Consider the following 114,085-nt stretch of genomic DNA (forward strand, 5'->3'; position numbering starts at 1 on the left):
GATCGTGGAGTTCAAGCATGTTGGTAGTCCTCTTTATTTCCCGGGCGTGGCATGGCCAAGCACGTGCATCAGGCGATTTGCCCAGCCAAAAATCGAAATAGCGTGGATAAGATCGATAATTTCGACGTCATCCAGACCCACAGAGCGCAATGAGGCGATGTCGTCCACCGTCGCTTCGGCAGGCGCAGCCGATAACCGGCGGGCAAAGCGATAAATTGCGGCATCGCGCGGGCCAAGCATTTCAGGTTTATCAAAATAGATCGCGCTGACCAGCTTATCGCTTTTGGTCAGTTGGGCATGACGGCGCGCGTGAACCACGGCGCAATACTTGCAGCCGTTAACGATCGACGCCCCTAATGCCCCCAGTTCCCGATCCGGACGGTTAAGCCCGCCCTCGACGTACATAATGGCGTTGAACAAAACGGTGCGGGCAACGTAGCTTTCCGGATCGTGCGCCAGCGTGCGCACGTACTCGGAAATCTTCTTGTTGGATGGCGTCACCTTCATCGCATCACGCTGCGCCGGCGTGGCGTCTTCCACGTCGACGGGCGCGATGTAAGGATGCCAGGCCAGAGGCTTCAGGCTGACCAGGGGGATCATGCGGACCTCATCAGGCGCAGGCCAGCGGCAACGCGCGTTTGGAAGTTAACAAAAGCGATCAGCTCGGACAGCGCAACGATTTGCGCGTTGTTCAGCCCGGCCTCCTGCAGACGGGTCATATCGCTGGCAGCGGCCTCGCTCGGGGTCATGGTGACCAGATCGGCGTGGCGGACAATCGTCGCCAGCGGCTCATCCAGATCGACTTCGCCATTCGCCAGCTTCAGCAACTGTTCCGAAGGGGAAAGCGCGGCCAGCTGTACTTCATAGTCCGCCATCAATTCTTCTGCGGCATTCAGCGCGGCCATGCGGTGAGCAAGCGCCAGGCGCAAGGCCGGCGCCAGTCCCTGATTGTCCTCTGGCTGTAAAACAGACTGGCGGCAAAGCTCTGCGCCCTCCACAAATTCTGCGCGAAAGCGACGGGCCTTAAACAGCGCGTCGTCCGGTGAAAGTCCAGCAGCCTTATCAATTGCGTCGATCACAACGTGTTCTCCTGATGTAGCAAGGGGGTTGAATCAACCCATTCGTCACCCTGCAGTTCCGGGATGTCGTAAGCCACCATGCTGGCAAAGTGGGCGTCGACATCCTCTGCAAACAGCGAGGCGGTAATGCCGCGAACCAGACGATCGGCACCGGCACTGACTGCCGGAATATCACCGGAGACCTTGCCGTGCGTCAGCATCGCCGCATCATTAAAGCAGTGGATATGTGCCAGCATCGGGCCGGCACCCGGCACACGCTCGCGGAACTCAAAGGATGGGCCAAGATCCGGCGCTTCCAGCATATTCTGCCTGGCGGGTCCCATCTCGGGCTGATAGCGTCCGTCGGCCCAGTTGCGGATATGCGAGGCCAGCGCGGAAAATTCCGGGCGGCCGTTAAAGTCATTGGAAAAGCCGGTGGCCGCGATCAGAAAATCAGCCTGACGAGGACCCTGAGTGGTTTCAATCAGCAGCCCGTCCGCCTGCTGTTTTACCGCGACGATGCCGCAGTCCAGCAGGAAGCGGGCATTGGGATGGCGCGACACGCGCAGCGTTGAAGAGCGCGGCGGTGGCGTCTGGGTGGAAGCGGTGTAGTCGACAAACTTCCACTTCCAGGCATCCGGCAACTGATGCATGCCGTGTACCACGCCCTGGCTGCCAATCCCGGTCATTTTATTGATGCGTGGCATCTCTTTGCGGCGGATCAGCATTTCTACCGAACCGGCACCCGCTTCAAGTGCGGTGGCGGCGTTATCCATCGAGGACGCGCCCGCGCCGATCACCGCCACTCGTTTGCCTTGCAGCGCGGCAAAATCAATGTCGTCCGCCGAGTGTGCCCAGTAAGCGCGATCGATACCGTTAAGGAAGTCCGGCACGGCGAAACCGCCCAATCCGGACCGTCCGGTGGCCAGAACCAGTCGACGGGTCAGCACGCGGCCGGTTTCCGCGCCTTCAACATCGAGCGCGATAAATTCGCCAACCTGCGAGATGCCGGTCATGCGCACGTTGTTCTGCACCGGAAGATTGAGCACGCGGCGATACCAGACCAGGTATTCCATCCACTGGCTTTTTGGGATCTTGTCCAACTCTTGCCAGGCCTGCTGGCCCCACTGCGCGGTAAACCAGGCGCGGAAGGTCAGCTGAGGCAGACCCAGCGCCGGGCCGTGCAGCGTTTTCGGCGAGCGCAAGGTCTCCATGCGGGCGAAGGTAATCCACGGTCCTTCTAAACCCTGCGGGGCCGCATCATAAGCGATGACATTATTGATGCCGCTCAGTACCAGCCTGGCCGTGGCGGCCAGTCCGCACATGCCCGCGCCAATGACCACAACATCGCGTACGGCTTCGCCCTGATACTGATGCTGAGGAACCCAGGATTTTGCGGGCAGCTCCAGAAACTCCAGATCTTGCTGAAGCTGAGCTTCCAACCCGGAAAGGCCGATTGGCAGTGGCGAAGGTGCAGGCGTTGTCATTATAAATTTCCCCGACTTGTGGTGAATTCAGTCTGTCACAAGTGCTGCGGTAAAGGCCTGGCGAAGATGAAATCCAGCAAATTTACGCCCGTGGAGAGATAATTTTATTATCTGTCTGGCGCATGATTTAGCATTCATTATCTGTCTGGCGCATGGTAATAAATCAGTTTTCGCATAATCCACTTCCCCCGGATGGGAGTCAAGCAGGGTGATTACTTGTTAACCAATGAAATTCTTATATCTTATGCTGAAAAAAGCATATGCCGCAGGCGGCGGCAGTGAAAAGGCGTGTTGAGATGAGTGGCGGGGCGTTCAGAAAAGGAGGGTGTTGGAAAATCAGTCCTGATTTATCAGCTTCATAACCCGCTGATGTTCGGTGGCCGGCAGCCGCTGGAAGGCGGGAAGCAGGTTGGCAGCTGCGGTCTCCAGCGCTTCAACCAGCGACTGAGCTGCCGCTGAGAGTTGCCGACCCTGCGGGGTGATCACCCCAAAAAAGTAGGGGATCTCTTCTTCCAGCGTGCGAATAACGACGCCTTCCAGCGGCATTCCCCAGGCGGTGACCGGCTCCAGAATGGCGACGCCAAGACCGGCACGCACGCAGGCGAGAATATTGGCGGAGGAGTTGGTCTCGATGGTTTCATGAGGCGGAACCTTCAGCTTTTTCAGCGCCTTTTCGAAACGTCCACGCAGGCGCAGCGGGCTCCACGGCACAATTAAACGCCTGCCAGCTAAACGACCAATGGCAATTAACTCTTCTGATGCCAGCGGATCGCTTTCTGGCAGCGCGACCACGCATCGGGATTGCCCAATCCAGTGCAAATCCACCGCATGATGTTCCAGCGGCAGGCTACACAGACCCAGATCCGCTTCGGCGGTGATCACGGCATGCGCGGTTTGTTCAGCGGACTGGCTGACAATCTGCACTTTGTTTTGCAGGCCCAGCAATGCCAGCGCCTGAGGTAACAAACCTGCGGCCAGAGCGGGCGTGGCCGCAATACTCAGTGGGCGATGCTGCTGATGGCCAATTTCATTGGCGCGCAGGCGGATTTGTTGCAGCGACAGCAGCGCTTTTTGCACGTACTGATGCAGTTGAAGCGCTTCTTCCGTGGGGTGAATGCGCGGGCCGTTACGGATAAAGAGGGGATAACCCAGCGACTGCTCCAGCTCCTGGATCAGCCGGGAAACCGAAGATTGTGAACGATCCAGCACTTTCGCCGCCGCCGTCACGCTGCCAGAGGAGATGACATTGGCAAAGGCTTCCAGCTGTCGCAAATCAAGGTCATGTAAAGTTGTCATCCCGCCGAAGTCCCTAACTGGTTGATAAGTCCCAACAAGCGTGTGGGAAACCTTCTCATCATAGAGAGACTCTGGAGAATAATCTACATCAGGCCCAAGCCTGAAGCCTCAACGTGCGGGATAGGGATGTTAATAATAGATAGCAAGATCACAATAACAGCACTAATTGTTACTACACTAATAATAACTTGAGTTATGATTGTTTCATCGGAGGCAAACAAACCTCCAAAACAAATAACTTAAGGATTACAACCATGAAAACCATCAAAACACTGTCACTTGCCGCTGTAGCCGCTCTTTCCCTGATTTCATTTGGTAGCTTCGCGCAGAGCGTCTCCGTCACCTCATCGACTCTGGATGGCGCTGAAGCTAAAATCGCTGCACAGGCACAGCAACACGGCGAGCAGTACAAAATCACCAGTGCTAACACCAATAACAACGTGTATATGACTGCAGAATTGTACAAATAAGGAAGGGTTGCATACGGAAGTGTCGCAAGAGGCCGCCTACGGGGCGGCCTTTTTGTGGGTAAATTCCCTGAAATCCGCGATGCTTAACGGCCGGGAGAAGTAAAAGCCCTGAAATGCAGTGCAGCCAAAACTCTTCATCAACGACCATTGTTCCGGTGTTTCAATCCCTTCTGCCAGCACCTCAAGTTTCAGATCGAGCCCCATTCGCGCAATATGCCTGGCGATAACGGCGCCTTTCATGCTCTCTTTCGCGCCAAACACGAAACTACGGTCGATTTTTATTTGCTCAAGTGGCAGGCGGCGAAGGTAACTTAATGATGAAAAGCCGGTACCAAAATCATCCAGCGAGAATCTAAATCCTGCATTCGATAGCGCAGTCATTTTTGCTACCACTGTTTCAATATCAGAGGCAAAAACGCTTTCGGTGAGTTCAATCTTCACCAGTGAGGGGGTGATCTGCGCAATTTTGGCCTGGTTCAGCAGGCTTTGAACAAAGTCTGGCTTCATCAAATGATCGACGGTGACATTAATAGAAAGCGTCAGGTGACTGGTTTTGGGATCCAACCGCCATTCCGCTAATTCTTTAAAGGCATTCACGATCACCCATTCACCCACCGAAGGCATCAGCCCGGCTTGCTGCGCATCGGGAATAAATTCCGACGGTGGAACCAACCCTTTTTTGGGATGATTCCAGCGTAACAGCGCTTCGGCCCCAGAAATATGACCCAACGAATTAAGCAGCGGCTGGTAATAGATAACGAATTCGTCGTTATAAATCGCATTCTGAAGAGATCGGATTTTTTCGCTTCTGCGGGAGAAATCTATATGCATGGCGACGATGCCCCCAGAGAGGATAGCGGTCGACAATATGCCGTTAATCCAGGGGAGAACCGCTCTGAGTTCAGGCGGAATAGGTTCTGCGAAAGGGAAGACCAAATTGGCTGCACTAAATACGCTGAACGTCGCCAGCGAGAGTAATATTATGAGCAGTTGCAGCAGACTCTTCTGCCTTTGGTAATTGATATAGCCAACCAGCGCTATCGTCAGAAGATAAAGGTGGGTTGTTCGTGGTGCATCAATTTCAGGGATGTCAAAAAATAAACAGAAATAGATGGCGTAGGCAATATGAACTATCTGAGCAAGCATCAGACCTGCCGAAAAACTTCTCTTTTCCGTTACGCCCCAGCAGATAATTGCGGCAATAATCAGGAGGATATCTGAAGAGGCCATCGACCATTCATGCAAAATAAGAAATACCGTACACCAACCACATATCACGATTAAACCAATAATAAAGGCGGAACGGCACATAAAAGCGAGATGTTCTTCACCCGGAGATTTGACAACTCTTTGCTTGGGCATGGTGCAGATGACTCCACTTCTGTAATAAATTAACCCTCTGAAATTAGAGTTTTGAGGTGAGGATCAGAGGCGAGATATGAGAGATTTAAGTCAAATAATCGTTAGGAAAAGTCGTCGCCTGGTGGCATTTCTGTGGATGACGGAAACACTTTAGCATCATTCTATTTCCTTTTAGAACACTTTATAGATGAATTAATTATGAAGTAAAAGGCGTTCTTATCTCAATCCGCGTATAAAATATTTCAATGAATAGAATAAGTTAAGACTGAGAGGCTGACGCTAAAATCGGCTTGAGCACTTATACCAGACTGTACAGCTTTTGATCAATATTTTCGTAAGGGTATTATTTCACGGTTTTAATCATGGTCAGATTCGCGATCTTTTAATTTTTAAACCTGTTTCGAAAACCGCTGTTTAATTGCTTCTATTGGTCGCCAATAAACGTCTGAAACTGTGGATTAGGACGCTGCGGCAGACTCTTTAGGATAAGACTGAGGCCGCGAAATTTAGCTTAAATATCGTTGCGTTCCCGTTCACCTGTGCTTATTGTGTGAGCGATTAGTGCCAGTGAGATCAAGAGGTCAATGTCTCATCAGGCGTTAACCAGGGCCCCTGGAAGGAATCTGCGGGTCAGATAATTTTTCTATAACAAGGATTGTTATATGTCATTACATTCCCCGCGTTTAATCTGCAGCCGCTACGCGGTGCTATTGGCGATTTTCTCTGTTTTTTTTGGGCCAAATGACACCCTCGCCGCGCCTGGCGATGAACCGCTTGTTCTGCAACAGCAGCGGCAAAAAGCGCTGGAGCAGCAGCTCACACCGCCAACACCCGACGTGCGCCTCTCGCCGCCTGCGTCCAGCTTCAGCCGTATTCAGTTTCCACAGGAAAACCCCTGTTTTCCAATCGATAAGGTGGTGCTCAGCGGCAAAGACGCCTTACCGCACTGGCTGCCGCTGCGGCTCATCACCCGTCAGGCCACCGGTCAGTGCCTCGGCGGTCAGGGCATTAACCTGCTGATGAGCGCGCTGCAGAACCGCCTGATCGATCATGGCTATATCACCACGCGGGTACTGGCGCCGGCCCAGGATCTGACCAGCGGCGAGCTAAAGCTGGTGATTGTGCCCGGCAAGGTGCGCAAGGTGGTCCTGACGCCGGGCAGCGACCGTTACGTTTCGCTGTACGCTGCCTTCCCGGCCCATGCCGGCAATCTGCTTGATTTACGCGACATTGAGCAGGGGCTGGAAAACTTGCAGCGGCTGCCGACGGTGCAGGCCAGCAGACCCGCTGGTATGCCAAAAAGACACGACAACCGTTAGGCCCAACCAAAACCTCGCAGGGTAAAGACAGCAGTGAATATGATCCGGAGCCTGTCGTGCAGACCATTGATTTGCTTACCCTGGCCTGGCAGGGCAATGAGCCGGTGAACGGTAGCGGGACATCCACCGCCAGCCGTCAGCCCGCAGGCATCACGGTGGCGGTTGTCGATCCTGGCGCCGTGTCTGCCCCGGCCGGGCAGACACCCGTTACGCTGCCGCCAGGGCAAATCATGGAAATTGTTCAGCCAGGCAGCGATAACAGCACCATCCGCGCGATAGCGCCGGACACGAAACTGCCGGACAACAGCCTGTTCCAGCTACATCCTGACAGTAACGTTGGTTATCTGGTGGAGACCGATCCGCGCTTCACCAACCAGAAACAGTGGCTCGGCAGCGACTATATGCAGAACCAGTTCACCCAGGATCCGAATAACGTGCTGCGCCGTCTGGGCGATGGTTACTACGAGCAGCAGCTGATCCGCAGGCAGGTCATTGCGCTGACGGGCAACCGCTATCTGAACGGCTACAGCAATGACGAGGCGCAGTACCGGGCGTTGATGGACGCCGGCGTGCTCTTTGGCAAAACATACAGCCTGACGCCAGGCGTGGCGCTGTCGGCGCAGCAGATGGCCCTGTTAAGCAGCGATATGGTCTGGCTGGTGACGCAGACGGTTAGCCTGCCGGACGGCAGCACGCAACAGGTTCTGGTGCCGCAGCTGTATGCCCGCGTGAAACCGGGCGACCTGGACGGCAGCGGTGCGCTGCTGTCGGGCAACGGCGTGTCGCTGGCGGTCAGCAACGATCTGACCAACAGCGGGCACATTACCGGCCGGACGGTGACCCAACTGACGGCGGATAACCTGAATAACAGCGGCTTTATCGGCGGTGATAAGGTTGACCTGCGTGCCCGCACCGACATCAACAACATTGGCGGCACGCTGCAGGGCGGCAGTAGTCTGACCGCCATTGCCGGGCGCGACCTTAACAGCATCAGCACGCTGGGCGGCAGCGCGGGCAACATCACCTTTGACCGTCCGGCGGGCATTTACGTGCAGGGTGAAAACGGCACGCTCGGCCTGCAGGCGATGAATGATATCAACCTGACCGCGGCGCAAATCAGTAACGCTGGCGCGGGCAGCCAGACGCAGATTATTGCCGGGCACGACCTCAACCTGAACACCCTGACCACCACGGGCAGCGAAAGCGGCGACTGGGGCGGCGGCAATTCACGCAGCCTGACGCAGAGCATGGAGGTGGGCAGCCAGATTAACGGCGGCGGCGACGTGTCGCTGCTGGCTGGCAACGACCTTAACGCGCGCGCGGCGGCGGTTACCGCGCAGGACAGCCTCAGCGCGGTGGCGGGCAACGACCTTAATCTGACCAGCGGCAATGCGACTTACCACCTGACGGAAGACAGCCACCAGAGCAGCGGCGGGTTGCTGTCGCGGAAATCGGTCACCACTCACGACGAGGTGCAGAGTCAGACCGCGATCGGTAGCAGCTTCAGCGGCGACAGCGTGTCGCTGCAGGCGGGGCGCGATCTGACACTCAGCGGCAGCAATGTTGTTGGTACCAATGACGTGGCGCTGTCGGCAGGCCGCGATCTGACCCTCACCACCGCAGAAGAAATGCGGCAGGAAAATCACCAGTATAAAGAAACCAAAAGCGGGCTGTCCGGCACCGGAGGCATCGGCTTCACGGCCGGCAGCAGCTCACTGAAGGTGACCGACGATGCGTTATCCCACAGCAGCGCGGGCAGCACGGTGGGAAGCACCAACGGCAATGTCAGCCTGACCGCCGGCAACACCCTGACGGTGAAAGGCTCTGACCTGCTGGCCGCTCAGGATCTGACTCTGAGCGGCAGCGAGGTGAATATCCTCGCGGCCGAAAATCAGAGCACGCAGAAGCACACCGTGGAGCAGAAGCAGAGCGGCCTGACGCTGGCGCTGTCGGGCGTGGTGGGCAGCGCAATCAATTCGGCGGTGACCATGGCAACCGATGCCGGCAGTGAAACCAGCGGGCGGCTTGCGGTGCTCAAGGGGATGCAGGCTGCACTGACCGGGGTTCAGGCTTATCAGGGGGCGTCACTGGCAGAGGCCGGGGGAAGCGCGGGAAGCCTGGTGGGGGTTAACCTGTCGTATGGCAGCCAGTCGTCAAAATCTGAACAGACGATGACGCAGAACCAACACCAGGGCAGCCAGCTGACGGCCGGCAATAATCTGAGCATTACCGCCAGCAAGACCGACATCAACATTCAGGGAAGCAAGCTGCAGGCGGGCGGGGATGCAAGCCTGAGCGCGGCGCGTGACCTCAACCTGATTTCCTCGCAGGACAGCCAGAAGCTGGAGGGAAAAAACAAGAGCCAGGGTGCCTCCGTTGGCGTCGGCATCAACTTTGGTCAGGGTGCCAACGGACTGTCGCTGAACGCCAGCGTCAATGCCGGAAGAGGCAGCGAAAGCGGTAACGGCACCACCCACAATGAAACCACCGTCAGCGCCGGTAATAATCTCAACATTGTCAGCGGCCGGGACACGACGCTGACCGGTGCGCAGGTCAGTGGCGAGAAGGTGGCGCTGGAGGTCGGCCGCAACCTGACGATGACCAGCGAGCAGGACAGCGACAATTACGACTCGAAGCAGCAGAACGCCAGCGCGGGCGGCAGCGTCAGCATGGGCGGCGGCAGCGGCACGGTCAGCCTCAGTCAGGATAAAATGCACAGCACCTGGCGCTCGGTACAGGAGCAGACCGGGATATTTGCCGGCAGCGGCGGCTTCAACGTGACCGTCGGCGAACACACGCAGCTGAACGGCGCGGTGATGGACTCATCGGCAGACGCGGATAAAAACAGGCAGGATACCGGCACGCTGGGCTGGAGCGACATAAAAAACGAGGCCGAATATAAGGTTCAGCACCAGAGCGTGGGCGTCAGCAGCGGCGGCAGTATGGGGACACAGTTTGCGGGAAATGCGGCGAATAACCTGCTGACCGGTGCCAACCGCAGCGGAAGCGACAGCTCAACGACCAAATCGGCGGTCAGTGAAGGCACGATTGTCATTCGCGATCCGCAAGGTCAGCAGCAAAGCGTGGCGGATATCAGTCGCGATACTAAGAATGCGAATGCCGGGCTAGGAAAAATCTTCGATAAAGAGAAAGAGCAGCAGCGCCTGAAGGAAGCCCAGCTAATTGGTCAAATCGGTGCACAAGTCGGGGATATCGCACGGACGCAGGGGCAGATTGAAGCGACACGCGATGCGAACGAAAAGATGAAGTCCGTGACGCCGGAGCAGCTGCAGGCCGCGAAGGAAGACTGGAAAAAGGCCAATCCGGGCAAAGAGCCGGATGCCAACGACATCAGCAATCAGGCTTATCAGACGTTCTATAACAAGGCCTTCGCAGCGTCTGACTTTGGTACCGGCGGCAAGGTGCAGCAGGCCATTCAGGCCGCCACGGCTGCGGTGCAGGGACTGGCCGGGGGCGAAGTGGCTGCGGCACTGGCTGGCGGCGCCGCACCTTATCTGGCCACGGTGATCAAACAAACGGTGGGGGAGGATAATCCGGCGGCAAACCTGATGGCGCACGCGGCATTAAACGCGGCGCTGGCGCTGGCAAAAGGCGAGAACGCCATCGCCGGGGCAGCGGGTGCTGCGATCGGCGAAGCAACGGGGATGATCTCGCAGGCCTATTACGGCAAGCCGGCCAGCGAGCTGACGGAATCGGAAAGGCAGACGGTAAGCGCGCTGGCAACGCTGGCCGCAGGCCTTTCAGGTGGGTTGATCGGAGACAGCAGTGCGGATGCTGTATCTGCGGCCCAGTCAGGCAAGACGACGGTGGAGAATAATCTAATGGCTGGGAATGAGGAGTCGCATGCGAAGTTTGTACAAGAACACGGTAAGGATGTGCTGTCCTGTTCAGATAATCCAACATCAGCCAGCTGCCAGCGTGGTGAGGCGGTTAATAAAGCGATTGCTGGCGCGTTGGCAACTGGAGGCGTGGCATCTATAACTGCGCCAGCACAGGCGATGTGGACGCTGGGTGCAGGGGTTAACACAGTTGCTCAGTACGCCGATGATGGTACGGTGAACCCGGTAAACTCAATTGTGGCTGGCTGGACAAACGTTATCGCCATCGGAAATAGGTGACAGGCGGTTGGAGTCCTAAGTTTAATCCTGAGCTTTTAGAATATACCGAAGTTGAAGGACAACTGGGGATCTCTAAGCAAATGCTACCGAGAAAATTCCCAGTAGCATAGGAAATATTGGAGCTTAAGCAATTTCAGAGGGGTGCGGAAAAGCTGCTGAGAAGGCACGCAAAAAATCAGGAGAGGTAAATGAAAAAGGATCTTAATCTCAGGGTAATTCAATCATAGTTTATCTTAGTTTCCACTGTGGTTTTTATAATTGTTGTTTCTGTTATAGGAAAAGTTTTTTCTCATTACTACTGTGGCTCTTTGGTGGAGGGTTTGTTATGACCTTGCAGGATGTTTACACGGAATAAAAGTTGGATCTTATACAGGAGGTGTCGGGGGGGCGGGTCTTGCCTTACTTAGTTTTTTTAAAGTAATAAAATTTTAAACTTTTGGCATTTTTTAATACCACTTGGTTAAGAGGTTGTTACTTCTATTAGCCAATATCCATGACCAAACAAAAAGCCTTGACACTACAACGGCTAAGTTCCACAGTTCGGCTGCCCGGGGATTGGGTGGGGTTGACCCTGGCGGTTTCTACAACGGGAAGTAAAGTTCCCGGTAAGAGAACCCCGCATTAATATTCCTGAAAGGAATGATGAGCACAATTTTTATTAATTAAGGATGATTTATGAAAACAACGATTCTCTCTCTGGCTATTTTAACTGCCATTAGTACCGCGACTGTTGTGCACGCCGCAGACCACACCATCACCCTGGGATATGCGCAAAGCAAAGTACAGGATTTTAAAAACATCCAGGGGATTAATGCGAAATATCGCTACGAGGGGAACTCTCCTCTCAGTATCATAACCTCATTTACCTATCTGAATGGCAGTAATGACGGTCATTATTCAAACGTCAATAATACGATCTATCCAGAAGTTGATGTAAAGTATTATTCTTTAGCCGTCGGTCCGGCATATCGTATCAATGATTTTTTCAGTCTCTATGGTTTAGTTGGCGTGAACTATAACAAAGTTAATTACAGCTATGACTTGGAAAAGTTTGGCCTGGGAAATTCAAGCAGTACGAGTGACAATAAATCTACCAACCTGATGTATGGCGCGGGTGTGCAAATCAACCCATGGAATAATCTCACCATCGACGTGGGTTATGAGGGTTCAAGAGTCACAGACGGCGTTACGGACTACGCAGTGAATGGATTTAATGTGGGTGTTGGCTACCGCTTTTAAGTCGCGAGTGCACTGTTAAGAAGAATCCGGCCATGTGCCGGATTTTTTCTGCGCTTTTAGGGTATTAATCGCTAAAAGACAACGCTCAGCCAAATGATGATTGTCATCACCACGGCGACTAACTGTGCCGCACCGCCAATATCTTTGGCGCGTTTAGAGAGGGGATGAATCTCTAAAGAGATACGATCGACCACCGTTTCAATGGCGGTATTCAACAATTCCACGATCAGCAAAATAAAGCAGGTGGCAATTAACAGCAGTCTTTCTGTTTTTGTGATGTCCAGAAAAAATGTAATGATCAGTAAGAATGCGTTAATGATGATGAGTTGGCGAAAAGCATCCTCGGTGAGGATGGCATCTTTCAAACCTTCCCAGGAATTATTGACGCTGCTGATGAAGCGATTGATGCCTTTTTTCTTTTCAAAGGACATGCGTTTACTCTTATAAATGAGTTTGAATTAACCTACCGAATTAATAACGTCAGGTGAGTTATTTGGGTCTTTTAATGATTAATTATTTTAATTAATCATCTCGCGGCGATATTCACTTACATTACAGTGCCACATGGCCGGCTGCAGGTAAGCAACACCGCCGTGAGAGTCGACGGTAAATAGCGTCTGCAGATGGCTCAGAGCGTCTTTTCAAACAGGCGATAGCGCTTATAGGGCACCGCACCAATGCGCTCCAGAATCGTTCGCATGCCGGTGTTGGATTCCAGGATCCACGACATCTCCAGCGCATCAATATTGCGTTTTGCAAAGGGATCTCGTAACGCCTCAATCAGCAACAGCGCCATAATTGGCCCCATCCGACTGAACTGGAAATCATGGCGAACCCCCATCAATGGCACCCGCGCTGTGCGCACGCCGCTGACCTTCAGTCGCCATAACAGTTTTGCCCAGCCGAAGGGGAATAGACGGCCCTCTAAGCCAGCGATAGCCTCGTTAATATTTGGCAGGCCAACGATAAATGCGCAGGGCACCGAATCCACTTCGGCGATATAAATCATGTCGTCAGGCACCAGATATTTCAGCTGATCGCCCATGGTGGCGAATTCGTGTTCCGTGAAGGGCACAAACCCCCAGTTATTCTGCCAACCGGAGTTGAAGATTTCCCGCAGCACCTGCATTTCTTCGGCAAACTTCTTACGATTAAGGCGACGAATGCTCACCTTTTTTCTCATCTGAGACATCAGCTTAGTCAGCGAAGGTTCAAAATGCAGATCGGTGCGTTTCATCCAATAAGCCAACAGATCAATGCCTTGTGCATAGCCTTGCTGTTCAAGGTAATTAGCGTAATAGGGTTTGCCGTGCGTCATCAGAGCAGAAGGCGGTGTATCAAATCCCTCGATTAATAAGCCGCTTTCCTGGTTGATATTCATGCTGAAAGGGCCGGTAATCTTTACCGCCCCTTTGGACTTCAGCCAGGCTTCGGCGGCCGCAAATAACGCCTCGAAAACCGCCGGATCGTCAATCGCATCAATCATGCCGAAATGTCCGGTATCCTGGCCATAACGTTCACGATGCAGACTGTCGATTTGTGCAGTAATTCTCCCGACAACCTTACCGTCTTTTTTCGCCAGAAACGCCTGCCACTCAATATGTTCAACGCTTGGGTTTTTCTTTGAAAGATGCTCCTCACGCTCAATAAACAGCGGATCAATCCAGTTGGGATCGTCGCGGTACAGTGAGGAGGGAAAAGCGATAAATGCCTTCAGATCGCGCTTGTCAGCGACTTTTTCAATGTGAATCATAAAAAACCTTTAATTATTTTCGTCTGTTCGAAGAAGCCCGTGGCTATCTGGCAGGCAATATTGAGTTCGTAACGCGATGAATAAACAGAACTGAATGCGGATGCGTTTGATGGCAAAAGCATTATTTGTTAATAAGGATCCGGATTCACGCTGGGCAGTATTATTTTGAACATTACGTGCTTATGAAATTATTGGCAGAGTCCATCCGTTACTGGTTAAGCAATTTATGCTTTTGCGCTTTCGTGCTATTAGTTTTGTAAAGACCCGTGAGCGTTTTTAGTCTACTGAGTTTCTTTTGCTGGAGTGCGGCTATTTTTTATCACTTAATGCTTTTGTCATAATCATCGTGAATCAGCTATTCACTTTTAACCGGCTTCCGGCTACTGTTTATGAAGTGTTTAGGTTCAGTAATGAACATGTGAAGGTGCTGGAATATACCCTGGCATCCTGAATATGAATGCCAGTGAGACTCTTTTTCTTTAGTAATGGGTGGTTTGCGAATGCAAAACTGCCTGCGAAGCTAATGGCGGAATAAAAAGAGTTAAATAACGGATTATAAAAAATTTCATAATAAAACTTCAACTCTCTCGCCAACCCTGCCTGTCGCATTTGGTGATTTGAATCTATGGCTGATTTGTCTATGTCTGAAACACGCTCAACTCACTCTCTTCCTATGCGCTATGCCGATTTTGGCTCTCTGGTGGAGGCGTTAGATTACGCCGCCCAGGGGAGCACAGGAATGAACTTCTACGACCGGCGTAATCAACTGGTTTCCGTGCTGGAATACCGGACGCTGAAAGAGCGGGCGATAAGCGGCGCTCGTCGTTTGCTGTCGCTGGATCTGAAAAAAGGCGACCGCGTTGCGCTGATCGCAGAGACCAGCGTCGGTTTTGTCGAAGCGTTCTTTGCCTGCCAGTATGCCGGCTTAGTCGCGGTTCCGTTGGCCATTCCGATGGGCATCGGCCAGCGCGCGTCGTATATCGTCAAGCTGAAAGGATTGATTTCCAGCTGCGCGCCGGCGGCGATTATCAGCAGTGACGAGTGGGTGCCGTTAATCAGCTCAGCCACAGAGAATGCACCGCCTCCGCATATTCTCAGCAATGCCGAATTCAATGCCCTGCCGGAACGGTATATTGCGTTAACAAAACCGTCCGCCGACGATATTGCCTACCTGCAATATACCTCCGGCAGCACGCGTTTCCCGCGCGGCGTGATTATTACCCAGCGTTCCGTGATGGCCAATCTGCAGGTTATCAGCCATGACGGCATTAAATTACGCGCTGGCGACCGCTGCGTGTCCTGGCTGCCGTTTTATCACGATATGGGGCTGGTCGGTTTCCTGCTAACGCCAGTGGCGACGCAGCTTTCAGTGGATTATCTGCGGACGCAAGATTTCGCCATGCGGCCTTTACAGTGGTTAAAGCTGATCGATAAAAACCGTGGCACGGTCACGGTCGCGCCACCTTTTGGCTACGATCTGTGCCTGCGTCGCAGCAACATGAAAGAGCTGGCCGGGCTGGATCTTTCCAGCTGGCGCGTGGCGGGTGTGGGCGCGGAACCTATTCCTGCCGAGCTGCTTAAGCAGTTCGGGGAGCATTTCAGCGAACTCAACTTTAATCCCAACGCTTTTATGCCTTGCTACGGCTTAGCTGAAAACACTTTGGCGGTGAGTTTCTCGGAAGAGAACGCCGGTGCGCAAATTCATGAGATCGACCGCGAAGTGCTGGAATACGAAGGCCGCGCCGTCGCGCCAGGCAAAAATACGCTGGCCACCTCCTCATTTGTGAATTGCGGCAAGGCGTTGCCTGGTCATCGCATTGATATTCGCAGTGAGAATGGATCGGTGTTGCCGGAACATCAGGTCGGGCATATTTATATCGCCGGCCCCAGCCTGATGAACGGTTATTTCCGTGACGATGTCTCGCAGCAAATGATCAAGGCGACGGGCTGGATGGATACCGGCGATTTGGGTTATCTGTCAGGCGGAAACCTTTACGTCACCGGCCGCAAGAAAGACTTAATTATTATTCGTGGCCGTAATATCTGGCCGCAGGATATTGAATACGTTGCCGAAGCGGAGCCGGAAATTCACGCCGGCGATGCAATTGCGTTTGTCACCGAAGAGCACGGCGAGGGCGCCAGAATTATTTTGCAGATCCAGTGCAGGATCGGTTCTGAGGAGCGCCGTGAGCAAATTGTTCACTCGCTGTCGGCCAGCATTCAAAGCGAATTCGGCGTGGCGGTGGATATCGAACTTTTGCCGCCTCACAGTATTCCACGCACTTCCTCGGGTAAACCGGCGCGAGCAGAAGCCAAAAAGCGCTGGTTATCCGCCGCCCTTTATCCTGCTGTGCAGTTGGCTGGGCTGGCCTGATGAGCACCACGGTCGCAGTGACGGGCGCAACGGGTTTCATTGGGAAACACATCGTCGGGAATCTGCTGTCGCGGGGCTTCAGGGTGCGGGCCTTAACCCGCACGCCGCAACCCTCCACCGATGACAATCTGGTGTGGATCCAGGGCTCGCTGGAAGATCAGGCTTCACTCTGGGAGCTGGTGCGCGGTGCGACCAGTGTCGTTCACTGCGCGGGGCAGGTGCGGGGCAGTTCGCAAGATACCTTCACCCAATGCAATGTTAACGGCAGCGTCGGCCTGATGCAGGCGGCCCGGTTAAGCGGCAGCTGTAAGCGATTCCTGTTTCTGTCGTCGCTGGCAGCCCGTCATCCTCAGCTGTCCTGGTATGCGCGATCGAAATTTGTCGCCGAGCGCGAGCTGATCTCAATGGCCGTTGGCATGTCTCTGGGCATATTTCGCCCGACGGCGGTTTACGGACCTGGCGATAAAGAGCTGAAGCCGGTTTTCGACTGGCTGTTACGCGGTGTACTTCCCCGGCTGGGCTCACCCGAAGCGAAGCTGTCGTTTCTGCACGTCAGCGATCTTGCCGAAGCCGTCAGCCAGTGGCTGGTAGCCGACGTGCCGGAGACGCAAACCTGCGAACTCTGTGATGGCGTGCAGGGCGGATACAACTGGCTGCGATTGAAGGCGATCGGTTCAGCGGTGCGCGGAGGTCCGGTGCGGTTGCTGGGCGTGCCGTTGCCAGCGCTTAAGTTCTTTGCCGACGTCAGTATGTTGTGGAACCGGCTGGCCAGAACAGAGCCGATGCTGACGCACAGCAAAATCCGCGAATTAACCCATCAGGACTGGTCGGCAAGCAACACATCTTTATCCGAAACCATTCACTGGTTTCCAGAGGTCAGTCTGGAACGCGCGCTGCGTGAAAGACTGTTTTAATTCTTACGAGTAGAGGTTTTCAACGTTCTTATGCTAAATCGCGACGAAGTGATGGATTATATTCTTACCTGCTTACAGGACATCGTTAAGGGCGGGGTGGATGTCAGGCCGGACAGCGATCTCGTCAACGATCTTGGCCTGGAATCCATCAGAGTGCTGGATTTGCTGATGATGCTGGAAGACAAACTGGATATTTCTATTCCGATTAATATTCTGCTGGATGTCAGAACGCCTGAGCAACTGCTTGTCGCGCTGCAACCTCACATGGAGAGCGCCAATGGGCTTGTATGATAAGTTTTCACGCCTCGCAGGTGAGCGTGAGCAATTCCAGACGTCCGGACTGAATCCTTTTGGAACCTGTATCGATGAGATTTACTCCGCGACGGAAGGGCGCATTGGCGACCAGAAAATTGTGCTGGCCGGAACCAACAATTACCTGGGACTGACCTTTGATGCGCAGGCCATTGCTGATGGTCAGGCCGCTTTAGCCCTGCAGGGAACCGGCACCACCGGCTCGCGTATGGCAAACGGCAGCTACGGTTCACACCTGGCACTGGAGCAGGAGCTGGCGACCTTTTTCAACCGCCCCTGTGCCATCGTTTTCTCCACGGGCTATACCGCTAACCTCGCCGTCATCAGCACCCTTGCGGGCCCTGGCGCGGTGGTGCTGATCGATGCCGACAGCCACGCCAGTATTTATGATGCCTGTGCGTTGGGCGGCGCTGAAATTATCCGTTTTCGTCACAACGATGCTAACGATCTGGAACGCCGGATGGTCCGTCTGGGCGAACGGGCAAAAGAGGCGATCATCATCGTCGAAGGCATTTACAGCATGCTCGGCGACGTGGCCCCACTGGTGGAAATTGTCGATATCAAGCGCCGGTTTGGCGGGTACTTGCTGGTCGACGAAGCCCATTCCTTCGGCGTGATGGGCGAAAACGGTCGCGGTCTGGCCGAAGAGCTGGGTGTGGAAGAAGAGGTCGATATTATCCTCGGCACCTTCAGCAAAAGCCTGGCCTCGATCGGTGGCTTTGCCGTGGGCAGTAAAGCCATGGACGTGCTGCGCTACAGCAGTCGCCCCTATATTTTCACCGCGTCACCTTCGCCATCCAGCATTGCTTCTGTGCGTGCCTCCCTGCAGAAAATCGCCCAGCAGCCTGAATTACGCAAAAAACTCTGGAGCAATGCCAACCGTCTTTATAACGGGCTGGCGCAGATTGGTTATGAGCTGGGGCCACGGATCAGTCCGGTGGTGCCGGTGATGATTGGCTCGAAAGAAGATGGCCTGAATTTCTGGCGTGATCTGATAAGCAAAGGGGTTTACGTCAACCTGGTTCTGCCGCCGGCGGCGCCGTCTGGCGTCACGCTGCTGCGCTGTAGCGTCAATGCGGCACACAGTGATGAAGAGATCGATAAAATCATTCAGGCGTTTGCGGAACTGAAAAAGTAACCGCGCATTCCCTGCTCATACGTGTCATGAGCAGGGAATGCAGGATGAAAGCGGAGGTTATTGCGAGTGGGCGACCGACTCACCTTCATAAACCGGCACATAACCCTGGGCGGCCATGAATTCAGCGATAGCTTTTTCCGCCGCAGCAATCACCTGATCGACAGGTTTATTGGCATCAATATCAACCAGCTGTGCGCCTTCAAAAGTCAGTAGCGGTGTGGCAGCCACTTTTTTGCTGAGTTGTTCGCGGCGGTGATCGGGCTTACGTGCGCAGGCCACATCGAGATCAACATTCAGTTTGATCACCAGGTCCGGCTTATGTGCGGCCATCCACCTGAAGGCAGAACGCTCGCGCCCGGCCATCCATTTTACCAGGCCGTTGCCTTTGGTGTCTGGCGGGAACACCGTTCCGTCATAAGCACCGGGAATTTGCCCCTGAGGAAAACGGTCGGTTAAGACCATCAGCCCTTGTCGACGATAAGCCAGCATGCGGCGAAAACGTAATAAACGGCGAACGACAAAGGTCATGATTACCACCGACGGCAACAGACCCAGTTTGGTCTTTTTGGTTTTGACTTTTTTGGTATTGCGCTCGATAGCGCGTTCGAAGGATTTGCCCATTAATGGCAGTTGTGAAACGGCGCGTCCGACATTACCGGCCTGTTTACCGAGATGAACCCTTACCGCAGGACCATATTTTTTGACATGGACAATCAGATGTTCGCAGACAGTCGACTTTCCGGAGCCATCACTGCCAATTACCGCAATAAGCGGCGGGAGTCTGGAGGTCATAATACCTTGCTCTTTATCAACACTGAATGAAATGTACCATTTTGACCGCAAGAAGTCGTTAGCGCGCCATGGTTATAAAATGCTAATTGTTGACGGGTCTGGGTACGGGAAATTAAATCAGGCGGTTGGGCTTTTACTGAGTGATTTATTCTGTTTTTGAGCGGGTAAATATACGTATCAGGGCATGAGTTTGTGAATTTTAGAGCACGAAATAATAAGAAAAATAGCATCAAAAGACGGTTGAGATGCCCGCTTAGCCGGTATTTAACAATACCTGCTACCCGGCGATAAATGACTTGAACCCATAGAGGAACAGAATAAAATGGCTTTTTTACCTGTGGATAGCTTGTTGTGCGCCAGAAAATAAATTCCCAGTCGCGTTATTCCCCGGTGCGCGTAATCGCTATTACAGGTTGTGATGGTTCCGGAAAATCGACGTTAGCGGCCAGTCTGGTTAAGCACTTCTCTTCGCAACAGCCGACGGAATTTCTCTATCTCGGTCAGTCATCAGGATTGATAGGAAAGTGGATCGCCGATCTGCCAATAATTGGTGCGCCGTTTGGCCGCTATTTGCTGAAGAAATCCGATCGCGTTCACCAGCGTCCTTCCACGCCTCCCGGCAATGTTACCGCGCTGGTGATTTTTCTGCTCTCTTTCTGGCGTGCTTATAAGTTCTGGAAAATGCTCAGAAAAAATCGCCCGGGTCAGTTGCTGATCGCCGATCGCTACCCGCAGGCCGAAGTGCCGGGCTTCCGTTTTGATGGACCGCAGTTGGCCAAAACCCACGGCGGAAATCGCTGGATTGGCTGGCTCAGGAATAAAGAGCAAAAGCTCTATCAATGGATGGCCTCATATCCGCCATTATTATTAATCCGTCTGGATATTGATGCGCAGACCGCGCATGCCCGCAAACCCGATCATTCGCTCGCCGCCCTGCACGAGAAAATTGCCGTTATTCCGCATCTGAACTTCAATGGCGCAACCATTCTCGATCTCGATGGCAGAGAGCCGGAGAATAAAATTCTGGATGAATCATTACGTGCGATTCAGGCCTCATTAACCTATTCAGAGACAGAGTTATTTCATGACCATCATGCTGAAGAAAATTAACACCGAGCGTGCAGAAGATGACGTGGATGAGTCTTCTTCCTGTATCCCGGGACTTATTGCGGTTGTCGGCAGTGACGGTACCGGAAAATCGACGCTGACGGCTGATTTAGTCAGGAATTTGCAAAAGCAAAGGGTAACTGAACGCCGTTATTTAGGCCTGATATCCGGTGAGGATGGCGATAAAATTAAACGCTTACCGGTTATTGGTGTCTGGCTTGAACGTCGGCTGGCGGCAAAATCGGATAAAACCCAGCGCATGAGTAATAAGCCTCCGGCACTGTGGGCGGCTCTGATCATGTACGGTTTTTCATTGTGGCGTTCGTCTAATTTACAGAAAGCGATCCGCCTGGCGCAGAGCGGCGTACTGGTGATCAGCGATCGTTATCCTCAGGCTGAAATATCGGGTTTTTATTATGATGGTCCCGGCATTGGCGTGGAACGGGCCAAAGGCTGGTTAATGAGCCGACTGGCCGAAAGTGAGCGACGCTTATATCAGCAGATGGCGCTGATTCGTCCGCAGCTTATTTTGCGTCTGGATATTGATGTGGATACCGCCTATGCGCGTAAACCGGACCACAGTTATGAAGAGTTAGAAGATAAAATTTCTGCCATGGTCAGAATTCAGTACAACGGTTCGCGCATTATCGAACTGGATGCCCGCGCGCCTTACGATGAAGTGCTGGCGAAAGCGCTGGATTCGATCACGGCTGTTGCCGCCGGTTCCACATCATGAAGCACTGGTTTAAGGATGGCGCCTTTCGCACGATGCTGAAAAATGCCGCTTATCTTGGATCCGGCAGTGTGGCAAGTGCCTTGCTGGGCCTGGTGGCGCTTTCCTGTGCCGGCAAAGGCATGTCGACAGAAATGTTTGGCGTACTGGTGGTTATTCAGGCCTATACCAAAGCGGTCAGTGATTTAATTAAGTTCCAGACCTGGCAATTCGTGGTGCAATTCGGCACTCCGGCACTGGAAGGCAAGAATATCTCCCGCTTCCGCGACGTGATTTCATTCTCTTTCGGGCTCGATATCCTTAGCAGCGTCGTGGCTGTATTGGGTGGAATGGCGCTGCTGCCTTTCCTTTCTCACTCGCTGGGACTGGATACTCACAGCCTGTGGCTGGCGGTGCTTTACTGCACGTTAATTCCGTCGATGACCTCGTCCACGCCGACCGGTATTTTGCGGGCGTTTAACCGCTTCGACTTAATTGCCGTACAGCAGGCGATTAAGCCGTTCCTGCAGGCGGTCGGCAGTCTCTTCTGCTTCTATTTCGAGCTGGGTTTCCCCGGCTTTATTATTACCTGGTACGTTTCCAACCTGATCGGTGGCTCGCTGTTTTGGTGGTTCGCCGCGCGCGAGTTGCGATCCAGAGAGATTCATAATGCGTTAACTCCCCGACTGATGAACACCGCTCGCCGGATTGAAGGCGCGTGGGACTTTGTCTGGACAACCAATTTCGCCCATACGATTTGGGCGGCGCGAAACTCCTGCAGTACGGTGTTGGTTGGGATCGTTTTAGGTCCGGCGGCGGCCGGCCTGTTTAAAATTGCGCTGACCTTCTTTGATGCCACCGGCACGCCCGCCAAGCTGATGGAGAAAAGCTTTTACCCTGAAATCATGCGCCTCGATCCGCGCACCAGCAAGCCGTGGCAGCTCGGCCTGCGCTCCGCGCTGTTTGCCGGTGGAATCGGGGTGGCGGTGGCCGTGCTGGTGCTGGTCGTCGGCAAGCCGCTTATTTCCGTGGTCTTCGGCTATAAATATTTGCAGGCCTATGACCTGATGCAAATTATGCTCGGTGCGATCATCGTTTCTATGCTGGGCTTCCCGCAAGAATCCTTGCTGTTTATGGCGGGCAAGCAGCGGGCATTCCTGATTGTGCAGACGATTTCTTCGGCCTGTTATATTGCGCTGCTGATCGGCATGTCGCACTTTTTCGGCGTTCAGGGCGCGGCGCTTGCCTATTTTGCTGGGCAATCCTTAGACGTATTATTAACGATGATCCCGACGTTACATGCCTGGCGTCATCGCAATGCCCTGCGGTTTACCCTGCCTCAAGAGAGCCAACAAAATGGATAATAGCTGGAAGAAATTTCCTGTAGAAACCACGGAGTTATTATTTGCCGCGGTGGAAGAGGATGACATCGTTGACGCGAATTTCAGTCTGCCGCAGCAGATTGCCTTGCCGTGCTCTCAGGAAGGACTGCGAAATAATTATGCGCTCTGCCTGCAATTTTGGGAGGACGGGTTTACCCGTGAGGAATTACTGGGTCTGGTTAATGATTTCCTCCGGGGACGCGAAATGTCGGCGTCGACGCGTTTACGCTACAAATATATTCGCGCGCGCTATAAGCATTTACGTTTTGCTCAGCGCCTGTACGGTAAAAAACATCAGTCGGGCCATCTGTTCCATCTGACCACCGTGCTTCTTGGCCACTTCCAGGATGCGTTCCGTAATGGTAATAAAAAGAACCTGAACCTGTATGGCAATATTCTGCGGGTGTTCCTCAGCAAGCCGATCTGGTCACAGGTCAGCTATGGCCTGCGTCATTTAGAGTTAGAAACCGAAAGCGGATTTATTGCCTATCGTCAGGATCAGTTGCGGCGACTGCAAACGTTGATTGCCAACCCGATGCTGACCGGCAAAGAGTTTCACGACGTCCGCAAAATCGTCAGTCAGCAGGTGTCCTTTTACGACACCCTCAGATCCCTTGATCCTGATAACGTCGAAGCGCGGAAAATTTCCCGCTTTATGGCCGCCATTAACGGGCTGATGGGTGACCGGCATGATGTGATGGTGGCCGACAAGCTGTCTGGCGGTAAATCCTACGACGCGCCTGCGGTGTTGGATATCGATATCCGCCAGCGGCTGGAATCCCTGCTCGCCAGGTTTCACGCGCAGTGATCAACGCCGGGATGCTGGGCAAGCTGCTTACCCTGGTATTGCTGCTGCTGCCATTGGCGGCCTCCGCTCATAACTTTGTTTATGGCCAACCCGTTGCGCCCGTGGCTATCGCCGACCGTGGGGAGTTGAACCTCAGGGAAGGGGAATTCAGCTATCAAAACTGGAACAGCGGCGAACTGGCGGGAAAGGTGCGGGTTGTGCAGTACATCGCGGGCCGTACGTCGGCGAAAAAGAAAAACTCGCTGCTGATCACCGCCGTTAAAGAGGCACAGTTTCCCGAGGATCGCTTCCAGCCCACCACCATCGTCAACACCGATGACGCGATCCCCGGCTCCGGTTTCTTCGTCCGCGGGAAGATTGAGAAGAACAAAAGGAATTATCCCTGGGCACAGTTTGTTGTCGACAGCGACGGCATCGGGCGGAAAACCTGGCAGCTGCCTGAAGAGAGTTCCACCATTTTAGTGCTCGATCGGGAAGGGCGTGTACGCTGGGCCAAGGATGGGTCGCTGAGTTCGAGCGAAGTCAGCGATGTGATCGGCCTGGTGCAAAAGCTGATCGGCAGCGGCCAATCATGATGCGCAACCTGACGATGAGCCCTGCTGAGAAAAGCGGCTGGCCGGGCGCGAAAGGAGAACCGTTGTGTCGCTGATTGAACGCTATATCACGGTTGAAATTCGTCGACTGGTGATGGTTATCGTCGGTTTTCTGGTGGTGATGTTCGCCAGTTATTCCGCACAGCGCTACCTGACCGATGCCGCTAATGGCACACTTGCGCTGCAGGTGGTGTTTGATGTCGTCTGCTACAAAGTATTGATTGCGCTGGAGATGCTGCTGCCGGTTGGACTGTATGTTGCCACGGCCGTCGCGCTGGGCCAGCTTTACACTGACTCTGAAATCACCGCAATATTTGCGGCCGGTGCCAGCCCGATTCGCCTGTATAAAGCGGTGCTGTTTTTAGCGATTCCACTGGCGGTAGTGGTGACGCTGCTGTCTCTTTACGGCCGTCCGTGGGCGTATGGCAATATCTACCGGCTGGAGCAACAGTCGCAGTCGGTGCTGGATGTCAGCCATTTACAGGCCAATAAATTTAACGTCAATGGCAGTGGCAGAATGGTGATGGCCAGCCGCATCAATCCCGCCAGCCATCAGCTTACCGACGCGTTGATTTACTCCCGCTCCGGGAAAAATACCAACCTGTACCGGGCGCATTCGGTGGTGGTCACCGATCCTTCTCCGGCCACTCCCAGCGTCAACCTGAGGAACGGCACCGCGTATGTGCTGGATCGCGAGGGCGCGCAGGACAATATGCAGCACTATCACAGCCTTAATATCGCGTTGAAACCCTTTATTGAAAGTCAGGAAGTCAGGCGAAAGTCGGCTCCCGTGGCCGATTTATGGCGCTCGTCGGATCCGGCGGATAAAGCAGAGCTGCAGTGGAGGGAAAGCCGCGGCCTCAGCACCCTACTGATGGTGCTGTTAGCCATCCCACTCAGCCGCACCAAACCGCGGCAGGGACGTTACGCCACCTTGCTGCCGCTGACGCTGCTGTTTACCGCCATTTTTTATGGTGGCAACGTCTGCCGCACGCTGGTGGCTAACGGATCGCTGCCTGCCATCCCCGGCGTGTGGCTGGTTCCGCTGGTGATGCTGACTGGCCTGGCGTTTTGTCTGGCGCGCGATTTCTCACTGCTGCGGAAATTCTCCCGATGACTATTTTCAGCCGCTATCTGATGCGGAATATCTTTATCGGATTTGCTGCGGCCGCCGGTTTGCTGATCCCGCTGTTTACCACCTTCAACCTGATCAACGAACTGGATGATGTGGCCCCGGGCGGCTATCGCTGGACGCAGGCGCTGCTGGTTGTGGTGATGACCTTACCGCGTAGCCTGGTGGATCTTGCGCCCTTTGTTGCCTTGCTGGGCGGCATTGTCGGGCTGGGGCAGCTATCCAAAAGCCTGGAACTTACCGCTATCCGCACCGCCGGGTTTTCGATCTCCCGCATTGCGCGGGTGATGTTCTGCGCCGGGCTGGTGATGACTCTGACGCTCGGCGCGGTAGATGAGTGGGTGGCCGCTCCGTTGCAACAGCGGGCGTTGCAGATAAAGAATGTCGCAATGGCGAAAGCAGAAAGTGACTCGGACGCCGGCAATGCGCTGTGGGCAAGGAGTCAGGATGACTTTGTGACGGTGCAATCGTTGGATGATCAAAACCAGCCGGTGGGGATCGAAATCTTCAGCTGGCAGCCCGACCTGACGTTGAAGTCCTATATTTTTGCGCAGAGCGCGACCATCGCCGGAAAGGGCATGTGGACGCTGCACAACGTCACCGAAAAGCGCTGGGATAAGCAGCAGGAAACCGTCAATAACCTGCCAGAAATGCAGTGGCATTCGCTGTTTTCGGGTGAAGATTTGAAGAGGCTCACGTTACCCGCAGAAAGCTTCTCGGCCCGACAGCTCGCTGACTATATTGTCTATCTGCACAAAACCGGGCAGCCAAGCCTGGAGTATGAAAGTGCGTTGTGGCAAAAAGCGGGGCGGCCCATTTTGATTCTGGCGATGATCCTGCTGGCGGTTCCCTTCACCTTCAGCACGCCGCGTGCGCCGGGACTGGGAAGTCGCTTAGCGCTGGGCGTAATCGTCGGGCTGGTGACCTGGATTGTTTACCAGATCGTTCTGAACCTCGGGATCCTGTTCTCAATCAATGCCCAGCTAACCACGCTGGTGCCGCCGGTATTATTGCTCGGGCTGGCGGTGGGGTTGATCTATCGCTTCGATCGGCGGCTAAAGTATTAGATACGGAGCCTGACAAACCGAGCAGACCGCTCCCTTGCCCTGGATCCCGCGTAAGAATGAGGAACACTCAATGATCACGTTATGCAAAGCCTGCGGTACATCTTATGAGATAACCGATTCCCCGCCAGCACAATGCACAATATGCCAGGATGAACGTCAGTTTGTCCCCGCGACCGGGCAGCAATGGGTGGATTTTGATGCCCTTTGTGCTTCGCACAGCAATAAGTGGAAACAACACGACAGCGCTCTTCTCAGCATCCACACCGTGCCAAATTTTGCCATTGATCAGCGCGCATTTATTCTGTGTACACCTGAGGGCAATATTCTGTGGGACTGCATTGCCACGCTGGATGACGCCACGAAAACGTTAGTGGCCTCACTGGGAGGACTCAAGGCTATCGCGATATCGCATCCTCATTACTACACCACCATGCAAGATTGGGCTAAAGAATTTAACGCCCCAATTTACCTTCATGCCAGCGACCGTGAATGGGTGATGCGCGACAGCCCCTGGATTACCTTTTGGGAAGGCGACACCCTTGAGTTGACCGGTGATGTCAGCGTGATACGTCTTGGTGGCCATTTTGCGGGCGGCTGCGTTCTGCACTGGGCGCGAGAGGAGGGCATCGTGCTTTCCGGCGACATCGTCCAGGTAGCCCCTGGCGGGCAGGGCGTCTCCTTTATGTGGAGTTACCCCAATATGCTGCCATTGCCCGCCGCAACGGTCAGCGACATCACTCAACGCCTGAGTTCGGTGAAATTTAAGAAACTTTATGGCGCGTTTGAAGGAAAGGATATTACTGATAACGCAGATGAAATCGTGCGGCGTTCAGGCGAAAAGTATCTTCGCTGCCTCAGATAAACGGGCAGAGAATTACCAAAACCCGCAAACTTTGTCCTCAGCGACGCTGATAAGGTTAACAGGCTGAGATGTTGCCCCCGTGACTGCGGGAGGGTTGGATGTCTTTTACGGGGACAGAAAAACATCAGTCCGGCAGGCAAATCACCGCACAACCGATTTGGTCTGTAAGGCGCACGCCCTCCGTGAAAACCGCGCCGGAGCTTCAACTCCCGGAGTTACGAATACACTACCGGTCTGCGTGCAGGCCCTGAGCGCTGGCAATTGCTGGCGCTTTTTTATTTTCATCTCCGCAAAACTACTTTATCGCAGACATCCGCTTTTAGCGGCAGGACACTGGAACGGCATTATTATTGTTGTCAAAACAACCTGCCAATGTTTCAGCAGCCTGAGAGAAACGCTTACGCGGTTGCCATCTAAAACTTCATGACCTGAGAGAAGTGCTGCTTTTGCAGTGGTCGATCCGCTCAACCTCTTAATGCGGATATCACCTGTGTGATGAGGTTCTTTGTACTGACCAGCCAGCGCGGCATAGCTATCCGCGTTTCCTGACGGAAAGCATTTATCCGACAGGGATGAATGTTTCTCCGCCACTATTTCCCACTCCTGGAGTAAACATCATGACTACTACCACTACCAACAACGCTGCAAACAACGCCAACACTACTTCTACCAAAGCTGAATACTTCAACCTCAACATTAAGGGCCTGGGTTATCTGAGCAACATTCGCAGAATTGAAACCCTCAATGGCGGCTTTCTTAGCGTGGTGGTTAATGCGCTGAGTGGCCCTACTGACAGCCCAACCTATGTACGCTTTGATACCACTGTCGCCGGTAAGGAAGCAACGGACCTTATAAGCCGCTGCCAGAAAGCTGTAGACGAGGATCAGAAAGTGCTGCTTAGTTTTACTCTCAGCAACCTGACGTCTGACATTTTCACGCTTAACAAAGGTGAGCATGCAGGTGAGCAGCGGGTTAGCTTGAAAGCCAGACTGATTAAGGTCGATTGGATCAAGATTGATCAGGCGATGGTGTATAAGGCTGAAAAGACTGAGTCAATACCACCTAAAAATCGAGACAATCGAATCGACTATGCTGCTAACTCGTTTTAAACATCAAGCCTCAACTAAGTTGAGGCTTTTTATTGCGCCAATCATGAAAAAATGCTAATAGTTTCTATAAAAAATAGAATCAACTTTTTGAAACCTCAAGGAGATAGTCATGGAGGATGGTGGGTACTACGCAATTAAAGGTTTTAACTTTCAATTAGATAAGGCAATTAGTGAGATTTTACTAGCAGAATCAGATACACAAGAGTTTTTTATTGAAAACATCCAAGACATCAATTCGTCTAACATAGTTTATCAAGTTAAGCATAAAGAAACACAGAACTTTAGTTACAGTAAAATTCGAGAACCTGTAATAAAGTTAATTAATGATCACATAGATAATCCTAATTGTGACTTTTCACTGTATTGCTACTTTGCAGATAAAGAACCCAATATTTTAAAACTATCAGATTCTGATCTTGATGATTTATTGAATATTAATTTAACTGTTAGATCCTCTGATAAGTTAAAAAATCTCGCTGGTTTTGTGGCTAATTTCACTCCAAAAATAAGAAGCGATTTCAACAAGAATTTTGAAATAGCATTTGCTCCTAATTATGACTCTCAATATGAATCCTTGTTAAAAACATTAATTAAAATAGGTCTGGCCTCTAATGAAGAAGAAGCTCAAATCTATTATTGTTTGATGGCTGAGTATTTAAGAAACCTTGTAATCACTAATTCTGATCCTTCTACACGAAAGTGTAATCGGGAAGGACTTATTCAAGGGGTAAAATTTGCACGTAAAACGATTTTCCATTCTTTAGCTGACTATCATCAAAAAAGAGAGAGAATATTAAAAATATATAAAAAAGAATTGAACCTACCAACAGTTGATAAAGACATCCATGTCTTTTTAGGTCGTGAGTTATCAAAAGATGAAAGCGGACTTTGCAAGTTAATTACCAATGTTATAGAGGGGCACTATAGTCGTGCTACGTATGATGTTAAACCCATTACATTTATTTTAGACTTTGAAATTCCTTTATATTTAAAGAGGCATCTTCTACAACAAAATTTATATTATAATGATGGCTTTGAAAATGTGGAATTTAATGTTGATTATTTTTCGAAGCAGCATTTTTTTACAAGAAAAACAACATCTAGAGGAAAAATTACTGAATCCCTCGACCAAATCTCATTCAGGATGAAGTTAATCACTATGGATAATTATAAGAGCGCAAGCCATTTGTTTTCACCTAGAATATCAATTGCATTTGATTGTTCCTCTGCTAGTGAACAATTTAAAAAAAATGGAGGCTTATTCACTTCCTATTTTGGGCTGTCAACTGAAGAAATAACTCATTTACTCAGGAGGAAATAATGGAATCTGATAACTTCAAAATTGTTAGTGTATCATTTGATAAAGTTTCAATTGAGATTTTAGAACCCTCATCATTTGAGGGAGAGTTTAGCATAGGGAGCTATGTAGCAATCCCATGCCGAAGTACGATAAAAAAAGATGCAATTGGTATAATTGATAACTATAAAATAAAAGACATGGGAGGTGGCGATGCTACCTCCTATTCCATAACTTCATTTATCCTTGAAGTGAGTCTTATTGGGACGCTAACTCATAAGGCTGATAAAAAAATATTTCTTCGAGGTGGTCATGGCATACCTTTACCACCAGTAAATGATATTAGAATACTAGAAAGTGACGACCTCAATATTATTTTTAATACCGGGTTGAATAAAAATGATAAGTTTGATTTTTCGTCTTTATCCCAAAATACAGAAATAAGAACCCCAGTAAATGGGAATAAATTTTTCAACAAACACTTTGCAATTGTAGGATCTACGGGGTCGGGGAAGTCTCACACAGTTGCACGAATCATTCAGTCTGCAACAACTGTTAAATCGACTGACTATAGTGAGTTAAACAATTCCCATATAGTTATATTTGATATTCATGGTGAATATCGTTCTGCATTTCCAAATTGCAACTATGTTGATGAAAAAAACATAAAAATACCATATTGGCTTTTGAATGATGAGGAGCTATCTGAACTCTTCATTGAAAGCTCAGAAAATAACTCACACAACCAAGTATCCCAGTTTAGATATGCAGTAACAAAGAATAAAGAACTTCACAACCCAGGGCAAAAGGTTTATTTCGACTCACCTCACTATTTTGATATAAGAGAAGTGGTCACCTATTTAAAAAACATGACCAATGAACTCATCAGTAAGAAGGATGGAAAGAAACCTGTAGCGAATTCAACCTTAGTAATTAATGAGAGATTGCCATGTTACTTCAATGAGGAGTTTGATTTCGTCAAGGAAAGCAATCTTGTTAATGGTCCATTCAATGGAGAATTTGATAGATTAATTATTCGATTAGAAAATATCCTTAATAATGGACGCTTACGATTCTTATTTAATGATGTTAAAGATCTTGGGCTTGATGAAATATTAAAGCAATTTATCGGTTATGTGGATAAGAAATCTAACGTTACTGTAATAAACCTTAGCGGTATTCCATTTGAAGTAATTAGCATAACGGTTTCTTTGATAACCAGAGTGCTATTTGAATTTGGGTATTACACTAAGCGTTGCTTACAAGAGAGTAAGGTTTCAGATACACCTCTATTATTAGTGTTTGAGGAAGCACATAAATATATCCCTAGAAGTGATTTGGGAAAATACAGAGCATCAAAATTTGCCATTGAAAGGCTTGCAAAGGAAGGCAGGAAATATGGTGTAACTTTGGCTATTGTTAGTCAAAGGCCATCTGAAGTTTCAGAAACCATATTCTCACAATGTAACAACTTCATTTCCATGAGATTAACTAACCCAGAAGACCAAAGAACAATAAAGAAATTAATGCCGGATACTGCTGGGAATATGGTTGATAACTTACCAATATTAAAATGTGGGGAGGCTTTGCTCATTGGAGACTCAATAACATTACCCTCCAGGGTTATTATTGATAGTTGCGATCCGGAACCAAGTTCGACTGATATACCATTCTATGACATTTGGTCAGAACAATGGAAGTTAGTGAATTTTGAAAAGATAATTCAGGCTTGGAAGCCAAAGGAATAGTGTCCCCCCCTCTGTTAAAGAGGGGGAAAGTTTCGATAAAGAAATCTATTTTAACGGTTAGAGTGCTCGCCATCTTATATACATTATATTTTTCTTGCATGAACACTCTAACGGTAAAGTAATATGAAACCAATTGGATTGAATGGTATAGTAATCTTCCTTATTACTATACCGTTTACCTCAAGTGCATATTATCGCGAGCACAAAAGTAATAAGGTAGGAGTTGCATTACTCCAAGCGAAAAAATCCAACGCTGAGGATTCAAGTTTAACTACAGGACTTACTGAAAAAGAATATTCTCGATATAGATTACTAATGAACGGTGTTAGAGGAGCTCAGTCTCCTTCGCTTGACCCATTAAGCACTCTCGGCATTGAAGCCCGCAACGACACCGAGCGCCGTCACTACGCAGAACTTTGGGTAAAACAGGAATACGAGCGCACCGAAAAGGAGCTTAAATTCCAGCGAGAAGTTGATGCTGCTGGGAAGCGTCTAATGCCCACCATGTTGCCGGTTAATATGGGCAACGCCGCAGGTATCGCGCATGACTCAGGTGGTGGCCTGGCGTTATTCGTGCGTGAAGCAGATTACCAGCGCTGCGATGCCCGACTCTCCGCCGTTCTCGCCGTTAAACGCCACGTTGATATCTACCTTATCGATAACGAAGGCAGCGATCGGAAACTCCGCAACTGGGCACAGCAGCATCGCATTGCCGCCGAACAAGTTCGCGAACGCCGTATCACCCTGAACCACGATGCAGGCCGCTGGATGCGCTACGGCAGCGGCATCATGCCGGCCCTTCTCCAACAGGGGGAAAACGGATGTCATATCGCAGCTTTTTGACCGCCGCTTTGTTGCTGAGCGCTGCAAGCTCAATGGCATCAACCAACATGCAAAGCGTGCCGTCGGGTTATCAAAAAGTCGCTCTGCAACATGGTGTTCCGGCTGAATCGCTTTACTCGTTGGCGCTGGCAGAATCATCGCGCAAGCTGCCACACGGCACGCGCCCGTGGCCTTGGACAATCAACGTCGCGGGTAAAGGCTACCGTTATGAAAGCAGGCAGCGGCCTAGCAGGCGCTGCAGCAATTTATGAAAAGCCACCCGATGAAGAGAATCGATGTCGGTATCGCGCAGGTCAATCTCGGCTGGAATGGCCATCGCGTTAGTTCAACGTGGGATGCATTTGATCCGTATATCAATCTAAATGCAGCGGCGCGTATTCTTCGCGAGTGCTGGAAACGCAGCCCCGACAGTTGGTTGAAAGCGGCTGGCTGCTATCACCACCCGGCTGGAGGAAAACCTGCTGCGAGCTATCGGCAGATTGTCAGCCAAAAGCTGGCTTTACTCACACCCAGTCGACCTCGCAAAATCGCAACGCCGGCACCCGCCAACCTCGCGAGCAACCAAACACCTTCAACTGAAATCATCTGGGCAGAACTCCGGAGGCAGCAATGAAAAGGTAGAGATATGCTGTGCAAGAATTACCACATTTGGACGTTTTAAATGAGGAGGTAATGGAGATGTTGGCAGGGAGACTACTTGGCTATTGCGTTCTGAAATCATCTCCACACCCCCAAACGAAAAAGGGCACCTGCGTTAACAGGTACCCTTTCTGGAAGATGGATATGTTCAGTATGGGATGAGGCATCAACTGCCATCATTGCCTGAACACCCACTTCTTACATCACCCGTCAAACCTGACCAGCGTGCTTTAAATGATGGTGCCCGGACTCGGAATCGAACCAAGGACACGGGGATTTTCAATCCCCTGCTCTACCGACTGAGCTATCCGGGCAACGCGGCGCATTAAACCGTACTGGCAGCGGGGCGTCAATGGCTTTGTCGTCAAAACGCAACTGATTGCACTCTTTTCCATCAACCTGATGATGAAGTGATAATTTCCTGTGCAGTCAGTCGAAATTTTAAGCCGCACGCACCGTTGTTTTCCTGCATCACCCGCACGTTTTCTCGTGCCTTAAACGTTCTCGCGGCTAACCCACCTCAATCCAGCCGCTTGTCCACCGCGTCACGCATGCGATACCAGCCGCTGACAAAGGGCACAAACCACGGGCGTCCATCGTACAGCGGAATGCGCTTAAAGGTGGGGCGATCGAACGACAGCGGACGCGGTTCCGTGCCCAGCACCTTCTGCGCCGCACGGTATCCCAGCCAGCTCATCAGCGCCACGCCGTTGCCGTTGCAGCCCACCGCAAAGCGCGCGTTGTCCATCAGCCCGGCATAGGCGGTTTTATCGTGCGTCATGCCGACATAACCGCTCCAGGCGTGGCTGATTTTGTAGCCCGCCAACTCCGGCCAAATTGCCAACATCCTTTCGCGGATCTTAATCGCCGCGGTTTTATCGTCGCAGTCCATTATGCCAGGACGCGAGCCAAACAGCAGGCGCGTGCCGTCGGGAGAAGGGCGGGTATAGATCAGATCGCGGCGACTGTCGGTGATCATCCTGCCGCCGGGGATCAGCTTCGCCATCAGCTCGGGCGGTAGCGGTTCGGTGGCGATTTGGTAGCTTTTCACCGGCACAATGCGCTTCGCCAGGTTCGGCGTGGCCAGGGTATCGGTATAACCGTTAGTTAGCACTAACACTTCTTGTGCAGTAATGGTGCCGCGCTCGGTGTTAACGATTTTGCCGCCATCGCGTGGCGTAATTGCGGTCACGCGCGCGTGAGAAAACAGAGTGGCACCCAACTGGCGGGCCAAATCGCGCAGCGCCTTATTGTATTTCCCTGGATGCACGCCGCCGTACTCATCGACCAGAATCCCACCGTGATAGAACTCAGAACCGATGATCGACGCCTGCTCTTTACGCTTCACCTTATGCACGGTCACGCCGGTCACCTGGTGCAGGATATCGCCCATCTGATACAGACTGTCGAGCTGCTTTTTGGTGTGCGCGCCAAAATAGCGACCGCCGATAAACAGGTCAGCATCCAGCTGCTCGCTTTTGACCAGCTGCTGAATAAAGTCGAAAGAGGCGATGGAGTCGGCAATCATCTTGCTGAACAGCTCGGGCGAGATGCCTTTGATAGCGCCCCCGACCACCAACTTCTGACCGCTGCTGATCATACCGCCGGTGCGGGTGCTGCCGCCGCTGCCGAGTTCGTTGGCGTCCAGCACCACCACTTTTTTGCCGTGACGTGCCAGCTCAATAGCGGCGTTCAGGCCGGCAAAGCCGGAGCCGACCACTACCACATCGGCGGTGGCCGGCAGAGGATCTAAAACCGTTTCAGGCGGCGCGGCTTCCCACCAGTACGGACTGGTTTTGAAGTCGGCGGTAAAAAACTCATCAGTTTGGCTTGCCATGGTGTCTCTCAAAAGGATCACAAAACCTGGCCGAGGAACTCGCGGGTGCGCGGATCCTGCGGGGCATCAAAAAGTTGCGCGGGCGGGGCGCTTTCCACTATCCGGCCGCGATCGGTGAAGCACACCCGGTGCGACACTTCACGGGCAAAGCGCATCTCGTGGGTGACCAGCACGCAGGTCATCCCTTCATCCACCAGTTCGCGGATGGTGTTCAGCACTTCTTTTACCGTCTCCGGATCGAGCGCCGCGGTCACCTCATCAAACAGAATGATTTCCGGCTGCATCGCCAGCGATCGGGCGATGGCCACGCGCTGTTGCTGGCCGCCGGACAGCTCGCCGGGATAGCGATCTTCTTTGCCGGTCAGGCGCACTTTGGCGATCAGCCTGAGCGCCCGCTCGCGCACCTCATCCCGCTGATGCTTCAGGACCTGCATCGGCGCCATCATGATGTTGTCCAGCACCGTGCGATGCGGGAACAGGTTGTACTGCTGGAACACCATCGACACCTGGTGACGCAGCGGACGCATCTGCTTCTCGCTGGTCATCTCATGCACGCGGTGATTGCCGACGCGAACGAAGCCTTCATCAACCGGCAGCAGGCCGTTGATGCAGCGCAAAATGGTGGACTTGCCGGAGCCAGACGGGCCGATGATGCACATCGCTTCGCCTTTATTCACGCTCAGCGAAATCCCCTTCAGCACATGGGTATCGCCGAACGATTTGTGAATATTGTCCAGCTCAATAAGGGCGTGGTTACGCTCGCTCATATAGCTTCCCCTTTGGTATTTTTTTCCAGCCGACACGCCAGCAGCGCAATCGGGTAGCAATAAAAGAAGAACATCAGCAGCACGGTCACGTAGAAGTAAACCAGCGTGCTTTCCCCTTCGGTCGCCAGCGTGGTGCGCAACAGCGTGACCACTTCCTGCACGCCGGTGACGGTGGCCAGCGCGGTGGAGATGGTCAGCAGCGCATACAGGTTCATCCAGCCGGGGATGATGCGGCGGAAGGCCTGCGGCAGGATCACCAGTCGGTAGATCTGCCAGTAGCTGTAGCCCATCGAGCGCGCGGATTCCCACTGACCGCTGTGCACCGACTGCACGGCACCGCGGATCACTTCGGCGAAGTTGGCGGCGGTGGGCAGGCTTAGCCCGACAATCGCCTTAAACAGCGGTGAGAAGGTAAAGGAAATGCCAAACAGCGAGGCGTGATAGGGCAGCAGGTAGAGCATCGAGAACAGCAGCACCAGCCAGGGCGCGTTGCGCAGAAAGTTCATCAGCGCGCGGGCCGGCAGGCTGAGCCAGCGGCGTTTGGCCATCATCGCCAGCCCCAGCAGCAGGCCAAACACGGTGGAAAGCGCCATGCTGACAATGCTGATATAGATGTTCAGCACAAAGCCGCCCGACCATGGCCAGCCTTGCTGACTGCCGGTTAACAGCAGCGGCAGCCGCAACCACACCTGATGCCATTCGCCACCCGGATCGTTAAAGATGCTGAACAGCAGTCCGATCAGCGCCAGCAGCGCAAAGGCCTGCTTGGTCTGGCGCTTTCGCTTCAGATAGAGCGCATCCATGATTAACCTCCGTAGCCAGGATAGGCGAGACGACGCTCGACCCAGCCGATAAACCACACCAGCAGGCTGACCAGCACCACATAAATCAGCAGCACTAACAGCATCACTTCCAGCGTGCGGAAGGTGTCGTTGTAGATCTGTCCGGCGGCATACATCAGCTCCGGCACGGTGATCACCGACGCCTGCGAGGTGGTTTTAAATAAATTGGTCAGTACGTTGGTGAGCGGCGGCAGGCAGATGCGTGACGCAATCGGCGCCTGCACGTGCACAAACAGTCCCCAGCGGGAATAGCCGAGGGATCGCGCCGCCTCCAGCGTGGCTTTCGGCACCGCATCAAAGCCGGAACGAAAGGCTTCAATGCACAGCGCGCCGCCAAACAGGCTAAGCGAGACGGTTGCCGAGGCGAAGGCGCTGACCAGCGGCACCTGCAGCCCGGTAACCGGATCGGTGGCGGTAAAGCCAATCTGCGTCAGGGTGAAGTAGAAAAACAGCATCTGCAGCAGCGGCGGCGTGTTGCGAAACAGCTCTACAAACAGCTCGATTAGCGCATCAAGCCAGGCGATTTTGAAGGTCAGCCCAAGCGCACCGGCCAGGCCGATGACGATGGCAATCACCGAAGAGAGTGCCGCCAGCTCCAGCGTCTGCACCACGCCCTGAAGCAGCCATTGCTGATAGGTCGGATCCAGCAGCCAGGAATAATCGAGTCCGAACATCGTTACGCTCCCGCCGCTTACTTGGCTGCGCGGGCGGCTTCGGCACGCTTAGTGATGTAGTCAGAGGGCGGCATATGGTAGGTGCTCTGCCATTCAACCAGCTTGTTTTCGCCTTCCGTTTTCACGATTGCCGCGTTAACCGCGTTTTTGAACGCCTCGTCACCCTTGCGGAGTCCGCCCGCCATCGGCAGGAACTCGTAAGGCTTGATGGCAATTTTGTAGTCGCTCCAGCCCGGCTCGCCCAGCTTGTTCTGCAAGGTCATGTCGTCGAAGACCATCGCCACGCAGCGGTTATCCTGCAACGCACGATAGGCTTCCGGCAGGGCGGTGAAGTTCACCAGCTGGATGCCGTATTTCTGCGTCAGCGTTTTGTTGTAGTAAGAGCCCTGAATGCCGCAGATTTTCTGGCCTTTCAGCTGTTCCCACTGGTTGAATTTGGCTTCTTTGCGCGCCATCACCGACGGGCCCGCTGCCGAAACATACTCCACGGTGAAATCAATTTCTTTGGCGCGCTCTGGCGTTACGCCCAGCGTGGCCATAATCAGGTCGATCTGGCCGGACTGCAGAAACTGAATGCGGTTGGAGGCGTTGACCGGCACCAGTTTGATTTTGTCGGGTGATCCGAGCAGGTTAGCGGCGATGGATCGCGCCAGATCCACTTCAAAGCCGACCGTTTTGCCTTCGGCATTCATAAAGCCGTACGGCGGATAATCGTTTTTGATACCCACGGTCAGTACGCCACGACTTTTGATATCGGACAGGGTGTCAGCATGGGTAATAACAGGAGCCATAATCAGCAGGGAAAGAGCCATCAATGCGCGATTTCTTTTCATGTTTACATCCTTCCGATGTCGTGGTGATTGCAGGTGATTTCCGGCCTTTTCGGCTCAGGTTTTGGTCTGTCGGCAGCGCGATGCTCTGATTCTTTTTTAGCCCTGGTGTGCTTAAAAATGCATCTCACTTGCCAACCGAGTGTGAAATCTGCTAGAAATTTAGTCAACAAAAAACCACATATTGAAATCTTATAATTAAAAGTTCCACATAGTGGAATTCTGGAGGGGCGATGAGCGACGCTCAGGGGAAAAACGGGGTCCAGCTTCTGGACCGTGCGGTGATGCTGCTGGACCTGGTGTCAGACGTCGGCAGCGAAGGTCTGACGCTGAAAACGCTGTGCGAGCTGTCCGGGCTCAACAAGGTGACCTGTCACCGCATTTTGAATTCGCTGGTGGATCATCAGCTGTTGCATAAAGCCCAGGGGGATAAGTGCTACCGGCTGGGCACCAAGCTCCTGATTTACGGGGCGAAGGCGGCCAAAGGGCCAGGCCTGCGTCGCCACTTCCAGCCGGCGCTGGAACGTCTGCGGCAGTTGACCGGCGAGACGGTGATGCTGATGGCGCGCGACCGTGATGATTCGGTGTGTATCGACCGTTATGACAGTGATTTTCAGATGCAGACGCTGACCGGCTCGATAGGCGGCGCGGTGCCGCTCGGTCTGGGTCCCGGCAGTCTGGCGATCCTGTCGTTTCTCGACGCGGAAACGCAGCAGGCGATCCTCGAACGTAATGCGCTGCGGCTGAATAACTGGCCGATCCTGACCAAAACCCGACTGCAGTCGTTGATCGATCAAACCGCCTCGCGCGGTTACGCGCTGGATCCTGGCGAATTATTGCCGGGGATCGGCGGAGTGTCGGTGCCGATCCGCGTGGCGGGTGCGGGCGTGGTGGGATCGCTGGGCTTAACCGTATTGTCACCCCGTTTGACGCCGGACGCCGTGCAGCGCTATGTGGCGTTATTGCAGGAAGAAGTGGCTGGCGTAGAACCGATGTTAAGTCCGCTGGATACGCGTCTGCGGGCATCAATGAGCTAACTGGAGAATAACCTGATGAATGCTTCTACCCGGCGCGTGGCGCTGATCAGCGGTGCCAGCCGTGGAATTGGTGCGGCCATTGCCGCAAATTTATTGGCGAACGGTTGGGCGGTGAGCCTGGGATGCCGGACGCCGGAAGAGGTGGCCAACGCCGATCCTGAGCATCAGCTGGTCTGTCGATTTGATGCGCTGGATGGCGCCACCGAAGACGACTGGATTGCGGCCACCATCGCAAAATTTGGCCGCATCGACGCGGTGATCCATAACGCCGGGATGATGCTGCCGGTTTCGGTGCTGACCGCCACCGATGACGAGTTTGACCGCACTTTTGACGTCAACGTGAAGTCGCCGATGCGTCTGAGCCGCAAGGCCTGGCCGCATCTGGTAGCCAGCGGCAGCGGGCGGATTGTGACGCTGGTTTCGTTATCCGGTAAGCGCGTGCGCGCAGAGCGTTCAAGCCTGTACGCGATGAGCAAGTTTGCTGCACTGGCGCTGGCTCACGGTCTGCGGCGGATTGGTGATGAAGACGGCATTCGATCCACCGCCATCTGTCCGGGGTATGTTGCGACCGATATGGGCACCGCGCTGACGGAAGTGCCGGCGGAGAAGATGACGCAGCCCGAGGATTTGGCGCATCTGGTGCGCACGGTGCTGGAGCTGCCGACCACCACCAGCATTGCGGAGATCCCGGTGAACTGGACCGTGGAAGATCAATACTAAGTGAGGGTAAGTCATGGGTCCAGTCGTTGATTTAGTGCCATCGTCGGCAATCTTCCCGACACAGGCGGAAGTGGTGGTGATCGGTGGAGGGATTATTGGGGTGGCGACGGCGTTGTCGCTGGCTCAGCGAGGGATCCAGGTTGTTCTGTTGGAGAAGGGCACCGTTGCCGCCGAGCAATCCAGCCGCAACTGGGGCTGGTGCCGCCGGACCGGGCGCGATCTGCGCGAGCTGCCGTTGATCGAGCAAAGTTTGAGAATGTGGGAGGGGATGAATCAGTTGGTGGGACGCGAAACCGGTTTTCGCCGCGAGGGCATTCTCTACACCTCACGCACTGAAGCGCAGCGCGATAGGCATCAGCGTTGGTGTGACGAAGCTCGTCAGTATGATATTCACAGTGAGATGCTGTCGGCAACGCAGACCGCCGACAGGCTTCCAGGTCTGAATCAGGCGATAGCCGGTGGCATGTGGACGCCATTGGATGGTCGGGCCGAGCCACAAAAAGCCGCGCCCGCGATGGCGATGTACGCGATGGAGTTGGGAGTGAATATTCAGCAGCATTGCGCCGTGCGAACCATTGAGCGTGCTGCCGGACGGGTGAGTCACGTGGTGACCGAGCACGGAGCGGTGGCCTGTCAGTCGGTGGTGGTAGCTGGCGGCGTCTGGTCCAGGTTGTTGTTGCAGGGAATGGGGATCACCTTGCCGCAGTTAAAGGTTTTGTCGACGGTGATGAGAACCCGGCCGGTAAATTGTGAAATCGCGCCGTGCGTCAGTTTTGGTGGCGTCGCGATGCGCAAGCGGTTGGACGGTGGGCTGACCATCGCCAGTTCCGCGCTCAATACCGCCGATATCACGCCTGATTCGTTACGTTTTCTGAAGGCTTTTTTCCCGGCGTTCTGGCAGGAGCGCAAGGCGTTACAGTTGCGGTTGGGGCAGCGTTTTGTGGAAGAAGCGTTGCACTGGCGGCCTGGTCAGGCGGATAAAGTCTCGCTGTATGAGCGGATCCGGGTATTGGATCCGCAGATCGATCCGGCGGTGCTCAAACAGATCCTGATTAATCTGCAGCAGTGGTTGCCAGCGCTGGGCAACGTGCAGGTCGCGCAAAGTTGGGGCGGAATGATCGACACGATGCCGGATGCGATCCCGGTGATTTCAGGCGCGCCAACGGTGCCCGGTCTGTTTATCGCCACCGGTTTTTCCGGGCACGGTTTCGGCATCGCGCCCGCCGCAGGGCAGTTGATGGCCGATTTGGTGAGTGGCTCGAAACCGATAGTCGATCCCACGGCATTTCGGATGGCGCGCTTCAGCGACGGCGAGAAGATCGCGGCGCAGCACTGGCTGTAGATCTGGGGTTTGGTAGGTCGACTGTTTTTTCTGGTGGCAAAGTAGGAGGAGAGTGGGCTGTGGAGTACGGTAAGTCGTCTGTATGTTCTGATGGCAAGCTCAGGGAGAGAGAGTTGAACACAAAGACGCCGTGCACCCATCCCTGGGGGCTCAGCGGCGACATCCCTGTCGCCGATGCTTTGCTTATCAACTCTCTCTCCCTTCCCCTAAGCTTCAAAGTCGAATGATTAATTGTGGACACACAGGTCAAAATCCCACTCGCTCTGTCGCCTATGCTTTGCTTATCAACTCTCTCCCCTTTCCCCTAAGCTTCAGTGTCGAATGGTTGATTGTGGACAGAGGTCAAAACCCGGCCCAGCTGGCTGCCCTTGACCTGTGCTTCCACCAAACCTATCAACTACGCGAATGTTATAAGGTGGCAGCACAGAGCGCGGTAGCCGAGTGTCTGCGGCAGGGATGCCGCAGCCAAGCCTCCAGGGATGGATTTACGGCGTCTCGGATACCGCGCTCTATGCTGACGCCAAACCACGGAGCCGGTGTTGACCTGTGTATCCACCAAACCCTTCAACTATGCTGACGCCAAACCACGAAGCCGGTGTTGACCTTCACCCCGTTGAATATCTTTGCAACAAAACTGCATAACCAACAGAAAAATAACCTTTTTTATTTTTATCGACAATTTTACCTGCTAAATATCAATAGGTTAGCCAACCCGCCGCCAGCCGCTAAATTCACCCGCCGTCTTGAACCTGAAAAAAAAAAGTGCCATCATTGCGCCCACTCTGACGGATAACGTCACCACGCCACTTTAAGGTCGCCGCCATGCCTGGTTCACTGCTGAAAAACAGCACCTGTACCCGACATTCACGTATGTCGCTGGCGCGCCGATCCGCTTGTCACATCCTGTCGAAAAAATCTCTCACCGTGCGGTGAGGTTTTCATACGCTTACTGTTGGCCATGAGTAAAAACAGACGCGATCTGATTTTACTGATGTCTATCGGTTGAAGCCGGACCCTGTTGGCTGTTCACCTGTCTGACACCTTTCGCCGGAAGAGGGCTATTGCCGTCTCCCATTGCTGTGCCTCTGGCACCCACTCATCCTTGACGCCTGAGGATTTGTGCTATGACACCACTGAAAATTGCAGCCAGCACCACTGTGGCTATCCACCTCCAGACCGGACGCGAAGTCGTTACGCTGGAGAAAACTGATTTTACGGATGTGGCGGCGGTGGTCGTTTCTGTTGCCGACTCCCGTAGCGGCATGCTGGCGCTGCTGCGCCATACCGGCTTTAACCTGCCGGTGTTTATCTCGCTGGACTACCCTGAGCAGGAACAGGAAATTGACCTGCCGGAAAACGTCGGCCTGCTGACCGGTGCCGGGGACGATGCGATCAAACTCGAAGCCGCCGCGTCCGAATACCAGAGCGAACTGCTGCCGCCGTTCTTTAATACGCTGACTAAATATGTCGCGATGGATAACAGCACCTTTGCCTGTCCCGGCCACCAGGGCGGCGCTTTCTTCAAAAAACACCCGGCTGGACGTCAGTTCTTCGACTTCTTCGGCGAAAACGTCTTCCGCGCCGATATGTGCAATGCCGACGTAAAGCTGGGCGACCTGCTGATCCACGAAGGATCGGCGAAACATGCACAAAAGTTTGCCGCGAAAGTCTTCAACGCCGATAAAACCTATTTCGTGCTGAACGGCACCTCCAGCGCCAATAAAGTGGTGACCAACGCCTTGCTGACGCGCGGCGACCTGGTGCTCTTCGACCGCAACAACCATAAATCGAACCACCACGGCGCGTTGATCCAGGCCGGTGCGACCCCGATCTACCTCGAAACCGCCCGCAACCCGTTTGGCTTTATCGGCGGTATCGATGCGCGCTGCTTTAACGAGGACTACATCCGCGAGCAGATTAAACAGGTGGCGCCGGAACGCGCGCAGGAAGACCGTCCTTTCCGCCTGGCGGTGATCCAGCTTGGCACCTACGACGGCACCGTCTATAACGCCCGTAGAGTGATCGACAGCATCGGCCACCTCTGCGACTACATCCTGTTTGACTCGGCATGGGTCGGCTATGAACAGTTTATTCCGGTGATGGAAGCCTGCTCGCCGCTGCTGCTGGAACTCAACGAAAACGATCCGGGCATCTTTGTTACCCAGTCGGTGCATAAACAGCAGGCCGGTTTCTCGCAAACCTCGCAGATCCACAAAAAAGATAACCACCTGCGCGGTCAGAAGCGCTTCTGTAGCCATAAACGCCTCAACAATGCGTTTATGCTGCACGCCTCAACCAGCCCGTTCTATCCGCTGTTTGCCGCGCTGGACGTGAATGCCAAAATGCATCAGGGCGAAGCGGGGCGTCGCCTGTGGCACGAATGCGTCACCCTCGGCATCGATGCCCGTAAAGCGATCCTGGCCCGCTGCGACATGATTAAGCCGTTTATTCCCGATGAAGTGGACGGCAAACCCTGGCAGGATGCGAAAACCGAAATCATCGCCTCGGATGCCCGCTACTTTAGCTTTGCGCCGCGCGCTGACTGGCATGGCTTTGAGGGCTACGAGAAAGATCAGTACCTGATCGATCCCTGTAAGCTGCTGCTGACCACGCCGGGCATCGATGCCGCCACCGGTCAGTACGCGTCCTTCGGCATCCCGGCTACTATCCTGGCTAACTACCTGCGCGAAAATGGCGTGGTACCGGAGAAGTGCGACCTTAACTCGATCCTGTTCCTACTGACGCCCGCAGAGAGCATCGAGAAAATGGCCCATCTGGTGGCTAAGCTGGCGCAGTTCGAACAGCACGTCAAAGAGGATGCGCTGCTATCCGACGTACTGCCAACCATCTACCGCAAGAATGCGAAGCGCTACGCAGGTTACACCCTGCGTCGTCTCTGTCAGGAGATGCATCAGCTGTACGTCAGCTATGGCGTGAAGGATTTGCAGAAGGCGATGTTCCGTCAGGAAAGCCTGCCAAAAGTGATGATGAACCCGCAGGATGCCAATATCGAATTTATTCGTGGCAACGTCGAGCTGGTGCCGATTGCGAAGGCGGAAGGACGCATCGCGGCTGAAGGCGCACTGCCTTATCCTCCGGGCGTGCTCTGTGTTGTGCCTGGCGAAGCCTGGGGCGGGGCGGTTCAACGCTACTTCCTCGCGCTGGAAGAAGGGCTTAATCTGCTGCCAGGCTTCTCGCCGGAACTGCAGGGCGTCTATGCCGAAGCCGATGAGAATGGCGTGAAGCGTCTGTTTGGCTACATGCTTAACGCGTAACGGCTGTCAGTAACAGGTGAGTATCAGGGGCCGCGATTGTGGCCCCTGTGCTTTTGCGGCAGCTCAGTCCGCCGTCAGCGCTTTTTCATCTTCACGCGCCTGACGGACGATCGCTTTGGCTATCCACTTGCCAATATCTTCCAGCTGCACGTTATCGCAGCCCCAGATATCCTTCATCACCAGAAAAATCTCCGAGCCGTACACCAGCGACAGCGACTGAACCACGCGCTCCACCATCTTCGGCGACATCTCCTGGTTTAACGGCTCAACCACATGCTGCAGCATCGCCTTGCGGTTACCCCTGATCAGCTTCTCTTTTTCAGGCCGTTCGCTGGAACGTGACTGTGCCCACTGCGTCAGAGAAAGGTGCAGGGCAGCACGCAGCGTGCCTTCATGCTCCAGCATGCGCGGGAAGGCAAATCCCAGCATCTCATCAATGCGGTCGCCGGTGTCTTGTTTAGTCGGACGCCAGTTTTTGATCGGGCTGAGCGTCTCAGTCACGATGGCCGAAACCAGCGCGCTCTGAGTGGGAAAATAACGGTAGGCAGTCGCCCGCGAAAGCTGTGCTTCCTGAGCCACTTCGGTGATCGACGGGAAGGCGCCACTGTCGAACATCTTCATTGCTGTTTCAATCAGTAAGCGTCGTGTTCTTGCCCTTGTAGCGGTTAATGTCATAACCCCAGCGGAATCCCTTTGCTCCACAATAACCTCATTTGTTCAATTAATTCGGCTTGAAATTCAAGCGATTGACGAATAATGCCCGGAAGAAATCGCGATGACTTCGGGGCAAATCTAAAAGCCAGACCTCAGCCGTAAGCATAGTCAACATCTCTGTGAGACGCATATTTCATTCAATTGATTTACCAATAATGAAGGTGGTACTGTAATCTCGTGGCCTTGAAAATAATGAGGCGTACAGGTTATGTACGTTTTTATTACTGGTTTTTCAAGTTCTTATTTCGTCTGATAACAGGGTGTTGTTACGACTATGAGTATAAACGCAGGTTATATCTACGCTGTTGCTACAGCAGATACTAAAGGAAGGGAACTGTTTTACGTCAGTGATTGCATCGCCAAAACCGGTGCAGACGTGTTAACAGTTGATCTGTCAACTCAACCAGTTATGCCTTCTGAAGCGGATTTCCCCCCGGAACTGATCGCCGACTTCCATCCCGATGGACGCAACGCGGTGTTCTGCGGCGACCGCGGCAGAGCCATTGATGCCATGGCGCTGGCATTTAAGAATTTCCTCAGCAAAAGAAGCGACCTGCTCGGCGTGATTGGTTTAGGCGGATCCGGCGGAACGGCGCTGATCACCCCGGCGATGCAGGCACTGCCCATCGGCATCCCGAAAGTGATGGTTTCTACCATGGCCTCCGGCGACGTCTCCGGCTATGTCGGCGCCAGCGATATCACCATGCTGAATTCCGTGACCGATGTGGCGGGCCTGAACCGCATCTCCCGCCGGGTGCTGGCCAACGCCGCCCACCAGGTCGCGGGTGCCGTGTTATGGGACGTCGAAGAGGATCCGAATGAAAATCCGGCGCTGGGGCTGACCATGTTCGGCGTCACCACGCCCTGTATTCAGCACGTCAGCGCCGCGCTGGAAAAGGACTATGACTGCGTGGTGTTCCACGCCACCGGCAGCGGCGGCATGGCGATGGAAAAACTCACCGCCAGCTATATGCTGTCCGGCCTGCTCGATCTGACTACCACCGAAGTGTGCGACCTGCTGTTTGGTGGCGTGCTGGCCTGTGATGATACCCGCTTTGATGCGCTGGCCAGCTCAGAGGTGCCCTGCGTGATCTCCTGCGGTGCGCTGGATATGGTCAACTTCGGCCATGCCGACAGCGTGCCGGAAAAATATGCCGACCGTCTCTTCTATCATCACAATGCGCAGGTTACGCTGATGCGCACCACGGTTGAGGAGAATGTGGCGCTGGCAACCTGGATCGCCGACAAGTTGAACCGGTGTCAGGGGAAAATTGTGTTCCTGATCCCGGAAAGCGGATTCTCGGCACTGGATGCGCCAGGCCAGGCATTCTGGTCTCCGGACGCCGATCGGGCCTTTATTACCACGCTGGAAGACCGTTTAGTGCAGACGGCAAAGCGTAAAATACTTCGCGTACCCTATAACATTAACGACCGGGAATTTGCACAGATTGCTGTGGAGCAGTTCCGCCAACTGGCAAAGGAGTACTGAGAATGGCTTTTACCCGTCAGGAAATACTGACAAAATTTAACCAGATGATTGCCCGCCGCGAGCCGATTATCGGCGGCGGTGCCGGCACCGGCCTCTCTGCGAAATGCGAAGAGGCAGGCGGCATCGATCTTATCGTCATTTATAACTCAGGCCGTTATCGCATGGCCGGACGCGGCTCGCTGGCCGGACTGCTGGCCTACGGTAACGCCAATGAGATTGTGGTGGATATGGCGAAGGAAGTGCTGCCGGTGGTGAAAAACACCCCGGTTCTGGCCGGCGTCAACGGCACCGATCCGTTCTGCCAGTTCGATCGTTTTCTGGACGAGCTGAAAGCGTTGGGCTTTTCGGGCGTGCAAAACTTCCCGACCGTCGGGCTGATCGATGGTAACTTCCGCGCCAATCTGGAAGAGACCGGCATGGGCTACGGCCTGGAAGTCGATATGATCCGTCTGGCGCACCAGAAAGAGATGCTGACCACGCCGTATGTGTTCAGCGAAGCCGATGCCATCGCCATGACCGAAGCCGGTGCCGATATTATCGTGCCGCATATGGGGCTGACCACCGGTGGGAATATTGGCGCAGAAACCGCGCTGAAGTTAGCGGATTGCGTGCCGCTGATTAATCAGTGGGCCACGGCGGCGAAAAGCGTGCGGGAAAACGTGATTGTGCTGTGCCACGGCGGGCCGATTTCCAGCCCGGAAGATGCCCAGTACATTCTGGATAACTGCCCGCAGTGCGACGGTTTTTACGGGGCCAGCTCAATGGAGCGTCTGCCAACCGAAACCGCACTGACCGACACCACAAAACAATTCAAAAATATCAGCCGTTAATTTTTGCCCACAGCAGGGCGTATCAACCATAAAAAAGGGCAGCCCTTACGGAGCTGCCCTTTTTTTGCCTCACTATCAGTACGAGTGGTAGCTCTTCTGCGCGCTGCTCACTTTATACAGATAACGACGGGATTCCGCCGACGGATGATTGGTGGTCAGCGTCTGATACACCTCGGCTGGCGACAGATTGTTGATGGTGTTAAACGCCCGCGTTTTATCGCTGGAGAACACTTTCAACACGCTGCCCGCGCCACCGTTATAGGCAGTGATCACCGCATAACGCCGCGAGGTTGGGTTGGTGATCCCGGCCAGATAGCTGCCCTGCAGGATCGACAGATAGGCGGTACCGGCATCAATGTTGTTTTCCGGATCCAGCAGATAGCTGCGGCTCGGTTTACCCCATTTGCCCTTCATGCGGAACACGTCAACCCCGGCGGTGTGCTGCACCACCTGCATCAATCCCAGCGCGTCGGCATTACTGACCGCATACGGGTTAAAGCTCGATTCAATCTGCATAATCGCCAGGATCAACGACTGATCGACGCCATACTTCGCGGAGGCTTCGCGCACCATCGGCAGGTATTTATGGGCACGCTTATCCAGATGGTTTGGCACCATCGGAATGGTGATCGAGTAGATCACATGCAGCCCGGAGGTGCGGCGCTGCAGCTTGTTTTGGATCAGATAGTCCGCAAAGGTGGCCGCACGGCCTTGCCAGCGGATCGCCTGTCCGGTGTTATCCAGCACCTGGCCGTAAAGCAGCGGCTCGGTACCGAGCTTAATATCATTGGCATCCGAGTACAGATCGACATTCCCCGGATCGTTACCGATCAACAGGGTAGTGATGATCGCCTGACGCAGGCTGGTCATCGGATCGGTCCCGGCAATGGTCTCGATGGTGATCGATCCCGACTCAAAGTTGATGTGGCTGCGGGTGTAATATTGATCGCTGTACTTCACGTAGTCTTTGGGGCCGGCGATCAGCACTTCGTTGATGCCCCAGATATTCTCGATGTTATGGGCAAACTGTCCCATCAGAATATCGAATCCGTTGGTGTCTTTAACCCACTCTTCGTGGAAAGCCGGCTTTTTGTTGCCTGAGCAGGAAATCAGCAGCGGCGCTATTACCAGCAAACTAAGTAGTTTCTTATTCATCTTGTCGTGCTTCGCCCACATTGAGAGGGCCTCATCTGTGAGGCCCAACGATTATTCTTCTGGCGGGGTGTAACCTTCGATATGGACCTCATGCCCTTCAAACAGGAATTTGATCATCTCCTGCTCCAGCTGCTTACGATCGTCGGGGTTCATCATGCTGAGCTTCTTCTCGTTGATCAGCATGGTTTGTTTGCTCATCCACTGTGACCAGGCTTCTTTCGAAATCTCATTATAGATACGTTTGCCCGTCTCACCCGGATACAGCTGGAAATCCTGCCCTTCGGCGTCACGTTGCAGGAACGTGCAAAAAATCATTCGGCTCATTACTCTTCCTCTTCTGTCGCGCGGATGTTCAGCGCTTTCTGTTGTGGCTGACGCAGCTGTTGTAACAGGCGATCCACCGGCGCGGCCAGCCCAACGGACTGTGGCTGCGCTAAGTTATACCAGAGACCAGCGCCTTCATCCATTACCGCGCCTGCCGGAGGCAGTTCCAGCCACATTGGCACAATATCCAGGTGGAAATGGCTAAAGGTGTGACGAAACGCGATGCTCTGTTGCAGCGTTGCGCCATCAATGCGTTTGTCGCTCAGCCACTGTTGCAACTCGGGCAGGGTAGCAAACTGCGGGAAACAGAACAGCCCGCCCCACAGGCCGACCGGCGGGCGCTGTTCCAGCCAGACTTCCTGATCCTGCTGCATCATCAACAGCCAGCCGGTGCGCACCGGCAGCGTCTGTTTTGGCTTTTTGCCGGGGTAACTGGCCCAGCTGCCGTTGGCATAGGCGATGCAGCCCAGATTCAGCGGGCAGATTTCGCATTTAGGTTTTGAGCGGGTACAGACCATCGCCCCTAAATCCATCATCGCCTGATTAAACTGGCTGACGCCTTCGGCCGGCGTGACCTCTTCGCTGATCTCCCACAGGCGCTTCTCGACCTCTTTTTTGCCCGGCCAGCCGGAGACGGCATAGCAGCGGGCCAACACGCGCTTAACGTTGCCGTCGAGGATCGGATAATGCTGCCCGAGAGATAAAGAGAGGATCGCGCCCGCCGTCGACCGGCCGACGCCGGGTAAATCCATCACCTCGTCAAAGGTCTGCGGGAAAATGCCGTTGTGCTTCTCCGCCACCGTTTTCGCCGCTTTATGCAGATTGCGCGCGCGGGCGTAGTAACCGAGGCCGGTCCATAAATGCAGAACTTCATCCAGCGGAGCGTTGGCTAAATCGCTGATTTCAGGGAAGCGCGCCATAAAGCGTTCGAAATAAGGGATTACCGTCGCGACCTGCGTTTGCTGCAGCATCACTTCCGAAAGCCAGACTTTATACGGCGTTTTTTCCAGCTGCCAGGGCAGAGTTTTGCGGCCAAAGCGCTGATACCACTCCAGTACCTGCCGTGAGAACTGCGGCGCTTGCATCATGTCAGAGAAATATCCTGGATAAGTGAAAATCAGGCTGGGATTCCAGCACAGACCAACTATGCTGTAAACCGGAAGTTACCGGGGCTTGCTTAACCGCTGTAACTTTGCATAATGCCCCCTTTCCAGAGATTGCAGACCAGCAGGCAGAAATATGAAGAGTGATGTCATTTCCCCGGAGTTTGATGAGAACGGTCGCCCAATGCGCCGTATTCGCAGCTTCGTTCGTCGTCAGGGTCGTCTGACGAAAGGCCAGCAGCACGCGCTGGACAATTACTGGCCGGTAATGGGTGTTGAATATCAGCCTGAACCTGTTGATCTGGTCAGCTTATTTGGCCGTGAATCACCGGTGGTGCTGGAGATCGGTTTCGGCATGGGGGCTTCTCTGGTCACCATGGCGCAAAATAATCCGGCGCAGGACTTCCTCGGAATTGAAGTGCATTCACCCGGCGTCGGCGCTTGCCTGAGCAGCGCGCAGGAAGCCGGCGTGGAGAATCTGCGCGTGATGTGCCACGATGCGGTCGACGTGTTAGAGAAGATGATCCCGGATAATTCGCTGCGTATGGTGCAGCTGTTCTTCCCGGACCCGTGGCACAAAGCGCGTCATAACAAACGCCGTATCGTGCAGGCCCCGTTTGCCGAGCTGGTGATGCGCAAGCTGAAGCTGGGCGGCGTGTTCCACATGGCTACCGACTGGGAAGCCTATGCCGAGCACATGCTGGAAGTGATGAACAGCATTGCTGGCTATAAAAACCAGTCAGAAACACAAGACTACGTGCCGCGCCCAGAGTCGCGTCCGTTAACGAAATTTGAGCAGCGTGGCCAGCGTCTTGGTCACGGTGTTTGGGATCTGATGTTTGAGAGGATTAAATAATGGCTACCCAACGCAGTCGTCGCTTACGCAAGAAAATGCATATCGATGAGTTTCAGGAATTAGGTTTCTCAATTGGTTTCTCCTTCCCGGAAGGTACCAGCGAAGAGACCATCGACAAAAGTGTTGATGCGCTGATCGAAGAAGTGATCGACCCGAACGGCCTGGCCTTTGATGGCAGCGGCTACCTGCACTGGGAAGGTTTGATTTGCCTGCAGCAGACCGGCAAATGCACCGATGAGCACCGCGAGCTGGTGCGCAAATGGCTGGAAGAACGTAAACTGAACAACATTCAGGTCACCGAACTTTTCGATGTCTGGTGGGACTAAGTCAGTATCCCTCGTCGCATCTGAAAGGATGTCGGGATAAACGGATGTTTGTTGGGGCCACGCATGCGTGGCCTTTTCTTTCTCAGGAGAATGCAAAATGCGTAAAGCGATGATGGTGGCAGCGCTGTTGCTGGCAGCGGGTCAGGCTCAGGCTGACTATCAATGTAGCGTGAAACCCCAGGATGACATCGTGATCTCCCCGCAGACTGTGCAGGTGGTGGGTGCCAGCGGCAATCTGGTGATCACCCCAACCGGCGACGTGCAGCAAAACGGCAAAGCGGCCACGGTCGACACCGCCACGCGCCAGAAAGCGATTGATTACCAGACCGCATTACGTCGTGATTTGCCGTGGATCGATCAGGGTGCACGTCAGCGTCTGGAAAAAGGCCGCGTTGCGCTGGATAAAGTGATTGTTGAAAAGCTCGGGCAGGACAGCAACGTGCGTAACCGTCTGACCTCGCTGGATACGCAGCTGAAACAGCAGATGAACCGGATTATTGAGCATCGTAGCGATGGGCTGACCTTCCATCATCAGGCCATCGATCAGGTGCGCAAAGATGGCGAGGCGCTGGTGCAGAGTGCGATGGGCGGCGTGGTGCAGGACAGCCTGAACGAGATGGGCAGCAAGCAGGCCGGTAACGGCGGGAATCCGCTGCAGGCGCTGATGGGCAATCTCGGCGGTTTACAGCAGTCGTTACAGGACGAGTGGAAAGGGCAGGAGCAGGATTTCCAGAACTTCGGTCATGAAGTCTGTAACCGGGTGACGGTGCTGGAAGATCAGCGCCAGGCGATGATTGCCGGCCTGAAGTAAGCCCAACCGTGCACGATAAAAAAACGCCTGATGAGCTTCATCAGGCGTTTTGTTTTTATGGCGTCTCTTCTTCTGCGAGGAACAGCTCAAGCAGCGAGTTGAGGAACAGCTTCCCTTTCTCCGTCACCTGCCAGCTTTCCGCCGTTTCCGTCAGATAGCCTTCGCTGAGGGCACGATCGATTTGCGGGCGGATGCTGCTCTCATCGAGGCCGGTATACAGCGGATATTCGGCACGTGGCGCCGCTTCCAGCAAGCGGAAGCGGTTCATAAAGAATTCGAACGGCTTGTCGCTGTCGCTGACGTCCTGTTGACGGTCGAGATATTTTCCGGCCATAAAACCGCGTGGATGACGGGTTTTGGTGGTGCGGATAATGCGGCCATCGGTCTGGGTCAGCTTGCCGTGTGCGCCACAGCCAATCCCTAAGTAGTCACCAAAGCGCCAGTAGTTGAGGTTGTGCTCACAGCGATAACCCGGTTTGGCATAGGCCGAGGTTTCGTACTGCACGTAACCTGCCGCCGTCAGCAGCCGATCACCCTGTTCGAAGATATCCCACAGCGCGTCATCATCCGGCAGTTTTGGCGGACGTGAGGCAAACAGCGTGTTGGGTTCGATAGTCAGCTGATACCACGACAGATGCGGTGGGTTCAGCGCAATCGCCTGGCGTAAATCGTCCAGCGCCTCTTCAAGGGACTGATCCGGCAAACCGTGCATCAAATCGAGGTTAAAGCTGCGCAGATTCAAATCTGTTGCCAGTTGAGCCGCACGCTTTGCCTCTTCCGGGCCGTGAATGCGTCCCAAACGCTCCAGTTTCTGCGCGCTGAAACTCTGCACCCCAATTGAGATGCGGTTGATTCCGGCGCGCTGGTAGCCGCTGAAGCGGTCTGCTTCCACGGCACCGGGATTGGCTTCCATGGTGATTTCCGCCGTGGCAGAAAGGGGCAGGCGGGCGCGAACGCCATCCAGCAACATCTGCATGGCTTCACTGCTTAACAAACTCGGCGTGCCGCCGCCGATGAAAATGGTGCTGACTTCGCGCCCGGAGGTCAGGTGAAGGTCGGCATCCAGATCCGCCAGCAGGTGCTGCACATACTCCTGGTGCGGCACATCCCCTTTCAGCGCGTGCGAGTTGAAGTCGCAGTAGGGGCACTTCTGCACGCACCAGGGAATATGGATATACAGACTGAGTGGCGGCAGCTTACGCATTGCGCATCGCTTCCAGCAGCAGCGTCATGGCTTTGCCACGATGGGAAACCGCGTGCTTCTCGGCTTTGGTCATCTCACCGGCGGTTTTACCCAGCTTAGGTACAAAGAAGATCGGGTCATAGCCGAAGCCGCCTTCGCCCACGGCGCTGCGGGTGATTTCACCCTGCCAGCTGCCATGAAACACCAGTGGCGTCGGGTCTTCTGCGTGGCGCAGATAAACCAGCACGCAATGGAACTGCGCCTGACGCTTATCGTCAGGCACGTTTTCCAGCGCCGTCAACAGCTTCAGCAGGTTCTGCCGATCGCTGGCGTCTTCCCCGGCATAGCGCGCCGAGTAAATGCCCGGTGCGCCGCCCAGCGCATCGACCGCCAGCCCGGAGTCATCGGCAATTGCCGGCAGGCCGGTTATCGCCGCCGCATGACGCGCTTTCAGGATGGCGTTTTCAATAAACGTCAGGCCAGTCTCTTCAGCTGACTCCACGCCCAGTTCGGTTTGCGCCACAATGTCGAGGCCAAAGGCGGCCAGTAAATCAGCCATTTCACGAACTTTGCCGGGGTTGCCGGTGGCGAGCACTACTTTTTGCATATCAGGTCCAGAATTTTCAGGTTACAGCAGATACCAGAGGCCAGGGAACAGGTCCATGCCCAGGTAGTTCAGCATATAGAGGATCAAAATCACTACCATGGCCGAGAAGTCGATACCGCCCATCGCGGGCAATATCCGGCGTATAGGGGACATCAGCGGCTCGGTCAGTTGGATCAGCACCTGATCCACCGGGCCACGGCCCTGGCTGATCCAGCTCATCAGTGAACGGATGATGATCACCCAGAACACCAGGTTGCCCGCTGACTTCAGCAGCGATAACAGACCCACCAGCAGATTCATCGGGTCAACCGAGAAGGCACCCACCTGAATCAGCAACAAAATCGGGTATTTCAGCGTCGTCAGCACAAACGCCAGCAACAGTGACGCGGTATCTACCGGGCCAATGGAGGGCAGGATCCGTCGCAACGGTTTCACCACCGGTTGGGTAATTTTAACGACAAACTGCGCCAGCGGGTTATAGAAATCGGCTCGTGACCACTGCATCCAGATACGTAATAACAGCACCATTACGTACAGATCGATCAGGGTTTTGACCAGGAAAGTCAACGTCAGCATGGGGTTCCTCAGTTATTGTTGTGAGCGGCGCTGTAATCACGCGCGCCAAAAATAGCGGTGCCAATGCGCACCATGGTACTGCCTGCCGCGATTGCAGCATCCATGTCGTCGCTCATTCCCAGAGAAAGCGTATCGACAGCGGGATAGTCTTTTTTCAGTGCGTTAAACGCCTCTGCCATCTGCTGGCACACCGCTAACTGCCGCGCATACTCCGCTTCGGGTGCCGGGATGGCCATCAGGCCACGCAGCGTTAAGCGCGGCAGCAGGGCGATCTCTTTTGCCAGTTCGCTCAGTGCCTCCAGCATGATGCCAGATTTACTGTTTTCGTCACTGATGTTTATCTGAATCAGCACATTCAGCGACGGCAAATCAGCCGGACGCTGTTCGTTAAGCCGGGTGGCAATTTTCAGCCGGTCCACGGTGTGGCACCAGTCAAAGTTCTCCGCCACCAGTCGGCTCTTGTTGGATTGCAGCGGACCAATAAAGTGCCACTCCAGAGCGGAATTCCCCAGCGCCAGGATCTTATCCACGCCTTCCTGCACGTAGTTTTCACCAAAGCACCGCTGGCCCGCAGCAATAGCTTCTTCGACCGCGCTCTGGGGCTTTGTTTTGCTGACTGCAAGCAAAGTAATCTCTGCCGGATCGCGCCCGCACTTTGCGGCTGCCGCGGAGATTCGCTCGCGGACTTGCTGTAGGTTGTGCTGAATCGAGGTCATAGTCAGGGAGTATTATATGGATATTGAGGACATGGTGGCCCTTAGTGTAAAGCATAACGCCTCGGATCTGCACCTTTGCAGTGGTCATTCTCCATTCTGGCGCCGTTGCGGCCAACTGGAGCCGATCGGCGCTTTACCGGTGGTTACCAGCGCGATGCTGGAAAGCCATGCGCGGCACTGGCTGACCGACGCCCAGCAGGCGGCATTCGCACATGCCGGGCAGCTGGACTTTGCCCTGACCATGGCGGACGGAACGCGGCTGCGTGCCAACCTGTTCCGCCAGCGGCAGGGGCTTTCGCTGGCGTTGCGAGCGATCGCCAGCGAAAGCCCGGATATGGCCGCGCTAAAGCTGCCGGAAATTACCCGCTCGCTGCTTCAGCTGCAGGCCGGGCTGGTGCTGGTCACCGGGGCAACCGGCAGCGGAAAGTCAACCACGCTGGCGTCAATGATTGCCGCCATCAACCAACAGCAGGAGCGGCATATTCTGACGCTGGAAGATCCCATCGAGTTTCTGCATCACAGCCAACGCTCGCTGATCCAGCAGCGCGAAATAGGCACGCATTGCGCGTCGTTCAGCGAAGGGTTGCGCAGCGCGCTGCGTGAAGATCCCGATGTCATCCTGCTCGGCGAACTGCGCGACGGCGATACCATTCAGCAGGCATTAACTGCCGCGGAAACTGGGCATCTGGTGCTGGCTACGCTGCATACGCGAGGCGCAACGCAGGCCGTGGACCGGCTGGTGGACGTGTTTCCGGGAGCGGAGAAAAACCTGATCCGCAGCCAGCTGGCCGGGAGCCTGAAGGCGGTGATCGCGCAACGTCTGGAACCGGAAGGCGAGGGCCGCATCGCACTGTTCGAAGTGTTGGTCAATACGCCAGCGGTCGCGAACCTGATCCGTGAGGGCAAAACCCATCAGCTTGGCGGATTACTGGAAACGGGATCGCAGGTCGGCATGCAAACCTTTGCTCAGTGCCTCAAACAGAGGCAACAAGCGGGAATGCTGCTCCAGCTGGCAGGGGATTAGGGTGGATTGTGCGACCTCAGGACCAGCTGTTTTCAAACCAGCTTTCGAGGATGATCACGGCGGAAAGGGAGTCGACGCTGCCTTTACTCAGGGCACGAAAACCCCCGCGCTCGAACAGCTCGGCGCGGGCTTCTACCGTGCTCAGGCGCTCGTCATGAAGGTCAACCTGCACGCCAAAACGGCCATGAATACGGTTAGCAAACTTACGTGCCCGGGCAGTCAGCGGTTGCTCGGTGCCGTCCATGTTCAGCGGCAGTCCAACCACCACGCGATCGGGTTCCCACTCTTTCAGCAACGCTTCAATCTTGTTCCAGTCCGGCGTGCCGTCCTGGGCCTTCAATGCCGCCAACGGCCTGGCGGTGCCGGTTAACTGTTGGCCGATCGCGACGCCGATGCTTTTGGTACCAAAATCAAACGCAAGCAAGGTCATATGGCTCATCAGGCGTGACCTGCATCGCTGGCGATATTGTGAATATCCACGCCGATGCTTTTTGCCGCTTCACGCCAGCGTTCAGCGATCGGGGTTTTGAACAGGATATTGCTGTTGGCCGGGGTGGTGAGCCAGGCATTTTCCAGCAGCTCACTTTCCAGTTGGTCTTTTTCCCAGGCGCAATAACCCAACGCGACCAGCACGTCTTTTGGCTGCTCCGGGGTTCCCAACGTTTCCAGCACGTCACGGGAGGTGGTGATCACCGTGTTGTCAGAAACACGAATGCTGGAGGCAAAGGTACGCTGGGCTGAATGCAGGATAAAACCCCGATCTTCCGCCAGCGGGCCGCCAGAAAAGACCGGCTTGTCGAGTTTGACCTCGGCTTCGCGTGGGGTAGGGCTGATTTTTAGCTTCTTGAGAATGCCGTCAACGGTCAGATTGTCCATTGGCTTATTCACAATCACGCCCATTGCCCCATCATCATTGTGCTCGCAGATGTAAACCACCGAGCGCTTAAACAACGGGTCTTGCAGCGTGGGCATCGCAATCAAAAAATGATGCTGTAAATTCATATCAGGATTCTGTAGTAGGGTTAACCGCCCAGGGCTGGCGCCCCGGGCGTAATTAACGGGTTAATAAAGGGGCCCGTTGACCCCATTCGATCTGTCAGGCCAGACGCTTTTCAATCGCGTCCATCAGCATACCAGTAATTGAAACCGGGAATGCTGCCTCGATCTCACGGATGCAGGTTGGGCTGGTCACGTTAATTTCGGTCAGCTTGTCGCCAATAATGTCCAGACCGACAAAAATCAGTCCTTTGGCTTTCAGCGTTGGGCCAACGCGACGGGCAATTTCCCAGTCGCTTTCGGTCAGCGGACGGGCTTCGCCACGGCCACCGGCCGCCAGATTGCCACGGGTTTCGCCGGACTTTGGAATACGCGCCAGGCAGTAAGGCACCGGCTCGCCATCCACAACCAGCACGCGCTTATCGCCTTCGGTGATCGCCGGGATGTAGTTTTGCGCCATGCAGTAGAAGTTGCCGTGCTCGGTCAGGGTTTCAATGATCACTGACAGATTCGGGTCTTCTTTCTTGATGCGGAAAATTGACGCGCCGCCCATGCCGTCCAGCGGCTTAAGAATGATGTCGCCATGCTCCTGCCAGAATTCGCGGATCTTCTGCGCACTGCGCGTCACCAGCGTGTCCGGCGTCAGCTCGGCAAACCAGGCGGTGAACAGCTTTTCGTTACAGTCGCGCAGGCTCTGCGGCTTGTTGACGATCAGCGTGCCTTTTTCCTCTGCACGTTCAAGAATGTAGGTGGCGTAGATGAATTCGGTATCGAACGGTGGATCCTTGCGCATTAATACCACGTTCAGATCGGCCAGCGCGATGTCCTGCTCGCTGCCGAAGTCGAACCACTTGTCGTAGTTCTGCTCCACGCTCAGGGTGCGGGTGCGCGCACGCGCTTCGCCGCCACGCAGGTAGAGATCGTTCATTTCCATGTAATGAATTTCGTACCCACGGCGCTGTGCTTCCAGCAACATGGCGAAGCTGCTGTCTTTTTTAATATTGATGGAGGTAATCGGGTCCATCACAATGCCAAGCTTAATCATTATTGCTTCTCCAGTGAGCTCTTTTTCTTTGCGGATGGGTTAGCCCAAATCGCCAAACCGGACCTGCAGGGCGGTAATCGCCGTCAGGGCCGTCGTTTCTGTTCTGAGCACTCTTGGGCCTAACAGAATATCTGTAAAGCCATATTGTGCTGTCATGCTGATTTCATCAGCGGTTAAGCCGCCTTCCGGGCCAATCAGCAGGCGTACCCGTTCAACGGGCAGCGGCAGAGTGTTGATGCTCTGGCTGGCGCGGGGATGCAGGTTCAGCTTTAAGCCATCGTCCTGCTCGGCGCTCCAGCGCTCCAGCATCATCGCTTCACGCACCTCAGGCACGCTGTTTCTGCCGCACTGTTCACAGGCAGCAATCACAATTTTTTGCCATTGCTGGTGTTTTTTCGCCAGCCGCTCAGCATCAAGCTTTACGCCACAGCGCTCAGAAAACAAGGGGGTGATCACATTTACCCCAAGTTCCACCGCCTTCTGAATGGTGAACTCCATCTTCTCACCACGCGACATCACCTGGCCTAAATGCAGGTGAAGCGGGGATTCACGGCTATCTTCGCGGCTTTCGCCGAGGGAAACGCGGACGCTTTTTTTGTCGGCCTGCACGATCTCAGCGGCAAAAGTCAGATTACTGCCATCGAACAATTCCAGGGCCTGTCCGGCACCCATTCGCAACACGCGGCCAACATGGTTAGCGGCCTCGTCGCAGAGAGCAATCTCGCTGCCCGCGGTAAGCAATTCGGGATGAAAAATGCGGGGTATACGCATGGAAATCCTGATAAATGTTAGCGGCCGGAAAACAGATCCGGCCTGAAGATGGGCTCTAGTTTAGGTCAGTGATTTTACCGCTGGCAAGCTTGCTGTACATAGGGATTGTGGTTGCCCTGTACGCGCGCGATGCGATTGTCCCGTTCGCACTCCCATGAACTGACCGGATACTGCTTGTTCCAGACGGTCATCAGCTGGGTTTGCTGCCTGGACATGTCGATCTGATAGCGATCGCGCATATAGAACCAGGTGCGGGCAATGGCGCCGCGCGCACGTGCAGGGGGCTCGGCCTGTTTGTTTTTGAAATCGATCTTCATTTCACACTGACCATACTGGCGCTCGCCGCCGTTCCACTGGCTGTACATAAAGTTTCCACGGTCGCCATTCACTTCGCCGATCGAAGGCTGAAGGTTGTGCAGATCGGTCTCGATCTGGCGGTAACCGGCATCTTTCGCGCACTGTTTGCGGCCGCCATTTTGCCAGCACTGACGCTGGTGGCCGAACGTCCAGGCCGGCACCACGTGTTCCCACTCGATGCGTTTCGCCCGGTTGGCATTTTTGCGCACCTGATAGCCACAGGAGGCGAGGTCAGGCACGCCTTTTTTCCCTTTCCAGTGGATTTTACAGCCGCAATAGAACGATCCTGGCGCATCGGCGTTGATTTGAGCCGCATATTCTTTGGCCTGACCAAAGCTGTTCTGGTGATAGTTATCCAGGCTGAGGCCGTGAGCGAAAAAAGTCGGTAAAAACAGGGAGAGTGACAAGCAGTAAAAAAATTTGCGAAGCATGTTGCGGGCCTGGCCTGATAAACGAGGCGGCGAGAGTAACAGATGCGATTCGCTTCGGGAAATCAGTGCCAGAAAATCAGCGAGTTATTGCTGAATAATTGGCCATCAGGACGATTTTTCGGATTGTTGGAACTCGCCGGGAGAGAGGCGATCGCCGCAGCGGACGCATCGATACTCGCTTTCGCCCCTGACGACACGGTTATGGCGGCGTACCGTCAGCTGATGCTGCTGACAGCCACAACGGTAGGGGAAAGAGCGACTGCGCACCGATTCAATCTCAAACTTATGGGTGCGCTGCGCCGGCACATCCAGAATGCTTTCCATCATCCACTTCCACTCTTTGCCGTGCGGCGCGACCCGGCCAAAGTGTTTCCACACCAACAGATGCGCCAGTTCATGCGGCACCACTTCTTCAATAAACGCCTGCTGATTTTCCAGTAACAGCACCTGATTCAGACGGATCTCCCAGTGTTGCAGCCACGCGGTGCCCGCTGCCGTGCCGCGTTGTTGGTAGACCAACTTGGGTTCAGGGTAGCTGCGTTCCAGGCGATGGTTTGCCAGCTGCAATTTTTCACGCAGTGAGCGCATCACGGCTTGTTGCAGGGCAATGGGAAGTCTGAGGGATTTCATACGGCAGAGAATACGATGTGGCAGGGGGGAATTCAATAAAGCTGGCCGGGTTTCCCCGGCCAGAGAGTCTTAGTCACGATGACCGATATCGCGAAGCTTCTTGCCGCCCAACAGGTTACGTTCAATGTGTTCCAGCGAAATACCTTTGGTTTCCGGGATCAGCACGATGGTCAGAATGATAAACACCACGTTCAGACCGGCGTAAACCCAGAAGGTGTTCGCGTTGCCCAGGGTGTTGAGCATGGTCAGGAAGGTCGCGCCGACAATCATGTTGGCAATCCAGTTAGTTGCCGTAGACACGGTGATACCGAAATCGCGGCCTTTCAGCGGCTGAATTTCAGAACACAGCACCCAGATCAACGGACCGGCACTCATCGCAAAACCGATGATGAACATCAGCAGCATGGCGATAGCGAAGTACTGACCGGTTGAAGAGTGGATGCCCACGTGCAGCATGGTGCCGAGGATACCCATACCGACCGCCATCACCAGGAAGCCCAGTTTCAGCGTTGGCTTACGGCCCCAGCGGTCAACCAGACCGATAGCAATAAATGTCGCCAGTACGTTAACCAGACCCACAATCACCGTGCCCCACATCTGCTCGGTGGTGTTGGTGAAGCCCGCAATTTCAAAAATCTTCGGTGCGTAATACATGATGACGTTCATCCCGGTGAACTGCTGCATGATCTGCAGAAGCACGCCCAGGTAAACCGCGCGACGGAAGTTGCTGTTGCCTTTAAACAGGCTCCAGCCGGACTGTTTGATCTTCAGGCTTTCACGGATTTCGTCCAGCTCGCGTTTCGCTTGCTCGCTGGTGTCACGCAGACGGTCCAGTACGCGCTGAGCGGTACGGAAATCGCCTTTGGCGGCCAGCCAGCGTGGGCTGTTAGGCAGGAAGCAAACGCCAACCAGCAGCAGCGCGGCCGGGATGGTGATCACGCCCAGCATCCAACGCCATTCGCCGGTGTAGCTGAACGCGGTATCAGACAGATACGCACCCAGAATACCGATGGTAATCATCAGCTGGTACAGGGAAATCATACTGCCGCGAATCTTCTCTGGTGCGATCTCAGAGAGGTACAGCGGCGCGGTATAGGAGGCAACGCCAACGGCCAGACCCAGCAGAACGCGGGCGAAGATCAGCATTTCCGGGTTGGATGACATCGCTGACCACAGCGAGCCAATCACAAACAGAATGGCACCGATCATCAGGCTTTTTTTACGGCCCAGGCGGGAAGACATCCAGCCGCTACCGACGGCACCGACGGCGGCACCAAACATCATTGAGCTGACGATCCACTCCTGCTGATGTGCGGTAACGTTAAAATCTTTCGCGATGAATGGCAGGGCACCGGCGATAACGCCGATATCCAGACCAAACAGCAGGCCGGCCAGTGCTGCGAGGAAACAAACAAAGAAGGTCATCGCCTTGTTTGATGTCCTGCTCTTTTTCTTATTATCAGGCATAACGCCTCCATTAAAGTGGTACTGCTTATTGTTGTTATAAATGTTAGAAAACCTTTGCCCACAAGACTGTGCTGCAGATCACATTGGTGTAATCGGTTACACACCAGATCATTCCTAAATGCAGCATTTTCACGCGCGCTTACGCTTTATAACCAGTTAGTCATAGTAGTAAATAGTTTCACTTAGTTCCCGAGTGCCCTTCTATCAGACAGCGCTGAAAATAGCGCATTAGGCTACAGGTTGTTAAGAGAGTTAATTCTTAATTATCAGATATTGGTAAATATTTCTGAGTGTAACCGTTAACAATCAACGCGCCTGAAGCCAAAAAAAGTGTAGACAGCGATGGCCATTCCGCCAGCGTCAGACAGCAAAAAGGGCACCCACCGGGTGCCCTGTGTCCTGCAAGCTGGTGCTTACTTCAGGCCAGCAGCTTCACGCAGCTGTGCAGCCTTGTCGGTTTTTTCCCAAGGGAAATGTTCACGACCGAAGTGACCGTATGCCGCGGTCTCGCGGTACATCGGGTGCAGCAGGTCCAGCATCTGAATCAGACCGTAGGGACGCAGGTCGAAGAACTCGCGCACCAGCAGCGTCAGCTGCTCGGTAGAGACTTTCTCAGTACCGAAGGTTTCAACCATGATGGAAGTCGGTTCAGCCACGCCAATCGCGTAGGAAACCTGAATCTCACAACGGTCAGCCAGGCCAGCCGCAACGATGTTTTTCGCCACATAGCGCGCTGCATATGCCGCTGAACGGTCAACCTTAGACGGATCCTTACCGGAGAACGCACCGCCGCCGTGACGCGCCATGCCGCCGTAGGTATCAACGATGATTTTACGACCCGTCAGACCACAGTCGCCCATTGGGCCACCGATGACGAAACGGCCCGTCGGGTTAATGTGGTATTTGGTGCTGGCGTTGATCCACTCTGCTGGCAGAACCGGCTTGATGATCTCTTCCATCACCGCTTCCTGCAGATCTTTCAGCGAGATATCTTCAGCGTGCTGAGTAGACAGAACCACGGCATCAATACCGACGATTTTGCCATCGTCATACTGGAAAGTGATCTGGCTTTTTGCATCCGGGCGCAGCCATGGCAGGGTGCCATTTTTACGCACTTCAGCCTGACGCTGAACCAGACGGTGAGCATAGGTCACCGGCGCAGGCATCAGCACATCAGTTTCGTTAGTGGCATAACCAAACATCAGACCCTGGTCGCCCGCACCCTGTTCCAGAGGATCGGTACGGTCTACGCCCTGGTTGATATCAGGTGACTGTTTGCCGATGGCGTTCAGTACGGCACAAGAGTTGGCATCAAAGCCCATATCGGAATGGACATAACCGATTTCGCGTACGGTGTTACGGGTGATCTCTTCAATATCGACCCAGGCCGACGTGGTGATTTCACCACCGACCAGCACCATGCCGGTTTTCACATACGTTTCGCACGCGACACGCGCTTTCGGATCCTGCTCGAGGATGGCATCGAGCACAGCATCAGAAATCTGGTCGGCGATTTTATCAGGATGTCCTTCTGAGACGGACTCGGAAGTGAAAAGGTGTTTAGCCATTAATTCTTTACCTTACTGAATACGGGTTGATAACGACTGCATAGCGCTAAAGACTGTTTGCCAGTTCTCACCGGCTTCGGTTCCCAGCGCCCCCTCAGGCAAAGCCATGAGCAGTACATAACAGGTGACGCTTAGAAGTTAACCATTTAGATGGATTAACATCTGGACGGCTATTTTAGGTCACTCATTAATCGGATTGCCAGCCTTTTTTCTTTAAAGCTTTTTTCAGCTCAGGTAAAAAGTGGAACATTTTCATGACAGGCTTCTCATTCCGCACATTAAGGAATTGCATAATGTTATACTTGAGAGACCGATTGGCGCGGCCTTTCAGCGTTTTATGCTGAATATCCCGCTCGCCGATGGCTTGTTGTTGCGGGTTATCCCTGCGATAGTAGTTAACTGTTCCGCATCACTGAAATTTGAGGCTCGCAATGTCTGACGACATTAAGACAATGAAGGGTTCGTCAGCTGGCGAACAAGGTGGACTCCGCTCTATGCAGGAGGTGGCCATGAGCGATCAAGAAGCCAGCAAGATGCTGCGCACCTACAATATTGCCTGGTGGGGTAATAACTACTACGACGTCAATGAGTTAGGGCACGTCAGCGTCTGTCCTAATCCGGACGTCCCGGAAGCCCGGGTCGACCTGGCGAAGCTGGTTAAAGAGCGCGAGGCCGAAGGTCAGCGTCTGCCAGCCTTGTTCTGCTTCCCGCAGATCCTGCAGCACCGTCTGCGTTCGATTAACGCCGCGTTTAAACGCGCGCGGGAATCTTACGGCTATCGCGGCGATTACTTCCTGGTCTATCCAATTAAGGTCAACCAGCACAAACGCGTTATCGAATCGCTGATCAACTCCGGCGAACCGCTGGGGCTGGAAGCCGGTTCGAAAGCCGAGCTGATGGCGGTACTGGCTCACGCCGGTCAGACCCGCTCGGTCATTGTCTGTAACGGCTATAAAGACCGTGAATACATTCGTCTGGCGCTGATCGGCGAAAAGATGGGCCACAAGGTCTATCTGGTGCTGGAAAAAATGACCGAAGTGAAGCTGGTGCTGGAAGAGGCGGAACGTCTGAACGTGGTGCCTCGTCTCGGTATCCGTGCGCGTCTGGCGTCTCAGGGCTCCGGTAAATGGCAGTCCAGCGGCGGCGAAAAATCCAAGTTTGGTCTGTCGGCGACGCAGGTGCTTAAGCTGGTCGATATCATGCGTGAAGCTGGCCGGATGGAAAGCCTGCAGCTGCTGCATTTCCACCTCGGTTCGCAGATGTCCAATATTCGCGACATCGCCACCGGCGTGCGTGAATCGGCCCGTTTCTATGTTGAGCTGGCTAAACTCGGCGTCAACATTCAGTGCTTCGATGTCGGCGGCGGTTTGGGCGTGGACTATGAGGGAACGCGTTCGCAGTCTGACTGCTCCGTTAACTACGGCCTGAACGAATATGCCAACAACGTGATCTGGGCGATCGGCGATGCCTGCGAAGAGCATAATCTGCCGCACCCTACGGTGATCACCGAGTCTGGCCGTGCCGTCACGGCGCACCACACCGTGCTGGTGTCGAACATCATCGGCGTAGAGCGTAACGAATTCAGTGAGCCACAGACGCCGTCTGCGGACTCGCCACGTCCGATTGTCAGCATGTGGGATACCTGGCAGGAGATGCATCAGCCAAACAACCGTCGCTCGCTGCGCGAATGGCTGCATGACAGTCAGATGGATCTGTTTGATATTCATACCGGCTACTCGCAGGGCACTTATGACCTGACGCAGCGCGCCTGGGCTGAGCAGCTTTATCTGAGCATCTGCCACTATATTCAGCAGCATCTTGACCCGACCAACCGCGCGCACCGTCCCATCATCGACGAACTGCAGGAGCGTATGGCGGACAAGATTTACGTCAACTTCTCGCTGTTCCAGTCGATGCCGGATGCCTGGGGTATCGATCAGCTGTTCCCGGTGCTGCCGCTGGAAGGGCTGAACAAGTCGCCTGAACGTCGCGCGGTGCTGCTGGACATCACCTGTGACTCCGATGGCACCATCGATCACTATGTTGATGGCGATGGCATTGCCACCACCATGCCGATGCCGCAGTACGATGTGGATAATCCTCCGATGCTCGGCTTCTTTATGGTCGGCGCTTACCAGGAAATCCTCGGCAACATGCACAACCTGTTCGGCGATACCGAAGCGGTGGATGTGTTTGCCTATGCCGATGGCCGCGTTGACGTGCATCTGTCTGACGAAGGCGACACCGTTGCAGACATGCTGGAATACGTGCAGCTGGATCCGCAGGAGCTGCTGACGCACTTCCGCAACCAGCTTAAAGAGAGCGATCTGGACGAAGAGCTGCGCGCGCAGTTCCTCGAAGAGTTCGAATCTGGCTTGTACGGCTACACTTATCTGGAAGACGAATAATCTTCACCTGCTGGACGAGTTGACCACGCCGATGGCGGGCGTGGCAATTCTCCGCAAAATCCCTTCCTCGTCGGGTTTAACGACGCGGTGGGGATTTTTTTTATCTCTGTTTCAGCCGAAAGCTGGCCTGGTCCGGCTTCACAGTTAAAGAGGATTTGGTATGAATAACACCCTGGGCAACCAGTACGACAACTCGCTGGTGTCAAACGCCTTTGGTTTTATGCGTTTTCCGGTCAACTTCCAGCCTTACGACAGCGACGCTGAGTGGGTGATCACCGGTATTCCTTTCGATGCCGCGACCTCCGGTCGTCCTGGCAGCCGCCTGGGCCCTGGCGCGATCCGTCAGATCTCCACTAACCTGGCGTGGGAAGGCTGCCGCTGGCCGTGGAACTTCGATCTGCGTCAGCGTTTAAAGGTGATCGACTGCGGTGACCTGGTGTACGCCTTTGGCGATTCTCAGGATCTGACCGACAAGCTGCAGGCGCATGCCGAGAAGCTGCTGGCCAACGGCAAGCGTATGCTGACCTTCGGTGGCGATCACTACGTGACGCTGCCGCTGCTGCGCGCTCATGCTAAATACTTCGGTAAGATGGCGCTGGTGCATTTTGATGCCCATACCGATACCTATTCCAACGGCCCGACCTTCGATCACGGCACCATGTTCCACCATGCGCCGAAGGAAGGCCTGATCGATCCGGCACACTCGGTGCAGATCGGTATCCGTACCGAGTTTGATGCCTCACTGGGCTTCAACGTGCTGGACGCGGCGCAGGTTAACGACCGCAGTGTTGATGACATCCTCGCTCAGGTGAAGCAGATCGTTGGCGATATGCCGGTTTATCTGACCTTCGATATCGACTGCCTCGATCCGGCGCATGCGCCAGGCACCGGCACGCCGGTGATCGGCGGTCTGACCACCGATAAAGCCACCAAGCTGGTGCGCGGTCTGCAGGGGTTGAACATCGTCGGGATGGATCTGGTGGAAGTCGCACCGGGCTATGACCAGTCCGACCTGACCGCTCTGGCTGCCGCCACGCTGGCGCTGGATATGCTGCATGTTCAGGCCGTTAACAAAGGCTAGTTTCATCAGCAGAAATGAGAAGGGCGCCGGATATGGGCGCCCTTTTTTTATGGTAACACGCGGTTATTTACCGGCAGCGATACGCTCTTTGATGTGCTGAGCGCGCGCTTCGGAAGCCGGGTGGGAATCAAACATCGAACTTTGATGGCTGCCTTCCAGTTTCGCCAGTTTTTCAAAGCTGGTGACCAGGCCGTTAGGATCGATGTTGCGCTTTTTCATCAGGTCGAAAGAGTAATCATCTGCCTGCGATTCCTGCTTCTGCGAGAACTGCGCGTTAACCAGTTTCTCACCCAGGTCTGCAAGCTGCGACTGGGACAGCGTACCGGCGATGCCGCCCACGGAACCCATGGCGGTACGGGCAGCGGTGGTGCTGTAGGCAACCTGCATCGCGCGACGGCTATGGCCTAATGCCACGTGGCCCATTTCATGGCCCAGCACACCCTCGACTTCATTGTCGGTCATCATATCCATCAATCCGCTGTAAACGCGGATACAGCCGTTCGCCATCGCCCAGGCATTGACGTCTTTGGTGATGTACACCTTGTAGTTGGCCGGCGTGCCGTTGATGTTGTCACCCAGTGCGGCGGAGATTTTCGCCAGGCGCTGCGCATACGGGCTGGAGTCGGGCGCAATTTGCGCTTCGCTATCCATCTGCGCACAGGATTTCACGCTGAGTTCTTTGACCTGTTCATCGCTAATGGTGGCGGCCTGATAGGCCTGCGCACCAGACTGCATAAGCGCGTTGCTGTCTACTCCCTGACAACCAGAAAGTGCGGTAATCAGTCCCAGAGAAACGAAAGAGAGGGGTAATTTCATATTATTTCATCCATCAGTAACAAGGTAGTAAAAACAAGAACCTGCCAAACCGGCAGAAAAAAACGCTGCTTATAAAGAGAGCGTTATAACGTGCGCATCTACGAATGCATAGTGGTTATAGCCACAAACCGCAAGTTTACGCCTGCTATTTTGCACGTTTCGCCATGTACAGCAGACCCGTCTTTCATGTACATTGAGGGTCGACTTTTACAACTTTGCCTGATAACTCATTGATTAAAATAGGTTAAGGACGGCGAAGCGTTTAATCCGACCTGGAGTAGAACATGTCTTCTCGTAAAGAGCTTGCTAACGCCATTCGCGCATTAAGTATGGATGCGGTACAAAAAGCCAAATCTGGCCACCCTGGCGCCCCGATGGGCATGGCAGATATCGCCGAAGTGCTGTGGCGTGAATTTCTGAACCATAACCCTACGAATCCTCTGTGGGCCGATCGCGACCGCTTCGTGCTGTCGAACGGTCACGGCTCCATGCTGATCTACAGCCTGTTGCACCTCACCGGCTACGATCTGCCGATTGCTGAGCTGGCAAACTTCCGTCAGCTGCACTCTAAAACTCCAGGTCACCCGGAATTCGGTTACACCGCAGGCGTGGAAACCACTACCGGCCCACTGGGTCAGGGCGTGGCTAACGCTGTAGGTATGGCTATTGCCGAGCGCACGATGGCGGCGCAGTTCAACCGTCCGGGTCACGATGTTGTTGACCATAACACCTATGTGTTCATGGGTGACGGCTGCATGATGGAAGGTATCTCCCACGAAGTGTGCTCGCTGGCCGGTACGCTGAAGCTGGGCAAACTGGTTGCCTTCTATGATGACAACGGTATCTCAATCGACGGTCACATTGACGGTTGGTTCACTGACGACACCGCCAAGCGTTTCGAAGCTTACGGCTGGCACGTAGTGCGCGGTGTTGACGGTCACGATGCAGCCGCAATCAAGCAAGCGGTTGAAGAAGCGAAAGCGGTTAGCGACAAGCCTTCCCTGCTGATGTGCAAAACCGTGATTGGCTTTGGTTCACCAAACAAAGCCGGTACCCACGATTCACACGGCGCACCGCTGGGTGATGACGAAGTAGCACTGACCCGTAAGCAGTTGGGCTGGAGCCACGCGCCGTTCGAGATCCCACAGGATATCTACGCGCAGTGGGATGCGAAAGAAGCCGGTCAGGCGAAAGAAGCCAGCTGGAACGAGAAGTTCGCGGCCTACGCAAAAGCGCACCCGGAGCTGGCGGCAGAATTCAAACGCCGTATGGGCAACGAGCTGCCGGCTAACTGGCAGGCTGAGTCGCAGAAGTTCATCGAACAGCTGCAGGCTAACCCAGCAAAAATCGCCAGCCGTAAAGCGTCGCAAAACACGCTGGAAGCCTTCGGTAAACTGCTGCCAGAATACCTGGGCGGCTCGGCTGACCTGGCGCCAAGCAACCTGACCATGTGGTCTGGTTCTAAGCCAATCAATGAGGATCTGGCCGGTAACTACATCCATTACGGTGTGCGTGAATTCGGTATGACCGCCATCGCTAACGGCATCACGCTGCACGGCGGCTTCCTGCCATACACCGCGACCTTCCTGATGTTTGTTGAATACGCGCGTAACGCTGCGCGTATGGCTGCACTGATGAAAATCCGTCAGGTGATGGTCTATACCCACGACTCCATCGGTCTGGGCGAAGACGGTCCTACGCATCAGCCGGTTGAGCAGATGGCCAGCCTGCGCGTCACCCCGAACATGAGCCTGTGGCGACCATGTGACCAGGTTGAGTCTGCGGTTGCCTGGAAATACGCTATCGAGCGCTTCGACGGCCCAACGGCACTGATCTTCTCCCGTCAGAATCTGGCGCAGCAGGATCGTACGGCTGAGCAGCTGGCCAATGTGGCTCGCGGTGGTTACGTGCTGAAAGACTGTGATGGTCAGCCGGAAATCATCCTGATCGCCACCGGTTCAGAAGTTGAACTGGCGGTGGGCGCGTATGACAAGCTGACCTCCGAAGGCCGTAAGGCGCGCGTGGTGTCGATGCCGTCTACCGATGCCTTCGACAAACAGGATGCCGCATACCGTGAAGCGGTTCTGCCGAAAGCGGTCAGCGCCCGTGTGGCGATTGAAGCCGGTATCGCAGATTACTGGTTCAAATACACCGGTCTGAACGGTGCAATCGTCGGTATGACCACCTTTGGTGAGTCAGCGCCTGCAGAGCAGCTGTTTGAAATGTTTGGCTTCACCGTGGATAACGTGGTCGCTAAAGCGAAAGAACTGCTGTAAGCCCAGCGGGGCGGGATTGCTTCCGCCCCGTTTTCACTTTTCCGCCGTCATCCCCGGCCGTGGAATTTTCTAAATCTGTGACTTAGATCTAAAGATTGTCGCAGCAATTGATCCTCGTCATTCCTATTATTCCTCCATTCTATTATTCTCGCTGAACCGTTTCAGTTTGCGCAGTTGCTGAAGATATACGGGCTTAGTACAGTTTTTCTGATGCAAGAATTCCCTGTACAAATTTGAACGTCTGGCTCAGGCTAACGCTCCAGTTTTACACCGAATTCGGATGCAGGAGTGATATGACGGTTCGCATTGCCATAAACGGTTTTGGTCGCATCGGACGCAACGTGTTGCGTGCTCTTTATGAAACCGGACGTCGTGCAGAGATCACCGTGGTGGCCATCAATGAGCTGGCTGACGCGGCGGGAATGGCGCATTTACTGAAGTACGATACCAGCCACGGGCGATTTGCCTGGGATGTCCGCCAGGAGCGGGATCTGCTGTGGGTCGGCGAAGATACCATTCGTCTGCTGCATCGTGCGGAAATCAGCGATCTGCCGTGGCAGGAGCTGAATGTCGATGTGGTGCTGGATTGTACCGGCGTGTATGGCAGTCGTGCAGACGGCGAAGCCCATCTGGCCGCCGGCGCGAAAAAAGTGCTGTTCTCCCATCCTGGCGGAAACGACCTGGATGCCACCGTGGTTTTCGGTGTGAATGAGAAAGAGCTGCAACCGGACCACCTGATCGTCTCCAACGCTTCCTGCACCACCAACTGTATTATTCCGGTGATTAAACTGCTGGATGATGCCTTCACCATCGAGTCGGGCACCGTGACCACTATCCACTCAGCCATGCACGATCAGCAGGTGATAGATGCGTATCATCCCGACCTGCGACGCACGCGCGCAGCCAGCCAGTCGATTATTCCGGTCGATACGCGTCTTGCCGCCGGCATTACCCGTATTTTTCCTAAATTTAACGACCGTTTTGAGGCGATAGCGGTACGTGTCCCTACAATAAACGTGACGGCGATTGATTTGAGCGTCAGCGTGAGGGAGGCGGTGCAGGCGTGCGAGGTTAATGCCTTGTTGCGAAACGCGTCAGAAGGGGCATTTAGTGGTATAGTTGACTATACGGAATTACCGTTAGTCTCCATAGATTTTAACCACGATCCGCACAGTGCCATAGTGGACGGCACGCAGACGCGGGTCAGCGGTCAGCACCTGATCAAGACACTTGTCTGGTGCGACAACGAGTGGGGCTTTGCTAACCGAATGATCGACACGACGTTAGCGATGGCCGCAACCGGTTTCAGGTAGGGCGCGGTTTGCGCCTGTCAAAACTTAGAGAATCAACGAGAGGATTCACCATGTCTGTAATTAAGATGACCGATCTGGATCTTGCTGGCAAACGCGTACTTATTCGTTCTGATTTGAACGTGCCAGTGAAAGAAGGGAAAGTGACGTCGGATGCACGTATCCGTGCCTCATTGCCGACCATCGAAGCGGCGTTGAAGCAGGGCGCGAAAGTGATGGTTACCTCCCATCTTGGTCGCCCGACTGAAGGTGAATACAACGAGGAGTTTTCCCTCCTGCCAGTTGTTAACTATCTGAAAGACAAACTCTCTTCTCCTGTTCGCCTGGCGAAAGACTACCTTGACGGCCTGGACATTGCCGAAGGTGAGCTGGTCGTTCTGGAAAACGTTCGCTTTAACAAAGGCGAAAAGAAAGACGACGAAGCCCTCTCTAAAAAATATGCCGCCCTGTGCGACATCTACGTGATGGATGCCTTCGGTACCGCACACCGCGCGCAGGCGTCTACCCACGGCGTCGGCAAATTTGCCCCAATCGCGTGTGCTGGCCCACTGCTGGCTAACGAACTGGACGCGCTGGGTAAAGCGTTGAAATCGCCAGAGCGCCCAATGGTGGCGGTGGTTGGCGGTTCTAAAGTCTCTACCAAGTTTGACGTGCTGAACTCGCTGGTAAAAATCGCGGACACCGTGATTGTCGGCGGCGGCATTGCCAACACCTTCGTGGCGATTGATAACAACGTCGGTAAGTCTCTGTATGAGCCTGATTTTGTTGATGCGGCGAAAAAACTGCGTGACGAATTTAAAATCCCGGTTCCTACCGACTCCCGCGTAGGCACGGAATTCTCTGAAACTGCACCGTCTACCGTGAAAAAAGTCAGCGAAGTGAAAGATGATGAAGAGATCATGGACTTCGGCGATGAAACCGCACTGGCAATGGCTAAGATCTTGAAAGAAGCCAAAACTATCCTGTGGAACGGTCCGGTTGGCGTGTTCGAATTCCCGAACTTCCGCAAAGGCACTGAAATCATTGCTAATGCGATTGCAGACAGCGACGCATTCTCTATCGCAGGTGGCGGTGATACGCTGGCGGCCATCGATCTGTTCGGTATCGAAGATAAGATCTCTTATATCTCTACCGGCGGCGGTGCTTTCCTGGAGTTCGTGGAAGGCAAAACACTGCCAGCAGTCGCCATGCTTGAAGCGCGTGCAAAACAGTAATTACTGGGGCGGGAAGTTGCTTCCCGCCAGAATGATTTACCCGTTTGACGGGTTCCGAATCTCTTAATACGACCGACGAAACAGGACAAAAAACATGTCTAAAATTTTTGATTTCGTAAAACCAGGCGTTGTCACCGGCGACGACGTGCAGAAGATCTTCAAAGTAGCGAAAGAAAACAAATTCGCTCTGCCAGCCGTTAACTGCGTAGGCACCGACTCCATCAACGCCGTTCTGGAAACCGCTGCGAAAGTTAAAGCCCCGGTCATCATTCAGTTCTCTAACGGTGGCGCAGGCTTCATCGCCGGTAAAGGTCTGAAATCAGACAAGCCACAGGCTGCAGCAATCCTGGGCGCAATCTCTGGCGCGCACCACGTGCATCAGATGGCAGAACATTACGGCGTGCCGGTTATCCTGCACACTGACCACTGCGCGAAAAAACTGCTGCCATGGATCGACGGTCTGCTGGACGCGGGTGAAGCTCACTTCGAGAAAACCGGTAAGCCACTGTTCTCTTCTCACATGATCGACCTGTCAGAAGAGTCACTGGAAGAAAACATCGAGATCTGCAGCACCTATCTGGCCCGTATGGCTAAGATCAACATGACGTTGGAAATCGAACTGGGTTGCACCGGTGGCGAAGAAGACGGCGTGGACAACAGCCACATGGACGCTTCTGCACTGTACACTCAGCCAGAAGACGTTGATTACGCTTACGAAAAACTGAATGCCATCAGCCCGCGCTTCACTATCGCTGCGTCATTCGGTAACGTGCACGGCGTGTACAAGCCAGGCAACGTTAAGCTGACTCCGACCATCCTGCGTGATTCTCAGGACTATGTGAGCAAGAAACACAACCTGCCACACAACTCGCTGGATTTCGTCTTCCACGGTGGTTCCGGTTCTTCTGCTGCAGAAATCGAAGAGTCAATCAGCTACGGCGTGATCAAAATGAACATCGATACTGACACCCAATGGGCAACCTGGGACGGTATCCTGCAGTACTACAAAAAGAACGAAGGCTACCTGCAGGCCCAGCTGGGCAACCCGGAAGGCGCAGACAAGCCAAACAAAAAATACTACGATCCACGTGTCTGGCTGCGCGCATCCCAGTCATCAATGATCGTTCGTCTGGAGCAGGCATTTAAAGAGCTGAACGCAGTCGACGTTCTGTAATTTTGCCGCGTTAACGACAGTATGAAAAAGGCCCCTTTACCGGGGCCTTTTTTTTCGCCTGTCCGGTAACAAATTGTTAATTTGACTGCTTATTTGGCAGAGCGCGGCATTATTGGTTACCCTTTGAGTTTGGGATGTCAGTTTGTCTGGCAAAAAACTGCTTACTTCCCGCAGGGGAACAACAACAGGAAAACGAAATGGAAGATCTGAACGTGGTACATGGCATTAACAACGCAGGAGGTTGGCTGGTGCGCAACCAGGAGCTGCTGTTGAGTTATGTCGTGAATATCGTGGCGGCCATTGCGATTATCATCGTCGGGATGATTGTGGCGCGACTCATCTCCAACACCCTGAATAAAGTGCTGCTGGCGCGTCATATCGATGCCACGGTAGCCGACTTCCTTTCAGCGCTGGTGCGCTACGGGGTCATCGCTTTTACGCTGATCGCTGCACTGGGCAGGGTAGGCGTGCAGACCGCCTCGGTGATCGCGGTGCTCGGTGCCGCCGGCCTGGCCATTGGTCTGGCGCTGCAGGGTTCGCTGGCTAACCTGGCGGCCGGCGTGCTGCTGGTTACCTTCCGTCCGTTCCGTACCGGTGAATTCATTGATATCGGTGTAATGGGGACGGTGCAGAGCGTGCAGATCTTCTCTACCACCCTGAAAACCGCCGACGGCAAAATTGTCGTGGTGCCAAACGGTAAAATCATCGCCGGGAATATTGTTAACTTCTCGCGGGAGCCGGTGCGCCGTAATGAATTCATTATTGGCGTTGCTTACGATGCCGACGTTGATCAGGTGATCAAGCTGCTGCAGGAAGTGGTTGATGCCGAGCCTCGCGTGCTGCGCGATATGGGCATCCAGATTGGCCTGAATGAACTGGCCGCCTCTTCAGTGAACTTCGTGGTGCGCTGCTGGAGTAATGCCGGTGACCTGCAGAACGTCTACTGGGATCTGATGAAGAACTTCAAGCGCACGCTGGACGCGCATCAGATTGGTATTCCTTATCCGCAGATGGACGTTCACCTGCATCAGGTGAAGTCCGCTGAAGATCAGCAGGCTGAAGCCAAAACCGCGACGCCAGAGGTGGCGCCGTCGTTACCTAAACCAGAGTAATCAGTAAGTTAAAGGCGAGCCACGGTTCGCCTTTCTTGCCTTAACGTTATTAGAAAAACTGATATAACATTAGTTTATTCCATTTCCTCTAATGAACCTTCCGCTATACACTCGCCTGCAATTATTCAGGACGAGGTGTTTCCCGTGTTTTCAATCTTCTTTCAGGGCATGGCTCTGGGTGCTGCGTTAATCCTGCCGTTAGGGCCACAAAATGCGCTGGTGTTAAATCAGGGCGTGCGTCGTCAATATCATCTGATGACCGCCGGACTCTGTACCCTGAGCGACATCGTCCTGATTTGCGCCGGAGTGTTTGGCGGCAGTGCCTTGCTGACCCAATCGCCACTGCTGCTCAATCTGGTGACCTGGGGCGGCGTGCTTTTCCTGCTGTGGTACGGCTGGGGAGCATTGCGTACCGCGTTCAGCGGCAACATTGACCTCTCTTCCTCCGCCGCGATGAAGCAGGGACGCTGGCGGATTGTCGCCACCATGATGGCCGTGACCTGGCTGAATCCGCATGTCTATATCGATACCTTTGTGGTGCTCGGCAGTCTGGGCGGACAGCTTCCGGCGGAAGCCCGCAGCTGGTTTGCGTTGGGCTCGGTTACCGCATCAATCCTGTGGTTCTTTGGCCTGGCGTCACTCGCCGCCTGGCTGTCACCGCTGCTGAATACGGCGAAAGCCCAACGCATCATCAATGCGCTGGTTGGGGTTATGATGTGGGGCATTGCGTTAAAGCTGGCGCTGCAGGCAACAGGTTTCCAGTAATTGTCTGATGGGGATGATTTCCGTCACAAGGAACTCACTCCAGGAATTAAGGTCATAGCCTGATACCCGAAAACGCAATAACATATGCCAGCTTGTTGCGTTTTAACGGAACATTTCTCTGGCGGTGAGGCAATTTTCCCCGTCAGTAAACCTTGATGTGACTGAAATACCCCACGGAGGAACCCAGTGAAGCTTACTAAATTGGCCCTGGCCGCAATGATTGGATTTGGAACCGTACCGGCTCTGGCGCTGGCAGATGAGCTGCCGAATGGCCCACACGTTGTGACGTCTGGCCAGTCCAGTGTTGAAGCCACACCGGATATCGCTACGCTGGCTATTGAAGTCAGCATTTCGGCGAAAGATGCCGCTGCAGCCAAGACTCAGGCCGATACGCGAGTCGCGCAGTACTTTGATTTCCTGCAAAAAAATGGCATTGAGAAGAAAGATATTGATGCCGCTAACCTGCGTACCCAGCCAGAATATGACTACACCAAAGAAGGCAAAGCGGTGCTGAAAGGCTACCGTGCGGTGCGTCAGGTGCAGGTGACTCTGCGTCAGTTAGATAAGCTGAACGAGCTGCTGGACGGTGCGCTGAAGTCTGGCCTGAACGAAATCCGCTCCGTTGAGCTGGGCGTGGCCCATCCGGATGAGTACCGCAACAAGGCGCGTCAGGCCGCGATTCAGGACGCGACGCAGCAGGCAGGCGAGCTGGCGAAAGGCTTTAATACCAAGCTGGGCCCGGTTTACAGCATCCGTTATCACGTTGCTAACTACCAGCCAATGCCGGTCGCGCGCATGTATAAAATGGCCGATGCCGCACCGATGACCTCTGCGGCGGAAACCTATGAAAAGCAGAGCATTCACTTCGACGATCAGGTTGATGTGGTGTTTGAACTGCAGCGTAACCCGTAATCGCAAAAAGGGCGTTGTCGGTGACAACGCCCGGTGCAGGCTGCATTCAGGGCTCCCAACGGGAGCCTTTTTTTATGGCCTATTCCGGCTGACGCAGGACGCGATGGCCGTGAGCGATCAACGCATCGGTGACCTTGCGCATCAGGCGGCTTTCTGGCGCGAAGCGGTGCCAGTAAAGCATCCGGCGCTGGAACAGGCCCGGCGTTAAGTCAATCAGCTCGCCTTCTGCCAGCTCGCGCTCAATCTGCAGGTGCGGGATCATACAGCAGGTGGTGCCCTGACGCGCCAGCTGCACAAACGCTTCCGACGAGTTAACGATATGGCAGGGCACGCTGCCCGGCGACAGGTCAAAGTTCTGCTGTAAAAAGGCCTGATGCATATCATCCAGATGGTCGAAGGCCACCGCGGGCGCTTTCAGCAGGGCAGAGCGGGTCACGCCATTCGGGAAATAACGCGCGGCAAATTCCTTCGAGCCGACAAACAGATAATCCAGCGCGCCGAGCTGATCCACCAGGCAGCTTGGCAGAGGCTGAGGTTGAATACTCACTGCCCCAACCACTTCGCCACGACGCAGGCGTTCCTGCGTGCGGCTTTCATCTTCCACCTGCAGGTTCAGACGCACCGGAGAGTCGGTTAATACGGTTTTCAGCGCGGGCAGCAGCCAGGTTGCCAGACTGTCGGCGTTTATTGCCAGCGACAGCAGCAATGGCGTGGTGCCGCTGTTCTCATCGCCCAGCCACTCCTCTTCCAGCAGTTCAACCTGGTGCAGTAACGCCAGCAGCTTTTGCCCTTGCTCGGTTGGGCGTGGCGGCACGGTACGCACCAGCAGCGGCTGGCCGAACATGTTCTCCAACTGCTTGATTCGTTGTGAGACTGCCGACTGGGTAATGCAAAGCTTTTGTGCTGCGCGTTCGAAGCCGCGCTCGCGAATCACTGCATCCAGCGCCTGAAGCGTGCGATAATCCGGGCGTTTCATAGTGGGTGATAACTCTCTTTCAGGTGTGGAAACTGCACTATGCCATATTTTTGTCACTTTGCCCTGGGCAAAGGCGACATTATCCCGCTTCAGGTTTGTGGCCTGGCTTCCAAAGTGCCAACAAAGCCCGCGTGAAGGCAGTCATTTCCATCGGGTTGTTTTATACTAGCGCCACACTGTAGCTGTACGGAATCTAAACTTACCATGACACAGGATGAACTGAAAAAGGCCGTAGGTTGGGCAGCGCTGGACTACGTTACCCCGGGCACCATTGTCGGTGTGGGAACGGGTTCCACGGCCGCTCACTTTATCGATGCATTGGGCTCGATCAAACACCAGATTGACGGTGCGGTCTCCAGCTCTGAGGCTTCAACAGAGAAGCTGAAAAGCCTGGGTATTCAGGTGTTCGACCTCAACGAAATTGATTCCCTGTCGGTCTACGTCGATGGCGCTGATGAGATCAACGGCATGATGCAGATGATCAAAGGCGGTGGCGCGGCGCTGACGCGGGAGAAAATCATCTCTGCGGTGGCGGATAAGTTTGTCTGTATCGCGGATGAGTCTAAACAGGTTGATGTGTTGGGCGGTTTCCCGCTGCCGGTGGAAGTGATCCCGATGGCCCGCAGTTTTGTGGCGCGTGAACTGGTGAAGCTGGGCGGCCTGCCGGAATACCGTCAGCATGTGCTGACCGATAACGGCAACATTATTCTCGACGTGCATAATCTGAAAATTCTTGACCCGATTGCGCTGGAGAAAGCGATTAATGCGCTGCCAGGCGTGGTCACGGTGGGGCTGTTTGCTGCACGCTGTGCCGACGTTGCGCTGATTGGTACCGCCAACGGTGTGAAGACCATAGTAAAATGATCTTACCGGCGCCGCCCCGGCGTCGGTTATTTTCTGATAAAAAACATCTTTTCTGAACCCGATGAAATTTGGTGACTTATGTCACATAACTTTCATGCGCAGGCGTATCCTGCTAATCCTTTTCACCATTCCCCGATTATCTGCCAAATTGTGCTGCCTTGCCTGTTAGCCGTGCTGGCATCCAGGCAATCGTTTGTATTGCCGCAGCCGTAAATTTTGATATTTTGGCAGAAGGCTATCTTATACCCGGATGTAGATAGGGGTAAGCTGGCACTTCTGAAGTCGCAAAAATAGGGTCGGGAAATGGCAAAAGTATCACTGGAGAAAGACAAGATTAAGTTCCTGTTGGTGGAAGGCGTCCACCAGAGCGCGGTCGAGAATTTGCGCGCATCAGGGTACACCAACATCGAATTTCATAAAGGCGCGCTGGACAGCGACGCTCTGAAAGAGTCCATTCGCGACGCGCACTTTATCGGTATCCGCTCGCGCACCAACCTCACCGAAGACATTTTCGCTGCGGCGGAAAAACTGGTGGCGGTAGGCTGCTTCTGTATCGGAACCAACCAGGTTGATCTGACTGCTGCTGGCAGCCGTGGCATCCCGGTATTTAATGCACCTTTCTCCAATACCCGATCCGTTGCTGAGCTGGTCATCGGCGAGCTGCTGTTAATGCTGCGCGGCGTGCCTGCCGCGAACGCCAAAGCACACCGTGGCATCTGGAACAAACTGGCCGTGGGTTCTTTTGAAGCCCGTGGTAAGAAGCTGGGCATCATCGGCTACGGCCATATCGGCATGCAGCTGGGCGTGCTGGCGGAAAGCCTGGGTATGCACGTGTTCTTCTATGATATCGAGAGCAAGCTGCCGCTGGGTAACGCCACGCAGGTTCGCCATCTGTCTGACCTGCTGAATATGAGTGATGTCGTCAGCCTGCATGTACCAGAGACGCTCTCAACGCAGAACATGATGGGCGCAGAAGAGCTGGCGATGATGAAGCCAGGCTCACTGCTGATTAACGCCTCACGCGGCACCGTGGTCGATATTCCTGCCCTGTGTAAAGTGCTGGCGGACAAGCATCTGGCGGGCGCGGCAATTGACGTGTTCCCGGAAGAACCTGCGACCAACAGCGATCCGTTCCTGTCGCCGCTGTGCGAGTTTGATAACGTGATCCTGACGCCACACATCGGTGGATCAACGCAGGAAGCGCAGGAAAATATCGGTATCGAAGTGGCCGGCAAGCTGGCTAAGTACTCGGATAACGGTTCAACGCTGTCTGCGGTTAACTTCCCGGAAGTCTCTCTGCCGATGCATGGCGACCAGAGCCGTTTGCTGCACATCCACGAGAACCGTCCCGGCGTGCTGACCGCAATCAACAACATCTTTGCAGACCAGGGCGTCAACATCGCCGCACAGTACCTGCAAACTACCCCACAGATGGGTTATGTGGTGATTGATGTCGATGCACCGCAGGATGTGGCGGACAAAGCGCTGCAGCTGATGAAAGCCATTCCGGGCACCATCCGTGCTCGTCTGCTGTACTGATTAAGCTGGCGGGTTAACGCCCGCTCCAGTAATCACCCTAAAAAAAGCCCCGGCAATTGCCCGGGGCTTTTTTTTATAGCGATTCAGCCTTACCACTGCCAGATTTTCGACGGCGTGATCATCGCCGGGAGCGGCACATCCCACTCTGCAACGGGCAGATCATCAACCCGCTGGCAATCATGCCCAAGACCGACGGGTAAAAATCCGTGCTGCTGCCAATTTTGCAGCGTGCGGTCGTAAAAACCCCCGCCCATCCCCAGCCGTTGTCCCTGCTTATCAAAGGCCACTAACGGCACCAACAGCACATCCAGCTCGCTAAGCGTGGCCAGATTGCGGATATCCAACGGCGGCTCAGGAATACGCAGCCGGTTGGGTGTAAGCGTCGTGTGCTCGTCATAACGAATAAACAACAGCTGGCCTTCGGAGAACGGATGGAGCACCGGCAGGTACACCTGTTGCTTGTGCTGCCAGAGTTTGGCAATCAGCGGACGGGTATTCAGCTCACCGTCGAAAGAGAGAAACAGGGCGATTTTTTTGGCTTGTTGTATCGGAGCAAAATTAAGCGCGCGTTCGGCGGCTTGCACGGCGGCGAGCTGTTGCTGCTCGGGTGTCAGCGCCCGACGGAGGTGACGAACATGGGTGCGGATATCCTGGCGATCGAGAAGATTCAGGTTCATAGCTCACCGTGTAGTAAGACTGGACAGGGGTAAACTCAGAAATCACACGCTGGGTGTTGGACAGGAACGTACCAGAAAGGAACTACTGTAAAGAAGTGGAATCTCCGAGATGCCGCCGCAGGCTGTAACCCTTGAACCCTTGGTTCAAGGTGAGACTGCCGTCGTAACCATCAGGCTTCTCGGACGAACCGAGCTTGCACACAGGTTACAGAGCGTCAGACTCTGATGGTATTAAATATCGGCTCAGGGGACTGGCCCGCTTGCAAACATCTCAGAGAAATTTTGTACTTCACCGTCACTCTAACACAGATAACGATGAGGTGTTATTCGAACTTACTGCCGGTCCGGTCCGTAATGCGACCCTGTTCAAGCAACGCCTGTTCAATGGTCTGTTGCAGCATCCGGATGCGCTGCTCCATGTTACTGGCATAGTCGCGGGTTTTCAATTTCTCCGCAGCCAGCTCATGGCAAATATTGAGTGCAGCGATAAATACCAGCTGCTCTGTGTTAGTGACTCTAGTGCGAACTTTTAAATCTTGCAACCGTTGATTAAGGTCTTCGGCAGCCATATTCAGCGCATCTTGCTGTTCAGGCGGACAATTTACTCTTAACGAACGACCAAAAATTTGAATATCTACGGGTTGAGCAGACATGCCACCATCCTGACTGATTACTTCGCCGCCAATCTCCCTTACCGCTCAATGGGTTGGGAGGGGCGCAACTATAACTACGCCTTATAGAAGAAACAACCCCTTTTCTGGAATCGTTGAGGCACCTGGTGGTAGCATAACACGAACTTATCCAGCCAACGATGACCAAAACGTATGTCACTATCAAACACAATGCCGGGCTATGATGCGCTGGCTTCAGCACTGACGCAGCAGGGCGTAGGGATGACACCTGCCGAAATGCACGGTTTACTCAGCGGGATGATCTGTGGCGGCACGCAGGACAGCAGCTGGCAAACCCTGGTTCATGAGCTGACCAACGAAGGCATGGCGTTTTCCCAGTCGCTGGCCTTGCCGCTGCAACAGCTGCATGAAGCCATCGGAAATACGCTTGCGGAAGAGGGCTTCCTGTTCCAGCTCTATCTGCCAGAAGATGATGACATCACCGTGTTCGATCGCGCCGATGCGCTGGCGGGTTGGGTGAACCACTTCCTGCTGGGTTTGGGCGTTTCCCAGCCTAAACTGGACAAGGTGAAAGGCGAGACCGGCGAAGCGATCGACGATCTACGCACCATTGCTCAGCTTGGCTATGATGAAGACGAAGATCAGGAAGAGCTTGAGCAGTCACTGGAAGAGGTGATCGAGTACGTTCGCGTTGCGGCGTTACTCTGCCACGATACCTTCACCCATGTGCTGCCAACCGCTGTGGAAGTACAAAAACCGACCCTGCACTAAGCGGGCGCACACTCAGGAGAAGTTGATGACCCAGCAAGAATTTTTACGTCGACGCGCTGCATTGCTCAGCAAAATGGCGCCGGCCAGCGCCGCGGTGATTTTCGCTGCGCCGGAAGCCACGCGCAGCAACGACAGTGAATATCCTTATCGCCAGAACAGCGATTTCTGGTACTTCACCGGCTTTAACGAACCCGAAGCCGTGCTGGTGCTCATCAAAAGCGACGAGAGCCACAATCACAGCGTGCTGTTTAATCGCGTGCGTGACCTGACCGCAGAAATCTGGTTTGGCCGCCGTCTGGGCCAGGATGCCGCACCCGAGAAGCTCTCTGTCGATCGCGCGCTGCCTTACGACCATATCGGCGAGCAGTTGCCGCTGCTGCTGAACGGGCTGGACGTGGTGTATCACGCGCAGGGACTTTACCCTGAGGCCGATTCGCTGGTCTTCGCGGCGCTGGACAAGTTGCGTCGCGGCTCGCGCCAGAACCTGACGGCGCCTGCTACGATCACCGACTGGCGTCCTGTGGTGCATGAAATGCGCCTGTTTAAATCTGCGGAAGAGCAGGCTGTGTTGCGCGAAGCGGGCCGCATCAGCGCGCTGGCACATACGCGCGCCATGCAGAAATGCCGCCCTGGCATGTATGAATACCAGCTTGAAGGTGAGATCCAGCACGAATTCAACCAGCATGGCGCACGCTTCCCGTCCTACAACACCATTGTTGGCGCCGGTGAAAACGGCTGCATCCTGCACTACACCGAAAATGAGTGCCAGATGCGCGATGGCGATCTGGTGCTGATCGATGCCGGTTGTGAACTGAAAGGCTATGCCGGCGATATCACGCGTACCTTCCCGGTCAACGGCAAGTTCACCGCACCTCAGCGCGCGATTTACGACATCGTGCTGGAATCATTAAACACCTCGCTGGAACTGTTCCGTCCCGGCACCAGCATCCGTGAAGTGAATGCGGTCGTGGTGCGCATCATGGTGACCGGGCTGGTGAAGCTGGGCGTGATGAAAGGCGATATCGATACGCTGATCGAAGAGCAGGCCCATCGCCAGTTCTTTATGCACGGACTGAGCCACTGGCTGGGGCTGGACGTGCATGACGTCGGCGTGTACGGCAACGATCGCGACCGCACGCTTGAGCCAGGCATGGTGATCACCATCGAGCCGGGTCTGTACATCGCGCCGGATGCGGATGTGCCTGCCGAATATCGCGGCATCGGCATTCGCATCGAGGACGACATCATTATCACCGCTGAAGGTAACGAAAACCTGACGGCGACGGTGGTGAAAGAGGCGGACGAGATCGAAGCGTTGATGGCGGCAGCGAAAGCCTGATGAGCATCGTAATTGCAGGCGGAGGAATGGCGGGAGCCACGCTGGCGCTGGCCATTTCTCATCTGACGCAGGGACAGGTGCCGGTCACGCTGGTGGAAGCCACCGAACCCGCCAGCCTATCCCATCCTGGTTTTGATGGCCGGGCGATTGCGCTGGCGGCGGGAACCTGTCAGCAGCTGGCGGCCATTAATCTTTGGCCGTACTTGAAGGATTGCGCCACCGCCATCACCCATGTTCACGTCAGCGATCGCGGCCATGCCAGTTTTGTCTCGCTGGATGCTGCCGACCATGGCATTTCTGCGTTGGGTCAGGTGGTTGAGCTGCACGATATCGGCCAGCGGCTGTTTACGCTGCTGAAGAAGGCGCCCGGCGTGCGCGTATGTTGCCCGGCAAAAGTTACCGGGCTGGTGCGCAATCAGCAAGATGTGCAGGTGACGCTCAGCAATGGCGAAACCTTGCCGGCTCAGCTGCTGGTGGCGGCCGACGGCTCGCGCTCCTCGGTGGCGGCGTCCTGCGGCGTGCAGTGGCAGTCGCAGGATTATCAACAGGTGGCGGTAATCGCCAACGTGGCAACTCAACAACCCCATCTGGGCCGGGCTTATGAGCGCTTTACCGAGCATGGCCCGTTAGCGTTATTGCCGATGTCTGCGGGCAGAAGTTCGCTGGTGTGGTGCCATCCGCTGGACGATAAAGCCCGAATCGATGGCTGGAGCGATCGGCAGTTTATTCACCAGCTTCAGCAGGCGTTTGGCTGGCGCTTAGGCCGCATTACCCAGGTCGGGCAGCGTCACAGCTATCCGCTGCAGCTGCAGGCTGCCTCTCAGCATGTTTCACACCGGCTGGCGCTGGTTGGCAATGCCGCGCAAACGCTGCATCCGATCGCCGGTCAGGGATTTAATTTAGGGCTGCGTGACGTGATGTCGCTTGCCGAAACGGTAGCGGCAAGCTGGCGCGCTGGCGAAGATGTGGGAAGTTATGCCACGCTGCAGCGCTATCAGCAGCGCCGACAGCCGGATGCCGCGGCGACCATTGGCATTACCGACACGCTGGTCAGGTTGTTTGCTAACCGCTATACACCGCTGGTGGCAGGAAGGAGTCTTGGCCTGATGGCGATGGACTCGCTGCCGCTGGTGCGTAATTTGCTCGCCGAGCGCACGTTAGGCTGGGTTGAGCGCTAAGGAGAAAGCAGTAATGCAAACCTATGATGTTATCGTCGCAGGCGGCGGTATGGTTGGACTGGCGGTCGCCTGTGGCCTGCAGGGCAGCGGGATGAAAATCGCGGTACTGGAGCGTGAACCTGCCGCAGAACCGTCTGTGGCTGAGCAGCCTGCGCTGCGGGTGTCCGCCATCAACGCCGCCAGCGAACGTCTGCTGCAGCATCTTGATGTCTGGACCTCGATTCTGGCAGCACGCGCCAGCGCCTATCACGGTATGGAAGTCTGGGACCGAGACAGCTTTGGTCACATCGCTTTTGACGATGGTCAACAAGGGCTGGCGCACCTCGGCCACATTATCGAGAACCCGATTATTCATCAGGCGCTGTGGAAGAAAGCCAGCGAGCTGAGCGACATCACGCTGATTGCACCGGCAGAGCTCCAGCAGGTGGCCTTTGGCGACAACGAAGCCTTTGTCACCCTGAAAGATGGCAGCATGATGAGTGCCCGTCTGCTGGTGGCGGCCGATGGCGCCAACTCCTGGCTGCGCAACAAAGCGGATATTCCGATGGCGTTCTGGGATTACGACCACCATGCGCTGGTGGCCAATATCCGCACCGGGCAGCCGCACGACGCGGTAGCCCGTCAGGTCTTCCACGGCGACGGCATTCTGGCGTTCCTGCCGCTGAGCGATCCGCATCTGTGCTCGATTGTCTGGTCGGTTTCGCCGCAGGAAGCGACACGTTTGCAGTCGATGCCGGAAGATCTCTTCAATCAGCAGCTGTCGGTGGCCTTCGATCTGCGACTGGGGCTGTGTAAGGTGGAAAGTGAGCGCAAAAGCTTTCCGCTGATGGGACGTTATGCCCGCAACTTTGCCGCGCACCGTCTGGCATTGGTCGGCGATGCCGCGCATACCATTCATCCGCTTGCAGGTCAGGGCGTTAACCTCGGCTTTATGGATGCCGCCGAACTGATTGGCGAAGTGAAGCGCCTGCACCAGCAGGGCAAAGATATTGGACAGCACCTGTATCTGCGTCGCTACGAGCGCAGCCGTAAGCACAGTGCGGCGATGATGCTGGCCGGAATGCAGGGCTTCCGTGAGCTGTTTAACGGCAACAACCCGGCGAAAAAGCTGCTGCGGGATATTGGTCTGAGCCTGGCCGATAATCTGCCTGGCGTGAAGCCACGTCTGCTGAAGCAGGCGATGGGGCTGAACGATCTTCCCGAGTGGTTGCGGTAACCTTGCGATGCCGTTCAGGGCGAAGTTCACCTTGCCCTGAACGTTTTCCCTCCTCTGCTTTTCCCCTGTTGCTGCTAATCTTTAAACCAACTTATTTACCCACAGAAGCGCTTTTTCAGGTGAGTGCAACGGCTGCCCCATTTTGGCCCATCGTTTGAAAAATTCTAATTTTACTGCACACTTCGCATTACTTTTAATAATGGATAAATTGATAACCTGAAGTTATTTTTTATCTGTTTCGCCTGAAACCCTTACTTTTAAACTGACTTTTTGCCGGTTTATTGCCGTTTATGTGCGGTTTGCCGCGGAAATCTGGTGAAAAATGCTGGAAACTCTGTTGCCGTTCCGCCCTGCACTGAAAAGATTCACCCCCGTTTAACTTATGGTTAATGGCCGCATTCGGTGGTAAGTTCAGAGCCAGGGTATCGTTTGCGTTCCGGTCGTCACAGGCTGTGACCAGGCGCATGACAACTTGTAAAGCACAGGAATGATATGACTCAGCAGACCCCCTTATTCGAACAGCATCAGGCTTGCGGTGCGCGCATGGTGGATTTCCATGGCTGGATGATGCCGCTGCATTATGGCTCCCAGATGGATGAGCACCACGCGGTCCGAACTGATGCCGGCATGTTTGACGTCTCCCACATGACCATTGTCGATCTCAAAGGTGCGCGCACCCGGGAATTCCTGCGCTATCTGCTTGCCAACGACGTTGCCAAACTCACGGTTCCGGGCAAAGCCCTTTATACCGGCATGCTTAACGCATCGGCTGGCGTAATTGACGATCTGATTGTTTACTTTATGACCGAGGACTTCTTCCGTCTGGTGGTTAACTCTGCCACCCGTGAGAAAGACCTGGCGTGGATTGGCGAGCACGCGACACCGTTCGGCGTTGAGCTGACGCTGCGTGACGACCTGTCGCTGATTGCCGTACAGGGTCCGCAGGCGCAGGAAAAGGCGCAGACGCTGTTTGACGAAGCGCAGCGCCAGGCCGTAGCCGGCATGAAGCCGTTCTTTGGCGTGCAGGCCGGTGAGCTGTTTATCGCCACCACCGGTTACACCGGCGAAGCAGGCTACGAGATTGCGCTGCCCAATGAGCAGGCGGCGGATTTCTGGCAGAAGCTGCTGGCGGCAGGCGTGAAGCCTGCGGGCCTGGGCGCACGCGATACGCTGCGTCTGGAAGCCGGTATGAATCTGTATGGTCAGGAGATGGACGAGGGCGTCTCTCCGCTGGCCGCCAATATGGGTTGGACCGTGGCGTGGCTGCCGGAAGACCGCAATTTTATCGGCCGTGAAGCGCTGGAATCCCAGCGTGAAAAAGGCACCGAGCAGCTGGTCGGCCTGATCATGACTGAAAAAGGCGTGCTGCGTAATGAACTGCCGGTACGCTTTACCGACGGCGAAGGCAATCTGCGTGAAGGTGTGATCACCAGCGGATCTTTCTCCCCGACTTTAGGGTGCAGTATTGCCCTGGCACGCGTTCCTGCTGGCATTGGCGAGCAGGCTATCGTGCAGATCCGTAACCGGGAAATGCCGGTTAAGGTCACTAAACCGATTTTTGTACGCGCCGGTAAACCGGTCGTCTGATAACAATAACCTCTCAGGAGAGCCTGGCGATGAGCAATGTGCCAAATGAACTGAAATACCGTGACAGCCACGAATGGGTGCGCAAAGAAGCCGACGGAACTTACACCGTAGGCATCACCGAGCACGCGCAGGAGCTGCTGGGCGATATGGTGTTTGTTGACCTGCCGGATGTGGGTAACACCTACAGCCAGGGCGACGACTGCGCCGTGGCCGAGTCAGTGAAAGCAGCGTCGGATATTTACGCGCCCATCAGCGGCGAAATTATCGAGGTGAATAGCGCGCTGGACGGCGAACCGGAGCTGGTCAACAGCGCCCCGTACGCCGAAGGCTGGCTGTTCAAAATCAAAGCCAGCAATGAATCTGAACTGGATTCGCTGCTGGATGCCGATGCTTACAAAGGCAGCATCGACGAATAAATCATTGCCCTGCGGGACGAGCCCATTCGTCCCGCTTCTGCTTACCATGCCCGATTCAGGATTTACCGCTAATGACTCAGACTCTCAGCCAGCTTGAACACACCGGCGCGTTTATCGAGCGCCATATTGGTCCTTCGCAGGAGCAGCAAGCTGCGATGCTCAATGCCACCGGTGCCAGCTCACTCCATGACCTGATCGCGTCGATCGTGCCGGCAGATATTCAGCTGCCGAGCCCTCCCGCGGTGGGGGATGCCCTGACTGAACATCAGGCTCTTGCGGAGCTGAAGGCGATCGCCAGTCAGAATCTGCGTTACAAATCCTATATCGGCATGGGCTATACCCCGGTGCTGACGCCGCCGGTTATCCTGCGCAACATGCTGGAAAACCCAGGCTGGTACACCGCTTACACCCCTTATCAGCCGGAAGTGTCTCAGGGGCGTCTTGAAGCGCTGCTGAACTTCCAGCAGCTGACGCTGGACCTGACCGGTCTGGATATTGCTTCCGCCTCGTTGCTGGACGAAGCCACCGCCGCTGCTGAAGCGATGGCGATGGCCAAACGCGTCAGCAAGCTGAAAAATGCCAACCGCTTCTTTGTGGCTGACGATATTCACCCGCAAACCCTCGACGTGGTGCGCACCCGTGCGGCAACCTTCGGCTTTGAGGTACTGGTCGATAAAGCCGAAAAGGTGCTCGATCATCAGGACCTGTTCGGTGTGCTGTTGCAGCAGGTCGGCACCACCGGTGAAGCGCATGAGTACAGCGATCTGATTGCCGAGCTGAAAAACCGCAAGGTGATCGTCAGCGTCGCGGCGGACTTTATGACCCTGGTGCTGTTGCAGGCGCCGGGTAAAATCGGTGCGGATATCGTCTTTGGTTCCGCGCAACGCTTTGGCGTGCCAATGGGCTACGGCGGTCCACACGCGGCCTTCTTCGCCGCCCGTGATGAACACAAACGCTCCATGCCAGGCCGCATTATCGGCGTCTCGCGCGATGCCGCAGGCAATACCGCGCTTCGTATGGCGATGCAGACCCGCGAGCAGCATATCCGCCGCGAGAAGGCGAACTCCAACATCTGTACTTCGCAGGTCTTACTGGCCAATATCGCCAGCCTGTATGCGGTGTTCCACGGACCGGCAGGGCTGAAGCGCATTGCCTCCCGTATTCATCGTCTGACCGACATTCTTGCCGCCGGTTTGCAAAAAGGCGGCCTGACGCTGCGTCACCACAGCTGGTTCGATACGCTGACGGTTGAAGTCAGTGATAAAGCGGCCGTACTGGATCGTGCGTTAAGCTTCGGCGTGAATCTGCGTACCGATATTCTTAATGCCGTCGGCATTACGCTTGCTGAAAACACACTGCGTGAAGATGTCGTCGCGCTGTTCTCGATTCTGCTGGGCGAAAATCACGGTCTGGATATTGATGCGCTGGATGCATCGGTCGCGGCAGAAAGCACGTCGGTGCCGGCTGCGCTGCTGCGTAAGGATCCGATCCTGACCCATCCGGTGTTTAACCGTCATCACAGCGAGACTGAGATGATGCGTTATATGCACAGCCTGGAGCGTAAAGATCTGGCGTTGAACCAGGCGATGATCCCGCTGGGATCCTGCACCATGAAGTTGAACGCGGCGGCCGAGATGATCCCCATCACCTGGCCTGAGTTCTCTGAGCTGCACCCATTCTGTCCGGCCGACCAGGCAACGGGTTACCTGCAGATGATTGGCCAGCTTTCCCAGTGGCTGGTTCAGTTAACCGGTTACGACGCACTGTGCATGCAGCCAAACTCGGGTGCGCAGGGTGAATATGCCGGCCTGCTGGCTATCCGTCACTACCATGAAAGCCGTAACGAAGGCGGGCGTAATATCTGCCTGATCCCAAGCTCCGCGCACGGAACGAACCCGGCCTCTGCGCAGATGGCGGGCATGTCGGTGGTGGTGGTCGCCTGTGATAAACAAGGCAACATCGATCTGCACGATCTGCGGGTCAAGGCCGAGCAGACCGGCGATGCACTCTCCTGCATCATGGTCACCTACCCGTCGACGCACGGCGTTTACGAAGAAACCATTCGTGAAGTCTGTCAGATTGTGCACCAGTTCGGCGGCCAGGTTTATCTGGATGGCGCGAACATGAATGCCCAGGTGGGGATCACCACGCCTGGCTATATTGGCGCGGACGTTTCCCACCTTAACCTGCATAAAACCTTCTGTATCCCACACGGCGGTGGCGGTCCGGGTATGGGACCTATCGGCGTGAAAGCGCACCTGGCACCGTTTGTGCCGGGTCACAGCGTGGTGCAGATTGATGGTGTGTTAACCCAGAACGGCGCGGTCTCTGCGGCCCCGTTCGGTAGCGCATCGATTCTGCCCATCAGCTGGATGTACATCCGCATGATGGGTGCAGAAGGGCTGAAGCAGGCCAGTTCTGTGGCTATCCTCAATGCCAACTACATCGCCACGCGTCTGCAGTCGGCCTATCCCATCCTTTACACCGGACGTGATGGTCGCGTCGCGCACGAATGTATTCTGGATATCCGTCCGCTTAAAGAGCAGACCGGGATCAGCGAGCTGGATATCGCCAAACGCCTGATCGACTACGGTTTCCATGCGCCGACCATGTCGTTCCCGGTGGCGGGAACCCTGATGGTTGAACCGACCGAATCTGAAAGCAAAATTGAGCTCGACCGCTTTATTGACGCGATGCTGGCGATCCGCATGGAAATCGACCGTGTTGCGGCAGGTGAATGGCCTGCCGACGATAACCCGCTGGTCAACGCGCCGCACACGCAGATGGAAATCGTCGGTGACTGGGATCATCCGTACACCCGTGAGCTGGCGGTGTTCCCGGCAGGCAGCGACAACAAATACTGGCCGACCGTGAAGCGTCTTGATGACGTCTACGGCGACCGTAATCTGTTCTGTTCCTGCGTGCCGATGAGCGAATACGAGTAGTTATCCGGCAAATTGGCTACAGTAGAAAGGGCACATGAGGTGCCCTTTTTTATGGGAGTGAAGTGATGAAAACGGCTTTAGTGACCGGCGGTGGACGCGGCATCGGCAGAGAAACGTCGCTGTTGCTGGCGCAGCGGGGATATCAGGTTGCGGTGAATTATCATCAGAACGCGGCGGCGGCAGAAGAGGTGGTGACGTTAATCACACGGCAGGGCGGACAGGCATTCAGCGTGCAGGCGGATATTGCGCAAGAGCAGCAGGTGGAAGCGATGTTTGCGCTGATCGACCGCCAACCGGGCACGCTGACCGCGCTGGTCAACAATGCCGGCATTCTCTTTCAGCAGACCACGCTGGAGCAGCTGACCGCAGAGCGCATCAACCGGGTATTTGCCACCAACGTCACCGGCTGTTTTATCTGCTGTCGCGAAGCGGTAAAACGCATGGCGCTGAATCATGGCGGGCAGGGCGGTGCGATCGTCAACGTCTCATCGGCAGCTTCCCGCTTGGGCGCGCCCGGCGAATACGTCGATTACGCGGCGTCGAAAGGGGCGATGGATACGCTGACTAAAGGTCTTTCGCTGGAAGTGGCGGCGCAAGGTATCCGGGTAAACTGCGTCCGGCCGGGCTTTATCTACACCGAGATGCATGCCGACGGCGGCGAGCCAGGCCGGGTTGATCGGGTGGCGTCGGCGATTCCGATGAAGCGTGGCGGTCAGCCTGAGGAGATCGCCCAGGCCATTTGCTGGCTGCTAAGCGATGAGGCCTCCTATATCACCGGCACCTTTATTGATGCCGCCGGTGGGCGCTAACTGAGGGCCGGGGTGCACCGCTAATGTTCCACCCCGGCAGTTCACCGTCAGAGCATTTCACCCTGGCTGGCAATCACCTGCTGATACCAGCCGAAGCTCTTCTTCTTCGAACGTTTCAGCGTGCCGCTGCCGTCGTCGTTTTTATCAACATGGATAAAGCCGTAACGTTTGCTGTACTGGCCGGTAGTAAAGGACACGCAGTCAATGCAGCCCCACGGCGTGTAGCCCATCAGCTCGACGCCATCGTAGAACACCGCCAGCTTCATCTGTTCGATATGCGCTTTCAGATAGGCAATGCGATAGTCATCGTTGATCTGCCCATCGGCTTCCGGCTTATCGATGGCGCCAAAGCCGTTTTCAACAATAAACAGCGGCTTCTGGTAACGCTCGTACAGCGCGGCCAGTGAGTAGCGCAGCCCCACCGGATCAATCTGCCAGCCCCAGTCAGACGCCTTAACATGCGGGTTCGGCACGCTGCCCTCAAAGCCTGAAACCGCGCTGCCGGTGCCTTCGGCGTTGGCCTGCACCGCGTTGCTCATGTAATAGCTCAGGCCGATATAATCCGCACAGCCTTCACGCAGCACCTGTTCATCTTCATTCTCCATCTCAATATGATATCCCTTGCGGGCCCACTCGTTGAGGATGTAGGACGGGTAATAGCCGCGCATATGCACATCGCCAAACAGATAGCGTTCGCGCATCGCTTCCTGCGCCAGCATCACGTCATCGGGATGGCAGGAGAAGGGATAGAGCGGCACCATGGCAATCATGCAGCCTATCTGCAGATCGGGATTAATCTTGTGACCGAGGCTGACCACTTTGGCGCTGGCGACAAACTGGTGATGCAGCACCTGGTACATGGCCTGCTCAGGCTGGGGATGGTCGGTAAATACCACGCCTGAACAGCAGTAACCCAACAGCGGATACTTCCAGTTGCGCTGGTTATTGATCTCGTTAAAGGTCATCCAGTACTTCACTTTATTTTTGTAGCGCTCCAGCACCACCTCACTGAAACGCACAAAAAAATCCACCACTTTGCGATTCAGCCAGCCGCCGTACTCTTTTACCAGGTGATAAGGCATTTCAAAGTGGGAAAGGGTGATCACCGGTGCGATATTGTGCTTAAGCAGTTCATCAAACAGGTCGTCATAAAATTGCAGACCGGCCTCGTTGGGCTGCTGTTCGTCGCCGTTGGGGAAGATGCGCGTCCAGGCAATCGAGGTGCGGAAGCATTTGAACCCCATCTCGGCAAACAGGGCGATATCGTCTTTATAGTGCGAGTAAAACTCGACGGCCTGATGATTCGGGTAGCTGTAGCCGTCCAGCACGCCGTCGGTCATCACCCGATCGACGCCATGCGCACCGCCGGAGAGTACATCCGCAATGCTGACGCCTTTGCCGCCCTGATCCCAACCGCCTTCAACCTGATGCGCGGCAACCGCGCCTCCCCACAGAAAATCTGCTGGTAACTGCTGATGTTTGCTCATCAATCCCGTCCTTTTGGTAAATGTATGCTGTCGGGCGGCGAGCGCCGCCCGTTGAATCAGGCTTTGGCTGGCTTCAGCTGCGCGGGGTCAACCACCACCGGCTGCTCCTTGAACCCGGCAAACCAGGTAAATACCACGCCAAGCACAAAGGCGATGCTTATCGACATCATGAAGCCAATAAACTGGGGCATATGGCCCTCTTTAAAGAACACCGGCAGCACGGCGATGCCCGGCAGGCAATAGCTCCACGACACGGCGTTAAAGAAGCCCGCCACCGAGCCGCCAATCGCGCCGGCCAGACAGCCGCAAATCATTGGACGTTTCAGCCTGAGCGCCACGCCATACAAGGCCGGTTCGGTAATGCCGAACAGCGCGGTCAGTCCGGCAGAAAGCGAAACGCGCTTCATCTCCATATCGCGGGTTTTCAGCCAGACGCCAAAGGTGGCGCCCGCCATGGCGAACACGGCTGAAGCCTGCAGGCCGGTGAAGGTGTCATAGCCCAGCGTGGCGTAATTGCCGACCGTTACCGGGGTAATGCCCCAGTGCACGCCCAGCGTCACCAGCGGCATCCACACCGCGCCCACAACGAAGCCGGCAATCACCGGACTGAGGGAATACAGGGTGTTATAAACGCCACCAATGGCGCCGCCAATCGCATTGCCAATCGGGCCGAAGGCCAGCAGCGTCAACGGCACCATAATCGCGATGCAGAACATCGGCGTGAACAGGTTGCGGATCACCAGCGGCAGGATGCGTTCAAAGAAATGCTGGATATAGGACATGATCCACACCATCAGGATGATCGGGATCACCGAGGCGGTATAACTGAGGTACTTAACCGGGATGCCGAAGAAATCCAGCGGCGCGGCGTTAACCGGCACGCCCGCCACCTCCGCCAGGATCTTCACCATTTCCGGGTTACCGACAGCCTCTTTCATCAGCTGTTGCAGGGCCGGATCCGCCGAGTTAGCCAGCAGGATTTTATTGGCGGTCAGCATGTTCATATAGTCCGGGCTGACCAGCGCGCAGGCGGCAATCACCGCGGTGAAAGGATTGACGTTGAACTTCTTCGCGGCGGTAAAGGCCACCATCACCGGTAAAAAGGTGAAGCCCGTCCAGGAGACGAAGTTAAGAATGCGATAGGCGCCGCTGGCCTGATCCATCCAGCCAAGGGCGGTGACCAGCGATAAAATCCCCTGCAACACGCCGCAGGCGGCAAGCGGATAGAGGAAGGGCGCGAAGATGCTGGAGATGATATCCATCAGGCGGCTGACCAGCCCGACGTTGGGGGCAGAGACCGGCGCATTCTCATCAACGCTGACCAACTTCAACACTTCCTGATAGGCGTCGCCGACGTGATTGCCAATCACCACCTGAAGCTGACCGCTCGCTTCAATAACGGTAATGACCCCTTTAACCCGTTTTAATTGATCCTTATTAACCTTCGCGCCATCTTTTAATATAAAACGTAATCGGGTAGCGCAATGTGTGACATTGATCACATTGTCATTGCCGCCAATCAACGCGACAATTTCCACTGCAGACTGAGCATAATTCAACGCCATGTCTTACTCCTCGGTAGGGTACCTTTGCTCCTGACTGGAGTCACAGGTTTATTATTATTACCGCGAGTTTAACAAGGAACCGAATATTGTCACGATATAACAAATCACCGGCGATGTGATTTGTCACATGAAAAAAACAGGGCGTTTTTTATTTCAGTTTACTGGCCAGTCTGCGGCCAATAGTTTCCAGAATATAGATCACCGGCACCTGCGTGGTGACGTCATACTCGCCGGAGACCAGCAGCTGTGGCATATGATAGGAGAGGTTAAAGTCTGCCATCTTCGCCAGCGACGAATTGTCATTATTAGTGATCGAGATCACCTGACACTGATGCAAACTAAACTGGCTGGCAAGACGTAATATTTCCGGTGTTTCGCCAGATACCGATAATATAATGGCGACGGCATCCTTATACATGTCGCTATTAACCGGATAGTAAGGGTCATCGATATAATTACTGAACTTGCCGACGTTGGAAAAGAAGCGGGCGCCATATTTCCCCAGGGTTCCTGAGGTGCCTGCACCGACGAAAATGATCCTTTCCGCCCGGACCAGATGTTTTACCGCCTGATCAATTAAGCTTTCGAACTCTTCATTGTTAATGCTTTTAAAAAAGCTGACGATTTCACTGACGCCGGAATAACCCGGTTGCTGCTGTTCCTGCTCAAGATAGAGCTTAAAACGGATGCGAAATTCGGAATAGCCATCGCAATTCATTTTGCGGCAAAAGCGCAGCACCGTGGTGGTGGACACCTGTGCGGCATCAGACAGCTCGCGAATGGTCATATACATGACCTTATCGCGATTCTTAATGGCGAAATTATACACCTGCAGTTCCAGGCTATTGAGGGTGGCCAGGTTATGGTGGGTAAACATTACAGCAGCCAGCCTTGTTGCTGCGCGCGATGCAGATGCTGCTTCAGGTGTCCCCACAGCGTCGGCCACTGTTGGGCAATCACCGCATTGCGGCTGACCACCTGTTCCAGGCGAATGCCGTTTTCCTTCCAGCTTTGGCCCTGATTGTGCAGGTTCTGGATAATCGGCAGCGCACGGTCAAGCATATTGGCGAAGCGTGCATCAGCCGTCTCGCCCGCTTCATACTCGTCCCAGAGCGCGCGGAACCGATCGCGCTGCGCTGGCGGTAACAGGGCGAAGATGCGATCGGCGGCGGCCACTTCCTGCGCGTGAATGGCTTCGCGGGCGGCCAGGTCATACACCAGCACATCACCGGCATCAATCTCCACCACATCATGCAGCAGCGCCATCTGCACCACGCGCTGCACGTCGACCGGAAAACCGCAATACGGCGCAAGGCTCATCGCCGCCACCGCCAGATGCCAGCTGTGTTCAGCCGAGTTTTCATGACGATCCGTGCCAATCACTCGGGTGCGCCTTTCAACGCTTTTCAACTTATCCAGTTCCATTAAAAATTGAAAAACGTCTGTCATTTCACCGAAATCTACTGCGGATACGCTCTCTGACATGGCTGGCCTCTTCACTTCCCTGATAAAAAATTTGGCAACCAGTGTAAGACAAAGCGTGAGGGAGGTCTTTCCTAAAAATGGGCGTTACACCGCATCACCGTTTATTTTTAGGCTTACATGTGTACTCTGAAATTATTCTCAGTTACTCTGTTTCTGCTCATTTTTCGGGCGCACTGGCCGATAACCCGTTTAATGAAAGACGGTGAGAGCCCCGTTAAGAAAGGATTTCAGGCCCGTTGCGGGCAGGGAGAAAACATATTTATGAGTAACAAGACTCTGATGGCTGAGGGCTATTCGCTGGCTGAAGAAGTAGCGAACAGCATCAGTCATGGCATTGGTTTAATCTTCGGGATTGTGGGCCTGGTGCTCCTGCTGGTTCAGGCCGTCGCCATGCAGGCTTCGCCTGTGGCGATTACCAGCTACAGCCTGTATGGCGGCAGCATGATCCTGCTGTTCCTCGCGTCCACGCTTTATCATGCCATCCCCAATCCGCGCGCCAAATTCTGGCTGAAACGGCTGGATCACTGCGCGATTTATATCCTGATTGCCGGCACCTATACGCCATTCCTGCTGGTCGGCCTGAATTCGCCGCTGGCGCACGGCATGTTAGTGGTGATCTGGAGCCTGGCGCTGATCGGCGTGCTGTTTAAGCTGGCGTTTGTTCACCGTTTTGAAGCGTTGTCAGTCATCACCTATCTGATGATGGGCTGGCTGTCGCTGGTGGTGGTTTATCAGCTGGCGATGAAGCTGTCGGCGGGCGGGATTTGGCTGCTGGCCATCGGCGGGATTATCTATTCGCTCGGGGTCATTTTCTTCGTCTCGAAGCGTATTCCTTACAACCACGCTATCTGGCACGGGTTTGTGCTGGGCGGCAGCGTCTGCCACTTCCTGGCAATTTATTTCTACGTGATGTGAAAAAGGGGCCGAATGGCCCCTTTTACTTAGTTCACAACTGCTATTCGGTCAGAGAATAGGGCAGCGGCTGAATCGCCAGCTTGCCGCCTTCATCACCCTGCACGCGCAGTTCGGTGTCAGGTTCCAGATCGTTATTCAATACCGCCTGAACCCAGACCTCGCCATTGTCTAACTGACAGGCAGTCAGAATAGTGCCGGTCCGACGCCAGTTTTCACCCAGCTTCATTTCCAGCGCGTCGTTGGCAGCCGGAACACGTCCTGCCGCACCCGCCAGCCAGTAAAGCGCGCGCTTATTGGCACCGCGGAATTTAGCGCGAGCCACCATTTCCTGCCCGGTATAGCAGCCTTTCTTAAAGCTGATGGCGTCCAGTGCCTGCAGGTTAGTGGCCTGCGGAATAAACTGCGCGCTGGTATCGGCATCAATCACCGGGAGACCGGCTTCAATATTCAACGCCAACCACTGCGTGCTGTCATTGAGCTGCGCTTCGCCTTCCAGTCCTTTACGCACCGCGTCGGCTTTTTCGCGGCTGGTCACCAGCAGGAAACGTTCCGCAGGCGCGGCAAACCACAGCAGCGTTGTGTCGTCCTGTTGGATAACCGGGTTTTCAGCGTCCGGCAGCGCGGTAAAGAAACCGCTCAGCGCCGAACGCGCCTGGAAACCGGCCACGCCAAGCAGCACCGCTTCGTCATCCGGCTGGATGGCCACTTTGGCGAACACCGCATACTTCTTCAGTTCGGTGATCTGGTTGTCACGCAGGCTGCGGCGCTCCAGATAGGCCAGACCTTCGCCACGATGGAACAGGCGCAGGTTGCTCCACATTTTCCCTTTGGCATCGCAGTGGGCGGCAGGCAGATGGCCATTGCTGGCCAGCGCAGCAACATCCAGCGTCACCTGGCCTTGCAGATAGCTAACGCGATCGGCACCGGTCACCGTAACCAGCGCCCACTCTTCTAAAGAGATCAGCGTAAGCGGCAGGCGTGAAGAGGCCGTGGGATGACGGGGTGGGAAAGAGAGTGTCGGCATGATTCCATCCTGAATGTGGGAGCTATGCTGTTCATGTTAAAAGAGCCCACTGGCATTGCAACCAGTTTTCTGGAAACGAGGCACAAATCGCGTGATAACCCTGCAACAGATGCGACTGCTTTGCGCACCCGCCCGCATGCCGATCACGACGGCATCAACATCAGCGGAAAAAAGCGCTACACTAGCCGCCATGTTTGACTGACTGACGATGGATAAAATGGATATTAGTAACAGAGCACGGGTTCACTGGGCGTGCCGCCGTGGCATGCTTGAACTGGATATCGCCATCATGCCGTTCTTCAAGTTTGAGTACGATACGCTGGACGACAATGACAAACAGCAGTTCGTGCGTCTGCTCGAAAGCCCCGACCCTGACCTCTTTAACTGGCTGATGAATCACGGTGAGCCGGATGATGCTGAGCTGAAGCGGATAGTCAATTTGATCCAACAGCGAAATCAGCAACGTGGCCCTGTGGCACTCTGATTTACGGATCTCATGGCGTGCTCAGTGGATTTCTCTGTTGCTGCACGGCGTGGTGATCCTTGCGCTGTTGCTCGCGCCCTGGCCTGCCAGTTTCACCCTGGTGTGGATGCTGCTGCTGACGCTGGTGGTGTTTGAATGCGTGCGCAGCCAGCGGCGGATCCGCAGTCGTGAAGGCGTGATTTCGCTGCTTGAGCATCAGCAAATGCAGTGGCGGCAGAAGCGCTGGCAGATTTGTGGCCGCCCGTGGATGACCCGACAGGCGATTTTCCTGAAATTAAGCTCAGCGAAAGGCGAGAAGGAAAAACTGTGGTTGTGCCGCGACAGCATGGATGAAGACGACTGGCGGGCATTGCGTCAGCAGTTGCTGACGCCGGGCTAACAGACTATAGCTGTTCGACCATTACAGCGATCCGGCCATTACAGCGATTCGGCCATTTCGGTCAGGATCTGCTCGCACCACTGAGCAATGCGTTCATCGGTGGCATCAAACTGATTGATATCATCGAGCGCCAGCCCGACAAAGTGGCTGCCGTCTGAGGTCAGCGGTTTTTTGCTGGTGAACTCATAGCCTTCATTCGGCCAGTACCCAACAAACTTCACGCCTGATGGCATCAGCACGTCATGCAGCATGCCCAGCGCATCAAGGAACCACTCGCTGTATTCGCCCTGATCGCCCATTCCATAAAGCGCCACGACTTTGCCCTGCAGATTCAGCGCAGGCAGCTCGGTCCAGATCGCCTCCCAGTCTTCCTGCAACTCGCCGAAGTCCCAGGTTGGGATGCCGAGGATCAGCATATCGTACTGCTCCATCAGCTGCGGAGCGTCATCCTTCAGATTGTGCAGGGTAACAAGGTCTTCGCCAATAAAATCGCGGATCTTCTCAGCTGCCATTTCGGTGTAACAGGTGCTGGAACCATAAAAAAGCCCGATATTCATATCTGATAACTCAATTTACTTGGTGCAATGGCGCAGATTATATCAGAATTGAGCCTCTGCGGCGCAGTCAGCAACCGCAGCCAGCAAAAGGGGAAGAGGTGCAGGACAGCGATCTGATTGAGCAATTTCTGGATGCCTTGTGGATAGAGCGCAATCTGGCTGAGAATACCGTGGCGTCTTACCGGCTGGATTTAATGTCTCTGGCGGGGTGGCTACAGCACAATGAATCAAATTTGCTGCGGGTCGATGCTGTCGATTTGCAGGGCTTCCTCGCGGAAAGAGTGGAGGGCGGTTATAAAGCCACCAGTTCGGCACGCCTGCTGAGCGCCATGCGACGGCTGTTTCAGTATCTCTATCGTGAGAAACTGCGCGAAGACGATCCCAGCGCGCTGCTGGCTTCCCCAAAACTCCCTCAGCGTTTGCCGAAAGACCTGAGCGAAGCACAAATCGACCGGCTGTTGCAGGCGCCAAGCGTTGAACAGCCGATTGAGCTGCGCGATAAAGCCATGCTGGAACTGCTGTATGCCACCGGCTTGCGCGTCACCGAACTGGTGAGCCTGACGCTTAACAACGTCAGCCTGCGGCAGGGCGTAGTGCGGGTGATTGGCAAGGGTGACAAAGAACGGCTGGTGCCGCTGGGCGAAGAAGCGGTGCACTGGATTGAGCAATATCTGGAGTACGGCAGGCCCTGGCTACTGAACGGCCAGACGCTGGATGTGCTGTTCCCCAGCAGCCGCGCGCAGCAGATGACGCGGCAAACTTTCTGGCATCGCATTAAACATTACGCCACACTGGCAGGGATCGACAGCGCGAAGCTTTCGCCTCACGTATTGCGCCATGCTTTTGCCACGCATCTGCTGAATCACGGGGCGGATCTGCGCGTCGTGCAGATGCTTTTGGGGCACAGCGATCTCTCCACTACCCAAATTTATACGCATGTTGCCACCGAGCGGCTGCGTCAGTTACATCAACAGCATCATCCGCGGGCCTGACCTGGCGGAGTGAATAAACGGCCCGCGAATGAGGCCCTTAAAGGACAAACGATGAAAAAGCCTTACCTGGTACTTTCTCTGCTGATCGCCGCTATTAGCGGTGTGGCACACGCAGACGATGCCGCCATTCAGCAATCGCTGAAGAAATTGGGTCTGCAGCAGACTGAAATCCAGCCTTCCCCTTTGCCAGGCATGAAAACCGTGCTGACCGAGAGCGGTGTGCTCTACGTGACCGAAGACGGCAAGCAGTTTATTCAGGGGCCGCTGTATGATGTCAGCGGTGGCCAGCCGGTCAACGTCACCAATAAGCTGCTGGAGAAGAAAGTCGAGGCGTTGAGCGATCAGATGATCGTTTACAAAGCGCCAAAAGAGCAGCATGTGATTACGGTGTTCACCGATATCACCTGTGGCTACTGCCGCAAGCTGCACTCACAGATGGCTGACTATAACGCGCTGGGGATCACCGTGCGTTACCTCGCCTTCCCACGTGAAGGGATGAATGGCCAGGTGGCGAAAAACATGGAATCCGTCTGGTGTGCTGCCGATCGTAAAAAGGCCTTCACGACCGCGATGAACGGCGGCGAAGTGTCACCGATTGATTGCAAAATCGACCTGTCTCAGCACTACAAGCTGGGGATCCTGTACGGCATCCAGGGCACGCCAGCCATTCTGTTGCAGAACGGCATGATGATCCCTGGTTATCAGGGGCCGCAGGAAATGAAACAGCTGCTTGATAGCCAGAAAGCGGGTGGCTAATCGTTTTGACTAGCCCAACCGAACTCCGCCGCCGCCAGGCGGTGGAAGGAGCCGAGCTCCCTGACGAACTCCATCCTCTGCTTCGCCGTCTGTATCTGCACCGGGGTGTTCTGCAAGCGGCTGAACTGGAGCGCGGGGCAAAAAATCTGCACCCGTTCCATTCCCTGTCCGGCATAGAGCGCGCTGCTGAAATCCTGCAAAAAGCCCTCGCCGATAACCTGTGCATCATGATTGTCGGTGATTTTGATGCCGATGGCGCTACCAGCACCGCGTTGACGGTGCTGGCGCTGCGCAGCATGGGCGGCCGCAACATCAAATACCTGGTGCCTAACCGTTTTGACGATGGTTACGGCCTGAGTCCGGAAGTGGTTGAGCAAGCGGCAGCGCGGGGCGCGCAGTTAATCGTCACCGTGGATAACGGCATCTCTTCCCATGCTGGCGTGGATCTGGCGCATGAGAAGGGGATTTCGGTGGTGATCACCGATCACCACCTGCCTGGCGAAACGCTGCCGGCGGCGGAAGCGATCGTTAACCCGAATCTGGAAGACTGCGCGTTTCCTTCCCGCTCGCTGGCGGGGGTTGGCGTGGCCTTTTACCTGATGCTGGCGTTGCGTGCGCGTCTGCGCGACAGCGGCGTTGAAGTGCTGCCGAACCTGGCCGAGCTGCTGGATTTGGTCGCGCTGGGCACGGTTGCCGACGTGGTGCCGCTGGATGCCAACAACCGCATTCTGGTCTGGCAGGGCTTAAGCCGTATCCGCGCCGGAAAATGCCGTGCCGGCATTAAGGCGCTGCTGGAGATTGCTAACCGCGATCCCCGCCAGCTCGCCGCCAGTGATTTAGGTTTTGCGCTGGGGCCACGGCTGAATGCGGCGGGCAGGCTGGACGATATGTCGGTCGGCGTGGCGCTGCTGCTGAGTGAAGACATTGCGCAAGCGCGGATGCTGGCCAGCGAGCTGGATGCGTTAAACCAGACGCGCAAAGAGATTGAGCAGGGAATGCAGACCGAAGCGCTGGCCCTGTGCGATGCGCTGGAAAGCAAAGACGAAGCGCTGCCACTGGGCATCGCCATGTATCACCCGGAATGGCATCAGGGCGTGGTCGGCATTCTGGCCTCGCGGCTGAAAGAGCGTTTCCACCGTCCGGTGATTGCCTTTGCTCCTTCCGGCGACGGCACGCTAAAAGGTTCCGGTCGTTCCATCGCCGGGCTGCATATGCGCGATGCGCTTGAGCGGCTGGATACGCTGCACCCCGGATTGATCATCAAGTTTGGTGGCCATGCAATGGCGGCCGGACTGTCGCTGGAAGAGGCGAATTTTGATCGGTTCCGTCAGCACTTTGGCGATCTGGTGGGTGAATGGCTGGATGCGGAAGCGCTGCAGGGAGTGGTCTGGTCCGATGGTGAACTGATGGCGCAGGAGCTGACGCTTACCACCGCAGAACTGCTGCGTGAAGCGGGTCCGTGGGGACAGGCGTTCCCGGAACCGCAGTTCGACGGTAAATTTAAGCTGATCCAGCAGCGTCTGGTTGGCGAGCGTCACCTTAAGGTGATGATTGAACCGCTGGGCGGCGGCCCGTTGCTGGATGGTATCGCCTTTAACATCGACACCACCCAGTGGCCGGACCCGAGCGTCAGGCAGGTTGAGCTGGCTTACAAACTGGACATCAACGAGTTTCGCGGCAACCGCAGCGTGCAGCTGATCATCGATCATCTCTGGCCGCTGTAAACACCGACACCGGCCAGCGGCAAATTTCCTCCCGCTGGCCGAAATTGCCGCCTCTTCAGCGCTACAATCCGCAGGCAAATTCGGTTAAACTGCTTAGTTACATTCATGTCCTTAAAAGATTCTAAAATCATGTTTGAAATTAATCCGGTAAAGAACCGAATTCAGGATCTCTCTGAGCGCAGTGGCGTTCTCAGGGGGTATCTTTGACTACGATGCCAAGAAAGAACGTTTAGAAGAAGTTAACGCCGAGCTGGAACAGCCCGACGTCTGGAACGAACCCGATCGCGCCCAGGCGCTGGGTAAAGAGCGTTCCTCGCTCGAAGCCATCGTCGACACGCTGGATCAGATGGAGCAGGGACTCGAAGATGTCAGGGGCCTGCTGGAACTGGCGGTCGAAGCCGACGATGAAGAAACCTTCAACGAAACCATTGCTGAACTCGACGTGCTTGAGAAAAAGCTCGGCGAGTTAGAATTCCGCCGCATGTTCTCCGGCGAGTACGACAGCGCGGACTGCTACATTGATATTCAGGCAGGTTCTGGCGGCACCGAAGCCCAGGACTGGGCCGGCATGCTGGTCCGTATGTACCTGCGCTGGGCAGAAGCCAAAGGCTTCAAGACCGAAATCATTGAAGAGTCCGAAGGCGAGGTTGCCGGAACCAAATCCGCGACGCTGCGGATTATCGGCGATTATGCTTTCGGCTGGCTGCGTACCGAAACCGGCGTTCACCGCCTGGTGCGTAAGAGTCCATTTGACTCCGGCGGCCGCCGTCACACCTCTTTCAGCTCGGCTTTCGTTTATCCGGAAGTGGATGACGATATCGATATCGAAATCAATCCGGCCGACCTGCGTATTGACGTTTACCGTGCCTCAGGCGCGGGTGGTCAGCACGTTAACCGGACCGAGTCGGCGGTACGTATTACTCACCTGCCGACCAACACCGTAACCCAGTGTCAGAATGACCGTTCTCAGCACAAGAACAAAGACCAGGCGATGAAGCAGATGAAGGCGAAGCTGTACGAGCTGGAAATGCAGAAGAAAAATGCTGAGAAACAGTCGTTAGAAGACAACAAGTCTGACATCGGCTGGGGAAGCCAGATCCGTTCATACGTGCTCGACGATTCACGTATCAAGGATCTGCGCACCGGCGTAGAGACCCGTAATACTCAGGCGGTGCTGGATGGCGATCTGGACCGTTTTATTGAAGCAAGCTTGAAAGCAGGGCTATAAGGAACTGACATGTCTGAACAACAACCGCAGGGCGCTGACGTCGCACTTGAGCTGAATAACGAACTGAAAGCACGTCGCGAAAAACTCAGCGCGCTGCGTGAAAACGGCGTGGCATTCCCGAACGATTTCCGCCGTGACCACATCTCCGAACAGCTGCATGCTGATTACGACGGACGCGAGAACGAAGAGCTGGAAGCGCTGGGCGTCGAAGTGAGCGTGGCCGGTCGTATGATGACCCGTCGCATCATGGGTAAAGCCTCTTTCGTCACCTTGCAGGACGTCGGCGGCCGCATCCAGCTGTACGTTTCCCGTGACGATCTGGCGGAAGGCATCTACAACGAGCAGTTTAAGAAGTGGGACCTTGGCGACATCGTCGGCGCGCGCGGTAAGCTGTTCAAAACCAAAACCGGCGAGCTGTCGATCCACTGTAGCGAACTGCGTCTGCTGACCAAAGCTCTGCGCCCGCTGCCGGACAAGTTCCACGGCCTGGCCGATCAGGAAACCCGCTATCGTCAGCGTTATCTGGATCTGATCGCCAACGAAGAGTCGCGTAAGACCTTCAAAATTCGTTCGCAAATCATGGCGGGTATCCGCAGCTTTATGGTTGGCCGCGAGTTTATGGAAGTGGAAACCCCCATGATGCAGGTGATCCCTGGCGGTGCGTCTGCCCGTCCGTTTACCACCCATCATAATGCGCTGGATATTGATATGTACCTGCGTATTGCGCCGGAACTGTATCTGAAGCGTCTGGTGGTTGGCGGCTTCGATCGCGTGTTTGAGATCAACCGTAACTTCCGTAATGAAGGTATTTCGCCACGTCATAACCCAGAGTTCACCATGATGGAACTCTATATGGCGTATGCGGATTACAAAGATCTGATCGAACTGACCGAAAGCCTGTTCCGTACGCTGGCTCAGGACATTCTCGGCAACACCGTGGTGCCTTACGGCGAGCAGGAATTCGACTTCGGTAAGCCGTTCGACAAGCTGACGATGAAAGAAGCGATCCTGAAATACCGTCCGGAAACCAACCTCGCCGATCTGGATGATTTTGATAAAGCGGCCGCCATCGCGCAGTCACTGGGCATCAAAATCGAGAAGAGCTGGGGCCTGGGCCGTCTGGTCACCGAGATCTTCGAAGAGACCGCAGAAAGCCATCTGATCCAGCCAACCTTCATTACCGAATACCCGGCTGAGGTGTCCCCGCTGGCGCGTCGTAACGACGAGAACCCGGAAATCACCGACCGCTTCGAGTTCTTTATCGGCGGGCGTGAAATCGGTAACGGCTTCTCCGAGCTGAACGATGCTCAGGATCAGGCCGAGCGTTTCCTGCAGCAGGTGAATGCCAAGGATGCGGGCGATGACGAAGCCATGTTCTATGACGAAGACTACGTGACCGCACTGGAGCACGGCCTGCCACCCACGGCCGGTCTGGGCATCGGGATCGACCGTATGGTGATGCTGTTTACCAACAGCCACACCATCCGTGACGTGATCCTGTTCCCGGCAATGCGTCCATCGGGCAAGTAATGTCGTCGTAAAAAACAGCAAAAGGGGCGAAGCAATTCGCCCCTTTTTTAGATCCCTGCGAAAAGCGGGCACGCGCTTTGCAGGATGGTTTTTTTCATCAGGAAGACAGATGAGCGCGAAACAGGCCTCGCTTGAGAGCCGCATCAGACAGTGCTGGGATCAACTCTCAGCCCATGAGCAGCGTTTAGCGGATGTGATCCTTGCGGCACCCGGTCAGCTGGCCATGAACACGGCAACGGAACTGGCGCAAAGCGCTGGCGTCTCTAAAGCCACCACCACCCGTTTTTTCCGACATCTGGGCTACGAAAGCTTTGACGCCGCCCGTCGTCAGGTGCGCGAGCTGCAAAGCGGCGGATCGCCCCTTTATCTGCAACAGTTTCAGGCAACCTCGGGCCTGGATTCGCTGATCCAGAGCCATCTGGAGCGCGAAATTGCCAACCTGGTTAATACCTACCGTTCGCTGGATGCCCAACAGCTGGCCGATGTGGTCAGCGCGATTGCTCAAGCGCGCCGCGTAGCGGTGCTTGGCTGGCGGCACAGCCAGACCATCGCCTCGCTGATCTACCGCGATCTGGTTCATGTTCATCGCGACGTACAGCTGCTGCCAAAAGCAGGGGATTCACTGGCGGAATCTCTGGCCGCATTAGGCCCGGAAGATGTGGCGATTTGCGTCGGACTGCGGCGTCGTATGCCGGCTCTGAATAGCGCGATGAACGCCTTAAATGAGCTGAAGGTGCCGATGCTTTATCTGTCGGATGTGCTCTCCGGTAAACCGGCGAAGCAGGCCAGCTGGATCATCCGTTGCCACACGGAAGGCAGCCTGATCTTTGACAGCACCGCCTCTCTGTCAGGCATTTGCAATCTTCTCTGCTCGCTGGTGGCCCGTGAGAAAGGCAAAGCCAGTAGCGATCGGCTGGCGTTGATCGAAAACATCCACCAGTGGCTCGACGAACTGGAATAGCTGCACGCTTTTAGTGCAATCGCCGCGCGTTATTGCACCGTCAACGTTCACCTCAATCACCGTCAAAAATGGCGAAAACAGGGCCAAAGAAACCCGAGAAAAAATATTACCCACTAAAGAAACAATTGTTTCTCAGTGATTTTAAAGGAAAAAGGAATTTCCTCCTCTCCCGTGAAAACGGGCCAGCGCAAAACTGGCACGAAAGGTGAATTAGCTCTGACAGGCACTTCACCAACACCATGGGAAACACCAATGAAAAAAATAACGCTTCTCCTCGCTGCAATGCTGACCTTAGGCGCCAGCGGCCTCGCTCAGGCAGATACTCTGGCGGACATCAAAGCCAGCGGCAAAATGACCGTCGGTATTGACCCCACTTTTCCGCCGTATGAGTACACCAACGATAAAGGCGAAATCATCGGCTACAGCGTCTCGATCATGCAGTCGGTGGCGAAAGATCTCGGCGTGAAACTCGATTTTCAGAAGACCGCGTTCAACGGCATCATCCCAGGTCTGATTTCCGGCTCGTTCAATGCCGAAGGCTCCTCGCTGAACGTCAATGCCGAGCGGGCAAAAAAAGTGCTGTTCACCGTTCCCTACAGCAAAACCGTTAACGGCATTCTGATCCGCAAAGATGAAGCCGGAAAATTCAGCGCTAAGCCGCTGAGCATTGAATCGCTGGCCGGCCTGCGCGGCGCGGCGAAAAGCACCAGCGTGCCCGAGCAGCTGCTGAAAACCTTCAACGAAACGCTGAAAAGCAAAGGCCTGAAGCCGATTGAGATTATCAGCGTGGATACGCTGGATCAGACGGTCAGCGCCCTGATGACCAAACGTGCCGATTTCGTTATCGATGATATTGCGGTGCTGGCCCCGGTCGCCAAAAAATACCCGGCTAAGCTGAGCCAGGTGGGCGAAGTGGGTCCGTCGCAGTGGATGGCATGGGCTACCCGTAAAGACGATGTCGCGCTGAACAAAGCCATCAGTGACCATATTCTGGCGATGCAGAAATCGGGCGAGCTGGCCAAACTGCAGCAGCAATACCTTGGTACCACGATCGTCGTGCCTGCCGATAACTTTATCCCGCAGGAATAAGACTATGTGCCAGCAACATGTCCATGTTACCGCCGGACACGGCCAGACGTTCACCGTGCGTAAAGGCCAGTTTATTACCGTTATCGACACCCTCGGCCAGCAGGCGGCCGACTTTGTCGCCGTCAGCGCTGAGAATATCCAGGAGAAGCTTTCACCGGTTCACACCCGTCAGCACTTGCGCTCGTTGTTCTTTAAGCCGGGCGATGCGCTGTGGTCCAGTGAAAACCGGCCGATGCTGAAGATTGTCTCGGACAGCATTGGCATCCACGATGCCAACGTGCCCGCCTGCGATCGTACGCGTTTCAGTATCGATTTCGGCGTCGAAGGGCACCGCAATTGTGTTGATAACCTGCTGGAAGGCATGAAGCCATTTGGCGTCACTTACTACAGCCTGCCGGAGCCGTTTAACCTGTTCCAGAATGGCCCGGTGACCGCCGATGGCCGGATGGAAGTGACCGACCCTAACAGCCGCGCCGGCGACAGCATTGTGTTCGAAGCCCTGTGCGACCTCATTTGCGCCGTCTCTTCCTGCCCGCAGGACATTATTCCGGGTAACGGCCTGCAGGTCACCCCGATTGATATCACCGTTTCTGACCGTTACACCCTAAGCGAGGCCTGAAATGCTGTTAATGAAAGAAGGCTTTGCCTCTGATACTCCCCGTACCCTGGCTGAACCCGTCCGGGTTGCAGCGGGAACCGTCGGCAGCATCAAAGTGCTGCGCGGCCAGCTGCTGCGGATCGCTGCGGCAGACGCCGGTGCCGTCGCGTCCCTGTATGGTTTCAGCCTGGCTGAACCGAATGTCTGGCTGTCGGTCCACCACACACGCGTGTTCAGCAACAGCTATCTGCTGGGCTCGGGGATGCGCATGGTCAACAACCGCCGCCGTCCGGTGATGGTGCTGGGGAAAGACAGCGTTCGCCGCCACGATTTGCTGCTGCCCGCCTCGACCACGGCATGGCTGAGCGCGCAGGGCTATCAGGGGCAGCAGGGCTGCTATGACGCGGTACAAGCGGAACTGGTTCGTTTGCAGATGGCGGTGCCGAAGCTGCCGGATCCGATCAACCTGTTTATGCATGTTGAGCTGGCCCGCAACGGTGACATTCGGCCACAGCCGAACCTGACCCAAGCCGGCGACAGCATTACCTGCCGCGTGGTGCAGGATACGCTGTTTATCGCCTCGGCCTGCTGTACCGGCATTGAAGGTAACGATAAGCCGGCGCCGCTGCTGCTGTCGGTAGCGGAAAATCTTCACGACTTTACGGGCGGATAACGCGATGTTGGGGCTGGATGCAGAAGTCACCGCAGGACTGCCTGAGCTGGGCCGGGGTTTACTGGTCACGCTTGAACTGACTGCGTTGGCGGCGTTAGTGAGTCTGGTACTCGGCCAAATCGGCTGCTACCTGCAACTCTGCCGCAGCTGGCCGCCGCGTCTGATTGGGCGACTGTATGTCAGCCTGATGCGCGGCACGCCCGCCATCGTCCAGCTCTTTGTGGTGTTCTTTACCTTGCCGTTGTTAGGCCTGGGCGGCCAGCCTCTGCTGGCCGCCGTTGTGGCGATTGGCATGAACAGCGGCGCCTATGTCGCCGAAATCCTGCGGGTAAACCGGCGTCTGGTTTCTCGCGGCCAGCTGGAGGCGGCAAGAACGCTGGGTTTGAGCCGCTGGCTGACCTGGTGGTACATCATCAATCCACAGGTGATGCGCGCCAGCCTGCCGATGTTAGTCAATGAATTTACCATCCTGCTGAAAACCACGCCGCTGGCATCGGTGGTCGCCCTGACCGAGCTAACCTATGCCGGGCAGATTGTCATTGCCCGCAGCTATGAGGCCACGCAGGTGATGCTGCTGGTTTCGCTGGGTTACTTACTGATTGCGCTGCCGCTTATCCGGGCGGCGCGCTGGCTGGAACAGCGGGGGAGAGCGTAATGGACTGGCAGGCAATTATTACCGCTGCACCTTCGCTGGGGCAGGGCATGCTGGTGACGCTGCAACTTTGCGTGGTGGCGGCGATCGCCTCACTGATTGCCGGCTCAACCCTGGCACTGTTACTGATGCGGGCTGCGCCGTTCTGGCAACCGCTGCTGCGTTTCTACAGCTCGGTTACGCTGGGGTTGCCGCTGCTGGTGGTGATTTATCTGCTCTATTTTGTGCTGCCCGAATACGACATCACCCTTTCCTCACCGGTGGTGGGCGTAGTGGCACTGACATTGTATTACGCGCCCTATATCGCGCAGGTCCTGCGTGCCGGGCTTGAGGCATTGCCGCGCGGTCAGTGGGAGGCATCCCGCGTTCTCGGGCTGGGACGGTTCCGCACCTTCAGCGATGTGATCCTGCCGCAAACCCTGCCGCAGATGCTGTCGCCGCTGGTTGGGCTGCTGATCGGGCTGATTAAAGACTCCGCGCTGCTGTCGGTGGTGTCGGTGCCTGAATTTATGTATGCCGCCAAACAGGCGATTTCCGAAACCTACGCGCCGCTGGAGATCTATCTGGCGGTGGCGCTGATTTACTGGCTGCTTTGCAGCGTTATCGATCATCTTGCCCGCCGGGCCGAGAGGCGGATGACCCGTTATCTCGCCCGTTCGCCGGGCTAACCAGGAGCATCCGATGCAACAAGACTCACTCTGCCGCGAAGAACACCTTGTCCCGGCGCGTCATGGCAAAGCGTTCCGCCTGAAAAAAGGCGAAGCGGTGCAGGTTATCAATACCCACGGCACCCAGGTTGTCGACTGCTGGGCCTATAACGCCGATGACGTCAGCGAATACATGTGTATGGAGGCGACCCGTGTCTGGAACCAGCGCCTGAACCCGAAGACCGGCGACAGCTTTATCACCAACCAGCGCCATCCCATTTTGACCGTGGTTGCCGACACCTCGCCTGGCGTCCACGATACCTTTATGGCCGCCTGCGATGCCCGTCGCTATGAGCTGTTGGGCTGTACCGAGCCGCACCGTAACTGCCATGACAATCTGCACGAAGGGATGGCCGAGCTGGGTGTGACGCTGCCGCATGGCAACCTGGCCTCCTTTAATATCTTTATGAATATTCAGGTGCAGCCGGATGGCCTCACCCTGAAAACGCTACCGGTGGTCACCCGGCCGGGCGATTACATCGTGCTGCGTGCCGAGATGGATTGCTTTGTAGCCTTCTCCGCCTGCCCGCAAGATATCGTCAGCATTCAGGGGCAGGGCGATAACACCCCGCGCGACGCAACGGTACGCATTCTGGCGGAAGGTTTTTCTGATAGCGAAGTAAAAGGTCCGTGGGTTCCTGCCTGATAAATTGATCCGCAGTGAAGAATGCGGAATAGTGAGGGACTGATATTTAGCCCTTCACCAGGACGCGATGATGAAAACCTTGGGACTGATTGGCGGCATGAGTTGGGAATCCACCGTGCCGTATTACCGCCTGATCAATGAAGGGATCAAACAGCGGCTGGGTGGCCTGCACTCGGCGAAGCTGGTGCTGTACAGCGTGGACTTTCATGAGATTGAAGCCTGTCAGGCCAGCGGCGACTGGGATCGGGCCGGGCAGATGCTGGCCGATGCGGCGCTGGCGCTGAAAAAAGCCGGCGCGGAAGGCATCGTGCTCTGTACTAACACCATGCACAAAGTCGCCGCGCCGATCGTCGAGCAAAGCGGTTTGCCTTTTCTGCACATCGCGGAAGCCACGGCCAAAGCCATTCAGCAGCAAAAGATGTCCCGCGTGGCGCTGCTGGGCACGCGCTACACCATGGAGCAGGATTTCTATCGCGGGCCGCTGGCCAGCGAGTTTGGCATTGAAACCCTGGTGCCCGATGCCGCCGCGCGGCAGGAAGTAAACCGCATCATCTTTGAACAGCTCTGTCTGGGCGAGTTTAGCCCGGCGTCGAAAGCATATTATCAACAGGTGATTGCCGGGTTAGTGGCCGAGGGCGCGGAAGGTATTATCTTTGGCTGTACCGAAATTGGCTTACTGCTGCAGGCGGAAGATTGCCCGATCCCGGTGTTCGATACCACCGCGATCCATGCGGCTGCGGCAGTTGATTTTATGCTGTCCGATCGATGATGTGGGCGAGGCTATGATTTGATCGCGTCGTTCAGCCAGTCTTTAAAGCGGGCATAAGGCACGTACAGGGAAACGTTTTTATACAGCTCTTTGCCCGACTTCAGGTCGTTGATGCGGCTGGAATAGCCGACAATCACTCCGCCAATGGAATCGTCCGAGGCGTTATACACCGCGCCGCCGGACATGCCCTTCACCACGCCCGCATCGGATGCCACCACCACGCAGCTGACCTTGTTCCAGTCGTTCTTCAGCCCGGTATTGACCAGGTTGGTGCCGGTTGAGGCCACCGGCATCGCCGAGATAAAGCTGTAGCCATACAGATTGATTTTGTCGCCAATGTGGCCATTGCGGAAATGCGGCGGCGGGACATTGCCATTCTTGTGGTAAACCACCGCAAGGTCGCATTCAGGATGGTAGGATTTGACGCGATACAGGGAGAATTTGGCGACGTGTGCGGCGGTCAGGCTGTAGTCCGCGGTCAGCGGAATGGTGGTGCCCAGCGTGCCGACGCCGAGCACGGTCGGAATGCCGGTGACAGTCATATCCACCCGCTTTTCGGCTTCTTTGCTGTACTCATATTTTCCTACCGAACAGCCACTGGCTAACAGGGCAAGCAGGCAAACAGCGCGTCGCATCTTTCTTCCTCGGTAATGAATCGATCAAGCACAGCTCAGGAAACGCCCGTGAATCCATTCGAGGTATCGGCTCTTCATCGCAAAACTTTAATCATTTGAACAAGGCTCAAAGCCTACGGCTTCTGGCTCAGATGGCAATCTGTCGTCGCCCGAAGCGGGAAAAGTCAGATCAATCTTAGAAGCTATTGTTCAGAAAGTATTATGTAACAGCCGGATGAAGCAAATTATAGACCATAAAGATTTCGTAAAAATGGCAATTTCGCTGTTTTTTTAACCCGTTAATTCAGCGGGATAACACTTACTGCTGAAAAGTTTGCCGATTATTGCGATATCAGCAACAGACCTTTGACAGACCCGATCTATAAGCCGCCGGTAAGCTGTGCTTTAATTGCTAATGTGATCTGAATCAAACTTTTAATCCCCGCAACCGGGAACGCCCCCTCGGGCTTATGGCCTGACCGTTATTTATTTGGAGAGTGTGACATGCCTGTTTCCTTACTGGCGCTGGCGCTGAGTGCGTTTGCTATCGGCACCACGGAATTTGTCATTATGGGCTTGCTGCCGGAAGTGGCGGGAGACCTCGGCGTCTCCATTCCTTCCGCCGGCTGGCTGATCAGCGGTTATGCGCTGGGTGTGGCCATTGGCGCACCGATTATGGCGCTGTTGACGGCGAAGCTGCCGCGCAAACGCACGCTGATGCTGCTGATGGTGATTTTCATTATTGGCAACGGGCTCTGTGCGCTGGCCTATAGCTACAACCTGCTGATGATGGCGCGCGTCGTTACCGCCCTCTGTCACGGTGCGTTCTTCGGCATCGGTGCGGTGGTTGCGGCCAGTCTGGTTGCGCCAGGCAAGCAGGCGTCGGCGGTGGCGCTGATGTTTACCGGCCTGACGCTGGCGAACGTGCTTGGCGTGCCGCTGGGCACCTGGTTTGGTCAGCTGTACGGCTGGCGCGCCACCTTCTGGGGCGTGTCGGTGATTGGCGTGCTGGCATTTATTGGCCTGATTGTCAGCCTGCCCACCAATCGCGATGAAAAGCCGGTGCACCTTGCCAGCGAAATTGGCGCGCTGGCGAACGGCAAGCTGTGGCTGTCACTGCTGATGACGGTGTTCTTTGCCGCCGCGATGTTTGCGCTGTTCAGCTATATTGCGCCGCTGCTGTTGCAGGTGACCGGTATCAGCGACAAAGGCGTCAGCTGGACGCTGTTCCTGATTGGTGGTGGGTTAACGGTGGGCAATATTCTGGGCGGCAAGCTGGCAGACCGCAAGCTGTCCTTAAGCCTGATCCTGAGCTTCTCGCTGATCGCGGTGTTTTCACTGATCTTCAGCTGGACCAGCCATGCGCTGTGGCTGGCCGAACTGACGCTGTTCCTGTGGGCGATGGCCACCTTTGCCACCGTACCGGGTTTGCAGATCAACGTGGTGCGTCACGGTAAAGAGGCGCCGAACCTGGTGTCGACGCTGAATATCTCCGCCTTTAACGTCGGGAACGCCTTTGGTGCCTGGGCCGGTGGCGCGGTGATTGGCAGCGGTTATGGCCTGACGGCGGTGCCGGTGGCGGCCGCCGTGCTGGCGGTCGGCGGCCTGATCCTCTGTCTGATTACCTTCCGTCCGTCGCGTGGACAGGCGCAGACCGTCAACGCTTAATGCAATAACGCCGCAAGGCGCTGGTTAACCAGGCTGATGTGCTGCAGTAAATGGGCGCAGAAAGCCTCAACCAGCGCCGAAGAAGGGCGGTGGCGTGGCCTGACCAGGCTGACGGTAAAGGGCACATCAATACTGAAGCGCCTGATCACCACGCCGCTTCCGGCATAGTCCAGTGCGGTCAGCGGGTTGACGATCGACACGCCGACGCCGGCTCTGACCATCGAACACACCGACGCCGCGCTGTGCGTCTCCAGCACCATCCTCCTTTGCACGCCCTGCTCATGAAACAGATTGTCCAGCAGCTGGCGAT

The 114,085-nt window shown here is 55.0% G+C and carries 110 protein-coding genes, 1 tRNA gene, 1 other RNA gene and 2 pseudogenes (2 of these 114 only partly in view); 69 read left to right on the plus strand and 45 right to left on the minus strand.

All coding sequences use genetic code 11. The annotated features are described in order from the left end of the window. From AC0IXH_RS22065 to AC0IXH_RS22085, 5 genes are all read right to left on the minus strand, one after another. Positions 1-19, minus strand: the start of a protein-coding gene (locus AC0IXH_RS22065; protein ID WP_013203745.1) for an amino acid ABC transporter ATP-binding protein. The gene continues 722 nt to the left of window position 1, outside the view; only the first 19 of its 741 coding nucleotides appear in the window; the start codon lies at positions 17-19; its stop codon lies beyond the left edge, outside the window. Between the two features lie 14 nt (positions 20-33). Continuing rightward, on the minus strand, positions 34-600 hold the full coding sequence (locus AC0IXH_RS22070; protein WP_013203744.1) for a peroxidase-related enzyme: 567 nt from the start codon (positions 598-600) through the stop codon (positions 34-36). After that, a complete protein-coding gene (locus AC0IXH_RS22075; RefSeq protein ID WP_471721014.1) occupies positions 597-1,079 on the minus strand; it encodes a CMD domain-containing protein in 483 nt (160 codons plus the stop codon). Before AC0IXH_RS22075 ends, AC0IXH_RS22070 begins: the two co-directional genes overlap by 4 nt. Beyond that, positions 1,076-2,545 (minus strand): NAD(P)-binding domain-containing protein, encoded by a 1,470-nt coding sequence (locus AC0IXH_RS22080; RefSeq protein WP_471721015.1) that lies wholly within the window; start codon positions 2,543-2,545, stop codon positions 1,076-1,078. The genes AC0IXH_RS22075 and AC0IXH_RS22080 overlap by 4 nt, the downstream gene beginning before the upstream one ends. Positions 2,546-2,881: 336 nt before the next feature. After that, on the minus strand, positions 2,882-3,841 hold the full coding sequence (locus tag AC0IXH_RS22085) for a LysR family transcriptional regulator (protein ID WP_134822706.1): 960 nt from the start codon (positions 3,839-3,841) through the stop codon (positions 2,882-2,884). A gap of 254 nt (positions 3,842-4,095) precedes the next feature. Here AC0IXH_RS22085 and AC0IXH_RS22090 point away from each other — a divergent pair, with 254 nt between their 5' ends. Continuing rightward, positions 4,096-4,311, plus strand: coding sequence for a YdgH/BhsA/McbA-like domain containing protein (locus tag AC0IXH_RS22090; RefSeq protein ID WP_013203740.1), 216 nt, complete (start codon positions 4,096-4,098; stop codon positions 4,309-4,311). Between the two features lie 36 nt (positions 4,312-4,347). Here the strand turns inward: AC0IXH_RS22090 and AC0IXH_RS22095 are convergent, their stop codons facing one another. Continuing rightward, positions 4,348-5,673 carry a putative bifunctional diguanylate cyclase/phosphodiesterase gene (locus tag AC0IXH_RS22095; protein ID WP_346567113.1) on the minus strand — a complete coding sequence of 442 codons (1,326 nt, stop codon included), beginning with the start codon at positions 5,671-5,673 and terminating at the stop codon, positions 4,348-4,350. A gap of 662 nt (positions 5,674-6,335) precedes the next feature. On the opposite strand from AC0IXH_RS22095, the pseudogene AC0IXH_RS22100 reads away from it, so the two are divergent. The 3 genes and pseudogenes from AC0IXH_RS22100 to AC0IXH_RS22110 all read left to right on the plus strand — a co-directional run. Beyond that, positions 6,336-6,953: pseudogene (locus tag AC0IXH_RS22100) on the plus strand (POTRA domain-containing protein); the annotation flags it as partial. Positions 6,954-7,048: 95 nt separating this feature from the next. Then, a complete protein-coding gene (locus AC0IXH_RS22105; protein WP_471721016.1) occupies positions 7,049-11,131 on the plus strand; it encodes a hemagglutinin repeat-containing protein in 4,083 nt (1,360 codons plus the stop codon). 675 nt (positions 11,132-11,806) lie between these two features. Continuing rightward, positions 11,807-12,370 carry an Ail/Lom family outer membrane beta-barrel protein gene (locus AC0IXH_RS22110; RefSeq protein WP_471721017.1) on the plus strand — a complete coding sequence of 188 codons (564 nt, stop codon included), beginning with the start codon at positions 11,807-11,809 and terminating at the stop codon, positions 12,368-12,370. Between the two features lie 71 nt (positions 12,371-12,441). Here AC0IXH_RS22110 and AC0IXH_RS22115 read toward each other — a convergent pair whose 3' ends face one another. Together AC0IXH_RS22115 and AC0IXH_RS22120 are read right to left on the minus strand one after the other, a co-directional pair. After that, positions 12,442-12,801, minus strand: a complete 360-nt coding sequence (locus tag AC0IXH_RS22115) for a diacylglycerol kinase (protein WP_471721018.1) — start codon at positions 12,799-12,801, stop codon at positions 12,442-12,444. A 197-nt stretch (positions 12,802-12,998) separates the two neighbouring features. Continuing rightward, entirely contained in the window at positions 12,999-14,123 is a 1,125-nt protein-coding gene (locus tag AC0IXH_RS22120; protein ID WP_471721019.1) for an N-acetyltransferase, read from the minus strand. A gap of 640 nt (positions 14,124-14,763) precedes the next feature. On the opposite strand from AC0IXH_RS22120, the gene AC0IXH_RS22125 reads away from it, so the two are divergent. From AC0IXH_RS22125 to spt, 4 genes are read left to right on the plus strand one after another with little or no spacing between them, the layout of a single operon-like run. Next, positions 14,764-16,497, plus strand: a complete 1,734-nt coding sequence (locus AC0IXH_RS22125; protein WP_471721020.1) for a fatty acyl-AMP ligase — start codon at positions 14,764-14,766, stop codon at positions 16,495-16,497. Further along, on the plus strand, positions 16,497-17,411 hold the full coding sequence (locus AC0IXH_RS22130; RefSeq protein ID WP_471721021.1) for an NAD-dependent epimerase/dehydratase family protein: 915 nt from the start codon (positions 16,497-16,499) through the stop codon (positions 17,409-17,411). Before AC0IXH_RS22125 ends, AC0IXH_RS22130 begins: the two co-directional genes overlap by 1 nt. Before the next feature lie 30 nt (positions 17,412-17,441). Next, positions 17,442-17,702, plus strand: a complete 261-nt coding sequence (locus tag AC0IXH_RS22135) for an acyl carrier protein (protein ID WP_471721022.1) — start codon at positions 17,442-17,444, stop codon at positions 17,700-17,702. Next, entirely contained in the window at positions 17,689-18,861 is a 1,173-nt protein-coding gene (gene spt, locus AC0IXH_RS22140; RefSeq protein ID WP_206403543.1) for a serine palmitoyltransferase, read from the plus strand. Before AC0IXH_RS22135 ends, spt begins: the two co-directional genes overlap by 14 nt. A 57-nt stretch (positions 18,862-18,918) precedes the next feature. On the opposite strand, the gene AC0IXH_RS22145 is transcribed toward spt, so the two are convergent. Beyond that, positions 18,919-19,653: a nucleoside/nucleotide kinase family protein gene (locus AC0IXH_RS22145; protein WP_471721023.1), complete on the minus strand. Its 735-nt coding sequence runs from the start codon at positions 19,651-19,653 to the stop codon at positions 18,919-18,921. A 351-nt stretch (positions 19,654-20,004) separates the two neighbouring features. Between AC0IXH_RS22145 and AC0IXH_RS22150 the strand changes: the two genes are divergently transcribed. The 8 genes from AC0IXH_RS22150 to AC0IXH_RS22185 all read left to right on the plus strand — a co-directional run bounded on the left by AC0IXH_RS22150 (position 20,005) and on the right by AC0IXH_RS22185 (position 27,316). Further along, a complete protein-coding gene (locus tag AC0IXH_RS22150; protein ID WP_346567100.1) occupies positions 20,005-20,763 on the plus strand; it encodes a nucleoside/nucleotide kinase family protein in 759 nt (252 codons plus the stop codon). After that, positions 20,747-21,496, plus strand: a complete 750-nt coding sequence (locus AC0IXH_RS22155) for a nucleoside/nucleotide kinase family protein (RefSeq protein WP_134822697.1) — start codon at positions 20,747-20,749, stop codon at positions 21,494-21,496. The genes AC0IXH_RS22150 and AC0IXH_RS22155 overlap by 17 nt, the downstream gene beginning before the upstream one ends. Then, positions 21,493-22,836 carry a lipopolysaccharide biosynthesis protein gene (locus AC0IXH_RS22160; RefSeq protein ID WP_013203724.1) on the plus strand — a complete coding sequence of 448 codons (1,344 nt, stop codon included), beginning with the start codon at positions 21,493-21,495 and terminating at the stop codon, positions 22,834-22,836. The genes AC0IXH_RS22155 and AC0IXH_RS22160 overlap by 4 nt, the downstream gene beginning before the upstream one ends. After that, complete coding sequence (locus AC0IXH_RS22165) at positions 22,829-23,662, plus strand: hypothetical protein (RefSeq protein ID WP_471721024.1); 834 nt, start codon at positions 22,829-22,831, stop codon at positions 23,660-23,662. Before AC0IXH_RS22160 ends, AC0IXH_RS22165 begins: the two co-directional genes overlap by 8 nt. 11 nt (positions 23,663-23,673) lie before the next feature. Next, positions 23,674-24,237 carry a YtfJ family protein gene (locus AC0IXH_RS22170; RefSeq protein ID WP_471721174.1) on the plus strand — a complete coding sequence of 188 codons (564 nt, stop codon included), beginning with the start codon at positions 23,674-23,676 and terminating at the stop codon, positions 24,235-24,237. Between the two features lie 64 nt (positions 24,238-24,301). Continuing rightward, entirely contained in the window at positions 24,302-25,372 is a 1,071-nt protein-coding gene (lptF, locus tag AC0IXH_RS22175) for an LPS export ABC transporter permease LptF (RefSeq protein WP_471721025.1), read from the plus strand. After that, a complete protein-coding gene (lptG, locus tag AC0IXH_RS22180; RefSeq protein ID WP_471721026.1) occupies positions 25,369-26,454 on the plus strand; it encodes an LPS export ABC transporter permease LptG in 1,086 nt (361 codons plus the stop codon). The genes lptF and lptG overlap by 4 nt, the downstream gene beginning before the upstream one ends. 70 nt (positions 26,455-26,524) lie before the next feature. Beyond that, the gene (locus tag AC0IXH_RS22185) at positions 26,525-27,316 is read left to right on the plus strand and encodes an MBL fold metallo-hydrolase (protein ID WP_471721027.1); all 792 of its coding nucleotides are present in this window, start codon (positions 26,525-26,527) and stop codon (positions 27,314-27,316) included. A 300-nt stretch (positions 27,317-27,616) separates the two neighbouring features. On the opposite strand, the gene AC0IXH_RS22190 is transcribed toward AC0IXH_RS22185, so the two are convergent. Then, the gene (locus AC0IXH_RS22190; protein WP_471721028.1) at positions 27,617-27,907 is read right to left on the minus strand and encodes a hypothetical protein; all 291 of its coding nucleotides are present in this window, start codon (positions 27,905-27,907) and stop codon (positions 27,617-27,619) included. A gap of 26 nt (positions 27,908-27,933) precedes the next feature. On the opposite strand from AC0IXH_RS22190, the gene AC0IXH_RS22195 reads away from it, so the two are divergent. The 5 genes and pseudogenes from AC0IXH_RS22195 to AC0IXH_RS22215 all read left to right on the plus strand — a co-directional run bounded on the left by AC0IXH_RS22195 (position 27,934) and on the right by AC0IXH_RS22215 (position 32,926). Next, a complete protein-coding gene (locus AC0IXH_RS22195; protein ID WP_471721029.1) occupies positions 27,934-28,425 on the plus strand; it encodes an STY4534 family ICE replication protein in 492 nt (163 codons plus the stop codon). Positions 28,426-28,534: 109 nt separating this feature from the next. Next, the gene (locus tag AC0IXH_RS22200) at positions 28,535-29,746 is read left to right on the plus strand and encodes a hypothetical protein (protein WP_471721030.1); all 1,212 of its coding nucleotides are present in this window, start codon (positions 28,535-28,537) and stop codon (positions 29,744-29,746) included. Then, entirely contained in the window at positions 29,746-31,470 is a 1,725-nt protein-coding gene (locus tag AC0IXH_RS22205; RefSeq protein ID WP_471721031.1) for an ATP-binding protein, read from the plus strand. Before AC0IXH_RS22200 ends, AC0IXH_RS22205 begins: the two co-directional genes overlap by 1 nt. Before the next feature lie 123 nt (positions 31,471-31,593). Next, positions 31,594-32,313, plus strand: coding sequence for a TIGR03759 family integrating conjugative element protein (locus AC0IXH_RS22210; RefSeq protein ID WP_471721032.1), 720 nt, complete (start codon positions 31,594-31,596; stop codon positions 32,311-32,313). Beyond that, positions 32,292-32,926: pseudogene (locus AC0IXH_RS22215) on the plus strand (transglycosylase SLT domain-containing protein). Before AC0IXH_RS22210 ends, AC0IXH_RS22215 begins: the two are co-directional and overlap by 22 nt. A 264-nt stretch (positions 32,927-33,190) precedes the next feature. Here the strand turns inward: AC0IXH_RS22215 and AC0IXH_RS22220 are convergent. From AC0IXH_RS22220 to AC0IXH_RS22245, 6 genes are all read right to left on the minus strand, one after another. Beyond that, positions 33,191-33,266: transfer RNA gene (locus tag AC0IXH_RS22220), tRNA-Phe, on the minus strand. A gap of 206 nt (positions 33,267-33,472) precedes the next feature. Beyond that, the gene (locus AC0IXH_RS22225; protein WP_471721033.1) at positions 33,473-34,789 is read right to left on the minus strand and encodes an NAD(P)/FAD-dependent oxidoreductase; all 1,317 of its coding nucleotides are present in this window, start codon (positions 34,787-34,789) and stop codon (positions 33,473-33,475) included. Positions 34,790-34,806: 17 nt separating this feature from the next. Next, positions 34,807-35,556, minus strand: coding sequence for an amino acid ABC transporter ATP-binding protein (locus tag AC0IXH_RS22230; protein ID WP_471721034.1), 750 nt, complete (start codon positions 35,554-35,556; stop codon positions 34,807-34,809). Further along, positions 35,553-36,359: an amino acid ABC transporter permease gene (locus AC0IXH_RS22235; RefSeq protein WP_471721035.1), complete on the minus strand. Its 807-nt coding sequence runs from the start codon at positions 36,357-36,359 to the stop codon at positions 35,553-35,555. The genes AC0IXH_RS22230 and AC0IXH_RS22235 overlap by 4 nt, the downstream gene beginning before the upstream one ends. A 2-nt stretch (positions 36,360-36,361) precedes the next feature. Continuing rightward, positions 36,362-37,072, minus strand: a complete 711-nt coding sequence (locus tag AC0IXH_RS22240) for an amino acid ABC transporter permease (protein ID WP_013203707.1) — start codon at positions 37,070-37,072, stop codon at positions 36,362-36,364. 17 nt (positions 37,073-37,089) lie between these two features. Then, complete coding sequence (locus tag AC0IXH_RS22245; RefSeq protein ID WP_013203706.1) at positions 37,090-37,905, minus strand: transporter substrate-binding domain-containing protein; 816 nt, start codon at positions 37,903-37,905, stop codon at positions 37,090-37,092. A gap of 230 nt (positions 37,906-38,135) precedes the next feature. Here AC0IXH_RS22245 and AC0IXH_RS22250 point away from each other — a divergent pair, with 230 nt between their 5' ends. The 4 genes from AC0IXH_RS22250 (at position 38,136) to AC0IXH_RS22265 (ending at position 44,276) form a co-directional block, all read left to right on the plus strand. Then, positions 38,136-38,939: an IclR family transcriptional regulator gene (locus AC0IXH_RS22250; RefSeq protein ID WP_013203705.1), complete on the plus strand. Its 804-nt coding sequence runs from the start codon at positions 38,136-38,138 to the stop codon at positions 38,937-38,939. A 15-nt stretch (positions 38,940-38,954) separates the two neighbouring features. Further along, on the plus strand, positions 38,955-39,659 hold the full coding sequence (locus AC0IXH_RS22255; RefSeq protein ID WP_013203704.1) for an SDR family NAD(P)-dependent oxidoreductase: 705 nt from the start codon (positions 38,955-38,957) through the stop codon (positions 39,657-39,659). 13 nt (positions 39,660-39,672) lie between these two features. Continuing rightward, positions 39,673-41,001 carry an NAD(P)/FAD-dependent oxidoreductase gene (locus tag AC0IXH_RS22260; RefSeq protein WP_471721036.1) on the plus strand — a complete coding sequence of 443 codons (1,329 nt, stop codon included), beginning with the start codon at positions 39,673-39,675 and terminating at the stop codon, positions 40,999-41,001. Between the two features lie 1,124 nt (positions 41,002-42,125). After that, entirely contained in the window at positions 42,126-44,276 is a 2,151-nt protein-coding gene (locus tag AC0IXH_RS22265; protein WP_471721037.1) for an ornithine decarboxylase, read from the plus strand. A gap of 63 nt (positions 44,277-44,339) precedes the next feature. Here AC0IXH_RS22265 and AC0IXH_RS22270 read toward each other — a convergent pair whose 3' ends face one another. After that, a complete protein-coding gene (locus AC0IXH_RS22270) occupies positions 44,340-44,951 on the minus strand; it encodes a TetR/AcrR family transcriptional regulator (RefSeq protein ID WP_049789626.1) in 612 nt (203 codons plus the stop codon). A gap of 313 nt (positions 44,952-45,264) precedes the next feature. Between AC0IXH_RS22270 and AC0IXH_RS22275 the strand changes: the two genes are divergently transcribed. After that, positions 45,265-46,479, plus strand: coding sequence for a Tm-1-like ATP-binding domain-containing protein (locus AC0IXH_RS22275; protein WP_471721038.1), 1,215 nt, complete (start codon positions 45,265-45,267; stop codon positions 46,477-46,479). 2 nt (positions 46,480-46,481) lie between these two features. Further along, positions 46,482-47,309, plus strand: a complete 828-nt coding sequence (locus AC0IXH_RS22280; RefSeq protein WP_013203698.1) for a phosphoenolpyruvate hydrolase family protein — start codon at positions 46,482-46,484, stop codon at positions 47,307-47,309. Between the two features lie 75 nt (positions 47,310-47,384). Here AC0IXH_RS22280 and mltC read toward each other — a convergent pair whose 3' ends face one another. From mltC to mutY, 3 genes are read right to left on the minus strand one after another with little or no spacing between them, the layout of a single operon-like run. After that, positions 47,385-48,464 carry a membrane-bound lytic murein transglycosylase MltC gene (gene mltC, locus AC0IXH_RS22285; RefSeq protein ID WP_053143936.1) on the minus strand — a complete coding sequence of 360 codons (1,080 nt, stop codon included), beginning with the start codon at positions 48,462-48,464 and terminating at the stop codon, positions 47,385-47,387. Positions 48,465-48,515: 51 nt separating this feature from the next. Further along, entirely contained in the window at positions 48,516-48,788 is a 273-nt protein-coding gene (locus AC0IXH_RS22290) for an oxidative damage protection protein (protein ID WP_013203695.1), read from the minus strand. Further along, a complete protein-coding gene (mutY, locus tag AC0IXH_RS22295; RefSeq protein ID WP_134822688.1) occupies positions 48,788-49,876 on the minus strand; it encodes an A/G-specific adenine glycosylase in 1,089 nt (362 codons plus the stop codon). Before mutY ends, AC0IXH_RS22290 begins: the two co-directional genes overlap by 1 nt. A gap of 151 nt (positions 49,877-50,027) precedes the next feature. Between mutY and trmB the strand changes: the two genes are divergently transcribed. From trmB to AC0IXH_RS22310, 3 genes are all read left to right on the plus strand, one after another. Next, complete coding sequence (gene trmB, locus AC0IXH_RS22300; RefSeq protein ID WP_013203693.1) at positions 50,028-50,747, plus strand: tRNA (guanosine(46)-N7)-methyltransferase TrmB; 720 nt, start codon at positions 50,028-50,030, stop codon at positions 50,745-50,747. Beyond that, on the plus strand, positions 50,747-51,073 hold the full coding sequence (locus AC0IXH_RS22305) for a YggL family protein (RefSeq protein ID WP_013203692.1): 327 nt from the start codon (positions 50,747-50,749) through the stop codon (positions 51,071-51,073). Before trmB ends, AC0IXH_RS22305 begins: the two co-directional genes overlap by 1 nt. Before the next feature lie 97 nt (positions 51,074-51,170). Further along, on the plus strand, positions 51,171-51,884 hold the full coding sequence (locus AC0IXH_RS22310; RefSeq protein ID WP_013203691.1) for a YggN family protein: 714 nt from the start codon (positions 51,171-51,173) through the stop codon (positions 51,882-51,884). A 55-nt stretch (positions 51,885-51,939) separates the two neighbouring features. On the opposite strand, the gene hemW is transcribed toward AC0IXH_RS22310, so the two are convergent. From hemW to AC0IXH_RS22330, 4 genes are read right to left on the minus strand one after another with little or no spacing between them, the layout of a single operon-like run. Beyond that, complete coding sequence (hemW, locus tag AC0IXH_RS22315; protein ID WP_105760128.1) at positions 51,940-53,088, minus strand: radical SAM family heme chaperone HemW; 1,149 nt, start codon at positions 53,086-53,088, stop codon at positions 51,940-51,942. Then, complete coding sequence (locus AC0IXH_RS22320; protein ID WP_471721039.1) at positions 53,081-53,674, minus strand: XTP/dITP diphosphatase; 594 nt, start codon at positions 53,672-53,674, stop codon at positions 53,081-53,083. The genes hemW and AC0IXH_RS22320 overlap by 8 nt, the downstream gene beginning before the upstream one ends. Positions 53,675-53,695: 21 nt before the next feature. After that, entirely contained in the window at positions 53,696-54,250 is a 555-nt protein-coding gene (locus AC0IXH_RS22325) for a YggT family protein (protein WP_013203688.1), read from the minus strand. Between the two features lie 8 nt (positions 54,251-54,258). After that, the gene (locus tag AC0IXH_RS22330) at positions 54,259-54,966 is read right to left on the minus strand and encodes a YggS family pyridoxal phosphate-dependent enzyme (RefSeq protein ID WP_346599078.1); all 708 of its coding nucleotides are present in this window, start codon (positions 54,964-54,966) and stop codon (positions 54,259-54,261) included. A 16-nt stretch (positions 54,967-54,982) separates the two neighbouring features. Between AC0IXH_RS22330 and AC0IXH_RS22335 the strand changes: the two genes are divergently transcribed. After that, positions 54,983-55,990: a type IV pilus twitching motility protein PilT gene (locus AC0IXH_RS22335; RefSeq protein ID WP_471721040.1), complete on the plus strand. Its 1,008-nt coding sequence runs from the start codon at positions 54,983-54,985 to the stop codon at positions 55,988-55,990. Between the two features lie 16 nt (positions 55,991-56,006). Here the strand turns inward: AC0IXH_RS22335 and ruvX are convergent, their stop codons facing one another. The 8 genes from ruvX to metK form a co-directional block, all read right to left on the minus strand. Next, positions 56,007-56,429, minus strand: a complete 423-nt coding sequence (gene ruvX / locus AC0IXH_RS22340) for a Holliday junction resolvase RuvX (RefSeq protein WP_013203685.1) — start codon at positions 56,427-56,429, stop codon at positions 56,007-56,009. Next, complete coding sequence (locus AC0IXH_RS22345; RefSeq protein ID WP_013203684.1) at positions 56,429-56,992, minus strand: YqgE/AlgH family protein; 564 nt, start codon at positions 56,990-56,992, stop codon at positions 56,429-56,431. The genes ruvX and AC0IXH_RS22345 overlap by 1 nt, the downstream gene beginning before the upstream one ends. A 94-nt stretch (positions 56,993-57,086) precedes the next feature. Continuing rightward, complete coding sequence (gene gshB / locus AC0IXH_RS22350; RefSeq protein ID WP_013203683.1) at positions 57,087-58,031, minus strand: glutathione synthase; 945 nt, start codon at positions 58,029-58,031, stop codon at positions 57,087-57,089. 39 nt (positions 58,032-58,070) lie between these two features. Beyond that, complete coding sequence (gene rsmE / locus AC0IXH_RS22355) at positions 58,071-58,802, minus strand: 16S rRNA (uracil(1498)-N(3))-methyltransferase (protein WP_013203682.1); 732 nt, start codon at positions 58,800-58,802, stop codon at positions 58,071-58,073. Between the two features lie 74 nt (positions 58,803-58,876). Further along, positions 58,877-59,590, minus strand: coding sequence for a deoxyribonuclease I (gene endA / locus AC0IXH_RS22360; RefSeq protein ID WP_471721041.1), 714 nt, complete (start codon positions 59,588-59,590; stop codon positions 58,877-58,879). Positions 59,591-59,695: 105 nt separating this feature from the next. Continuing rightward, positions 59,696-60,220 (minus strand): SprT family zinc-dependent metalloprotease, encoded by a 525-nt coding sequence (locus AC0IXH_RS22365; protein WP_471721042.1) that lies wholly within the window; start codon positions 60,218-60,220, stop codon positions 59,696-59,698. 69 nt (positions 60,221-60,289) lie between these two features. Next, positions 60,290-61,687 (minus strand): sugar porter family MFS transporter, encoded by a 1,398-nt coding sequence (locus tag AC0IXH_RS22370; RefSeq protein WP_471721043.1) that lies wholly within the window; start codon positions 61,685-61,687, stop codon positions 60,290-60,292. Positions 61,688-62,100: 413 nt separating this feature from the next. Next, complete coding sequence (metK, locus tag AC0IXH_RS22375) at positions 62,101-63,255, minus strand: methionine adenosyltransferase (protein WP_013203678.1); 1,155 nt, start codon at positions 63,253-63,255, stop codon at positions 62,101-62,103. Between the two features lie 337 nt (positions 63,256-63,592). Between metK and AC0IXH_RS22380 the strand changes: the two genes are divergently transcribed. The 3 genes from AC0IXH_RS22380 to speB all read left to right on the plus strand — a co-directional run bounded on the left by AC0IXH_RS22380 (position 63,593) and on the right by speB (position 66,744). Next, positions 63,593-63,694: a virulence promoting factor gene (locus AC0IXH_RS22380; RefSeq protein WP_225309839.1), complete on the plus strand. Its 102-nt coding sequence runs from the start codon at positions 63,593-63,595 to the stop codon at positions 63,692-63,694. Continuing rightward, the gene (gene speA / locus AC0IXH_RS22385) at positions 63,687-65,663 is read left to right on the plus strand and encodes a biosynthetic arginine decarboxylase (protein WP_053143608.1); all 1,977 of its coding nucleotides are present in this window, start codon (positions 63,687-63,689) and stop codon (positions 65,661-65,663) included. Before AC0IXH_RS22380 ends, speA begins: the two co-directional genes overlap by 8 nt. Before the next feature lie 160 nt (positions 65,664-65,823). After that, entirely contained in the window at positions 65,824-66,744 is a 921-nt protein-coding gene (speB, locus tag AC0IXH_RS22390; RefSeq protein WP_151036622.1) for an agmatinase, read from the plus strand. A 63-nt stretch (positions 66,745-66,807) separates the two neighbouring features. On the opposite strand, the gene loiP is transcribed toward speB, so the two are convergent. Beyond that, positions 66,808-67,560 carry a metalloprotease LoiP gene (gene loiP / locus AC0IXH_RS22395; protein ID WP_151036623.1) on the minus strand — a complete coding sequence of 251 codons (753 nt, stop codon included), beginning with the start codon at positions 67,558-67,560 and terminating at the stop codon, positions 66,808-66,810. Between the two features lie 284 nt (positions 67,561-67,844). Between loiP and tkt the strand changes: the two genes are divergently transcribed. From tkt to AC0IXH_RS22430, 7 genes are all read left to right on the plus strand, one after another. Next, positions 67,845-69,836 carry a transketolase gene (tkt, locus tag AC0IXH_RS22400; RefSeq protein ID WP_346595756.1) on the plus strand — a complete coding sequence of 664 codons (1,992 nt, stop codon included), beginning with the start codon at positions 67,845-67,847 and terminating at the stop codon, positions 69,834-69,836. A 293-nt stretch (positions 69,837-70,129) separates the two neighbouring features. Further along, the gene (epd, locus tag AC0IXH_RS22405; RefSeq protein WP_013203673.1) at positions 70,130-71,149 is read left to right on the plus strand and encodes an erythrose-4-phosphate dehydrogenase; all 1,020 of its coding nucleotides are present in this window, start codon (positions 70,130-70,132) and stop codon (positions 71,147-71,149) included. Positions 71,150-71,199: 50 nt separating this feature from the next. After that, entirely contained in the window at positions 71,200-72,360 is a 1,161-nt protein-coding gene (gene pgk / locus AC0IXH_RS22410; protein ID WP_013203672.1) for a phosphoglycerate kinase, read from the plus strand. Between the two features lie 94 nt (positions 72,361-72,454). Further along, entirely contained in the window at positions 72,455-73,534 is a 1,080-nt protein-coding gene (gene fbaA, locus AC0IXH_RS22415; RefSeq protein WP_013203671.1) for a class II fructose-bisphosphate aldolase, read from the plus strand. Positions 73,535-73,731: 197 nt separating this feature from the next. Beyond that, positions 73,732-74,646 carry a small-conductance mechanosensitive channel MscS gene (gene mscS / locus AC0IXH_RS22420; RefSeq protein WP_134822678.1) on the plus strand — a complete coding sequence of 305 codons (915 nt, stop codon included), beginning with the start codon at positions 73,732-73,734 and terminating at the stop codon, positions 74,644-74,646. 144 nt (positions 74,647-74,790) lie between these two features. Further along, positions 74,791-75,411 (plus strand): arginine exporter ArgO, encoded by a 621-nt coding sequence (gene argO, locus AC0IXH_RS22425; protein WP_346567086.1) that lies wholly within the window; start codon positions 74,791-74,793, stop codon positions 75,409-75,411. Between the two features lie 186 nt (positions 75,412-75,597). Next, positions 75,598-76,323: an oxidative stress defense protein gene (locus AC0IXH_RS22430; protein WP_151036626.1), complete on the plus strand. Its 726-nt coding sequence runs from the start codon at positions 75,598-75,600 to the stop codon at positions 76,321-76,323. Positions 76,324-76,402: 79 nt separating this feature from the next. On the opposite strand, the gene AC0IXH_RS22435 is transcribed toward AC0IXH_RS22430, so the two are convergent. Further along, complete coding sequence (locus AC0IXH_RS22435) at positions 76,403-77,299, minus strand: LysR family transcriptional regulator ArgP (protein ID WP_013203667.1); 897 nt, start codon at positions 77,297-77,299, stop codon at positions 76,403-76,405. Positions 77,300-77,503: 204 nt separating this feature from the next. Here AC0IXH_RS22435 and rpiA point away from each other — a divergent pair, with 204 nt between their 5' ends. Continuing rightward, positions 77,504-78,163: a ribose-5-phosphate isomerase RpiA gene (gene rpiA / locus AC0IXH_RS22440; RefSeq protein ID WP_013203666.1), complete on the plus strand. Its 660-nt coding sequence runs from the start codon at positions 77,504-77,506 to the stop codon at positions 78,161-78,163. 303 nt (positions 78,164-78,466) lie between these two features. Continuing rightward, positions 78,467-79,702 (plus strand): phosphoglycerate dehydrogenase, encoded by a 1,236-nt coding sequence (gene serA / locus AC0IXH_RS22445; RefSeq protein WP_013203664.1) that lies wholly within the window; start codon positions 78,467-78,469, stop codon positions 79,700-79,702. Between the two features lie 89 nt (positions 79,703-79,791). Here the strand turns inward: serA and AC0IXH_RS22450 are convergent, their stop codons facing one another. The 3 genes from AC0IXH_RS22450 to zapA all read right to left on the minus strand — a co-directional run bounded on the left by AC0IXH_RS22450 (position 79,792) and on the right by zapA (position 81,032). Beyond that, positions 79,792-80,379: a 5-formyltetrahydrofolate cyclo-ligase gene (locus AC0IXH_RS22450; RefSeq protein ID WP_013203663.1), complete on the minus strand. Its 588-nt coding sequence runs from the start codon at positions 80,377-80,379 to the stop codon at positions 79,792-79,794. Between the two features lie 97 nt (positions 80,380-80,476). After that, positions 80,477-80,660, minus strand: a non-coding RNA gene (ssrS, locus tag AC0IXH_RS22455) — 6S RNA. Positions 80,661-80,702: 42 nt separating this feature from the next. Then, positions 80,703-81,032, minus strand: coding sequence for a cell division protein ZapA (gene zapA / locus AC0IXH_RS22460; protein WP_013203662.1), 330 nt, complete (start codon positions 81,030-81,032; stop codon positions 80,703-80,705). 171 nt (positions 81,033-81,203) lie between these two features. Between zapA and AC0IXH_RS22465 the strand changes: the two genes are divergently transcribed. The 8 genes from AC0IXH_RS22465 (at position 81,204) to AC0IXH_RS22500 (ending at position 91,272) form a co-directional block, all read left to right on the plus strand. Then, positions 81,204-81,782: a YecA/YgfB family protein gene (locus AC0IXH_RS22465; RefSeq protein ID WP_013203661.1), complete on the plus strand. Its 579-nt coding sequence runs from the start codon at positions 81,204-81,206 to the stop codon at positions 81,780-81,782. A gap of 25 nt (positions 81,783-81,807) precedes the next feature. Next, positions 81,808-83,121 carry a Xaa-Pro aminopeptidase gene (gene pepP, locus AC0IXH_RS22470; RefSeq protein ID WP_346595749.1) on the plus strand — a complete coding sequence of 438 codons (1,314 nt, stop codon included), beginning with the start codon at positions 81,808-81,810 and terminating at the stop codon, positions 83,119-83,121. Continuing rightward, positions 83,121-84,299 carry a 2-octaprenyl-6-methoxyphenyl hydroxylase gene (gene ubiH, locus AC0IXH_RS22475; protein WP_471721044.1) on the plus strand — a complete coding sequence of 393 codons (1,179 nt, stop codon included), beginning with the start codon at positions 83,121-83,123 and terminating at the stop codon, positions 84,297-84,299. Before pepP ends, ubiH begins: the two co-directional genes overlap by 1 nt. A 13-nt stretch (positions 84,300-84,312) precedes the next feature. Continuing rightward, positions 84,313-85,515 (plus strand): FAD-dependent 2-octaprenylphenol hydroxylase, encoded by a 1,203-nt coding sequence (ubiI, locus tag AC0IXH_RS22480; protein WP_471721045.1) that lies wholly within the window; start codon positions 84,313-84,315, stop codon positions 85,513-85,515. 492 nt (positions 85,516-86,007) lie between these two features. Then, positions 86,008-87,102 (plus strand): glycine cleavage system aminomethyltransferase GcvT, encoded by a 1,095-nt coding sequence (gene gcvT, locus AC0IXH_RS22485; RefSeq protein WP_265908553.1) that lies wholly within the window; start codon positions 86,008-86,010, stop codon positions 87,100-87,102. A 29-nt stretch (positions 87,103-87,131) separates the two neighbouring features. Further along, complete coding sequence (gene gcvH / locus AC0IXH_RS22490; RefSeq protein ID WP_013203656.1) at positions 87,132-87,518, plus strand: glycine cleavage system protein GcvH; 387 nt, start codon at positions 87,132-87,134, stop codon at positions 87,516-87,518. A 71-nt stretch (positions 87,519-87,589) separates the two neighbouring features. After that, the gene (gcvP, locus tag AC0IXH_RS22495) at positions 87,590-90,463 is read left to right on the plus strand and encodes an aminomethyl-transferring glycine dehydrogenase (protein ID WP_346567082.1); all 2,874 of its coding nucleotides are present in this window, start codon (positions 87,590-87,592) and stop codon (positions 90,461-90,463) included. 65 nt (positions 90,464-90,528) lie between these two features. Further along, positions 90,529-91,272 (plus strand): SDR family oxidoreductase, encoded by a 744-nt coding sequence (locus tag AC0IXH_RS22500; protein WP_346567081.1) that lies wholly within the window; start codon positions 90,529-90,531, stop codon positions 91,270-91,272. Positions 91,273-91,319: 47 nt separating this feature from the next. Here the strand turns inward: AC0IXH_RS22500 and AC0IXH_RS22505 are convergent, their stop codons facing one another. From AC0IXH_RS22505 to AC0IXH_RS22520, 4 genes are all read right to left on the minus strand, one after another. Continuing rightward, positions 91,320-92,759: a 6-phospho-beta-glucosidase gene (locus AC0IXH_RS22505; protein WP_471721046.1), complete on the minus strand. Its 1,440-nt coding sequence runs from the start codon at positions 92,757-92,759 to the stop codon at positions 91,320-91,322. 56 nt (positions 92,760-92,815) lie between these two features. After that, complete coding sequence (locus tag AC0IXH_RS22510) at positions 92,816-94,324, minus strand: PTS transporter subunit EIIC (RefSeq protein WP_471721047.1); 1,509 nt, start codon at positions 94,322-94,324, stop codon at positions 92,816-92,818. Between the two features lie 148 nt (positions 94,325-94,472). Continuing rightward, positions 94,473-95,201 (minus strand): MurR/RpiR family transcriptional regulator, encoded by a 729-nt coding sequence (locus AC0IXH_RS22515; RefSeq protein WP_013203651.1) that lies wholly within the window; start codon positions 95,199-95,201, stop codon positions 94,473-94,475. Beyond that, complete coding sequence (locus AC0IXH_RS22520) at positions 95,201-95,809, minus strand: HD domain-containing protein (RefSeq protein WP_013203650.1); 609 nt, start codon at positions 95,807-95,809, stop codon at positions 95,201-95,203. The genes AC0IXH_RS22515 and AC0IXH_RS22520 overlap by 1 nt, the downstream gene beginning before the upstream one ends. 261 nt (positions 95,810-96,070) lie before the next feature. Here AC0IXH_RS22520 and trhA point away from each other — a divergent pair, with 261 nt between their 5' ends. Further along, a complete protein-coding gene (trhA, locus tag AC0IXH_RS22525; protein ID WP_013203648.1) occupies positions 96,071-96,724 on the plus strand; it encodes a PAQR family membrane homeostasis protein TrhA in 654 nt (217 codons plus the stop codon). A gap of 40 nt (positions 96,725-96,764) precedes the next feature. On the opposite strand, the gene ygfZ is transcribed toward trhA, so the two are convergent. Beyond that, a complete protein-coding gene (gene ygfZ, locus AC0IXH_RS22530) occupies positions 96,765-97,748 on the minus strand; it encodes a tRNA-modifying protein YgfZ (RefSeq protein ID WP_338573842.1) in 984 nt (327 codons plus the stop codon). A 24-nt stretch (positions 97,749-97,772) separates the two neighbouring features. On the opposite strand from ygfZ, the gene AC0IXH_RS22535 reads away from it, so the two are divergent. From AC0IXH_RS22535 to AC0IXH_RS22545, 3 genes are read left to right on the plus strand one after another with little or no spacing between them, the layout of a single operon-like run. Next, positions 97,773-97,946: a hypothetical protein gene (locus AC0IXH_RS22535; RefSeq protein ID WP_157868033.1), complete on the plus strand. Its 174-nt coding sequence runs from the start codon at positions 97,773-97,775 to the stop codon at positions 97,944-97,946. 19 nt (positions 97,947-97,965) lie between these two features. Then, positions 97,966-98,232 carry an FAD assembly factor SdhE gene (gene sdhE, locus AC0IXH_RS22540; protein WP_013203646.1) on the plus strand — a complete coding sequence of 89 codons (267 nt, stop codon included), beginning with the start codon at positions 97,966-97,968 and terminating at the stop codon, positions 98,230-98,232. Next, on the plus strand, positions 98,213-98,611 hold the full coding sequence (locus tag AC0IXH_RS22545) for a protein YgfX (RefSeq protein WP_053143651.1): 399 nt from the start codon (positions 98,213-98,215) through the stop codon (positions 98,609-98,611). The genes sdhE and AC0IXH_RS22545 overlap by 20 nt, the downstream gene beginning before the upstream one ends. A gap of 38 nt (positions 98,612-98,649) precedes the next feature. Here AC0IXH_RS22545 and fldB read toward each other — a convergent pair whose 3' ends face one another. After that, entirely contained in the window at positions 98,650-99,168 is a 519-nt protein-coding gene (gene fldB / locus AC0IXH_RS22550) for a flavodoxin FldB (protein WP_053143653.1), read from the minus strand. A gap of 98 nt (positions 99,169-99,266) precedes the next feature. On the opposite strand from fldB, the gene xerD reads away from it, so the two are divergent. The 13 genes from xerD (at position 99,267) to AC0IXH_RS22615 (ending at position 111,493) form a co-directional block, all read left to right on the plus strand. Continuing rightward, complete coding sequence (gene xerD / locus AC0IXH_RS22555) at positions 99,267-100,160, plus strand: site-specific tyrosine recombinase XerD (protein ID WP_151036640.1); 894 nt, start codon at positions 99,267-99,269, stop codon at positions 100,158-100,160. Positions 100,161-100,211: 51 nt separating this feature from the next. Then, positions 100,212-100,916: a bifunctional protein-disulfide isomerase/oxidoreductase DsbC gene (gene dsbC / locus AC0IXH_RS22560; RefSeq protein ID WP_053143720.1), complete on the plus strand. Its 705-nt coding sequence runs from the start codon at positions 100,212-100,214 to the stop codon at positions 100,914-100,916. 5 nt (positions 100,917-100,921) lie between these two features. Further along, positions 100,922-102,640 carry a single-stranded-DNA-specific exonuclease RecJ gene (gene recJ, locus AC0IXH_RS22565; RefSeq protein ID WP_013203641.1) on the plus strand — a complete coding sequence of 573 codons (1,719 nt, stop codon included), beginning with the start codon at positions 100,922-100,924 and terminating at the stop codon, positions 102,638-102,640. Between the two features lie 129 nt (positions 102,641-102,769). Then, positions 102,770-103,868, plus strand: a protein-coding gene (gene prfB / locus AC0IXH_RS22570; RefSeq protein WP_105760302.1) for a peptide chain release factor 2 whose coding sequence is annotated in 2 segments (ribosomal slippage) — positions 102,770-102,844 and positions 102,846-103,868 — 1,098 coding nt in all. Because the reading frame shifts where the segments join, the coding sequence is not laid out codon by codon here. Between the two features lie 9 nt (positions 103,869-103,877). Then, positions 103,878-105,398, plus strand: coding sequence for a lysine--tRNA ligase (lysS, locus tag AC0IXH_RS22575; protein ID WP_471721048.1), 1,521 nt, complete (start codon positions 103,878-103,880; stop codon positions 105,396-105,398). A gap of 109 nt (positions 105,399-105,507) precedes the next feature. Next, positions 105,508-106,359, plus strand: coding sequence for a MurR/RpiR family transcriptional regulator (locus AC0IXH_RS22580; protein WP_471721049.1), 852 nt, complete (start codon positions 105,508-105,510; stop codon positions 106,357-106,359). A gap of 252 nt (positions 106,360-106,611) precedes the next feature. Next, entirely contained in the window at positions 106,612-107,448 is an 837-nt protein-coding gene (locus tag AC0IXH_RS22585; RefSeq protein ID WP_013203636.1) for a transporter substrate-binding domain-containing protein, read from the plus strand. 4 nt (positions 107,449-107,452) lie between these two features. Further along, on the plus strand, positions 107,453-108,067 hold the full coding sequence (locus AC0IXH_RS22590; protein WP_134822665.1) for a DUF1989 domain-containing protein: 615 nt from the start codon (positions 107,453-107,455) through the stop codon (positions 108,065-108,067). 1 nt (position 108,068) lies between these two features. Next, positions 108,069-108,719, plus strand: coding sequence for an urea carboxylase-associated family protein (locus AC0IXH_RS22595; RefSeq protein WP_013203634.1), 651 nt, complete (start codon positions 108,069-108,071; stop codon positions 108,717-108,719). Positions 108,720-108,723: 4 nt separating this feature from the next. Next, the gene (locus tag AC0IXH_RS22600; protein WP_013203633.1) at positions 108,724-109,374 is read left to right on the plus strand and encodes an amino acid ABC transporter permease; all 651 of its coding nucleotides are present in this window, start codon (positions 108,724-108,726) and stop codon (positions 109,372-109,374) included. After that, on the plus strand, positions 109,374-110,039 hold the full coding sequence (locus AC0IXH_RS22605) for an amino acid ABC transporter permease (RefSeq protein WP_013203632.1): 666 nt from the start codon (positions 109,374-109,376) through the stop codon (positions 110,037-110,039). Before AC0IXH_RS22600 ends, AC0IXH_RS22605 begins: the two co-directional genes overlap by 1 nt. Before the next feature lie 13 nt (positions 110,040-110,052). Then, positions 110,053-110,724, plus strand: a complete 672-nt coding sequence (locus AC0IXH_RS22610; protein WP_013203631.1) for a DUF1989 domain-containing protein — start codon at positions 110,053-110,055, stop codon at positions 110,722-110,724. Positions 110,725-110,794: 70 nt separating this feature from the next. After that, positions 110,795-111,493: an amino acid racemase gene (locus AC0IXH_RS22615; protein WP_346567077.1), complete on the plus strand. Its 699-nt coding sequence runs from the start codon at positions 110,795-110,797 to the stop codon at positions 111,491-111,493. 11 nt (positions 111,494-111,504) lie between these two features. Here the strand turns inward: AC0IXH_RS22615 and AC0IXH_RS22620 are convergent, their stop codons facing one another. Beyond that, complete coding sequence (locus tag AC0IXH_RS22620; RefSeq protein WP_013203629.1) at positions 111,505-112,128, minus strand: hypothetical protein; 624 nt, start codon at positions 112,126-112,128, stop codon at positions 111,505-111,507. A gap of 483 nt (positions 112,129-112,611) precedes the next feature. On the opposite strand from AC0IXH_RS22620, the gene AC0IXH_RS22625 reads away from it, so the two are divergent. Then, complete coding sequence (locus tag AC0IXH_RS22625; protein WP_265908575.1) at positions 112,612-113,775, plus strand: MFS transporter; 1,164 nt, start codon at positions 112,612-112,614, stop codon at positions 113,773-113,775. On the opposite strand, the gene AC0IXH_RS22630 is transcribed toward AC0IXH_RS22625, so the two are convergent. Continuing rightward, positions 113,772-114,085, minus strand: the final stretch of a protein-coding gene (locus tag AC0IXH_RS22630) for a LysR family transcriptional regulator (protein ID WP_471721050.1). The gene runs 607 nt beyond the window's last position; 314 of the gene's 921 nt are visible here — the last part of the coding sequence; its start codon lies off the right edge, out of view; the stop codon is at positions 113,772-113,774. The genes AC0IXH_RS22625 and AC0IXH_RS22630 overlap by 4 nt on opposite strands.

This window comes from Erwinia sp. AC075, assembly GCF_979253995.1.

Bases quoted from the DNA above. Each gene is read 5' to 3' on its own strand.
- gshB (WP_013203683.1), bottom strand. From the start codon at position 58,031: ATGATTAAGCTTGGCATTGTGATGGACCCGATTACCTCCATCAATATT.
- AC0IXH_RS22085 (WP_134822706.1), bottom strand. From the start codon at position 3,841: ATGACAACTTTACATGACCTTGATTTGCGACAGCTGGAAGCCTTTGCC.
- pgk (WP_013203672.1), top strand. From the start codon at position 71,200: ATGTCTGTAATTAAGATGACCGATCTGGATCTTGCTGGCAAACGCGTA.
- spt (WP_206403543.1), top strand. From the start codon at position 17,689: ATGGGCTTGTATGATAAGTTTTCACGCCTCGCAGGTGAGCGTGAGCAA.
- AC0IXH_RS22510 (WP_471721047.1), bottom strand. From the start codon at position 94,324: ATGGCGTTGAATTATGCTCAGTCTGCAGTGGAAATTGTCGCGTTGATT.
- AC0IXH_RS22080 (WP_471721015.1), bottom strand. From the start codon at position 2,545: ATGACAACGCCTGCACCTTCGCCACTGCCAATCGGCCTTTCCGGGTTG.
- AC0IXH_RS22260 (WP_471721036.1), top strand. From the start codon at position 39,673: ATGGGTCCAGTCGTTGATTTAGTGCCATCGTCGGCAATCTTCCCGACA.
- AC0IXH_RS22130 (WP_471721021.1), top strand. From the start codon at position 16,497: ATGAGCACCACGGTCGCAGTGACGGGCGCAACGGGTTTCATTGGGAAA.
- AC0IXH_RS22125 (WP_471721020.1), top strand. From the start codon at position 14,764: ATGTCTGAAACACGCTCAACTCACTCTCTTCCTATGCGCTATGCCGAT.
- tkt (WP_346595756.1), top strand. From the start codon at position 67,845: ATGTCTTCTCGTAAAGAGCTTGCTAACGCCATTCGCGCATTAAGTATG.
- AC0IXH_RS22590 (WP_134822665.1), top strand. From the start codon at position 107,453: ATGTGCCAGCAACATGTCCATGTTACCGCCGGACACGGCCAGACGTTC.
- serA (WP_013203664.1), top strand. From the start codon at position 78,467: ATGGCAAAAGTATCACTGGAGAAAGACAAGATTAAGTTCCTGTTGGTG.
- AC0IXH_RS22370 (WP_471721043.1), bottom strand. From the start codon at position 61,687: ATGCCTGATAATAAGAAAAAGAGCAGGACATCAAACAAGGCGATGACC.
- AC0IXH_RS22245 (WP_013203706.1), bottom strand. From the start codon at position 37,905: ATGAAAAGAAATCGCGCATTGATGGCTCTTTCCCTGCTGATTATGGCT.
- AC0IXH_RS22450 (WP_013203663.1), bottom strand. From the start codon at position 80,379: ATGAACCTGAATCTTCTCGATCGCCAGGATATCCGCACCCATGTTCGT.
- rpiA (WP_013203666.1), top strand. From the start codon at position 77,504: ATGACACAGGATGAACTGAAAAAGGCCGTAGGTTGGGCAGCGCTGGAC.
- AC0IXH_RS22325 (WP_013203688.1), bottom strand. From the start codon at position 54,250: ATGCTGACGTTGACTTTCCTGGTCAAAACCCTGATCGATCTGTACGTA.
- AC0IXH_RS22155 (WP_134822697.1), top strand. From the start codon at position 20,747: ATGCTGAAGAAAATTAACACCGAGCGTGCAGAAGATGACGTGGATGAG.
- rsmE (WP_013203682.1), bottom strand. From the start codon at position 58,802: ATGCGTATACCCCGCATTTTTCATCCCGAATTGCTTACCGCGGGCAGC.
- AC0IXH_RS22265 (WP_471721037.1), top strand. From the start codon at position 42,126: ATGACACCACTGAAAATTGCAGCCAGCACCACTGTGGCTATCCACCTC.
- AC0IXH_RS22110 (WP_471721017.1), top strand. From the start codon at position 11,807: ATGAAAACAACGATTCTCTCTCTGGCTATTTTAACTGCCATTAGTACC.
- pepP (WP_346595749.1), top strand. From the start codon at position 81,808: ATGACCCAGCAAGAATTTTTACGTCGACGCGCTGCATTGCTCAGCAAA.
- endA (WP_471721041.1), bottom strand. From the start codon at position 59,590: ATGCTTCGCAAATTTTTTTACTGCTTGTCACTCTCCCTGTTTTTACCG.
- speB (WP_151036622.1), top strand. From the start codon at position 65,824: ATGAATAACACCCTGGGCAACCAGTACGACAACTCGCTGGTGTCAAAC.
- AC0IXH_RS22205 (WP_471721031.1), top strand. From the start codon at position 29,746: ATGGAATCTGATAACTTCAAAATTGTTAGTGTATCATTTGATAAAGTT.
- loiP (WP_151036623.1), bottom strand. From the start codon at position 67,560: ATGAAATTACCCCTCTCTTTCGTTTCTCTGGGACTGATTACCGCACTT.
- AC0IXH_RS22515 (WP_013203651.1), bottom strand. From the start codon at position 95,201: ATGTTTACCCACCATAACCTGGCCACCCTCAATAGCCTGGAACTGCAG.
- AC0IXH_RS22235 (WP_471721035.1), bottom strand. From the start codon at position 36,359: ATGGATGCGCTCTATCTGAAGCGAAAGCGCCAGACCAAGCAGGCCTTT.
- ruvX (WP_013203685.1), bottom strand. From the start codon at position 56,429: ATGAGCCATATGACCTTGCTTGCGTTTGATTTTGGTACCAAAAGCATC.
- ubiH (WP_471721044.1), top strand. From the start codon at position 83,121: ATGAGCATCGTAATTGCAGGCGGAGGAATGGCGGGAGCCACGCTGGCG.
- AC0IXH_RS22170 (WP_471721174.1), top strand. From the start codon at position 23,674: ATGCTGGGCAAGCTGCTTACCCTGGTATTGCTGCTGCTGCCATTGGCG.
- mutY (WP_134822688.1), bottom strand. From the start codon at position 49,876: ATGATGCAAGCGCCGCAGTTCTCACGGCAGGTACTGGAGTGGTATCAG.
- AC0IXH_RS22535 (WP_157868033.1), top strand. From the start codon at position 97,773: ATGCTGTTCATGTTAAAAGAGCCCACTGGCATTGCAACCAGTTTTCTG.
- AC0IXH_RS22160 (WP_013203724.1), top strand. From the start codon at position 21,493: ATGAAGCACTGGTTTAAGGATGGCGCCTTTCGCACGATGCTGAAAAAT.
- AC0IXH_RS22280 (WP_013203698.1), top strand. From the start codon at position 46,482: ATGGCTTTTACCCGTCAGGAAATACTGACAAAATTTAACCAGATGATT.
- metK (WP_013203678.1), bottom strand. From the start codon at position 63,255: ATGGCTAAACACCTTTTCACTTCCGAGTCCGTCTCAGAAGGACATCCT.
- fldB (WP_053143653.1), bottom strand. From the start codon at position 99,168: ATGAATATCGGGCTTTTTTATGGTTCCAGCACCTGTTACACCGAAATG.
- AC0IXH_RS22185 (WP_471721027.1), top strand. From the start codon at position 26,525: ATGATCACGTTATGCAAAGCCTGCGGTACATCTTATGAGATAACCGAT.
- AC0IXH_RS22615 (WP_346567077.1), top strand. From the start codon at position 110,795: ATGAAAACCTTGGGACTGATTGGCGGCATGAGTTGGGAATCCACCGTG.
- AC0IXH_RS22610 (WP_013203631.1), top strand. From the start codon at position 110,053: ATGCAACAAGACTCACTCTGCCGCGAAGAACACCTTGTCCCGGCGCGT.
- ygfZ (WP_338573842.1), bottom strand. From the start codon at position 97,748: ATGCCGACACTCTCTTTCCCACCCCGTCATCCCACGGCCTCTTCACGC.
- speA (WP_053143608.1), top strand. From the start codon at position 63,687: ATGTCTGACGACATTAAGACAATGAAGGGTTCGTCAGCTGGCGAACAA.
- AC0IXH_RS22090 (WP_013203740.1), top strand. From the start codon at position 4,096: ATGAAAACCATCAAAACACTGTCACTTGCCGCTGTAGCCGCTCTTTCC.
- AC0IXH_RS22605 (WP_013203632.1), top strand. From the start codon at position 109,374: ATGGACTGGCAGGCAATTATTACCGCTGCACCTTCGCTGGGGCAGGGC.
- AC0IXH_RS22255 (WP_013203704.1), top strand. From the start codon at position 38,955: ATGAATGCTTCTACCCGGCGCGTGGCGCTGATCAGCGGTGCCAGCCGT.
- trhA (WP_013203648.1), top strand. From the start codon at position 96,071: ATGAGTAACAAGACTCTGATGGCTGAGGGCTATTCGCTGGCTGAAGAA.
- mltC (WP_053143936.1), bottom strand. From the start codon at position 48,464: ATGAATAAGAAACTACTTAGTTTGCTGGTAATAGCGCCGCTGCTGATT.
- AC0IXH_RS22230 (WP_471721034.1), bottom strand. From the start codon at position 35,556: ATGAGCGAGCGTAACCACGCCCTTATTGAGCTGGACAATATTCACAAA.
- trmB (WP_013203693.1), top strand. From the start codon at position 50,028: ATGAAGAGTGATGTCATTTCCCCGGAGTTTGATGAGAACGGTCGCCCA.
- AC0IXH_RS22625 (WP_265908575.1), top strand. From the start codon at position 112,612: ATGCCTGTTTCCTTACTGGCGCTGGCGCTGAGTGCGTTTGCTATCGGC.
- AC0IXH_RS22250 (WP_013203705.1), top strand. From the start codon at position 38,136: ATGAGCGACGCTCAGGGGAAAAACGGGGTCCAGCTTCTGGACCGTGCG.
- AC0IXH_RS22120 (WP_471721019.1), bottom strand. From the start codon at position 14,123: ATGATTCACATTGAAAAAGTCGCTGACAAGCGCGATCTGAAGGCATTT.
- AC0IXH_RS22505 (WP_471721046.1), bottom strand. From the start codon at position 92,759: ATGAGCAAACATCAGCAGTTACCAGCAGATTTTCTGTGGGGAGGCGCG.
- AC0IXH_RS22240 (WP_013203707.1), bottom strand. From the start codon at position 37,072: ATGTTCGGACTCGATTATTCCTGGCTGCTGGATCCGACCTATCAGCAA.
- AC0IXH_RS22270 (WP_049789626.1), bottom strand. From the start codon at position 44,951: ATGACATTAACCGCTACAAGGGCAAGAACACGACGCTTACTGATTGAA.
- AC0IXH_RS22165 (WP_471721024.1), top strand. From the start codon at position 22,829: ATGGATAATAGCTGGAAGAAATTTCCTGTAGAAACCACGGAGTTATTA.
- AC0IXH_RS22500 (WP_346567081.1), top strand. From the start codon at position 90,529: ATGAAAACGGCTTTAGTGACCGGCGGTGGACGCGGCATCGGCAGAGAA.
- gcvT (WP_265908553.1), top strand. From the start codon at position 86,008: ATGACTCAGCAGACCCCCTTATTCGAACAGCATCAGGCTTGCGGTGCG.
- epd (WP_013203673.1), top strand. From the start codon at position 70,130: ATGACGGTTCGCATTGCCATAAACGGTTTTGGTCGCATCGGACGCAAC.
- lysS (WP_471721048.1), top strand. From the start codon at position 103,878: ATGTCTGAACAACAACCGCAGGGCGCTGACGTCGCACTTGAGCTGAAT.
- gcvP (WP_346567082.1), top strand. From the start codon at position 87,590: ATGACTCAGACTCTCAGCCAGCTTGAACACACCGGCGCGTTTATCGAG.
- AC0IXH_RS22275 (WP_471721038.1), top strand. From the start codon at position 45,265: ATGAGTATAAACGCAGGTTATATCTACGCTGTTGCTACAGCAGATACT.
- AC0IXH_RS22330 (WP_346599078.1), bottom strand. From the start codon at position 54,966: ATGACCTCGATTCAGCACAACCTACAGCAAGTCCGCGAGCGAATCTCC.
- AC0IXH_RS22115 (WP_471721018.1), bottom strand. From the start codon at position 12,801: ATGTCCTTTGAAAAGAAAAAAGGCATCAATCGCTTCATCAGCAGCGTC.
- AC0IXH_RS22310 (WP_013203691.1), top strand. From the start codon at position 51,171: ATGCGTAAAGCGATGATGGTGGCAGCGCTGTTGCTGGCAGCGGGTCAG.
- AC0IXH_RS22135 (WP_471721022.1), top strand. From the start codon at position 17,442: ATGCTAAATCGCGACGAAGTGATGGATTATATTCTTACCTGCTTACAG.
- dsbC (WP_053143720.1), top strand. From the start codon at position 100,212: ATGAAAAAGCCTTACCTGGTACTTTCTCTGCTGATCGCCGCTATTAGC.
- AC0IXH_RS22335 (WP_471721040.1), top strand. From the start codon at position 54,983: ATGGATATTGAGGACATGGTGGCCCTTAGTGTAAAGCATAACGCCTCG.
- AC0IXH_RS22290 (WP_013203695.1), bottom strand. From the start codon at position 48,788: ATGAGCCGAATGATTTTTTGCACGTTCCTGCAACGTGACGCCGAAGGG.
- AC0IXH_RS22225 (WP_471721033.1), bottom strand. From the start codon at position 34,789: ATGGCAAGCCAAACTGATGAGTTTTTTACCGCCGACTTCAAAACCAGT.
- AC0IXH_RS22200 (WP_471721030.1), top strand. From the start codon at position 28,535: ATGGAGGATGGTGGGTACTACGCAATTAAAGGTTTTAACTTTCAATTA.
- AC0IXH_RS22320 (WP_471721039.1), bottom strand. From the start codon at position 53,674: ATGCAAAAAGTAGTGCTCGCCACCGGCAACCCCGGCAAAGTTCGTGAA.
- AC0IXH_RS22095 (WP_346567113.1), bottom strand. From the start codon at position 5,673: ATGCCCAAGCAAAGAGTTGTCAAATCTCCGGGTGAAGAACATCTCGCT.
- lptG (WP_471721026.1), top strand. From the start codon at position 25,369: ATGACTATTTTCAGCCGCTATCTGATGCGGAATATCTTTATCGGATTT.
- AC0IXH_RS22210 (WP_471721032.1), top strand. From the start codon at position 31,594: ATGAAACCAATTGGATTGAATGGTATAGTAATCTTCCTTATTACTATA.
- AC0IXH_RS22465 (WP_013203661.1), top strand. From the start codon at position 81,204: ATGTCACTATCAAACACAATGCCGGGCTATGATGCGCTGGCTTCAGCA.
- AC0IXH_RS22595 (WP_013203634.1), top strand. From the start codon at position 108,069: ATGCTGTTAATGAAAGAAGGCTTTGCCTCTGATACTCCCCGTACCCTG.
- AC0IXH_RS22145 (WP_471721023.1), bottom strand. From the start codon at position 19,653: ATGACCTCCAGACTCCCGCCGCTTATTGCGGTAATTGGCAGTGATGGC.
- AC0IXH_RS22600 (WP_013203633.1), top strand. From the start codon at position 108,724: ATGTTGGGGCTGGATGCAGAAGTCACCGCAGGACTGCCTGAGCTGGGC.
- mscS (WP_134822678.1), top strand. From the start codon at position 73,732: ATGGAAGATCTGAACGTGGTACATGGCATTAACAACGCAGGAGGTTGG.
- AC0IXH_RS22585 (WP_013203636.1), top strand. From the start codon at position 106,612: ATGAAAAAAATAACGCTTCTCCTCGCTGCAATGCTGACCTTAGGCGCC.
- hemW (WP_105760128.1), bottom strand. From the start codon at position 53,088: ATGCGTAAGCTGCCGCCACTCAGTCTGTATATCCATATTCCCTGGTGC.
- AC0IXH_RS22380 (WP_225309839.1), top strand. From the start codon at position 63,593: ATGCTGAATATCCCGCTCGCCGATGGCTTGTTGTTGCGGGTTATCCCT.
- fbaA (WP_013203671.1), top strand. From the start codon at position 72,455: ATGTCTAAAATTTTTGATTTCGTAAAACCAGGCGTTGTCACCGGCGAC.
- AC0IXH_RS22070 (WP_013203744.1), bottom strand. From the start codon at position 600: ATGATCCCCCTGGTCAGCCTGAAGCCTCTGGCCTGGCATCCTTACATC.
- AC0IXH_RS22345 (WP_013203684.1), bottom strand. From the start codon at position 56,992: ATGAATTTACAGCATCATTTTTTGATTGCGATGCCCACGCTGCAAGAC.
- zapA (WP_013203662.1), bottom strand. From the start codon at position 81,032: ATGTCTGCTCAACCCGTAGATATTCAAATTTTTGGTCGTTCGTTAAGA.
- gcvH (WP_013203656.1), top strand. From the start codon at position 87,132: ATGAGCAATGTGCCAAATGAACTGAAATACCGTGACAGCCACGAATGG.
- AC0IXH_RS22195 (WP_471721029.1), top strand. From the start codon at position 27,934: ATGACTACTACCACTACCAACAACGCTGCAAACAACGCCAACACTACT.
- AC0IXH_RS22365 (WP_471721042.1), bottom strand. From the start codon at position 60,220: ATGAAATCCCTCAGACTTCCCATTGCCCTGCAACAAGCCGTGATGCGC.
- AC0IXH_RS22305 (WP_013203692.1), top strand. From the start codon at position 50,747: ATGGCTACCCAACGCAGTCGTCGCTTACGCAAGAAAATGCATATCGAT.
- sdhE (WP_013203646.1), top strand. From the start codon at position 97,966: ATGGATATTAGTAACAGAGCACGGGTTCACTGGGCGTGCCGCCGTGGC.
- AC0IXH_RS22620 (WP_013203629.1), bottom strand. From the start codon at position 112,128: ATGCGACGCGCTGTTTGCCTGCTTGCCCTGTTAGCCAGTGGCTGTTCG.
- AC0IXH_RS22520 (WP_013203650.1), bottom strand. From the start codon at position 95,809: ATGTCAGAGAGCGTATCCGCAGTAGATTTCGGTGAAATGACAGACGTT.
- AC0IXH_RS22580 (WP_471721049.1), top strand. From the start codon at position 105,508: ATGAGCGCGAAACAGGCCTCGCTTGAGAGCCGCATCAGACAGTGCTGG.
- AC0IXH_RS22435 (WP_013203667.1), bottom strand. From the start codon at position 77,299: ATGAAACGCCCGGATTATCGCACGCTTCAGGCGCTGGATGCAGTGATT.
- ubiI (WP_471721045.1), top strand. From the start codon at position 84,313: ATGCAAACCTATGATGTTATCGTCGCAGGCGGCGGTATGGTTGGACTG.